The 115,011-nt window shown below is 69.5% G+C and carries 94 protein-coding genes, 4 tRNA genes and 3 pseudogenes (2 of these 101 running past the window's edge); 48 read left to right on the forward strand and 53 right to left on the reverse strand.

Translation table 11 applies throughout. The features are described from left to right. Positions 1–673: the 5' end (the start) of an SARP family transcriptional regulator gene (locus C3K08_RS11260; protein ID WP_369848261.1), read on the reverse strand. It extends 860 nt beyond the left edge of the window; the window shows 673 of its 1,533 coding nt (coding positions 1–673); the start codon lies at positions 671–673; the stop codon falls past the left edge of the window. 376 nt (positions 674–1,049) lie between these two features. On the opposite strand from C3K08_RS11260, the gene C3K08_RS17945 reads away from it, so the two are divergent. Next, positions 1,050–1,190, forward strand: a complete 141-nt coding sequence (locus C3K08_RS17945) for a hypothetical protein (RefSeq protein WP_158679915.1) — start codon at positions 1,050–1,052, stop codon at positions 1,188–1,190. Between the two features lie 77 nt (positions 1,191–1,267). Here the strand turns inward: C3K08_RS17945 and ppk1 are convergent, their stop codons facing one another. The 9 genes from ppk1 to C3K08_RS11305 all read right to left on the reverse strand — a co-directional run bounded on the left by ppk1 (position 1,268) and on the right by C3K08_RS11305 (position 10,244). Then, positions 1,268–3,451 (reverse strand): polyphosphate kinase 1, encoded by a 2,184-nt coding sequence (gene ppk1 / locus C3K08_RS11265; RefSeq protein ID WP_104991393.1) that lies wholly within the window; start codon positions 3,449–3,451, stop codon positions 1,268–1,270. A gap of 49 nt (positions 3,452–3,500) precedes the next feature. Then, positions 3,501–4,745 (reverse strand): beta-ketoacyl-ACP synthase II, encoded by a 1,245-nt coding sequence (gene fabF, locus C3K08_RS11270; RefSeq protein WP_104991394.1) that lies wholly within the window; start codon positions 4,743–4,745, stop codon positions 3,501–3,503. Positions 4,746–4,831: 86 nt separating this feature from the next. Then, positions 4,832–5,062 (reverse strand): acyl carrier protein, encoded by a 231-nt coding sequence (acpP, locus tag C3K08_RS11275; protein WP_104991395.1) that lies wholly within the window; start codon positions 5,060–5,062, stop codon positions 4,832–4,834. 408 nt (positions 5,063–5,470) lie between these two features. Beyond that, entirely contained in the window at positions 5,471–6,229 is a 759-nt protein-coding gene (gene fabG / locus C3K08_RS11280; RefSeq protein ID WP_104991396.1) for a 3-oxoacyl-[acyl-carrier-protein] reductase, read from the reverse strand. Positions 6,230–6,286: 57 nt separating this feature from the next. Further along, a complete protein-coding gene (gene fabD, locus C3K08_RS11285; protein ID WP_104992043.1) occupies positions 6,287–7,168 on the reverse strand; it encodes an ACP S-malonyltransferase in 882 nt (293 codons plus the stop codon). A 59-nt stretch (positions 7,169–7,227) separates the two neighbouring features. Further along, positions 7,228–8,283, reverse strand: coding sequence for a beta-ketoacyl-ACP synthase III (locus tag C3K08_RS11290; RefSeq protein WP_104991397.1), 1,056 nt, complete (start codon positions 8,281–8,283; stop codon positions 7,228–7,230). 120 nt (positions 8,284–8,403) lie between these two features. Next, positions 8,404–9,777 carry a trigger factor gene (tig, locus tag C3K08_RS11295; RefSeq protein ID WP_104991398.1) on the reverse strand — a complete coding sequence of 458 codons (1,374 nt, stop codon included), beginning with the start codon at positions 9,775–9,777 and terminating at the stop codon, positions 8,404–8,406. 255 nt (positions 9,778–10,032) lie between these two features. Further along, a tRNA-Leu gene (locus C3K08_RS11300) sits at positions 10,033–10,118 on the reverse strand. A gap of 49 nt (positions 10,119–10,167) precedes the next feature. Then, positions 10,168–10,244 (reverse strand) — tRNA-His (locus tag C3K08_RS11305). Positions 10,245–10,348: 104 nt separating this feature from the next. On the opposite strand from C3K08_RS11305, the gene C3K08_RS11310 reads away from it, so the two are divergent. After that, positions 10,349–11,491, forward strand: a complete 1,143-nt coding sequence (locus C3K08_RS11310) for an acyl-CoA dehydrogenase family protein (RefSeq protein WP_104991399.1) — start codon at positions 10,349–10,351, stop codon at positions 11,489–11,491. On the opposite strand, the gene C3K08_RS11315 is transcribed toward C3K08_RS11310, so the two are convergent. After that, complete coding sequence (locus C3K08_RS11315) at positions 11,488–12,561, reverse strand: alpha/beta hydrolase (RefSeq protein WP_104991400.1); 1,074 nt, start codon at positions 12,559–12,561, stop codon at positions 11,488–11,490. The two genes, C3K08_RS11310 and C3K08_RS11315, sit on opposite strands and share 4 nt — an antisense overlap. Positions 12,562–12,798: 237 nt before the next feature. Between C3K08_RS11315 and lon the strand changes: the two genes are divergently transcribed. The 6 genes from lon (at position 12,799) to C3K08_RS17950 (ending at position 18,723) form a co-directional block, all read left to right on the forward strand. After that, positions 12,799–15,261: an endopeptidase La gene (gene lon / locus C3K08_RS11320; RefSeq protein WP_104991401.1), complete on the forward strand. Its 2,463-nt coding sequence runs from the start codon at positions 12,799–12,801 to the stop codon at positions 15,259–15,261. 97 nt (positions 15,262–15,358) lie between these two features. Further along, positions 15,359–15,889, forward strand: coding sequence for a YqgE/AlgH family protein (locus tag C3K08_RS11325; RefSeq protein ID WP_104991402.1), 531 nt, complete (start codon positions 15,359–15,361; stop codon positions 15,887–15,889). Positions 15,890–15,980: 91 nt separating this feature from the next. Continuing rightward, a tRNA-Asn gene (locus tag C3K08_RS11330) sits at positions 15,981–16,055 on the forward strand. Positions 16,056–16,178: 123 nt separating this feature from the next. Further along, positions 16,179–17,072, forward strand: a complete 894-nt coding sequence (locus C3K08_RS11335; protein WP_104991403.1) for a tyrosine-type recombinase/integrase — start codon at positions 16,179–16,181, stop codon at positions 17,070–17,072. Positions 17,073–17,095: 23 nt separating this feature from the next. Continuing rightward, on the forward strand, positions 17,096–17,881 hold the full coding sequence (locus C3K08_RS11340; RefSeq protein ID WP_104991404.1) for a phosphotransferase: 786 nt from the start codon (positions 17,096–17,098) through the stop codon (positions 17,879–17,881). A gap of 500 nt (positions 17,882–18,381) precedes the next feature. Continuing rightward, on the forward strand, positions 18,382–18,723 hold the full coding sequence (locus C3K08_RS17950) for a hypothetical protein (RefSeq protein WP_158679916.1): 342 nt from the start codon (positions 18,382–18,384) through the stop codon (positions 18,721–18,723). On the opposite strand, the gene C3K08_RS11350 is transcribed toward C3K08_RS17950, so the two are convergent. Next, on the reverse strand, positions 18,695–20,698 hold the full coding sequence (locus C3K08_RS11350; protein WP_158679917.1) for a hypothetical protein: 2,004 nt from the start codon (positions 20,696–20,698) through the stop codon (positions 18,695–18,697). The two genes, C3K08_RS17950 and C3K08_RS11350, sit on opposite strands and share 29 nt — an antisense overlap. 756 nt (positions 20,699–21,454) lie before the next feature. On the opposite strand from C3K08_RS11350, the gene C3K08_RS11355 reads away from it, so the two are divergent. The 5 genes and pseudogenes from C3K08_RS11355 to C3K08_RS18300 form a co-directional block, all read left to right on the forward strand. Further along, entirely contained in the window at positions 21,455–21,760 is a 306-nt protein-coding gene (locus C3K08_RS11355; protein ID WP_104991407.1) for a hypothetical protein, read from the forward strand. A gap of 353 nt (positions 21,761–22,113) precedes the next feature. Continuing rightward, positions 22,114–23,679: a class I SAM-dependent DNA methyltransferase gene (locus C3K08_RS11360; protein WP_104992044.1), complete on the forward strand. Its 1,566-nt coding sequence runs from the start codon at positions 22,114–22,116 to the stop codon at positions 23,677–23,679. A gap of 113 nt (positions 23,680–23,792) precedes the next feature. Then, on the forward strand, positions 23,793–24,944 hold the full coding sequence (locus tag C3K08_RS11365) for a restriction endonuclease subunit S (RefSeq protein ID WP_369848265.1): 1,152 nt from the start codon (positions 23,793–23,795) through the stop codon (positions 24,942–24,944). Then, positions 24,941–27,883: a DUF262 and DUF1524 domain-containing protein gene (locus C3K08_RS11370; protein ID WP_104991409.1), complete on the forward strand. Its 2,943-nt coding sequence runs from the start codon at positions 24,941–24,943 to the stop codon at positions 27,881–27,883. The genes C3K08_RS11365 and C3K08_RS11370 overlap by 4 nt, the downstream gene beginning before the upstream one ends. Continuing rightward, positions 27,876–28,826: pseudogene (locus C3K08_RS18300) on the forward strand (type I restriction endonuclease); the annotation flags it as partial. The gene C3K08_RS11370 and the pseudogene C3K08_RS18300, both read left to right, overlap by 8 nt. Before the next feature lie 155 nt (positions 28,827–28,981). On the opposite strand, the pseudogene istB reads toward C3K08_RS18300, so the two are convergent. Together istB and istA are read right to left on the reverse strand one after the other, a co-directional pair. Next, positions 28,982–29,737: pseudogene (istB, locus tag C3K08_RS18520) on the reverse strand (IS21-like element helper ATPase IstB). Between the two features lie 7 nt (positions 29,738–29,744). Beyond that, positions 29,745–31,309 (reverse strand): annotated as a pseudogene (gene istA / locus C3K08_RS11385) (IS21 family transposase). 193 nt (positions 31,310–31,502) lie between these two features. Here istA and C3K08_RS11390 point away from each other — a divergent pair. Further along, positions 31,503–33,620, forward strand: coding sequence for a type I restriction endonuclease subunit R (locus C3K08_RS11390; RefSeq protein WP_234009060.1), 2,118 nt, complete (start codon positions 31,503–31,505; stop codon positions 33,618–33,620). A gap of 48 nt (positions 33,621–33,668) precedes the next feature. Next, positions 33,669–33,947 (forward strand): hypothetical protein, encoded by a 279-nt coding sequence (locus C3K08_RS11395; RefSeq protein ID WP_158679918.1) that lies wholly within the window; start codon positions 33,669–33,671, stop codon positions 33,945–33,947. Positions 33,948–33,997: 50 nt separating this feature from the next. Here C3K08_RS11395 and C3K08_RS11400 read toward each other — a convergent pair whose 3' ends face one another. Next, positions 33,998–39,151, reverse strand: coding sequence for an AAA domain-containing protein (locus C3K08_RS11400; RefSeq protein ID WP_104991412.1), 5,154 nt, complete (start codon positions 39,149–39,151; stop codon positions 33,998–34,000). Between the two features lie 539 nt (positions 39,152–39,690). On the opposite strand from C3K08_RS11400, the gene C3K08_RS11410 reads away from it, so the two are divergent. From C3K08_RS11410 to C3K08_RS11420, 3 genes are read left to right on the forward strand one after another with little or no spacing between them, the layout of a single operon-like run. Beyond that, positions 39,691–40,635: a cation diffusion facilitator family transporter gene (locus C3K08_RS11410; RefSeq protein WP_104991413.1), complete on the forward strand. Its 945-nt coding sequence runs from the start codon at positions 39,691–39,693 to the stop codon at positions 40,633–40,635. A gap of 52 nt (positions 40,636–40,687) precedes the next feature. Further along, positions 40,688–41,629, forward strand: a complete 942-nt coding sequence (locus C3K08_RS11415; RefSeq protein WP_104991414.1) for a MoxR family ATPase — start codon at positions 40,688–40,690, stop codon at positions 41,627–41,629. Positions 41,630–41,646: 17 nt separating this feature from the next. Next, positions 41,647–44,463: a transglutaminaseTgpA domain-containing protein gene (locus C3K08_RS11420; RefSeq protein ID WP_104991415.1), complete on the forward strand. Its 2,817-nt coding sequence runs from the start codon at positions 41,647–41,649 to the stop codon at positions 44,461–44,463. Between the two features lie 17 nt (positions 44,464–44,480). Here the strand turns inward: C3K08_RS11420 and C3K08_RS11425 are convergent, their stop codons facing one another. Continuing rightward, a complete protein-coding gene (locus C3K08_RS11425; RefSeq protein WP_104991416.1) occupies positions 44,481–45,953 on the reverse strand; it encodes an ATP cone domain-containing protein in 1,473 nt (490 codons plus the stop codon). 16 nt (positions 45,954–45,969) lie between these two features. Next, a complete protein-coding gene (locus tag C3K08_RS11430; protein ID WP_104991417.1) occupies positions 45,970–46,593 on the reverse strand; it encodes a TetR/AcrR family transcriptional regulator in 624 nt (207 codons plus the stop codon). Positions 46,594–46,723: 130 nt separating this feature from the next. On the opposite strand from C3K08_RS11430, the gene C3K08_RS11435 reads away from it, so the two are divergent. Further along, positions 46,724–47,068 (forward strand): hypothetical protein, encoded by a 345-nt coding sequence (locus C3K08_RS11435; RefSeq protein ID WP_104991418.1) that lies wholly within the window; start codon positions 46,724–46,726, stop codon positions 47,066–47,068. A 66-nt stretch (positions 47,069–47,134) separates the two neighbouring features. On the opposite strand, the gene C3K08_RS11440 is transcribed toward C3K08_RS11435, so the two are convergent. From C3K08_RS11440 to moaA, 3 genes are all read right to left on the reverse strand, one after another. Continuing rightward, on the reverse strand, positions 47,135–48,010 hold the full coding sequence (locus C3K08_RS11440) for a manganese catalase family protein (protein ID WP_104991419.1): 876 nt from the start codon (positions 48,008–48,010) through the stop codon (positions 47,135–47,137). Positions 48,011–48,332: 322 nt separating this feature from the next. Continuing rightward, complete coding sequence (locus tag C3K08_RS11445) at positions 48,333–49,025, reverse strand: GntR family transcriptional regulator (RefSeq protein WP_104991420.1); 693 nt, start codon at positions 49,023–49,025, stop codon at positions 48,333–48,335. A 291-nt stretch (positions 49,026–49,316) separates the two neighbouring features. Then, positions 49,317–50,339 carry a GTP 3',8-cyclase MoaA gene (moaA, locus tag C3K08_RS11450; RefSeq protein WP_104991421.1) on the reverse strand — a complete coding sequence of 341 codons (1,023 nt, stop codon included), beginning with the start codon at positions 50,337–50,339 and terminating at the stop codon, positions 49,317–49,319. 136 nt (positions 50,340–50,475) lie between these two features. Here moaA and acs point away from each other — a divergent pair, with 136 nt between their 5' ends. Further along, on the forward strand, positions 50,476–52,428 hold the full coding sequence (gene acs / locus C3K08_RS11455) for an acetate--CoA ligase (RefSeq protein ID WP_104991422.1): 1,953 nt from the start codon (positions 50,476–50,478) through the stop codon (positions 52,426–52,428). A 16-nt stretch (positions 52,429–52,444) separates the two neighbouring features. Here acs and C3K08_RS11460 read toward each other — a convergent pair whose 3' ends face one another. The 3 genes from C3K08_RS11460 to C3K08_RS11470 are packed head-to-tail and all read right to left on the reverse strand — an operon-like array spanning position 52,445 to position 54,790. Continuing rightward, positions 52,445–52,771, reverse strand: a complete 327-nt coding sequence (locus C3K08_RS11460; RefSeq protein WP_104991423.1) for a VanZ family protein — start codon at positions 52,769–52,771, stop codon at positions 52,445–52,447. 43 nt (positions 52,772–52,814) lie between these two features. After that, positions 52,815–53,237 (reverse strand): VOC family protein, encoded by a 423-nt coding sequence (locus tag C3K08_RS11465; RefSeq protein WP_104991424.1) that lies wholly within the window; start codon positions 53,235–53,237, stop codon positions 52,815–52,817. Beyond that, positions 53,234–54,790 carry a diguanylate cyclase gene (locus C3K08_RS11470; protein ID WP_158679919.1) on the reverse strand — a complete coding sequence of 519 codons (1,557 nt, stop codon included), beginning with the start codon at positions 54,788–54,790 and terminating at the stop codon, positions 53,234–53,236. The genes C3K08_RS11465 and C3K08_RS11470 overlap by 4 nt, the downstream gene beginning before the upstream one ends. A gap of 164 nt (positions 54,791–54,954) precedes the next feature. Here C3K08_RS11470 and plsY point away from each other — a divergent pair, with 164 nt between their 5' ends. Beyond that, positions 54,955–55,542, forward strand: a complete 588-nt coding sequence (gene plsY / locus C3K08_RS11475; protein ID WP_104992045.1) for a glycerol-3-phosphate 1-O-acyltransferase PlsY — start codon at positions 54,955–54,957, stop codon at positions 55,540–55,542. 9 nt (positions 55,543–55,551) lie between these two features. On the opposite strand, the gene C3K08_RS11480 is transcribed toward plsY, so the two are convergent. Beyond that, positions 55,552–55,851: a hypothetical protein gene (locus tag C3K08_RS11480; RefSeq protein WP_104991426.1), complete on the reverse strand. Its 300-nt coding sequence runs from the start codon at positions 55,849–55,851 to the stop codon at positions 55,552–55,554. Positions 55,852–56,105: 254 nt separating this feature from the next. Between C3K08_RS11480 and C3K08_RS11485 the strand changes: the two genes are divergently transcribed. Next, positions 56,106–57,125 carry an aspartate-semialdehyde dehydrogenase gene (locus C3K08_RS11485; RefSeq protein ID WP_104991427.1) on the forward strand — a complete coding sequence of 340 codons (1,020 nt, stop codon included), beginning with the start codon at positions 56,106–56,108 and terminating at the stop codon, positions 57,123–57,125. A gap of 45 nt (positions 57,126–57,170) precedes the next feature. Next, positions 57,171–57,797 (forward strand): rhomboid family intramembrane serine protease, encoded by a 627-nt coding sequence (locus C3K08_RS11490; protein WP_104991428.1) that lies wholly within the window; start codon positions 57,171–57,173, stop codon positions 57,795–57,797. Here the strand turns inward: C3K08_RS11490 and C3K08_RS11495 are convergent. From C3K08_RS11495 to C3K08_RS11535, 9 genes are all read right to left on the reverse strand, one after another. Next, positions 57,761–58,228: an NUDIX domain-containing protein gene (locus tag C3K08_RS11495; RefSeq protein ID WP_104991429.1), complete on the reverse strand. Its 468-nt coding sequence runs from the start codon at positions 58,226–58,228 to the stop codon at positions 57,761–57,763. The two genes, C3K08_RS11490 and C3K08_RS11495, sit on opposite strands and share 37 nt — an antisense overlap. Continuing rightward, positions 58,225–58,851 (reverse strand): VOC family protein, encoded by a 627-nt coding sequence (locus C3K08_RS11500; RefSeq protein WP_104991430.1) that lies wholly within the window; start codon positions 58,849–58,851, stop codon positions 58,225–58,227. Before C3K08_RS11500 ends, C3K08_RS11495 begins: the two co-directional genes overlap by 4 nt. A 34-nt stretch (positions 58,852–58,885) precedes the next feature. Further along, complete coding sequence (locus C3K08_RS11505; protein WP_104991431.1) at positions 58,886–60,148, reverse strand: NAD(P)/FAD-dependent oxidoreductase; 1,263 nt, start codon at positions 60,146–60,148, stop codon at positions 58,886–58,888. Positions 60,149–60,161: 13 nt separating this feature from the next. Then, complete coding sequence (locus C3K08_RS11510) at positions 60,162–60,647, reverse strand: GNAT family N-acetyltransferase (RefSeq protein ID WP_199776924.1); 486 nt, start codon at positions 60,645–60,647, stop codon at positions 60,162–60,164. An 8-nt stretch (positions 60,648–60,655) separates the two neighbouring features. Beyond that, on the reverse strand, positions 60,656–61,039 hold the full coding sequence (locus C3K08_RS11515) for a hypothetical protein (RefSeq protein WP_104991432.1): 384 nt from the start codon (positions 61,037–61,039) through the stop codon (positions 60,656–60,658). Between the two features lie 3 nt (positions 61,040–61,042). Beyond that, positions 61,043–62,275: a class I SAM-dependent RNA methyltransferase gene (locus C3K08_RS11520; protein WP_104991433.1), complete on the reverse strand. Its 1,233-nt coding sequence runs from the start codon at positions 62,273–62,275 to the stop codon at positions 61,043–61,045. 29 nt (positions 62,276–62,304) lie between these two features. Then, positions 62,305–63,066 (reverse strand): S9 family peptidase, encoded by a 762-nt coding sequence (locus C3K08_RS11525; RefSeq protein ID WP_234009061.1) that lies wholly within the window; start codon positions 63,064–63,066, stop codon positions 62,305–62,307. Between the two features lie 4 nt (positions 63,067–63,070). Beyond that, positions 63,071–64,981 carry a biosynthetic arginine decarboxylase gene (gene speA, locus C3K08_RS11530; protein WP_104991434.1) on the reverse strand — a complete coding sequence of 637 codons (1,911 nt, stop codon included), beginning with the start codon at positions 64,979–64,981 and terminating at the stop codon, positions 63,071–63,073. 232 nt (positions 64,982–65,213) lie between these two features. Then, positions 65,214–65,289 (reverse strand) — tRNA-Asp (locus tag C3K08_RS11535). A 59-nt stretch (positions 65,290–65,348) separates the two neighbouring features. Here C3K08_RS11535 and C3K08_RS11540 point away from each other — a divergent pair. Beyond that, positions 65,349–66,341, forward strand: a complete 993-nt coding sequence (locus tag C3K08_RS11540; protein ID WP_104991435.1) for an asparaginase — start codon at positions 65,349–65,351, stop codon at positions 66,339–66,341. 1 nt (position 66,342) lies between these two features. Here C3K08_RS11540 and C3K08_RS11545 read toward each other — a convergent pair whose 3' ends face one another. After that, positions 66,343–67,209 (reverse strand): hypothetical protein, encoded by an 867-nt coding sequence (locus tag C3K08_RS11545; RefSeq protein WP_104991436.1) that lies wholly within the window; start codon positions 67,207–67,209, stop codon positions 66,343–66,345. A gap of 179 nt (positions 67,210–67,388) precedes the next feature. Then, the gene (locus C3K08_RS11550; RefSeq protein ID WP_104991437.1) at positions 67,389–69,464 is read right to left on the reverse strand and encodes a S9 family peptidase; all 2,076 of its coding nucleotides are present in this window, start codon (positions 69,462–69,464) and stop codon (positions 67,389–67,391) included. 37 nt (positions 69,465–69,501) lie between these two features. On the opposite strand from C3K08_RS11550, the gene C3K08_RS11555 reads away from it, so the two are divergent. Beyond that, positions 69,502–70,533 carry a serine hydrolase gene (locus tag C3K08_RS11555; RefSeq protein WP_104991438.1) on the forward strand — a complete coding sequence of 344 codons (1,032 nt, stop codon included), beginning with the start codon at positions 69,502–69,504 and terminating at the stop codon, positions 70,531–70,533. A gap of 20 nt (positions 70,534–70,553) precedes the next feature. Here C3K08_RS11555 and C3K08_RS11560 read toward each other — a convergent pair whose 3' ends face one another. Genes C3K08_RS11560 through C3K08_RS11570 form a run of 3 tightly spaced genes read right to left on the reverse strand, consistent with a single transcriptional unit; the run spans position 70,554 to position 75,749 of the window. After that, positions 70,554–71,696: a hypothetical protein gene (locus C3K08_RS11560; RefSeq protein ID WP_104991439.1), complete on the reverse strand. Its 1,143-nt coding sequence runs from the start codon at positions 71,694–71,696 to the stop codon at positions 70,554–70,556. 50 nt (positions 71,697–71,746) lie between these two features. After that, positions 71,747–74,587 carry a hypothetical protein gene (locus C3K08_RS11565; protein ID WP_104991440.1) on the reverse strand — a complete coding sequence of 947 codons (2,841 nt, stop codon included), beginning with the start codon at positions 74,585–74,587 and terminating at the stop codon, positions 71,747–71,749. Beyond that, positions 74,577–75,749 carry a SpoIID/LytB domain-containing protein gene (locus C3K08_RS11570; protein ID WP_104991441.1) on the reverse strand — a complete coding sequence of 391 codons (1,173 nt, stop codon included), beginning with the start codon at positions 75,747–75,749 and terminating at the stop codon, positions 74,577–74,579. Before C3K08_RS11570 ends, C3K08_RS11565 begins: the two co-directional genes overlap by 11 nt. A gap of 65 nt (positions 75,750–75,814) precedes the next feature. On the opposite strand from C3K08_RS11570, the gene C3K08_RS11575 reads away from it, so the two are divergent. Both C3K08_RS11575 and ilvA read left to right on the forward strand, forming a co-directional pair. Further along, positions 75,815–76,969 (forward strand): FAD-dependent oxidoreductase, encoded by a 1,155-nt coding sequence (locus C3K08_RS11575; protein ID WP_104991442.1) that lies wholly within the window; start codon positions 75,815–75,817, stop codon positions 76,967–76,969. A gap of 325 nt (positions 76,970–77,294) precedes the next feature. Then, positions 77,295–78,845: a threonine ammonia-lyase, biosynthetic gene (gene ilvA / locus C3K08_RS11580; RefSeq protein ID WP_104991443.1), complete on the forward strand. Its 1,551-nt coding sequence runs from the start codon at positions 77,295–77,297 to the stop codon at positions 78,843–78,845. A gap of 10 nt (positions 78,846–78,855) precedes the next feature. On the opposite strand, the gene C3K08_RS11585 is transcribed toward ilvA, so the two are convergent. The 3 genes from C3K08_RS11585 to C3K08_RS11595 form a co-directional block, all read right to left on the reverse strand. Next, positions 78,856–79,818 (reverse strand): PD40 domain-containing protein, encoded by a 963-nt coding sequence (locus C3K08_RS11585; RefSeq protein WP_104991444.1) that lies wholly within the window; start codon positions 79,816–79,818, stop codon positions 78,856–78,858. Next, entirely contained in the window at positions 79,815–80,534 is a 720-nt protein-coding gene (locus C3K08_RS11590; protein ID WP_104991445.1) for a M23 family metallopeptidase, read from the reverse strand. The genes C3K08_RS11585 and C3K08_RS11590 overlap by 4 nt, the downstream gene beginning before the upstream one ends. A 65-nt stretch (positions 80,535–80,599) precedes the next feature. Continuing rightward, positions 80,600–81,385, reverse strand: coding sequence for an enoyl-CoA hydratase-related protein (locus C3K08_RS11595; protein ID WP_104991446.1), 786 nt, complete (start codon positions 81,383–81,385; stop codon positions 80,600–80,602). A 46-nt stretch (positions 81,386–81,431) separates the two neighbouring features. On the opposite strand from C3K08_RS11595, the gene ruvX reads away from it, so the two are divergent. The 13 genes from ruvX (at position 81,432) to C3K08_RS11660 (ending at position 95,936) form a co-directional block, all read left to right on the forward strand. Next, complete coding sequence (ruvX, locus tag C3K08_RS11600; protein ID WP_234009062.1) at positions 81,432–81,818, forward strand: Holliday junction resolvase RuvX; 387 nt, start codon at positions 81,432–81,434, stop codon at positions 81,816–81,818. A gap of 493 nt (positions 81,819–82,311) precedes the next feature. Further along, positions 82,312–85,044 carry a hypothetical protein gene (locus C3K08_RS11605; RefSeq protein ID WP_104991448.1) on the forward strand — a complete coding sequence of 911 codons (2,733 nt, stop codon included), beginning with the start codon at positions 82,312–82,314 and terminating at the stop codon, positions 85,042–85,044. A gap of 131 nt (positions 85,045–85,175) precedes the next feature. Further along, positions 85,176–86,873, forward strand: a complete 1,698-nt coding sequence (locus tag C3K08_RS11610; protein WP_104991449.1) for a long-chain fatty acid--CoA ligase — start codon at positions 85,176–85,178, stop codon at positions 86,871–86,873. Positions 86,874–86,912: 39 nt separating this feature from the next. Then, entirely contained in the window at positions 86,913–87,923 is a 1,011-nt protein-coding gene (locus tag C3K08_RS11615; RefSeq protein WP_104991450.1) for an esterase family protein, read from the forward strand. Positions 87,924–87,978: 55 nt separating this feature from the next. Then, positions 87,979–89,049: a peptidase C39 family protein gene (locus tag C3K08_RS11620; RefSeq protein WP_104991451.1), complete on the forward strand. Its 1,071-nt coding sequence runs from the start codon at positions 87,979–87,981 to the stop codon at positions 89,047–89,049. Between the two features lie 65 nt (positions 89,050–89,114). Then, positions 89,115–90,764: a pilus assembly PilX N-terminal domain-containing protein gene (locus C3K08_RS11625; RefSeq protein WP_104991452.1), complete on the forward strand. Its 1,650-nt coding sequence runs from the start codon at positions 89,115–89,117 to the stop codon at positions 90,762–90,764. A gap of 26 nt (positions 90,765–90,790) precedes the next feature. Further along, positions 90,791–91,246 carry a hypothetical protein gene (locus C3K08_RS11630; protein WP_234009063.1) on the forward strand — a complete coding sequence of 152 codons (456 nt, stop codon included), beginning with the start codon at positions 90,791–90,793 and terminating at the stop codon, positions 91,244–91,246. Further along, a complete protein-coding gene (locus C3K08_RS11635; RefSeq protein WP_158679920.1) occupies positions 91,243–91,635 on the forward strand; it encodes a type II secretion system protein J in 393 nt (130 codons plus the stop codon). Before C3K08_RS11630 ends, C3K08_RS11635 begins: the two co-directional genes overlap by 4 nt. A gap of 2 nt (positions 91,636–91,637) precedes the next feature. Then, positions 91,638–92,468 (forward strand): type II secretion system protein J, encoded by an 831-nt coding sequence (locus C3K08_RS11640; RefSeq protein WP_104991455.1) that lies wholly within the window; start codon positions 91,638–91,640, stop codon positions 92,466–92,468. A 23-nt stretch (positions 92,469–92,491) separates the two neighbouring features. Then, positions 92,492–93,322: a zinc-ribbon domain-containing protein gene (locus tag C3K08_RS11645; protein WP_104991456.1), complete on the forward strand. Its 831-nt coding sequence runs from the start codon at positions 92,492–92,494 to the stop codon at positions 93,320–93,322. Positions 93,323–93,340: 18 nt separating this feature from the next. Beyond that, complete coding sequence (locus tag C3K08_RS11650; RefSeq protein WP_104991457.1) at positions 93,341–94,213, forward strand: alpha/beta fold hydrolase; 873 nt, start codon at positions 93,341–93,343, stop codon at positions 94,211–94,213. 30 nt (positions 94,214–94,243) lie between these two features. Further along, positions 94,244–94,630 (forward strand): 2Fe-2S iron-sulfur cluster-binding protein, encoded by a 387-nt coding sequence (locus tag C3K08_RS11655; protein WP_104991458.1) that lies wholly within the window; start codon positions 94,244–94,246, stop codon positions 94,628–94,630. A 214-nt stretch (positions 94,631–94,844) separates the two neighbouring features. Next, a complete protein-coding gene (locus C3K08_RS11660; RefSeq protein ID WP_104991459.1) occupies positions 94,845–95,936 on the forward strand; it encodes a transposase in 1,092 nt (363 codons plus the stop codon). A gap of 10 nt (positions 95,937–95,946) precedes the next feature. Here C3K08_RS11660 and C3K08_RS11665 read toward each other — a convergent pair whose 3' ends face one another. The 8 genes from C3K08_RS11665 to C3K08_RS11700 form a co-directional block, all read right to left on the reverse strand. Continuing rightward, on the reverse strand, positions 95,947–96,741 hold the full coding sequence (locus C3K08_RS11665) for a DUF421 domain-containing protein (RefSeq protein WP_104991460.1): 795 nt from the start codon (positions 96,739–96,741) through the stop codon (positions 95,947–95,949). Further along, positions 96,738–96,944: a hypothetical protein gene (locus C3K08_RS11670; RefSeq protein ID WP_104991461.1), complete on the reverse strand. Its 207-nt coding sequence runs from the start codon at positions 96,942–96,944 to the stop codon at positions 96,738–96,740. Before C3K08_RS11670 ends, C3K08_RS11665 begins: the two co-directional genes overlap by 4 nt. 15 nt (positions 96,945–96,959) lie before the next feature. Continuing rightward, positions 96,960–97,991, reverse strand: coding sequence for an endolytic transglycosylase MltG (gene mltG / locus C3K08_RS11675; RefSeq protein WP_104991462.1), 1,032 nt, complete (start codon positions 97,989–97,991; stop codon positions 96,960–96,962). Then, entirely contained in the window at positions 97,988–98,980 is a 993-nt protein-coding gene (locus tag C3K08_RS11680) for a carbohydrate kinase family protein (RefSeq protein WP_104991463.1), read from the reverse strand. Before C3K08_RS11680 ends, mltG begins: the two co-directional genes overlap by 4 nt. A 58-nt stretch (positions 98,981–99,038) precedes the next feature. Continuing rightward, a complete protein-coding gene (locus C3K08_RS11685) occupies positions 99,039–99,674 on the reverse strand; it encodes a hypothetical protein (RefSeq protein WP_369848279.1) in 636 nt (211 codons plus the stop codon). A gap of 52 nt (positions 99,675–99,726) precedes the next feature. Then, positions 99,727–101,151, reverse strand: a complete 1,425-nt coding sequence (gene gatB / locus C3K08_RS11690) for an Asp-tRNA(Asn)/Glu-tRNA(Gln) amidotransferase subunit GatB (RefSeq protein ID WP_104991464.1) — start codon at positions 101,149–101,151, stop codon at positions 99,727–99,729. A 70-nt stretch (positions 101,152–101,221) separates the two neighbouring features. Continuing rightward, positions 101,222–101,716 (reverse strand): hypothetical protein, encoded by a 495-nt coding sequence (locus C3K08_RS11695; protein WP_104991465.1) that lies wholly within the window; start codon positions 101,714–101,716, stop codon positions 101,222–101,224. Positions 101,717–101,773: 57 nt separating this feature from the next. Beyond that, entirely contained in the window at positions 101,774–102,205 is a 432-nt protein-coding gene (locus C3K08_RS11700) for a GNAT family N-acetyltransferase (RefSeq protein ID WP_199776926.1), read from the reverse strand. 132 nt (positions 102,206–102,337) lie between these two features. Between C3K08_RS11700 and C3K08_RS11705 the strand changes: the two genes are divergently transcribed. Next, positions 102,338–102,838, forward strand: a complete 501-nt coding sequence (locus C3K08_RS11705; protein ID WP_104991466.1) for a hypothetical protein — start codon at positions 102,338–102,340, stop codon at positions 102,836–102,838. Positions 102,839–102,893: 55 nt separating this feature from the next. After that, positions 102,894–104,339 (forward strand): ATP-binding protein, encoded by a 1,446-nt coding sequence (locus C3K08_RS11710; RefSeq protein ID WP_104991467.1) that lies wholly within the window; start codon positions 102,894–102,896, stop codon positions 104,337–104,339. A 72-nt stretch (positions 104,340–104,411) separates the two neighbouring features. On the opposite strand, the gene C3K08_RS11715 is transcribed toward C3K08_RS11710, so the two are convergent. The 4 genes from C3K08_RS11715 to C3K08_RS11730 form a co-directional block, all read right to left on the reverse strand. Beyond that, on the reverse strand, positions 104,412–105,437 hold the full coding sequence (locus C3K08_RS11715) for a diguanylate cyclase (RefSeq protein WP_104991468.1): 1,026 nt from the start codon (positions 105,435–105,437) through the stop codon (positions 104,412–104,414). Between the two features lie 70 nt (positions 105,438–105,507). Continuing rightward, the gene (panB, locus tag C3K08_RS11720; RefSeq protein WP_104991469.1) at positions 105,508–106,329 is read right to left on the reverse strand and encodes a 3-methyl-2-oxobutanoate hydroxymethyltransferase; all 822 of its coding nucleotides are present in this window, start codon (positions 106,327–106,329) and stop codon (positions 105,508–105,510) included. Positions 106,330–106,359: 30 nt separating this feature from the next. After that, complete coding sequence (locus tag C3K08_RS11725; RefSeq protein WP_104991470.1) at positions 106,360–106,839, reverse strand: DUF420 domain-containing protein; 480 nt, start codon at positions 106,837–106,839, stop codon at positions 106,360–106,362. A gap of 45 nt (positions 106,840–106,884) precedes the next feature. Next, complete coding sequence (locus tag C3K08_RS11730; protein ID WP_104991471.1) at positions 106,885–107,574, reverse strand: D-lyxose/D-mannose family sugar isomerase; 690 nt, start codon at positions 107,572–107,574, stop codon at positions 106,885–106,887. 124 nt (positions 107,575–107,698) lie between these two features. Between C3K08_RS11730 and C3K08_RS11735 the strand changes: the two genes are divergently transcribed. From C3K08_RS11735 to ruvB, 6 genes are all read left to right on the forward strand, one after another. Beyond that, positions 107,699–108,691: a COX15/CtaA family protein gene (locus C3K08_RS11735; protein WP_104991472.1), complete on the forward strand. Its 993-nt coding sequence runs from the start codon at positions 107,699–107,701 to the stop codon at positions 108,689–108,691. After that, positions 108,688–109,623, forward strand: a complete 936-nt coding sequence (locus C3K08_RS11740; protein ID WP_104991473.1) for a heme o synthase — start codon at positions 108,688–108,690, stop codon at positions 109,621–109,623. Before C3K08_RS11735 ends, C3K08_RS11740 begins: the two co-directional genes overlap by 4 nt. A gap of 292 nt (positions 109,624–109,915) precedes the next feature. Beyond that, positions 109,916–111,073 (forward strand): cytochrome c oxidase subunit II, encoded by a 1,158-nt coding sequence (coxB, locus tag C3K08_RS11745; protein WP_104991474.1) that lies wholly within the window; start codon positions 109,916–109,918, stop codon positions 111,071–111,073. Further along, the gene (locus tag C3K08_RS11750) at positions 111,070–113,529 is read left to right on the forward strand and encodes a cbb3-type cytochrome c oxidase subunit I (protein ID WP_104991475.1); all 2,460 of its coding nucleotides are present in this window, start codon (positions 111,070–111,072) and stop codon (positions 113,527–113,529) included. The genes coxB and C3K08_RS11750 overlap by 4 nt, the downstream gene beginning before the upstream one ends. 107 nt (positions 113,530–113,636) lie before the next feature. After that, a complete protein-coding gene (locus tag C3K08_RS11755; RefSeq protein ID WP_104991476.1) occupies positions 113,637–114,335 on the forward strand; it encodes an SCO family protein in 699 nt (232 codons plus the stop codon). Positions 114,336–114,387: 52 nt separating this feature from the next. Continuing rightward, positions 114,388–115,011, forward strand: partial view of a Holliday junction branch migration DNA helicase RuvB gene (gene ruvB / locus C3K08_RS11760; RefSeq protein WP_104991477.1) — the 5' portion only. 375 nt of this gene lie beyond the right edge of the window; only the first 624 of its 999 coding nucleotides appear in the window; it begins with the start codon at positions 114,388–114,390; its stop codon lies off the right edge, out of view.

The raw sequence follows: 115,011 nt of genomic DNA on the forward strand, positions 1-115,011 counted from the left end.
CCTCCGCCAGATGCAGCAGCGCCCGCACCCGCTGGCCCTCGCCCAGCGTCTGGGATTCCAGCGCCCGCGTCAGGTGCTCGGCGGCTTGTGCGTGGTGCTGACGCCGCCGCAACAGGACACCGCGCGTCATGGTCACCGCCGGGTGCGTCGCATCCGGCGCGAGGTCGAGCAGCACCTCCAGCGCCCGCGCGTGCTGCCCCTGACGGCTGTGCAGATCGGCCATCTGGGTCGCGGTCCACGTCAGCAGCTCGAAGTCACGGGTGGTTTCGACGATGGCCCGCAACTCTTCGAGCGCTTTCAGGTGGGCAGCGTGGTCCCCGGTCAGGCGGTGGAGGTCAGCTTCGACGGCGAGGAGATAGGCGCGGGGCCTCATAGCGTCCGTCTGAGTCAGCACCTCGTGTGCCTGAGCGATGGTGCCCCGTGCTCCCCGGAAGTCTCCGATCAGAACTTGGACATTGGCGAGTCCCGTCAGCGCCGAGAGCCGGGCCACTGGAGTTCGGTCTGTGGGAAGAAGCCTCACGGCTTCCTGATAGAGATGTTGCGCTCGGGTGACTTCACCTGTCTGAACCAACATCTGCGCCACGGTCTGCGTCACCCGTCCGATACGTTCGTCGTCGCCCAGGGCCATATAGCCGCGCCAGGCTCGCTCGCAACGCTCCAGTCCTTCGACCATTTGCCCTAATTGAAACTCCGCTGTCCCCCACCAGCGCTGTGCCCGTAGCGCCAACTCTCCAGCTAGAGCAGGAGTAATTCGCTCAAAGTGCCGGATGGCCTCAGAGAAGCGGCCCTGAAGACGAAGGACATTGCCGTACTCAACGCTGGCTTCCATGTCTCCCAACTCAGCTGCACGCATCAGTGGAAGTTCGGCGGCTTGGAAGCGCCCACTCCCCTGATGAGCCATTCCCAATAGACGCCATGCTTCCGGCGTCGTCGGCGGAAAGTCGGTCAGGTACGCTATGACAGCGTCATAACGCCCGGCATCAAAGTGTGCCTGGAGGTCTGAGAACTGCTCCACATCTAGGGTCATCGTTTGTGGTTACAATACCGCCATGTCCCTGAAAAAAATCGTGAAGGTCCTGGCGGTCCTGGCAGCTCTCGGCGTTTCGGTCGCGCAGGCGGGGGCGAACGACTATGGGGTCTTTAAGACTCCCGTCCAGACGCAGGGCGCCAACGACTACGGCGTGTTCTGATTGATATCGTTTCACTTCTTTCAAAACTCTGACGGACGCCCCCACCCCAGCGGCGTCCGTTTCCTTTTCCCCCCGCCTCACCCCGAGTGCCGCGCTTCCGCGAAGGTTCGCTGGGCGCTGAAGTCGCCCGGCAGCTTCTCGTACGCGCCCTCCACGTTCAGTTCCCAGGAGCCGCGCTGGTCGGCCCACTCGGTCGCCAGGATGCGCAGGAACTGGTCGCGGTGGGCGGGGTCGAGGACCGGGGCGATCACCTCAACGCGGCGGTCGAGGTTGCGGCTCATCCAGTCGGCGCTGCCGAAGTAGACCTCGGGATTGCCGGCACCCCCGAAGGCGAAGATACGGGCATGCTCCAGGAACCGCCCCAGCAGACTGCGCACCCGGATGTTGTCCGAAAGGCCGGGCACGCCGGGGCGCAGGCAACACACGCCGCGAACGATCAGCTCGACGCGCACGCCCGCCGCTGAAGCGCGGTACAGCGCCTCGATCATGCCGGGGTCGGTGAGGGAGTTGACCTTGACCCGCACCCAGGCGTCGTGCCCGGCCCCCGCGTGGGCGATCTCGCGGTCGATCAGGGCCACGAGACCGGAGCGGGCCGTGTCCGGCGCGACGAGGAGGTGGGCATAGGTGGCCTCCGCGTACCCGGTGAGGTGGTTGAACAGCTCGGACACGTCGGCGCCCAGCCCTGCGTGGGCCGACAGCAGGCTGAGGTCGGTGTACAGCCGGGCCGTCTTGGGGTTGTAGTTGCCGGTGCCGATGTGGACGTAGCGGCGCAGGCCGCCTTCCTCCCGGCGCACGACCAGTGTGACCTTGCCGTGGGTCTTGAGTCCGGCGACCCCGTAGACCACGTGTGCCCCGGCCCGTTCCAGCTTCCTGGCCCACGAGATATTGCGCTGCTCGTCGAAGCGGGCCTTGAGTTCGATCAGGGCGACGACCTGCTTGCCGTTCTCGGCCGCCGTGCGCAGCGCTCCCAGCAGCCGGGGGTCATCCCCGGTGCGGTAGAGGGTCTGCTTGATCGCCAGCACCTGCGGGTCGGCGGCGGCTTCCTCCAGGTAGGCCAGCACCCCCTCGAAGCCGTCGTAGGGATGGTGCAGCAGCACGTCGCCCGCGCTCAGCACGTCGAAGATGCCGCCGTCTTCCTCGTCCCCGAGGTCGGGCACGGCGGGCACGTGGGGCGGAAAGGCGAGGTCGGGGCGGTCGACCGGCAGGCCCATCAGATCGGCAGTGCCCAGCAGGCCCTCCAGCCGGAAGATGTCCTCGGGGGCCAGCCGCAGCCGCTCTTGCAGGAAGGTGACCATCCCGGCGGGCATCCCCTGCCCCACCTCCAGCCGCACCGCCGATCCGAAGCGTCGCCGCCGCAACCCGTCCTCGATGGTGGCGAGCAGGTCCTCGGCTTCCTCCTCCTCGAACTCGTAGTCGGTGTTGCGGGTGACCCGGAAGGGGTGCGCGGCGAGGACCGTGCGGCCCTTGAACAGGTCGCCGAGGTGCGCGGCGATCACGTCTTCCAGCAGCACGAGGTGGCCCCCCACCGCCACCACGCGCGGCAACACGCCCACCGGCACCTTGACCCGCGCGAAGTCGGGTTCCTCGCCCTCCCCCGCGTCCAGCAGCACGGCGAGGTTCAGGCTGAGGTTGCTCAGGTACGGGAAGGGGTGGCTGGGGTCCACCACCAGGGGCGTCAGCACCGGCTGAATCTCCGCGAGGTAGCGCTCGCGCAGGGTCGCCCGCGCCCGCTTGCCCAGGTCCGCGATGCGCGAGAAGCGCACCCCCTCCCGCGCGAGGTCGTCGAGGGTGCGCCGGGCCGCCTGCTCGATCTGGCGCAGCATGTCGTGGGTCCGCTCGCGCACGAGGTCCAGCGTCTGCCGGGGCAGCAGCCCGTCGGGGCCAGGGGTCTGCACCCCCGCCGCGATCTGGCGGTGCACGCCCGCCACGCGGACCATGAAGAACTCGTCGAGGTTGCTGCCGCAGATCGCCGCGTAGCGCAGCCGCTCCAGCGGCGGATTGCGCTCGTCCCGCGCCTCGGCCAGGACCCGCGCGTTGAAGGCCAGCCACGACAGCTCGCGGTTGAGAAAGGCGCTCTCCGGGTTGGCGACCGTACTGAAGGTCCGCCCGGTGTCCTCCGGCTCCCGGCGGGCGGGGCGGCGGCGGGTGCGGGACGGGGCGGGGTCAGCGGGCACGGGGCGGGAAGCGGACACAGCGGGCAACCTCGGGCAGGCGAGAGACGGGAAGAAGACGGACGACCCGGCGCGGGGCCGGGTCACCATTGTTCCAGATGAGGAAGGAAATTAACGGCGGGAGAAACTTAGACCGCGTTTACGCCCGCCTAAGCAGCAGCGCCGCGTTCTGCCCGCCGAAGGCGAAGGAGTTGCTCAGCGCATACTCGACCTTCTGCTCCCGCGCCCCTTCCGGGATGTAGTCGAGGTCCAGCAGCGGGTCGGGGTCGGTCAGGTTGATGGTGGGCGGCAGGATGCCGTCGTGGAGGGCCTGCGCGACCGCAATGGCCTCCACCGCGCCCGCCGCGCCCAGCAGGTGCCCGGTCATGGACTTGGTAGAACTGACGGCCAGCTCGTGGGAGTGGGCGCCGAAGACGTGCTTGATGCCCTGGGTCTCGTGCAGGTCATTGAAGTGGGTGCTGGTGCCGTGCGCGTTGATATACCCCACCTGCTCGGGGTTCACGCCCGCCGTCGCCAGCGCCATCCGCATGGCGACCTGGGCGCCGCGTCCCTCGGGGGCCGGGAGGGTGATGTGGTGCGCGTCGGCGCTGGTGCCGTAGCCCACGATCTCGGCGTAGATAGTCGCGCCGCGAGCTTTGGCCTTCTCGTAGTCCTCCAGCACGACCACACCCGCCCCCTCGCCCAGCACGAAGCCGTCGCGCGAGGCGGAGAAGGGGCGGCTGGCCTCCTGCGGGGCGTCGTTGCGGGTCGAGAGGGCCTTCATGTTGGCAAAGCCGCCGACCGCGATGGGCGTGACGGCCGCCTCGGTGCCGCCCGCGAGCATCACGTCCGCGAGGCCGAGCTGGATATAGCGGGCCGCGTCGCCCACCGACCCCGTGCCGGTCGCGCAGGCAGTGACCACCGTGCTGCTGGGGCCGGTCGCGCCGTAGCGCATGGCGACGTGCCCGGTCGCCATATTGGCGATCATCATCGGGATGAACATCGGGCTGATGCGCCCCGGCCCGCGCGTCCGCAAGACATTGGCCTGCTCCTCGAAGGTCTTGACCCCGCCGATGCCCGAACCGATCACGGCGCCCGTGCGCTCGCCACGCAGCTCCTCTTCAGAAAGCCCGCTGTCGCGCACGGCGAGTTCGGCTGCCGCGAGCGCGAGCTGCACGTAGCGGTCGAGCTTGCGGGCCTCGCGGGGGTCCACGAACCCGGAGAGGTCGTCCCGGACCTCGCCCGCGATCTTGCTGGCCACATCCGAGGGGTCGAAGTGGGTGATGGGGCCGATGCCGCTCTTGCCCTCGCGCTGCGCCTGCGCGAAGGCCTGCGCCCCCGTGCCGATGGGCGTCACGGGGCCGAGTCCGGTGATCGCCACGCGCCTGAGTCCTGTCACGCTCATGCTGCCTCCTGTGCCCTGGGGGTCAAGGGAGGAGCCGGGCAGGGCCACGGTTTCCCGCAAGCCTTCCCCGGCCCCCCTGCCCGCGTTTACTGCTGTGAGCCGATGTAGTCGATGGCTGCCTGTACGGTGCGGATCTTCTCGGCGTCCTCGTCGCTGATGGAGATGCCGAAGCGGTCTTCTAAGCCCATGATCAGCTCGACCGTCTCCAGGCTGTCGGCGCCGAGGTCCTCGACGAACCGGGCTTCGGGGGTCACCTTGTCCGCGTCCACGCCGAGTTTCTCGACGATCACGTCCTTCACGTCTTCAAATGTCGCCATGCTTTTAGTCCTCCTTGAACCTGAAGTCTCGCGCCAGTGTACACGCGCCGCCCAGGGCTGCCCGCGAAACTAAACAGGGTTCAGAAATACAAAACCCCCGGTGGTCCGGGGGCGTCCAGCGCGGCGCGGGTTATGTGGAGGGGCGAGAGGGCTTACTTCAGGGCTTGAATCAGGTAGCGGTGATCAGGCCCCGAGCGCACCGAGGATCGTGACGATCTCAGCGGCTTTGACAGGCCTTGTTCTCCGCTTCCCGCGCGTGGTAGGACGCTGCCTGCGTGACAGACGCATAGCACCCACCCCCTTTCCGCACCCGGAGTGGCCGCTCCGGGCACTTTCGCGTCGAATACGGCCCCGCTCGCTTGTTCCCCTGTCATGCAGCCCGTCCGTGCTGGACAGCGCGAGTTGACCTCAGTGCGGGTACAGTCCCCCGTCCACCCCGATGACCTGCCCCGTGACATACCCGGCGGCGTCCGAGGCGAGAAAGGCGACGAGGGCGGCCACTTCTTCCGGCTGACCGAAGCGGCCGAGGGGAATGCCGCCCAGGTACGTCTTTTGCACGTCCTCCGGTAATTGCGCCGTCATGTCCGACTCGATGAAGCCCGGCGCGACGGCATTCACGGTGATGCCGCGTCCGCCGTATTCCTTGGCGAGCGCCTTGGTCAGCCCGATCAGGCCCGCCTTGCTGGCGACGTAGTTGGCCTGGCCGGGGTTGCCCATCAGCCCGACGACGGAGGCAATGTTGATGATTCGCCCGGCCCGCGCCCGCATCATGTGCTTGATGGCGGCGCGGCTCGCGGCAAAGGCGCTGCCCAGGTTGGTGTCCAGCACGGCCTGCCAGTCCTCGTCCTTCATGCGGATGGCGAGGGTGTCGCGGGTGATTCCGGCGTTGTTGACGAGCACGTCGAGGCGGCCCATCGCCTTGATCACCTCCTCGACGAGCGTTCCGGCGTTCGCGGGCGTGGAGAGGTCGGCGCCGAACACCTGCGCGGGCACGCCGAGGCCCCGAATCTCCTCGGCGACCTTCTCGGCTTCCGTCTGGTTGCGGCCGTAGTGGACGGCCACGCCGAAGCCCGCACGGGCGAGCGAGAGGGCCATCGCGCGGCCCAGGCCCCGGCTAGAGCCGGTGACAAGGGCGATTTTCTGGGGTTGAGGTTCAGATTGGGTCATGGAAGTCCTTGCAGGAAAGCGGCCAGCCGCCAGCATGCAGCGGCCAGCCGGGAAGATTCAAAGCTGGGGGCTGGCGGCTGGAAGCTGGAAGCCCCTCACCTGCTCGGCCGTCCCCACATTCAGCGTCTGGGCGTCCGGCAGAATCCGTTTCACCAGCCCGGTTAGCACCGTGCCGGGGCCAAACTCCACGAAGACCTCGGCCCCGGCGTCGGCCAGCGCCCGAATCGTCTCGACCCAGCGCACGCTCCCGGTGATCTGGCGGGCGAGGAGGTCGGGGAGGGCGGCGGGGCTGGTGTTCGCCCCGGCGGTCACGTTGGCGTACACCGGAAAGGCGAGCGGCCCGAAGGCGGTGGCGTGCAGGTCAGGCGTCAGCCCGTCCCGCGCCGGGGCCATCAGATCGCAGTGGAAGGGCGCACTCACCTTGAGGGGAATGGCCTTGAGGCCCCGCGCCTTCAGCTCGGCGGCGGCGGCGTCCACAGCGGCCTGCTCACCGGAAATCACCGTCTGGGTGGGCGCGTTGTAGTTGGCGGGCTGGACGATGCCGGGGGTCGCGGCGCAGACCTCGCGTACCACCTCCGGGTCGCCCATCACCGCACTCATGGCCCCGGCCCCCACGGGCACGGCCGCTTGCATCAGCTCGCCCCTCTTGCGGGTCAGGCGCAGGGCGTCCGCGAGGCTCAGCGTTCCGGCGGCCACCAGCGCCGAATACTCACCCAGCGAGTGCCCGGCGGCAAAGGCCGGAGTCAGGCCTGTGTGGGCCTGCCACGCCCGGAACGCCGCGACCGACGCGGCCACGAGCGCGGGCTGCTGGTTGGCCGTGAGGGTCAGGCTTTCCAGCGGTCCTGTTTCGATCAGGCCCCGCAAGCCGGGCAGGGTGGCCTCGGCCTCGGCGTAGACGGCCCCGGCCTCGGGGAAGGCGGCGGCGAGGTCCGCGCCCATGCCGACCGCGTGCGACCCCTGTCCCGGAAACAGTACCGCTATGGTGGGGGCCGCGACCTTCACGCGGGCACCTCGGCGGGGGCGGCGGCGCGGGCTTGCAGGCTGGGCGCTCCGGCCCACCAACGCATCGTCCCGGCGGCCCAGCTCAGGCCACCCCCGAAGGCGACGAGGAGAAGCTGCTGCCCATCCTGAATGCGCCCGTCGTCCAGCGCCTCGCGCAGGGCCAGCGGTACGGTCGCGCTCGACGTGTTGCCGTAGCGGTCCACATTCACGACCGTCCTCGACATGGGCACGCCGAAGCGCTCGTTGGCGGCCTCGATGATGCGAATGTTGGCCTGGTGCGGGATGACCCAGTCCACGTCGCTGCTCCCCAGGCCCGTCTTGGCGAGGACCTCATTGCCACTGTCGCCCAGCACGCGCACGGCGAACTTGAAGACCTCGCGGCCGTTCATGCCCACCGTCTCCCCCATCTCGAAGCCGCCGGGCAGCCGGGGCGCGGCGCAGCGCAGGTAGAGGCTCGGTCCCCCCGCGCCGTCCGCCCCCAGCACGAACTGCTGAAAGCCGTAGCCCGCAGGCACCGGCCCCACGACCGCCGCGCCCGCCCCGTCCCCGAAGAGGATGGCGGTGTTGCGGTCGTCCTGGTCCACGATCTTGGAGAGGGCCTCGGCGCCGACCACCAGCACCCGCCGCGCCGTGCCCGCCAGAATCAGCCCCTGCGCCACGCTGAGGCCGTACACGAAGCCGCTGCACGCCGTCGAGAGGTCGAAGGCGGCCGCCCCGGTCAGGCCCACCTGCATGGCGATGAGTGCTGCCGTGGAGGGCATCAGCGCGTCGGGGCTGACCGTCGCGCAGATCACGGCGTCCACCTCGCGCAGGGCCTCCGGGTCGCGCGAGAGCAGGTCGCGCACGGCGGCCACGCCTACGTCGGAGGTGTACTCGTCCTCGGCCGCAAAGCGGCGCTCGCGGATGCCCGTGCGGCTCTCGATCCACTCGGCGTTGGTGTCCAGCCGCGCCTCGAAGTCGGCGTTGCGGATCACCTGCGCGGGGGCGTAGGCGCCCAGCGCCGTGATGCCCAGGCTGGGGCGGTGGGGGCTGGCCCCGGAATCGGTCGTCATGGGCCGACGCTAGCATTCTTTGAACAGCTGTTCAATGAATCGAGTTCAGTGTTCCGGCTGGGGTCAAAGGGCGGGGGGGCACGCCCCTGTGGACGTGCCCCCCCGCGCGTGTGGGTAGTGTTATTCCGACTTCTCGGTCTGGCCCTCGGCCGCGCCCGTTCCGTCCTGCTGGGCCGCGCCCTGCTCGGTGCCGCCCTCGCCGTCGGTCTGGGTGCCCTCGGTAGTCTCAGGGGTGCTCTCGGCCTGGGCCGACCCACCCGCCGTCAGCCCGGCGAGTGCCTGCTGGAGGCCGCGCTCGCGCACCATGCTGATGTAGTAGGCGTTCAGGCCGTTCGGCCCGAGCTGGCTCTGAAGCTGCTGGGGGGTCAGGTTGTTGGCCTGCGCGAGCGCCGTCATGGTCTGGCTGAACTCGGCGTCGCTGACCTGCACGTTCAGGTCCTCGGCGAGGCGCTCGAGGGCGAGGTCGCGGCGAACACGGCTCTCGGCGTTCTTGGCGAGGTCGGCCATGAACTCGTCGAGCTTGCCCTGCTCCTGCATGAAGGTCTCGTACTCGCCCCACTTCACGCCCTGGCGGCCGAGGTCGTCCTTGATCTCCTCGAGCATCGCGTCGCGGCGGCGGTCGAGCAGCGCCTGGGGAATCTCGACCTGCATCCCGGAGACGAGGTGCTCGATAAACTCCTCGCGGCGGGCAGCTTCGCCCTCCTGACGGGCGCGGCGCTCCAGTTCGGCCTTGAGGTCGGTGCGCAGGCGGTCGAGCGACTCGAAGTTCAGCGACTTGGCGAACTCGTCGCCCAGCTCCTGAAGCTGCTTGGTCTGCACGCCCTGCACCCGCACGCGGACGGTGTGCTCGGGGTGCTCGTGGTCGCCGTGTTGGTGGGCGGGCACAGTGATCTCGACCTCGTCGCCGACGTTCTTGCCGATGAGGGCGTCACGCACGTGCGCCTCGGCCACGTCGAGGTAGACGGGGTAGGACCCGCCGTCGCCCTCGCCAAGTTCCTCGATGGTGACCTGGTCGGTCGCCTCGATGGGACGCTCCACGGTCTGGAAGGTCGCGTTGCGCTCCTGCAGATCGGAGAGGGTGCGCTCCAGCACCTCGTCGGTGATCTCGGGGGCCGCCGCCGTGAGCTGCGCCGAGCGCCAGTCGCCCAGGGTAACTTCCGGGTAGGTCTCGCCGCGCACCGTGAAGGTGAAGCTCTGGCCGCTCTGGAGGGTGCCGGGGTCGATCTGCGCGTCGACGAGGTTGAGCTTCAGCTCGCGGGCGGCCTGCGGATAGTGGGCCTGCAGCAGGCGGTCGCGCACTTCCTGCTCGACGTAGCCCTTGCCCACGCGGCCTTCGAGCACCTTGCGGGGCGCCTTGCCGGGACGGAAGCCGGGCACGCGCACGTCGCGCGCGAGGCCCGCCCACACCTGTTCGTAGGCGCGGTTGACCTCGGCGGCGGGCACCGCCACCTGAAACTGCACCTTGTTGCCTTCCTTGCTGATCAGCTCTGCCATTGCGTCTCCCTGTTCGGCTGCCTGCCTCCCGGCTCCGCGCGGGTCTGCCCGCGTGTGCCCTGGAGGGGGCGGCCTTCCTCGTGTGTGCCGGTGCCGCTCCGCGTTCCGCTGGAGATGAAGCGCGGCGGCGGGCACGCGACATGCCGCCGCGCATCATAGAGCCTCGCGCACCTTTCGCGCGAGGGTCCACGGGCGCGGGGCAGGCGGGCGCGGCGCGAAAGAACTCCCCCGCCGCAGCGGGGGAGGCCAGCTCTTTGGTGCGAGGAAAGGGACTTGAACCCTCACTCCCTACGGGAACCAGATCCTAAGTCTGGTGCGTCTACCAGTTCCGCCATCCCCGCGCACCACAAAGAAAATCCCGGGAACCGCACCTGGCAGCTCCCGGGGGGTTGGGGTGGATTATGGGACTTGAACCCACGGCCTCCGCTTCCACAGAGCGGCGCTCTAACCAACTGAGCTAAACCCACCGCACGCGCCGCTTTCGCAGGCCCACACATCTTAGACGCGCCAGGGCGGGGTGTCAATCCGGGCGTGCCCTGCCCCGTTCCCCGCGCTAGCCTGTTCCCCACCTATGAACTTCACCCTGCCCGAGGACCTGCGGGACATGCAGGCGGCCGTGCGCGACTTCATGCTGGCGGTGGTCGAGCCGCGTGCCCGCGAGATCGAGGACACCAACCGGGTGCCGCCCGAGCTGATGCGCGGCGCCGCCGAGCTGGGGCTGTTCGGCCTGAGCATTCCCGAGGAGTACGGTGGGGTGGGGCTGGGCGCCCTGGGCCGCTGCGCCGTGTACGAGGCAATGGGGCAGGGGCACATGGGCTTCGGCGGGGTCATCAGCGCCCACGCGAGCATCGGCACGAGCGGGCTGGTCCGGCTGGGCACCGAGGAGCAGAAACGGCGCTTCCTGCCGCGCATGGCGAGCGGCGAGTGCATCGCGGGCTTTGCGATCACCGAACCGTCGAGCGGGTCGGACGCCGCCAACATCCGGACCAAGGCCGAGCGGCGGGGCGACGTGTACGTGCTGAACGGCACCAAGCACTACATCTCCAATGCGCCCATCGCGGGGCTGCTCACGGTCATCGCGGTGACGGACCCGGCGCGGGGCACGCGCGGCATGAGTGCCTTTCTGGTCGAGCCGCAGGGCACGCCCGGCATCACGATCGGCAAGATCGACGAGAAGATGGGGCAAAAGGGTGCCCTCTCCGCCGAAGTCATCTTCGAGGACGCCGAGATTCCCGCCGCGAACCTCCTCGGCCCCGAGCATCTGGGGTACCGCGAGGCGCTGGGCATCCTGACGAACGGGCGGGTGGGCATCGCCGCGCGGTCCACAGGCGCCATGCAGCGGCTGCTGGATCTCTCGGTGGCGCACGCCAAGACCCGCGAGCAGTTCGGCCAGCCCATCGCGGAGTTCCAGGCCGTGCAGTTCATGCTGGCCGAGATGGAGGTCGCCATCCAGACCTCGCGCCTGTTGTGGCAGAAAGTCGCCTGGATGGTGGAACAGGGGCAGGACGTGCGCCGCATGGCGTCCGTCGCCAAGCTGCACGCGACTGAGATGCTCTCGCAGGTGGCCGACAAAGCCGTGCAGGTCGCCGGGGGCATGGGCTACATGAAGGACTCGCCCGTGGAGCGGTACTACCGCGACCAGCGGCTGCTGCGGATTTATGAAGGCACCAGCGAGATTCAGAAGCTGATCATCGCTCGGGACCTGCTGGCCTAGGCCTCCAGCTCCATCAGCCACCAGCGCAGGAACTCCGGCAGCCGCTCGCGCCACGCGGGTTCGTCGTGCCAGTGGCCCTCCCCGACCGTCAGGCGCACCTCAGCCACTTTCGGGCGCAGGCGGGAGGCGAGGTCGTGGGTCAGACTCACGAGGGCGGCGGCGCTTTCCAGGCTGTCGCCCTCGTGGTCGCCCATGTCGAGCCACACGCGGGCGTGGGGGTCGGCGCGGCCTTCCAGCCAGCGCAGGAAGGCGAAGTCGGCGGGCCAGATCGCGGGGCTGAACACGCCGAGGGTGCCGTAGGTGCTGGGGTGACGCAGCCCCGCGTAGGCGGTGATCAGCCCGCCGAAGGAGGACCCGGCCAGCGCGACCCGCTGGGGCGGCACGGGGCCGAACCGCTCCCGCAGGTGCGGCAGCAACGTGCCCCGCAGCCAGTCGGCGTACTCGTCCGCACCGGACTCGAAGCCGTTCAGCTCGAAGGCGAAGGGCACGTAGCGGCGGCTGCGCTCCTCGTTCACGGGGAGGGCGGCGATGCGGCAGGGGAAGCCCGCGTCGGCCAGCGCCTGAGCGGCCCCCGCCGCGTCCCAGCTCTCGCCCGCAAAAGAGGGTCCCTCGTCGAACACGTTCTGGCCGTCGTGCAGGATCAGCAGCGGCAGGTTGCCCTCCGCCCCCTGGGGCCACCACAGCCGCACGGGTTGCTCGCCCCAGGGGGCCGCGAGCGCGACCGTCTCGCGCGGGGGGGCACTGCGGGCGGGGCGGCCCCGGCCCCCCTGCCCGTCCTGCCAGCCTGCCACCGGAAGGTCGAGGGTGGTGTCCCCATGCACCACGAGCCGGTGGGCCGGGGCGCGGCCTCCCCAGGCGTCCCCCTCCTCGGTGACGGTGCCGTCCGGAGACAGCGCCCTCACCTTCACGTTCAGCAGCGCCCCCTGGGGCAACTCGGCGGTGAGCGTCCCATCCGGGCCAAAGGTCCAGCCCTCCGGCTCGTCGCTCCAGCCCCGGTGCGTCCCGGTCAGGAAGAGGACGGCCCCCGGCGTGGGGGGTGGGGTGTGCAGCCGGAAGAGGACACGGGGCATGGCCCCCAGTATGCCCACACTTCCCATGAAGGCCGCTTCAGCTCTCCGTGAGGCCGCTGTCAGCCGGGCGGGCGTAGGATTTTGGCGTGGTGGACGGGCTTTGCCGACCCTCCGCCACAGCGGCCCAAGGCTTGCCCCCTCCCTAAAAAGTTGATATAGTTGCGCTCAAGTTTCCTGGCATCAACCTCGCCAGAGACCCCTTTTCAGAGTCATCTCGGGCGTTACAAAGGAGCCTTCATGCCCACTGCCAACCAACCCACCCCGCTGCCTGCCAACGTGCCCGTGTGCCCGGTGCGCGGCAGCGTCATCTACCCGACGATGGTGCAGCATATCGACGCCAGCCGTGCCCTTTCGATCAATGCGATCGAGGCGGCCATGGCGGGCGACAAGGTCATCCTGATCGTGTCGCAGCGCGACAAGGATGTGGACGACCCGCAGGGCGCCGACCTGTACGACGTGGGCACCGCCTGCAACGTGCTGCGCGTTCGCAAAAACCCCGACGGCACCGTGCAGATGCTGGTCGCCGCCGTGTCGCGCGCCCGCGTGACCCGCTACGAGCGGGGCGAGTACCTCACCGCCGATGTGGAAGCGCTGCCCACCGAGACGGGCGACACTGTCGAGCTTCAGGCGCTCGCCCGCGAGCTGCGCGAGAAGTTCGAGACGGTGGCCCAGGGAGGCCGCATCGGGGCCGAGAGTGTTCAGGCCATTCAGGGCAAGGACGATCCCGGCGAGATGGCCGACCACATCGCCTTTAACCTCGACTTCAAGCTGGAAGACAAGCAGGCGGTGCTAGAAGCCGCCCGCCTGACTGACCGCGTGCGCCGGGTGCTGACGCTGCTCGATACCGAGCAGGAGGTGCAGGCGGTGCAGGCCCGCATCCGCGCCCAGGTCAAGGAAGAGATCGACAAGAACCAGCGCGAGTACTACCTGCGCGAGCAGATGAAGGTCATTCAGAAGGAGCTGCAGGGCGGCGACGACGGCGAGGAGGGCGACGAGGCCGAAGCCTTCCGCGCCAAGATCGACGCGCTGGGGCTGTCCCCCGAGGTCAAGAAGGAGATTGACCGCGAGGTGAACCGCCTCGCCCGGATGCACCCCGACGCCGCCGAAGCGTCCGTGATCCGCACCTACCTGACCTGGGTCACCGAACTGCCCTGGAACGTGCGCAGCGACGACCGCCTCGACGTGGCCGAGGCGGCCGGCATCCTGGACGAGGACCACTACGGGCTAGAGAAGGTCAAGGACCGGGTGCTGGAGTTCCTGGCCGTGCGCCGCCTGCGCCGCGAGCGGGCCGAGCGCGGCGAGCTGGACGCCGCCGAGGTCAACAAGGGGCCGATTCTGGTGTTCACCGGCCCTCCCGGCGTGGGCAAGACGAGCATCGCGCAGTCCATCGCCAAGTCGCTGGGGCGCAAGTACGTCCGCATCGCGCTGGGCGGCGCCCGCGACGAGTCGGACATCCGGGGCCACCGCCGCACTTACATCGGGGCGATGCCGGGGCGCATCATCCAGGGCATCCGCACGGCGGGCACCAAGAACCCGGTGATCCTGCTCGACGAGGTGGACAAGCTCGGCAGCAGCTACCAGGGCGACCCCTCGGCGGCGCTGCTCGAAGTCCTCGACCCCGCGCAGAACCAGCACTTCACCGACCACTACATGGGTGTGCCCTTCGACCTCTCGGAAGTGATGTTCATCGCCACCGCCAACTACCCTGAGCAGATCCCGGCGGCGCTGATGGACCGCATGGAGGTCATCGAGTTCTCCTCCTACATCGAGCAGGAGAAGCTGGAGATCGCCAAGCGCTACCTGCTGCCCCGGCAGCTCACGGCCAACGGCCTGAAGCCCAACCAGATCAGCTTCACGGACGCGGCGCTGGAGCGGCTGATCAGCCACTACACGCGGGAAGCGGGCGTGCGCAACCTCGAGCGCGAGATCGGCACCGTGGCCCGCAAGGTCGCCCGCCGCATCGCCACGGGCGAGGTCAAGCGCGTCAAGGTGACCGACAAGGAACTCGACCGTTACCTCGGCCAGGCCCGCCACGTGCCCGAGACCGAGGGGCAGGAGGACAAGGTGGGTGTCTCGACCGGGATGTTCTACACGCCGGTGGGCGGCGACATCCTGTTCGTGGAAACCAGCGTGATGCCCGGCAAGGGCTTGGTGCTGACCGGGCAGCTCGGCGACGTGATGAAGGAATCGGCCCGCGCCGCGCTGACCTACATCAAGACCAACGCCGAACGCTTCCACATCGACCGCGAGCGCATCGAGAACTCCGAGATCCACATCCACGTTCCGGCGGGCGCGATTCCCAAGGAAGGTCCCTCGGCGGGCGGCGCCATGGTCACCTCCCTGATCTCGGCCCTGAGCGGCATCCCCGCCCGGCACGACGTGGCGATGACCGGCGAGATGACGCTGACCGGGCGCTACCTGCCCATCGGCGGGCTGAAGGAGAAGGTGCTGGGTGCCCGCCGCGCCGGAATCAAGCACATCATCATGCCGGGGGCGAACGAGGGCGACCTGCGCGACATCCCGGTACATCTGCGCTCCTCCATGCGCTTCCACCCCTGCGAGACGGTGGATCAGGTGCTCGACGTGGCCCTGGTGGGTGGCCTGAAGGCCCTGGAAACCCCGCGCGGCGAGGCCACCGAGGTCGCTGCCCCGCCCGCCAAGCGCCGGGCGACCCGCCGCAGCACGGGCGCGAGCGCGTAAAGTCTTCTTCCCTCATCTCCGGCCTCCCGTTGCCTTCCGGCGGCAGGAGGTCCGTTCTTGTGACCCGGCCCGGCTCAGGCCCCACTATCCTGAGCCCATGACCGTCCCGCTGACGTTCCTGGTGGCGAGCCCCCATCTGCGCGGCAGCGCCTTCGAGGGCGCCGTGATCCTGCTGCTGGAACACGACGCGTCGGGCGCGATGGGCCTGCTCGTCAATGCGCCCCTGACCCAGAGCGTGGCTGAGCTGCTGCCCGATGCCCCCACCACCGGGGCAGGCACCGCCTGGGCGGGCGGCCCGGTTGAGCCAGGGGTGGGCTGGTGCCTGTACCGGGAAGCGCTGAACCTGCCCGGCGAGGTGCGGCTGGCCCCCGGCCTGTACGTGACGAGCAGCCTGGACGTGCTGCACGCGGTGATGGCCTCGGACCAGCCTTACATGCTGCTGCTGGGCTACTCGGGCTGGGGCGCGGGCCAGCTTACCGAGGAAGCCCGCGAGGGCACCTGGCTGTGGGTCGAGCAGGACATGCCGGAGCTGATCTGGGACGTGCCCGTGGGGGAGCGCTGGCAGGCGGCCCTCGACCGCCTGGGCGTGAATCCGGGGACGATCATGCCGGGCGGGGCGCAGGCCTGAGCGGTTGGGGCATCCGCGGCCCTTCTCTTGCAAAAGGTCGGGACCCGTGTTACTCTCCCTCTCGCGCCGGAAACGGCACGCGCCACGGTATTCGGCAGTAGCTCAGTGGCAGAGCATCCGACTGTTAATCGGACGGTCGTTGGTTCGACCCCAACCTGCCGAGCCAGAAGAGAGAAACCTCGTCCTAGACGGGGTTTTCTCTTTTTGTGTCTTGGGGACAGCAGGCGAGGCGCAGCCGTGATCGTGTGCTCTCCGGGGAGCGCCGGACACCTTGTCAGAAGGAGACGGGATGACCACCGACGAACTCTGGCAGCAGTTCTTTTTCCACCTCCAGGCCAAACGCCGCACCAAGGCTACCCTGCGGTACTACGCCACCACCCGGACCTCGTTTGGGCGGTTCGTGCAGGAGGGCGGCCTTCCGCAGGAAGCAGAAGCCCTCACGGTGCAGCACCTGCGGGCCTTCCTGCGGAAGCTGGAGGCCGATGGCCTCGCCCCTGGGGGCGTACACGCTCATGCCCGGGCTCTGCGGGCATTGCTGACCTGGGCGTATAGGGAAGAGCTGTTGAGCACCAACCCTGTGAAGCGCCTGGAGATGCCTACAGTGGACCGGCAGCGCCTTCCTGCGGTCTCGGGGGAGCAGGTCCAGCTTCTGCTCAAGACGTGCCGCAAAGGGCCACAGCCTCTGCGTGACTGCGCGCTGGTCCTGACCCTCTTCGATACCGGCATCCGCGTTCAGGAGGCTGTCAACCTTCAGCTGAGCGCCCTCCTCTTCGAGCGAGGGCTGCTGCGCATCCACGGCAAGGGCAACAAGGAACGCTTCGTCCCCATTGGGGCCAGAGCCATGCAGGCCTTGAACATCTACCTCCGCCGGGAACGTCGTCCCGCACATGCGGGTGTACCCAACGTCTTCCTCAGCCGCTCCGGCCAGCCACTGACCAAGAGCGGCATCAGCATCCGGCTGCACAAGTTGGCCCTGGACATCGGCGTGCCACGTGCTGACTGCGCCCCTCATACCTTCCGCCGGGGCTTCGCCGTGGAATTTCTGCGCAACGGCGGCGACGTGTTCACCCTCCAGCAGATCCTCGGCCACAGCAGCCTGGAGATGACCCGGCGCTACGTCACCTTTCTCGACGAAGACCTCAAGGCCGCACACCTGCGCTTCTCGCCCGGGGACCGGCTGTGATACCGCCTGAAGTTCAGCAGGCAGTGGAGCGCTACCGCCTCGACCCGGACGTCCTGAAGATTCTGCACCACGCGAAGTCCGGCCTCTGGCATGTCCGCAGTGGTGAGCGGTTGCTGCGCTGGGCTCTGGCAGACTCAAGCTCAGCGCCCCACATCCTGCGGGATGCGGCCATGCTGGCTGTCCTGGAACGTCATCAGCTCGCAGCCCCCCAACTCCTGGCCCTGGACCAGAGCGAGGGCTTCGTGGTGAGTGTGCAGACCCTGCTGATGCCCACAGCCCTGTGCGATGTCACCGAGGTCGGTCTGGAAGAGGCCGGTTGGCGCTCTCTGGGCGCCTACATCCGCGCTTATCAGGACCGACTTCAACTCCCGGACTTCAACCCAGAGCATCCGGAACAAGCCTGGGAGGAGGAGCTGCGCAGCCTGGAACGGCGCGGTGAGGTCGGCCCGCAGGACGCTCGCTGGCTGCGGCACTGGCGCTCCCTGCTACCTTGCGAAGGCAAGCGGGTCCTGACCCACGGCTACGTCCATCCTGCCTGGATCGTGGCTCACCCCTCGCGGCAACTCGTGCTGGGACTCACCGAGTGGAGCATCGCGGAGCACCGTGAGCCGGGCCATGACCTGCTCTGGGTGCCTCCCGAGGTCGTGCAGCATGTGCTGAACGGCTATGGCCCTAACGGCCTCCCGCGGCTCCTGCGCGCCAAGCTGAGCCAACTAGTCACGAGTGCGCAGGAGCCGCACACCACACGGCCCCTTTCTCTGGCCGATGAGTTCGAGAGATTTGTGCACACCCTTGAGCCCCCGCGGTGAGCCTCGCTGCGTTCCAGAGCACTTCGAGGAGCGGCTGTCGCCGCTAGATCATTCAGAGGTGAGGTGCGGCTCTACTTTGACGAGGTCTGCCAAGACCTGCTCCAGCGGACCTCGCTCCCCCGGTGGGGTTGACAGGGCCTTTAGAGTGACCGTAACCGGACGCTAAGCCTGCCGTCCTTCCACAACCCAGACAGCACCCCTGCACCCCGGAGAACCCGCTCCGGGGTGTCTCTGTCGTCGCCTCTTGCCCGGCTTTCCGGACGCCCTCAGGAGAACACCCCATGACCACGCCCATTTCCCCCACCCAGATCACGCTCATCTCTGAAGCCCACGCCCGTGGACTTACTGACGCCGCCATTGCCCGACATGCGGGCGTAAGCCTGAGTTCGGTCAAGCGCTGCCGCACCCGGCTCGGACTGAACACTACCTTCGTGCCCCAAGTGCGCGGGAAGGAGGGCGAACGCCTCCTTGCAGCCCAAGCGCGTGCGCGGGGTCTGCATGTGGCATGGGCAGCCAAGCACAACACGGAGTACGACCTCCTCGTCGAGGGCGTGCGCGTAGACGTCAAGACCTCCATGCAATGTTCCGACGGGACGTGGCGCTTCCGGCTCCGAGGAACCCGAACCAGCTTCAGCGGCGAGTACACCTATCCCAAGAACTATGCCTCCGACTGCGAGTACCTCGCGCTTGTCGCCCTCTACCCGGATGAAAGGGGGCCAGATGTGTATTTCGTGGAGAGCACCGCGGCACCGACGACCATCGTGCTGCGGCCGGGGGGCGTGTACGACGCCTTCAAGAACGACTGGACAGCGCTTACGCCGTGCTCAGGGTTGGTGGCATGATGTCCACCTCGCCTCTTACGATGGCTTTCTTCCTGGCGAAGAGGGCGTAGGCCTGGTCGGCGTCCTCCTGGGTGCGGGCATAGACGAGGGAGCCGCCCCGTACCTTGATCCTGAACGCCGTCAGGCCTAGCCCTGCCATGACCTCCTTCTCTGCGTCAGCGTTGTTGTCTCCAGCCGGACCAACATCACCGTACTCCCAGGTGTCCCGTTCCCTAAACGCCCGGTACATGGCGCTCGTCGGGGACCACATGGGGGCCAGGACTTCAAGGGTGTCCCGAGCGTTTTCCAGCGTCTCCTTGGCATTCTTGGACTTAACGAATCCGACCGCGGCCAGGACTTCTCTAGGTACACCCCCCAACTCATCTAGGACTTCGCGCGCGACGGCCTCGGTCGCCGCGCGCCACCGGGGGGTGTTGCTGTGGGGCTTGAAAGGCAGGATGGTCTTGTAGGGCCGAATGTTGACGTACGGTTTCAGGGCAGGAAGACGCAGAACGTCAGCGTCGGCAGCGATAACGCGCGGTGTTCCCTGCTTATGGACGATCCCATCGGCCTGCTGTCGTCCACGGTGCAGGAGTTGCAGATACTCGGTGGCTTCCAGGTACTGATGAAGCTGGTTGCGTCCCGCTTCGTCGTAGGGCAGAAGGGCGGAGAGCGTGTACTCCCGGTGCATCTTGGGCAGGCGCGGCGCCGTGAGGGCGATCACGTCGTGCCCCCGGTACTCGTTTTTGCCGCGTCCGGCGAACCAGTGGCCGCTCGTCGCGTCCGAGCCAAGCTGAACACCGGCCCGGTCATACACCGTCTTCAGGATGCCCTGCCACTGCGCCCCCTCATGCTTGAGACGTTGAGGGGTGATCAAAAGTTGGCCCCGCTCAGGGTTCTCCTTGTGCAGTGCCAGCAACTCCCCAGCGATGTGACGCCGCGTTTCCAGCCGACGCTCGCGGCCCTCGTCCATGACATCAAGTTCCAGCATCGGGGCCTCCTCGATCTCCAGAGGTGTGCCGAGCGAGAAGCGGTGGAGACGAACCTTGTGTTCCCGGAAGAGGGCCTCGTACTGCTCCTGCTGAGCGTAGGCATCCAGGATGATCGTCGGCATCGGCAACTCTAGCGGCCAGCGCAGGTTGTAACGGAACTGGAAGTTCAGCGTCTTCCCCCTCTGCACACCATGCAGCCCGAAGCGGTTGCTGATCGTACCTGTCTTGGCCGCGGCGAGATCTTCGTCGAACGTTCGGGCAAGGAGTTCGACAACGCGTGGGTGTCGGGGGGCGATAGACCGCAGCGCCTGCTCGAAGCTCACAGGGTCGTGGGGGATGGCCAGGAGGTGCTGCCAGAACGCCTCCCCGTACAGGCCGTGACCTGACACGATTTTTCGCACGTCTTTGGCGAACTCTCTGTAGCCTTCCCGCTCTCCGCTCTCGGCGGCTCGGAGAAGCTTGCCGAGCGCCTGCGCTGTAGGGTCACTCTGAGTGAGCAACGCGTCCGCCGTGAACTTCGGGGCATCCGGTGTAAGGCTGTCGATCAGGAGAGCGCCCAAAGGGTCCTCGTCGATGACCAGCAGGTCCGCACTGGCCAGGGCTGCCTGGAGTCCACTCCCGCCCCCGAAGATCAAGGGCAGGTGCGAGTGGCTGACGATGCGCACGGCGGGACCCGCGGGCCAGGCGAACTGCCCCCGGTAGTCGGCCCCTCGTCCCTGCTTCCGGAGGTGCTGCTCGCCGTACACGATCTCCGCGTCGAGTCCCAGATCGCGGAAGTGGTCCAGTGCTTCTTTCCCCAGTGAGGTCTCATCACGAGTGGACTGTGCGGCCCACAGCACGTGGCGCACCTTGCCACTCAGCAGAAGCTGCTTGATGGCCTCTCGGGTATGCCGACTCTTCCCACTCCCTGGTGATGCCACCATGACGTGGACCTCTGGATCAGCGGCAAGGGCATCTTGGATCAGGGCGCTTGGCGAGGTGGCATCGAAGGCAGGAAGCGTCACAGTGGCTTAAAATGCCGCACAGCCGCTTTCTGGGGCCTTACGGATTAGTTCTGCCATATCCATAACAAGAGTAGAGCTGGTTCTGGCGAGGTCAGGCTGGGGTCTGGATCCTGTTGACCGAAGGTCAACCCAACCGGAGCGAAGCGAGGGTTGGTAGGGCGAACAGTACGCAGCGTGTTTCGCGGCGCCTCTCGGCGCCAACCATTCAGTTTTGGGCTGGCCTGAGGACGATCTCACCCCTGAACGGTTCAGGTGCGTGAGCACCTGGCGCACAGTGTCGGCGCGTGCGGTGCGGTTCTCTTTTCAAAATCCCGCCCAGGGCAGGATTTTGGGGGATGACCCACAAGGGGTTGTCTCCGCGAGCACCCACACCCCCGAACTCTGGCGAGGTCGCCCCGCAACCCTGCGCCCGGCAAGGTTGTCAGGACTCCCCCCTACTCCCCCTGGGGTCCTGGAGTGCAAGGCCTACGCACTTTGCGAGAGAGGAGGGCACTACGAAGGTGTCCGCCTCCTGGCCCTGCCAACTCTCGCGGTTCCACGCAAGTCCAGGTGGGGTTGTGGGGGTGTCCACGCACAGGCGCCTGCCCTCACGCTGCGGGCTGTTCCTGCCTGCCGGGCGGTTCGGCTTAGGGCGCTCTCGCGCCCGGAACATTCAGGGGCGAGGCTTCCAGCCACGGCGCACCCTGGATGGAGCCGAGTGTCATTCCATCCTCTTCACCTTTCACGATCAGGGCGCACGGCCCTGAAGGAGATTCCATGCGTATTCCTGAACCGACCTATACCTTGGCCACCGTCGCTCCATCCTCGGCTGCGGAGTTCACCCCCGGTGACCACGCGCTGCTGCTGGCCGTTGGAGAACATGACTGGCGCGAGGAGCTGATCTGGGTGCAGGTCACCGACTGCCTCCAGGCATCCACACACCGTGCCCGCACCCTCCAGACCGCCGAGAGCTTCTCGGACCTTGCTGCGGGCGAATTCATCTACTTCCGCCCAGAACACGTGCTTCAACTCCAGCCTTGCGGGGCACGCTGTGTGGGACCGGACGGCGCGGTCCTGGCGTGAGCTGGAGTGGAGTTGCTGTCCAAGCTGCGCAGCCCGGCATGCGGGGCCTGACCTCACGTGCTGCCCCTCGTCAAGCCGAGATCCACCGGAAGTAGAGGCCCAACCGTCCCTGCCCCAGGGTGTAACGGCCTGTTTCAAGCGGCGATCGGGCGTTTCTCGCGCCAGCTCTGGCGGATTGTCGAGAGGTGTCACCACGCACGTGTGGTCGTCAGGCGCCCTGAACCTGTCCGTTGCTACACACCGCTTGGCGCGTGCGGAGCTTCTGCCTGCGTGTGCACACCCCCGACATCGCACCAACGCGTGCCGAGATGCGGCCCGCAGGGCTGAGCAGCGCCCGTATTCTGGAGCACACGATGCCAGCCAACACCACCGAGATCGAGCGCCGCCTGTGGGCTGCCGCCGACAACCTCCGCGCCAACAGCAAGCTTCGCAGTCACGAGTACAGCACCCCAGTCCTGGGCCTGATCTTCCTGGCCTACGCCGACCACCGCTTCACCGAGGCCGAGGCCCGGCTGGCCAGCGGCGGCAGTCGCCGCCGGGGTGGGGTCAGTAAGGACGACTATCAGGCCGAGGGGGTGCTCTACGTGCCCGAAACGGCCCGGTACTCCGCGCTCTTGAACCTGCCGGAGGGCGCCAACGTCGGGCAGGCCATCAACGACGCGATGCGGGCCATCGAGGAGGAGAACGAGGACCTGCGCGGCGTCCTGCCCAAGCTCTACAACCGGCTGGACAACTCCATCCTGGTGGCGCTGCTCAAGTCCTTCAACTTCTCGCAGATCGCCGGGGACCTTGAAGGTGACGCGTTCGGCAAGATCTACGAGTACTTTCTCGGCCGGTTCGCGCGGGACGAGGGCGGCAAGGGCGGCGAGTTCTACACCCCCACCAGCCTCGTCAAGCTGATGGTCGAGATCATGGAGCCCTTCCACGGGCGCATCTACGACCCCGCGTGCGGGTCGGGCGGCATGTTCGTGCAGTCGGCCCGCTTCGTCGAAGAGCACCGCCGCAACCCCAGCGCCGAGATCAGCGTCTACGGTCAGGAGAAGACCGCCGAAACCGTCAAGCTGGCCCGCATGAACCTCGCCATCCACGGGCTGAGCGGGGACGTGCGGCAGGCGAACACCTTCTACGAGGACCCGCACACCAGCCCCGGGAAGTTCGACTTCGCGCTGGCGAATCCGCCTTTCAACGTCTCCGGCGTGGACAAGGACCGCATCGGCGTGGACCCGCGCCTGCCCTTCGGCCTGCCGCGCACCGACAACGCCAACTACCTGTGGATGCAGTACATCTACTCCAGCCTGAACGAGCGGGGCCGTGCTGGAGTGGTCATGGCGAACAGTGCCAGCGACGCACGCGGCAGCGAGATGGAGATTCGCCGTCAACTGATCCAGGCCGGGGCCGTCGACATCATGCTGGCGACCAGCTCGAACCTCTTCTATACGGTCACGCTCCCCGCGACGGTGTGGTTCATGGACCGCCGCAAGAAGGGCACCCCCCGCGAGGACCAGGTGCTGTTCATTGACGCGCGGCACATCTACACCCCAGTTACGCGGGCCATCCGGGAGTTGAGCGACACGCAGGTCGAGTTCCTGGCGAACATCGCCAACCTGTACCGGAATGAACCCACCGAGGACCGCCACGGCAGCGCCGAGCTGATGGCCGAGCACTTCCCGGAGGGCACCTACCGCGACGTGCCGGGGCTGTGCAAGGTCGCCACGCGCGCCGAGATCGAGGCGCACGGCTGGAGCCTGAACCCGGGCCGCTACGTGGGGGTGCAGGCCCGCGCTGCCGATGACTTCGACTTTAGCGTGCGCTTGAGTGAGTTGAACGAGGAGCTGGAGACGCTGAACGCCGAGGCGCACGAGTTGGAGGAGCGAATCAGCGAGAACGTGCAGGCGTTGCTGGAAGGGGTCGGGACGTGAGCGAATGGCCGGAAGTCATCCTGAGAGACCTATGCTTCAACGTCCAATACGGTCATACAGCAAGCGCCAGTAAAACTGAGGTTGGTCCAAAGTTCCTCAGAATCACCGATATCGTGCCTGCTCTGATTGACTGGGAGGCCGTTCCCTACTGCGAGTTGACCGAGAAGGAGCAGCGAAAATACCTGCTCAAGGAAGGGGATATCGTTGTCGCTCGCACGGGCGCAACAACAGGTTGGGCGAAGCGAATTAAGAACCCACCGGAAGCCGTCTTTGCCTCCTACCTTGTGCGCTTGCAGCTTAGAAAGGGTGTGGACGCTGGCTTCGTTGGGGCTGTTGTCGAGTCGGCGGCCTACAAGGAGTTCATCCAGAAGCATATGGGGGGTGCGGCACAGCCGAACGCCAATGCCCAAGTTCTGACCTCCTTTCCGCTCAAGCTCCCCCCCCTCCCCACCCAGCGCAAGATCGCGGCCATCCTCTCGGCCTACGACGACCTGATCGAGAACAACACGCGGCGCGTGCGGGTGCTGGAGGAGATGGCCCGCGCCCTGTACCGCGAGTGGTTCGTGGAGTTCCGCTTCCCCGGCCATGAAGCCGCCGAGTTCGTGGAAGACGAGCAGGGGCGGAGGCCGAAGGGGTGGGAAGCTAAGGCGCTTGGAGACATCGCCTTCGAGACTCGCCGTGCCGTAGACCCAGCCAACCTTGACCCTGAGACACGGTATGTCGGCCTTGAGCACATTCCTCGTCGCTTGCTGGCACTAGGGGACTGGGGCCGTGCGGCGGACGTGCAGAGCACCAAGCTCAAGTTTGATGAATGGGACATCCTCTTTGGCAAGATCCGCCCCTACTTCCACAAGGTGTCTGTCGCGCCTGTAAGCGGCGTCTGCTCCTCAGATGCCATCGTTATTAAGGCCCTGCGGCCCGAGTGGTGGCCGCTTGCGGTCATGACTGTGTCGAGTGACGAGTTCGTGGCGCACTCGGTGCAAACGTCGAACGGTACCAAGATGCCGCGGGCCAACTGGTCGGTGCTCGTGAAGTACAGGGTGAATGTGCCGCCTGCGCCCCTCCTTGAGCGGTTCAACGAGTTGATCGAATCGGTCGTCAAGCAGGGAGGTGCTCTCACACTCCGCAACGCCAACCTCCGCCGCACCCGTGACCTGCTCCTCCCCCGGCTGGTGTCGGGCGAGCTGGACGTGTCGGCCCTGAACGTGCGGGGGCCAGGGCTGGAGACCGAGGACGAGCAGACGCGAGAGGAGGCGGTGGCGTGAAGGCGAAGGAATCCAAGCTCCTGAAGTTCCTGCAAGGCGAGAAGCAGTTTCATGTGCCTATCTACCAGCGCACCTACTCCTGGCTGCGCCCCCAGTGTGAGCAGTACTGGCACGACCTCCTGACAGCGGGCCGCGACGCCACGGTGGAAGCGCACTTCCTGGGGGCGGTCGTGTACATCGGGCGCGGCATCCACCAGGTCAGCGATGTCTCCCAGTACCTCGTGATTGACGGCCAGCAGCGCCTGACGACCACCTCACTGCTCCTGCTGGCCCTGGCCCGTCACCTGGGACCGTCGGGCGAGATCGTGCTCACCAGCGAGGCCGAGGACGGCTCGGTCAGCGAGACCAGGATCACGGCGGCCCGCATCCGCGAGAACCACCTGATCAACCGGCACGAGGACGGCGGCGACGGGTTCTACAAGCTGCTGCTGACCCAGTCCGACCGCGAGACGCTGCGGCGCCTGCTGGACGGCGGCCCACTGCCTGACACCGCCAGCCCCCGCGTACTGGAGAACCTGCGCTTCTTCGAGGAGCGCCTGGGGAACGAGGACGTGGACCTGCGGGACGTGTACCGGGGCCTCCAGAAGCTCGTGATCGTAGACGTGGCGCTGGAGCAGGGCAAGGACAACCCGCAGCTCATCTTCGAGAGCATGAACAGCACCGGCCTCGACCTGACCCAGGCCGACCTGATCCGCAACTTCGTGCTGATGGGCCTAGAGCCGAAAGCGCAGACCAAGCTCTACACCGGGTACTGGAAGCCGATGGAGGACCGCTTCGCGGGGCGGGACCCTCAGGATTTCGACCGCTTCGTGCGCGACTATCTCAGCCTGCGGGTTCCGACGAATACCCCGGCGCGACTGGATCAGGTGTACGCCGCCTTCAAGCGGTACGCCCTGGGGCACAAGGACACCGGGGCGCTGGTGCAGGACCTGGCCGAGATGTCCCGCTACTACGCGGCCATCCTCGACCCGGCGGCAGTGGAGAAGGACGCCGACGTGCGCCGGGCGCTGCTCGACGTGGCGGCCCTGAAGCTGGAGGTGGCCTTCCCGTTCCTGCTTCAGGTGTACGCCGACTGGCAGCAGGGCGTGATCGGGAAGCCGGAGTTCTTGCAGGTGCTGCGCCTGACCGAGTCCTACCTGTTCCGGCGGAGCATCTGCGGCATCAACTCGCAGGGGCTGAACAAGCTCTTTCCGGACCTGCCGCGCCGCATCGACCCCACCGACTACGTGCAGAGCCTTCAGGACGCCCTCTTTGACCTCAAGACCTACCTGCGCTTCCCCCGCGACGGCGAGTTCCGGGAGGCGCTGGCGCACCGCGACCTCTATCAGGTCAAGCGGCTGTGCGGGTACGCGCTGCTCAAGCTGGAGAACTTCGAGCACAAGGAACCCATCTCGCTCGGTGGCCTGACCATCGAGCATGTGCTGCCTCAGACCGAGAACCTGGCCCCGGAATGGCAGGCGATGCTGGGACCGGATGCCGAGCGGGTGCAGAGCCGGTACCTGCACACCCTGGGGAACCTGACGCTGACTGGCTACAACAGCGAACTCAGCGCCCGGCCATTCGTCGAGAAGCGCGACATGAAGGGCGGTTTCAAGGACAGCCACCTGCGCCTGAATGCCGACCTGGCGAAGCTCGACGAGTGGAACGAGGCCCAGATTCAGGCACGGGCCGAGCGCCTTGCCGCCCTCGCCGTGAAGGTCTGGCAACCCCTGGAACCCTCCGAGGAAGCGCGGGCACGGGCTGACGAGAAGGGGCGCAAACCCCCGAAGGTCGAGCGCAGCGTCGAAGATCACCTCCAGGGCGCGAGCACCGAGTTGCGCGAGCTGTTCGAGGACGTGCGCGAGGGGCTGCTCAACCTGCATGAGGACGCCGCCGAGCACCCGCTGGCGGTCTACATCGGGTACAAGGCCGGGACGAACTTCTGCGACCTGACGGTGCAGACAGGAGCCAACAACCTGCGCTGCTGGCTGAACCTGCCCTACGGGAGCCTGGTCGACGCCACTGGACGCGTGCGCGACGTGACTAACATCGGTCATCACGGCAACGGTGACGCCGAGGTCATCCTGCGGCCCGGCGACGACGTGGAGTGGTTCCTGGGCCTGGCAGGGCAGGCGCTGACCTATCAGGTGGCTCGCCAGCAGTCGACCCCCTCCGGCGTTCAGCAAGCGCTGGAGAAGCTGCCAGCTCCCGTCCGCGAGGTCTTCTCCGAGTTGGAACGTCGGGTGCTGGCCCTGGCCCCGGACGTGACCCTGAAACGCAATAAGTGGTACCTGTCCTATCGCCAGCGCCAAGCGTTTTTCGAGTTGAAGCCGCTCGTGGATTCTCTATCCGTCTGGACACGCGTGGGCGAGGAGGGTACCGGCATTCCGGAGTCAGACCGGCCCGGCTGGGAACCAACTAAATGGACGAAGTGGTGGCGTCGGCGGCTGCGGACGGTGGCGGACCTCGACGCGACGTGGCCTGCGGTGCAGGCGGCCTTCGAGGCGCAAGTGGAAAGTGAAAGTCGGTCTGAAGTGTTGCCCACGGTGGAAGAGTTCATCCAGGCGCAGCCGCCGCAGGTGCAGGCCATTCTCCAGGCTGTCCTCGCCCAGAGTGAGCCCTTCTTGCCCCAGCGCACACGGGTCAACAGGGCGCAAAAGTCCTTCAGCCTCGACGTACAGGCAGGGGGCAGGTGGATACCCCTCCTAGAGTTGGAGCCGAAGGCCGAGGACCGGGTCAGGCTGTATCTGTATGGGGCTTTTAGTGAAACCGATGTGGTCGGGTTTGAAGAGGAGGCTGCCGTGCGACAGGAGTTCCTGTACCTTCACCTCCACACTCCTCAGGCCGCCGACCGTTTCCGACCACTGATCGAGGCCGCATACGCGCGCAAAGTGCTAGCCAGCGCTGCCAGGGCCGAGGGCATGGTACCCGGCGGTGCAGTGGAGGCAGAGCGTGCGTGACTACTCCGAGGCGCGGCTGGTCGAGGAGACCTGCCTGACCATCCTGCGCGAGCTGGGCTGGCAGACGCTCGACGCCACCCACGAGGTGCTAGGCCAGGAGGGCACCCTGGGCCGCGAGAGCCAGCGAGAGGTGGTGCTGACCCGTGACCTGCGCTCGGCCCTGGTGCGGCTGAATCCCGGCGTGCCACGCGCGGGCATTGAGCAGGCGGTGGAAGTCCTGACTCAGGACCGCTCGGCGCTGTCGGCAGTGGCCGCCAACCAGGACCTACACCGCCTGATGCTGGACGGCGTCCCCGTGCTGATCCCCGATGAGGAGAGCGGCGGCGAAAAGACCGAGCGGGTCCGGGTGTTCGACTGGGACCAGCCGCAGAACAACGCCTTCCTCGCCGTGCAGCAGCTCACGGTCAAGAGTGACCTCTACACACGCCGGCCCGACGTGATCGGCTTCGTGAACGGCCTGCCGCTGGTGTTCATCGAGCTGAAGTCCAGCCACCGCCGCCTCAAGAACGCCTACCGCGACAACCTGCGCGACTACCGACACACCATCGGGCATCTCTTCCACCCCAACGCTGTGCAGGTCCTCTCCAACGGCACCGACGCGGTGGTCGGCAGCATGACCGCGGGCTGGGAGCACTTCGCCGAGTGGGTGCGGGTGGAGAGCGAGGACGAGCCGCGCCGGGTGGGGCTGGGGACCCTGCTGCGCGGGGTGTGCGCTCCCGCGCGGCTCCTCGACCTCGTCGAGAACTTCACTGTCTTCCTAGAAACGCAGGGCGGCGTGGCGAAGATCCTGGCCAAGAATCACCAGGTCCTCGGGGTGAACAACGCGCTGCGGGCGCTGGGAGAAGCCGGGCAGAATCGGGGGCGCCTCGGCGTCTTCTGGCACACCCAGGGGTCGGGCAAGAGCCTCAGCATGGTCTTCTTCTCCCGCAAGGTCTTGCGCAAGGTTCCCGGCAACTGGAGCTTCCTCGTCGTCACCGACCGCGACGAGCTGGACCAGCCTGCGTATGCTGGCCAATCCGGCACCCGCTGCTGGAGTTATCCGGCCTCCAGGAATGGAGTTATCCGGCACCCTCCCAGCCAACGGACGAGCTGTCCCCATTATGAAAGGCTGACCGTCTCCGGGGTCAACTTCCTGCTCTTCTTTCTGAGGCTTTCTCCCGAAGTTCGATCCGGTAGGCGTGATGCAGGACGCGATCCAAGATCGCGTCCGCCAGCGTGGGATCTCCCAGATTCGCGTGCCAGGCCGGGGTCGGGAACTGACTGGTAATGATCGTCGAAGCCCGTTCATAGCGGTCATCCAGAATCTCCAGCAAAATCCTTCGACCTTCCGCTGTGGGCACATCCAGCCCCCAGTCATCCAGAATCAGGACGTTCACCCTGGCGATGCTCGCCAGGAGCTTCAGATACCGTCCATCCCCTTTCGCCAGGGTCAGTTCCTGCAACAGTCGCCCGGTTTGCGCATACAACGCCGTGAAGCCCTGACGGCAAGCCTGGTGCGCCAGGGCACACCCGATGAACGTCTTCCGACGCCCGTGGGGCCGGTGATGATGACCCCCCTTTTTTCGGCGAGCCACTGACCCTGGGCCAGTGAACGCAGCAACCGGGCATCCAGCCCCTCGGGTGTTTCACATCCACCTCTTCCAGGCTCGCATTGACCTTCAAACGCGCCGCCGTCAGGCGGCGCTGCAAGCCCCGGGTATCCCGGCAGGCCCGCTCACGGTCGACCAGCAAGGTGAGTCGTTCCTCGAAGCTCAGCTCGCGGAGACCAGGTTGTTCCTGTTGTTCTTGCAAAGCGAGCGCCATGCCATCGAGCTTCAGGGCGCGCAACTGTTGAATCACCGGATGGGGCAACATGTCAACCTCAATTCAGGGTGCGCTCGGCACCCGGTTCGTCGATCTCTGCGAAGTACCCAGGACCACGCAGATTGCTGTGGTCGGCTACAGGGAGTGCGGTGGGGGCATCGGGGAGTGGCGCTTCGTCCAGACGGTGCTTCAGGATGGATTTCACGCTCTGCAAGCTGTGCGCTTGCAGAGCCAACGCCCGCCGACAGGCCGCTTCCAGCCGCTCCCCGTACTCGCGGTGCAGGCGAAGCAGACCCGTCACGACGCGCTTTCTCTGTTCAGGATGTTGATCTCCGTCGAAGATGGCGCGCACCAGGGTCGTCGTGGCCTCCCCAATCTGCTGAGCCTGACCCAGGAGTTGGTCCGGACCCACCTCGCGGTAGTACCGGTGGTGGGCGGGCATGTGGTCCGGCACCGTGGTCTGTTGCCGGGCCGACGTCAGCGCGTCGGGGACCCGGTGATGAACCGCGATCCGTACGCCTGAACGGTAGATCTCGATCAACCGCGCGGTGAGTCGCAGATCCACCCGGGTCTTGACGTGGTGATGGGGCACGCTGTACGCGTGCCCCTGGACGACGACGTGGTAGTCCAGACCGACCGTGGCGTGCTTCCACTCGGCCACCTCGAAGGGCTGGGCGGGCAAGGGGCGCAGCAGGGGTTGATCCAGGGTTTCGAACTCACTGCGGCGACTGCCTGGCCTCTTCTGAAAGGGTTGCCCATTGAGGGTGTTCAGCAGTTCCCAGACCGCTTCGTTCGCCTCGGACAGGCTGAAGAACACCCGGTCGCGCAGCGGGGCGAGAATGCGGCGTTCCACGATCTGCACGTGCACTTCCACCAGGGCCTTGTCTTTGGGTTTGCGGACCCGGGCAGGGATGACGGCGACGTCGTAGTGCTGTGCGAATTCCTGATAGGTGCGGTTCAGCTCGGGTTCGTAGCGGCTGGCGTGGGTCACGCCAGCCTTGAGGTTGTCCGGGACGATGATCTCGGGCACTCCACCGAAGAAGTCCAGCGCCCGGACATGCGACGCGATCCAATCGTGAATGCCCTGGGTTCGGGTCACTTCGGCGTAGGTGTAGTCGCTGGCACCCAGGGTGGCCACGAACACCTGGCCAGCCTGGACGACCCCATTCCTCGGGTCGGTCAAGGGCAACGTCAGTCCGGCGTAGTCGACGAAGAGCTTCTCACCTGCCCGGTGGGTCTGGCGCATGGTCAGGCCCGTTGTGGCCTTCCACTTCCGGTAATTCTCGTTGAAGGTTGCGTATTGCCAGCCGTCCGGATGGTGCCGACGGTACTCTTCCCACAGCAGTTGACGAGTGACGCCTTTGCGCCGCAGTTCCCGGTCAATGGCGGCCCAGTCGGGCTGGTGGGTGACACTGACGGCAGCCTGCTCACGGGTACGAAAGAGCAGCACTTCGAGCTGGACATCGTCCAGCTCTGGGGGAGAGGCCAGCTCAGCCCCGCTTGCTGAGCGCGTGCGACGTAATCCTGCACGGTGCTGCGGGCGAGTTGGACGCTTTGTCCAATGAGGCGGTCACTGAGCTTCAGTTCCAGTTTCAACCGCAAGACTTCCCTGATTTTTCGCATGGACGCTCGCTTTCTGGTCATCCTGCAAGGATGACCAGGGGAGTCTCGTCCGCGACCGGAGGGTGCCGGAATCAACCAGCGCAGGGTGCCGGATTAGACCAGCGGAAGGTGCCGGATAACTCCAGCGACCCCCGCCGGATTACGCCAGCGTACGCACCAGCAGATCTACACCACCTTCGCCCGCACGGGAACCGTGCAGGAACCCGAAGACCGGGTCCGGGCGGGAAGTGGGGCGCACCTCAAGGAGCTGCTGCGCGAGGACCACCGCTACCTCTTCACCCTGATCCAGAAGTTCCATGCGCCGCAGGGCGAGGTCTACCCGCAACTCTCGGCCCGGTCCGACGTCATCGTGATGACCGACGAGGCGCACCGCAGCCAGTACGACCTCTTCGCCGGGAACATGCGGGCGGCGCTGCCGAACGCCTCCTTCATCGGCTTCACGGGGACCCCCCTGATGGAAGGGGAGGAGAAGACCCGCGAGGTCTTCGGTGATTACGTCTCGGTCTATAACTTCTCCGAAGCGGTGCAGGACCGCGCCACGGTGCCGCTGTACTACGAGAACCGCATCCCCGAACTCCAGCTCACCAACGCGGACCTCCAGGCGAACATGGAAGACCTGCTCGACCGCGAGGGCGTGGACGAGGACGCCGAGCGCCTGGTCGAGCGCGAGTTCTCCCGCGAGTACCAGCTCCTCACGCGGGACGACCGCCTGGAGAAGATCGCCGGGGACCTCGTGCGGCACTTCCTGGGGCGCGGCCAGTTCGGCAAGGCGATGGTGGTCAGCCTCGACAAGGCCACCGCCGTGAAGATGTACGACAAGGTCCAGCGCCACTGGCAGGACGAGATCACGGCGACCGAGGCCGAGCTGTCCGCCGCCTCTGGTGACGCCCGCGACGCCCTGCTGGGCCTCCTGCGCTTCCTGCGCGAGACCGACATGGCCGTGGTGGTCTCGCAGGCCCAGAACGAGGTGGCGGACTTCCGCGACAAGGGGCTGGACATCACCCCGCACCGGCGGCGCATGGTCACCGAGGACCTGGAGGGGAAGTTCAAGGACCCGGCGAACCCGCTGCGGCTGGTGTTTGTGTGCGCGATGTGGATGACCGGCTTCGACGCGCCGAGCGTAAGCACCATCTACCTCGACAAGCCGATGCGCAACCACACCCTGATGCAGACCATCGCGCGTGCCAACCGCGTGTGGGAGGAGAAGGTCAGCGGGCTCATCGTGGACTACGTGGGTGTATTTCGGAACCTCCAGCGGGCTCTTTCCATCTACGGCGCTGGGAATGGCTCGGGGGTCGGCACAGGCGAGACCCCGGTAAAGAACAAGGACGAGTTGCTGGCCGCCCTGCGCGCCGCCATCGGGGAGGCCGAGGCCATCGTCACGGCGCACGGCGTGGCTCCTGAGGCCATCATCGCGGCCAGCGGTGAGACCAAGCTTGAATTGATCCGCGACGCCACCGACGCGCTGCTGGCCGGAGACGACGTGCGTAAGCGCTTCACGGATACGGCGAACACCGTGAACCGACTGTTCAAGGCGGTGTTGCCCGACCCGGCGGCGCAGGCTTTCGCGGCCGAGCGTGCCTTGTACCTCGTCCTTGCCGAGCGCCTGCACTTGGAGGACGACGAGCCGGAGGTGGAAGGCGTCATGCAGCAGGTGGAAGATCTGCTCGACACGTCCGTGGCCGCTTACGGCTACGTCATCCGCGACGGCACCTCGCGTCTCGACCTGAGCCAGGTGGACTTCGAGAAGCTGCGGGCGATGTTCGAGAAGACGCCCCGCCAGCGCACTGAGGCTGAGAAGCTGCGCGCGGCCCTGAACGGCGAGGTGCAGCGTCTGACCCGGCTCAACAAGACCCGCGTAAACTACGCGGCCCGGCTTGAAGCGATGATCCAGGAGTACAATTCCGGCTCCGCCAACGTGGAGGCTTTCTTCGAGGAGCTGATGCGCCTGGGCCGCGACCTCAGCGAGGAGGTCAGGCGTGCCGTGCGTGAAGGGCTGACCGAAGAAGAGCTGGCAGTCTTCGACCAGATCACAGCGGTGGAGGCCCCCCTCAGCGACGCTGACCGCGAGGCCGTGAAGGCGGTGGCACGGGGTCTCCTCGCCAAGCTCAAGGCCAACTGCCTGGTGCTCGACTGGCGCAAGAAGCAGCAGGCCCGCGCTCTGGTGCGGCAGGCCATCCGTCAGGAACTCGACGCCCTGCCCGAGCAGTACAACCAGACCGAGTACGACGCCGCGGTGACCGCCGTGTACGCCCACGTGTACGAGGCGTACCGGAGTAGAAATGAGCACATCTACACCGAGATCCGTTGATAACCTGACACAGCCCAGAGCATTCGGCTGGAGCGAAAGGAGGCTGGTTTGAATCAAGCAGGACGCGCCGTGATTAAGGCACAAGCCAAAAGGTACGAACATGCACTTCAGGTCTTCAAGGACACTGTCGAGCAGGTGATCGACGAACTAGAGCAGCTTAAGGAAGAAGAGCAAGAGAAGTTCGATAATCTAAGTGAGGGGCTACAGCAGGCGGAGACAGGGCAAAAACTCGAGGGAGCTGTAGATTCCCTGGATGGCTTGATCGACTCCCTGCGTGAACAAGGAGACCTCGACGAGGTTGATTTTGATGAGGCTCTAGACCTGTAAGAGCGAGCCTTGAATTTACTGTCCCGAGGATCAACGGGACGCGCTGATCCTCAGGACAGAAGTAGCGTCACCTCCTGTCCCTGCAGCAGGTGACGGTGTGACAGTTCCAGCACCTCCCGCCTCTTCAGGGTTAGCCGCTCGCCGCCATGTGTCACCAAAACCCGGCGGAACAGGTCCTCGCGGTGGCGCTCTTCAGCCAACTCCGGCTCGGTCTGCTGCAACTCGCGCATCAGGGCGGCGAGTTCGAGGGGCGGGATGTCCGTCAGTTCTCGGGGCCCACGCTCACGCAGGCGGACGGGAGCCGCACCCCGCACACGGACGACCTTCTCGACCTGTCCGGGCAGGCCGTTCTCGTCATTCTGCTCGAACACCCCAAGCCGCACGCCAAGCGCGGCGGCCTTGTTGAGCTGGCTTTGTAGGGTTTTGCCGTAGGCCAGGCCTGCGGCTCTGGCATAGCTACGGTACGCCACCCGGCACAGCATCGGCCCTTCGGCCTCGATGATCTGCCTCAGACCCTCGACGACCGGTTCCAGCGTCGGCAGGTCGCGCGGATCGGGCAGGATATCCAGTACTGCCTGGGTGTAGGGCGCGAGCATCACGTCGGGCAGGCTGACCAGGCTGAGCGGCTCCTCTAGGGTCACCTTGTTGTCTGAGCCGTTCATGTCGGCGGTCTGTTTAGCAGGCAGGCCCTCCATGTCTGCGCCGGGGATAGTGGCGTGACCAGCGACTCCCTCCGGTTCTGCCTGAGGCGCGAAATTGCGTGGATCGCCTTCCGGGTACACACCGCGTTCGTCCAGCGTACGCCAGAGGTCTTCCAGAGCTGCTTCCGGGTCGCGGGTGTAGGTGCTGCCGCGCACCCTCCAGAACTGCATCCCGGCACGTTCGAGCACCTGCTGGCGGTGAAGATCTGCCCGGAACTGCTCTGCGCCGTGCCAGCGGTCGCCGTCGCACTCTACGGCGAGGCGGCCCCGCAGCCCTTCCACCACTAGGTCGATGCGGTAGCCGTTCATCTCGTACTGCGGGATCACGCTGTAGCCGCGCTCCACCAGCCGCAGGTACACGTCCAGCTCGAACCAGCTGTCGAACGGTCTGGGCGCATTGTTGCGGGCGCGCCCTGGTCGAGCAGCCTCAGTCCGCAGGTCCCGGATGCGTGCAGCTTGCAGCGGCTGGAACTGGGCCAGCTCCGGATTTCGCATGTGCCCGATCAACGAAGCGCGCAGGTCGTCGGGGTGGAGGTCGGGCAGGTCGACGCTGTGGAAGAGCCAGAGCTGGTCGCGTGCACGGCTGGCGGCCACGTTGTAGCGGGGCTGGAAGATGGCGTCGTCCCTGGAGCGCTTGGCGGCTCGCTTCCCGTCGGTGGGGCTGTCCACCATGCTCAGGAACATCACGTCGCGCTCGTCACCCTGGAAGCTGTAGGCGTCACCGCACACGACCTTGCGCTCCTCCAGTTCCCGCTCGGGCACCTCAGCGCGAAGTAGCGAGGCAATCTCCTCTGCCTGCTCATCCCCCACAAGGCTGATCACGCCTATGGTCTTGGGTCTCCCCTCCGCGTCGCGGTAGCGGGGATCTTGGATGCACTTCTTGATCTGGTCGACAATGGCCCGCGCCTCCGCCGGGTTGGACTTCCCGTATCTGAACCCCTCCGGGATATGCCGGATCATCAGCGGCTCCAGACGGCTCGCGCCGAACTGCCGCAAGGCGATCAGCGGCTGGTCCTCGTAGCTCAGGTCGCTGGAGAATTTGATGATCTCCGGCATACAGCGGAAGTGCTCCCGCAGGCTGATGCGGTCGGCGTAGGTGTACGCCCCAAAGCCGAAGAGGCTGGCCTTGCGCTCCCCCAGAATCTCGGGGGCGGGAAGATCCGAGAGAAACTGCTTGACCAGGGCATCCACCCGGTCGGTCTGAAGGCCCACCCCTTCCGGCTCAATCTGCTTGTCGTCGCCCACGATGATGACCTTCTTGGCGATGAAGGTCAGGAACAGACTCTCCGGCCCGGCCTGACTGGCCTCGTCGACGATCACCACGTCGAACATGCCCGGCTTCATGCTGAAGGTCTCGCCGACGAGGTGCAGCGGCATGATCCAGGCAGGAATGGCGCTCCGGGCATCTTCCAGCGCGGCGCGGGCTGCTTGCCGGTGCCGCTCGGCGTGTTTACCGTTCCCCTTGCCCAGGCTCTTCATGGCCCGTTTCCACCGCTCTAGGCCCTGCTGCTCACGCTGCGTCAGGCGGTTCAGCGTGTTGGTCCAGGCCCGGTGGGTGGCGAGGTCACGCAGGGTGTCCCGGATGCGCTGACGGCACGCGGCCAACTGCTGGCGGACCTCCACCTCGGTGTCGGGATTGGAGATCCGCGCCAACTCGGCGTCTGCCCGCATCCAGCGCCAGGCGGCCTCGAAGGAGGCAAGCCGCTCGTCCCACTCCGCTGCTTCCGGGTTTCCCCGGAGTTCATCAGCCAGGACCGGAGCGCTGACGCACAGCTTCTCCAACAGTTGTTCGCACTCACGCAAAAGCTCCCGCCGGGCCGAGAGCTGGACGACTCGGAGGTAGGCCTGGCCGTAAGTGTCAGCGTCACGGGCTTGGATGGCCTGCTGCAGCTCCGCCAGGACCGGGTGTGCCCCAGGCAGGAGAGACAAGGACTCCAGAGCCGGAAGCAGGTCGTTCAGGACCCGGCGACTGGCCGCAGCCGCGGCCTCTGCGCTGGCTGCCTGCAGCGCCGCCATCAGGCTGTCCAGCTCAGCGGCATCCCACCAGCGCGGCTCGGGGAGGCCAGGCACCTTGCGCGTGGCGGTCCGGGCTCGGGCAATCCGGTCCATGACCGCGTCCAGTCCCTTAAGCGCCTCCTGTTGCTCGCGCAAAGCCACCAGGCGCAGTTTCACGGGACCGCTGACTGGAGCGCCCACACCCCTCCACAACTCTTCGAGACGCCCCAGCCTGCCGTTCAGGTCGAAAGCGTCGATCAGCTCTTGCAGCACAGGCGGGGTGTCGGCCGCGCGTCCTCCGACCTTGATCTCTTCGCGCAGGTACTGACGATTTTTGACGGCTGCGGGTTTCCGCAGGAAGTTGCCCCAGCCCCCTCCCCCTTGCAAGTGGTCCCTGACCGTTTCCGCATCGGCGCGCACGCTTAAGGGGTCCCGCTGGCCCAGGCCGCTGACGCTGACCTGGCCGAGCCAGTCGCCGCGCTCCAGGAGCGTGGGAAGCGCCTCATCGGTGCGGGCACGGACTTCCTGCCACAGTCCGGCTTGACCCCGCAGCAAGGCGTCCACGGCTCCTGCCAGCCACGCCTCCGGACGGCCGCGCAAGGTATAGACCAGGCCAGACAGAGTGCGGAGGGCATCAAGCAGCTCTCCTCGGGCCTCCGGGTCTGCCTCGCGCAGCAGGCCGAAGTGAGGGTGCGCTTGGGCACCTGCATGGCGCTGGGTTACGTTGGCAGCTTCGGCTTCATCGCGCACGAAGCCCAGAAACTGTTCTGGGCGCACCAAGTCTTCCGGCGCGGGCCAGCGTTGAGCCAGCTCGGCTTCCTCCGCCGGGGTAAAGCCCCGCAGGAGCCCGAGCAGCCGCGTCGCCTGTGCGTCCGTCCAGGGAGCCGGGTCGGCCGGGTTACCCAGCTCCGTCAACCAGCCGAAGAGCGGCTCCTGTGCCCGGAGCCGCTCGCCGGTCTCCTGGGCGCTGCCCTGGTAGCCGTGCAGGTCCAGTTCGCCGACTTCCGCCTGCCGGATGCTCCGCAACTCGTCGAGCAAGCGGTCCTCTTCCTGCCGCGCCGTTTCCAAGCTCTGCGAGAGGCTATGCAGCCGCGCCGTCTCGAGGGCTTCCGGCTCGCGGTTGTTGGCGCGGTGGGTGATCTCCTGCACCGAGCGTTCCAGCATGGCCTTCGAACCTTCCTCGCCGCGCAGGTGCGTCACGCACAGCGCCGCGAGTTCAGGCGGGAACTTGTCACGCAGCACCTTCAACGCCCGGGCAGTATGGCTGGTCACCAGCACGCGCTGGTTGGTGGCGAGCAGGTGGGACACGAGGTTCACGATGGTGTGCGATTTGCCGGTGCCCGGCGGTCCCTGCACCAGCACACCGGGCTGACGGCTCAGCTTGCGGATGATCTCCATCTGGGCGTCGTTCGCCGGAAGCGGAAAGTACACCTCGGCGGCCCGCTGGCCGGAGGGCTCACCGTCACCGCCACGTTCAGGCATAGCGTCGGACACCTCGACGAAGCGGCGCAGGGTTTCCGGCAGGGCGCCGAGCTGCCCGACCTGCTTCACGATGTCGCCGAAAGCGGCGGCCAGGCTACGCTCTCCCCGGCGCCGCAGGACCAGGGCCGGTGCCCAGTGCACAGTGGGGTCGGTGGGTGCTCCGCGGGGAGGGATGAGGTCAGGCGCGTAGACCCCCCGCTCCCCGGCAGCGTTGACCCAGGCCTTCAGGAGGTCGGGCAGGACGGCGCCACTCCAGACCTCCTCGCCGCTGTCTTCCAGCGCCTTGCGGATGTGGTCTTGCACCTGCGGCAGGGGCCGCTCGTCCGCGTCCAGCATGTCCTGTTCCAGGGAGGTACGCGCTCCGTCGCCCGAGGCCGTGACTGTCAGGACACCCCGGAGGGCGTCAAAAGTTAGGGCGGCGCGGGCCGTCAGGAGGTGGCGGCGCACCTCTGCGCCTCCCGGCGTGCGCCAGGCCAGATACCCAAATCCCAGGCGCAGTTCGTAGGTCTCACCGAAAGACTCCAGTCGCTGATGAAAGTCGAAGAGCTGCGAGTAGCGGTCCTGCACAGCCCGCGCCCGGCGCTCCTCGGCGGCCCACACCTGCCACTCCCGCTCGTAGCGCTCCCAGGCAGCCAGCAGGGGCTTGTCGTCATCCAGGAAGAGGGTCTCCTGAATCTGCTGGGGTTGCAGGTCGTCGTCTAGGACCTCAGTGGTGACCACCCGTTGGGTTCGCACGGTCGGGGGCTTCTCGACCTGATTGGCCGACCCGTTCACCCACTCCGTGAGGGCGTCCGGCACTGAGGGTGCCGGCCGGAACTTCGGCTTGCGGATCACCAGCCACTCGTCGGGCGGCACCTCCCGCTCGGTCAGGCGTGCGGCGTTCTGAATCTCCGGTTCCTGAGGCAGGCTGTGCAGCCACAGCACGCTGTCAGCGTCACTGGTACGTTGGGGCTTGTACTTGAGCTGCGTGAACTCCTGCAAGAACTGGAACATCCGCGTGGTGCGGTCGCGCGTCATCGCATCCATGGTCTACCTCTTCCTGCGGCACACGCTGGGTGGGGCTGTCGAGCGGGGCGGCGCGTCGAGTATAGGTAGCTGCTTGAGTGCAGGCAGCCCAACATGCGCGACCGGCAGCCTGTAGACCCTCAACACGAACAGCTGCTGCGCCAAACGTCGCCACTCCTGCTTCTGGGATGGAGCAGACGCAACGAGATCATCGCCTCAAGGGCATATCAAGCGCATGTGCCCAGCATGAAGATCGTGTGCTCCCCATAAAGGTTGAATATTCAGAGAAACCATAATATGCTGCCTGGGACAAGGTTTATGTGCTCAGTGGCAGAGCATCCGACTGTTAATCGGACGGTCGTTGGTTCGACCCCAACCTGCCGAGCCAGACCAAGCCCCGCTCCCTCTGGGACGGGGTTTTTCCTTTTGGCTCTGCGCCTCAAGGGTACCCCCACCAGTTCCAGTGTCCATCCGATTCCGAGCCGGACCCAGAAGGCTCGGCGGACCTCTGCGCTAGCCTGTCCCGGTCTGCCCCCGTCTCCCCCGCCCCCGGAGGCCCGATGAGCGCCCACTCCCACCACCACGATCACCCGCATGACCACGAGCACGCCGGGCACGGCCACAGCCACGGGCACGGGGCCGACGCGCGGCGGCTGGGCATCGCACTGGGGGTCACGGCGACGTTCATGGTGGTGGAGATCGTGGGGGGATTGGTGTCAGGGAGCCTGGCCCTGCTCTCCGACGCGGGGCACATGGCGTCCGACGTGGCGGCGCTGGCGCTGAGCCTCTTCGCGGTGCGCTTCGCCCGCCGCCCGGCAACTCCGGAGCGCACCTACGGCTTCTACCGGGTGGAGATTCTGGCGGCTTTCGTAAACGCGGCGGCGCTGCTGCTGCTCACGCTCTGGATTCTGTGGGAGGCGTACACCCGGCTCTCGGCACCCCCCGAGGTGCAGGGCGGGGTCATGCTGGCGGTCGCGGTGGCCGGGCTGGTCGCCAACCTCGTGAGCGCCGCCGTCCTGCACGGGGGACAGCGGGACAGCCTGAACGTGCGCGGGGCCTTTCTGCACGTCCTGGGCGACCTGCTGGGGTCGGTCGGGGCGATCGTCGCCTCGCTGCTGGTGCTGGGAACGGGGTGGACGGTGGCCGATCCCATCGTGAGCGCCCTGATCGGCCTGCTGATCCTGCGCAGCGCGTGGGGCCTGCTCCTGGACAGCCTGAATGTGCTGCTGGAGGGAACCCCCAAGGGCTTGGACGTGCGGGCGGTGCGGGCCACCCTGGGCGGGGTGCCGGGGGTGCAGGGCGTCCACGACCTGCACGTGTGGGCGATCACGGCGGGGCAACCGATTCTGACGGCGCATGTGGAGGTGGCAGGGGGGGCGGACCACGCCGAGGTGCTCGTCCGCGCCCGGCAGGTCCTGCGCGAGCGCCACGGCCTGCGGCACGTCACCCTGCAACCCGAGGCGGAGGGGCAGCCCTGCGAGGACCGCGAAGACCTGCACGCCTAGCCCGCGCCCGATGTCGCAGTTCTGTCAGAGGGGCGCGGCTAGACTCGCCCCCATGACGCGCGTGCCCGCCGCTCCCTCCCCCTCGACCAGTGCGGCGGCGGTGACCCGTGCGCTGGCGCAACTGGACGGGGTGATTCTGGGCAAACCGGGGCAGGTGCGCCTCTCGCTGGCCTGCCTGCTGGCGGGGGGTCACCTCCTGATCGAGGACCAGCCCGGCGTCGGCAAGACCACGCTGGCGCACGCGCTCTCGCGTACGCTGGGCCTGAGCTTCCGGCGGGTGCAGTTCACGGCGGACCTGCTGCCCGCCGACCTGCTGGGCGTGAGCGTCTGGGACGGACGCGAGGGGATCTTCCGGTACCAGCCGGGGCCGATCTTCTCGGAGGTGCTGCTCGCCGACGAGATCAACCGCGCCACCCCGCGCACCCAGAGTGCGTTGCTCGAAGCGATGGAAGAACGGCAGGTCAGCGAGGGCGGCGTGACCCGGCCACTGCCGGACCCCTTTTTCGTGATCGCCACCCAGAACCCGGCGGCTTACACAGGCACGTCGCCGCTGCCCGAAGCGCAGCTCGACCGCTTCCTGATGTCGGTGACGCTGGGCTACCCCGACGCCCGCGCCGAGCGTACCCTGCTGGAGACGGGCGGGCGGGGCGACGTGGTGCGCGAACTGCCCGCCGTGCTGGACGCCGAGACGCTGCGCTCGGCCCGGCGGGAGGTGGACGCCGTGTACGCGGCGGGGCCGCTGCTGGACTACCTGCAAGTGCTCGCCCGCGCGACCCGCGAACACCCGGCGCTGGACTCGGGCCTGAGTCCCCGCGCCCTGCTGGGGCTGCTGGCGGCGGCGCGGGCATGGGCCTACCTCGCCGGGCGGACGATGGTGCTGCCGGAGGACGTGCAGGCGGTCTTCCCCAGCGTCGCGGGCCACCGCCTCCCGGCGCATGGGGGAACCGGGCCGGACGTGCTGGCCCGCCTGATTGCCGAGACGCCCATTCCTTGACCCGTTCGCCTCGCCCGATGGCCTCTGCTCCGCCCCCCTCCGGCACCCTGCGCCCCACCCGGTTGGGTGTGGCCTTTCTGGGGCTGATCGTGGTCACGCTGGTGGGCTGCATCAACTACGCGCTGGGGCTGGGGTACGCGGTCACTTTCCTGCTGGGGGGCGTGTGGGTGGCGGCAGCGGCGCAGGCGACGCGGGCGGGGCGGGCGCTGTCCGGGCGGGTGACCCCTCCGGCTTCGGCGGTCGCGGGCGGCACGGCCCCCTTCGCAGTGCGGGTGGAGAGCCGGGGACCGGGGCTGACTGTCCTCGTGCGGCTGGGGTCGGGGGCCGACGGGCTGGGTCGTGTCCCGGCAGGAGGCACCGCCGAGGTGACGGTTCCGGTGTCTACCCCGAGCCGTGGCCTGCTCCACCTGACCCGGCCCGCCGTCGCCGCGCTGGACCCGCTGGGGCTGTGGGCGGTGTGGCAGCCCCTCCCGACCCCGGCCCCCCTCCCAGTCGCACCGGTGCTGGAGGAGGGAGCACCCCCGCCCCCACCGGCCCCCGGCGCGGGTGAGGAGGCCGAGCGGCGCGGCCCCGGCCCGGACGACTTCAGCGGGCTGCGGCCCTACCAGCCCGGCGACTCGCCCCGGCAGGTGTCGTGGCGGCACGCGGCCCGCACCGGGTCGCTGGTGGTGCGCGAGACGGACGCGCCCGCCGGAACGATCCTCGCGCTGGACTGGGCACAGACGGCCTCCCTTACAGGCACCGAAGCCCGGCTCTCGCGACTGGCCGCCTGGGTGGAGGAGGCGCGGCGCATGGGAGCACCCTTTCGCCTGACGCTGCCCGGCCGCGCCCTGCCCCCCGGCGTGGGGGAGGCGCACGCGGCGGCGGCCCGCGCGGCACTGGCGGAGGTGCAGCCCTGGCCCGCTCCGGCGACCGCCCCCCGGCGCCTCGCCCCGGCCCCGCTGCCGGGCGCCCCGCTGCGCTTCACCCTGCTCGCGCTGGCCTTCGCGCTGGCCCCCGCCGCCCTGCGGCAACCCGCGTGGCTCACCGGGCTAGAGGCCGTACTGCTGGGCTACGCCGCCCTGCGGACCCGTCGCCCGCTGCCCGCCCCGCCAAGTTGGGCGCTGGGGCTGCTCGCGGGGCTGGGATTCGTCGTGCTGAACGCCGTCTACGGCACCCTGCTGGGCCGGGAGGCAGGGACGGCGCTGCTGGGGCTGCTGGTGTGCCTCAAGGCCGCCGAGACGCGCACCCGGCGGGACGGGCGGCTGCTCGCGCTGCTGGGGGTGTTCGTGCTGCTGACGCATCTCTTCTTCGGGCAGGGACCACTCGCGGCGGCGCATGTCGCGCTGGGGCTGGTGGGCCTGCTCGCCGCGCTGGGGCGCTGGACTGGGCCGGGGCCAGAATCGGGGCTGGCCGCTGTGGGCCAGGCTGGCCGCCTCAGCCTGCAAGCCGCGCCGCTGATGGCCGTGCTGTTCGTGCTGTTCCCCCGCCCCGACGGACCGCTGTGGCAGCTCCCCGTGCAGGCCGCGCAGACCGGGCTGGCCGATGAGATCACGGCGGGGGAATACAGCCAGTTGGCGCAGAGCCGGGACGTGGCCTTCCGCGCTGAGTTCAGCGGCCCCCTCCCCACCCCGGAGGAGCGCTACTGGCGCGGCCCCGTCTACGAGCGTTACGACGGGGTGCGCTGGGGGCAGGTGCGTGAACGCTTCGGGTCCCCGACGGTGGAGTTTTATGGGCCGACGCTGGCCTACCGCCTGACCCTGGAACCCGGCAACCCGCCCTGGATTCCGGTGCTGGACACGCCGACCACGCTGCCGCCGGGGGCTTTCCTGACGACCGCGTTTCAGGCCGTCTCCTTCAGCGTGGGGGGGAGTCGCACCCGCCACGCCGTGCAGGGCCGCGCCGCCCGGCTGGGGGTGCGGGAGGCGTCCGAGCGTCTGACCCTCAACTTGGGGCTGCCGTCCGGGGAGAGTCCACAGGCACGGGCGCTGGCGGCGTCGTGGGCGGGGCTGCCCGCGCCGGAGCGGGTGGAGGCGGCCCTGGAGTGGCTGCGGGCCGGGGACTTCCGCTATACCCTCACGCCGCCCACTCTGCCGGGGCGGGACCGGGTGGACGCCTTTCTGTTCGGCTCCCGCGCCGGGTTCTGCGAGCACTACGCGTCCTCGTTCGCGTTCCTAATGCGGGCGGCAGGAGTGCCCGCCCGCGTGGTGGGGGGCTACCTCGGCGGGGAGCTGAACCCCGACGGCGGCTACCTGATCGTGCGGCAGCAGGACGCGCACGCCTGGGTGGAGGTCTGGCTGGAGGGCCAGGGCTGGGTGCGGGTGGACCCCACCGCCGAGGTCGCGCCGGGCCGGGTGACCGCTGGACTACCTAGTGCCCTGGCCCGACCGGAGGCGAGCACGCCCCCGCCCCCCGCCGCCCTGGACCGGGTGGCCCTGCGGGTGGACGCCTGGCAGACCCGCTGGAACAACTGGGTGGCGGGCTACGACGGCCCGCGCCAGCGTGACCTGCTGGGTCGGGTGGAGGCCGGGGTGGGCGGGCGGCCTGCGCTGCTCGCGCTGGGGGTCGCCGGGGTGCTGCTCGCCGCGCTGCCGCTGCTGCTCGTGGCGCGGCGGCGCTCCCCCGCCCCCGACCCCGCCGCCCGCTTGCTGGACGACCTCGCCCGGCGCCTGCGCCTGCCCCGCACTCCCGGTGAGACGGCGGCGGCCTACGGGGAGCGGGCCATAGAACGCCACCCCGAGCAGGCCGACACCATCCGCGCGGCGGTGAGCGCGTACCACCGCGCCCGTTATGGCGGGGACGGGGGAGCGGTGGCGGAGTTGCGGGCGGCGGTGAGGCAAGTCAGGGGGCGCTAGGCAGGATCAGGCCGCCTTCACTCCCCGCCCCCCTCCTCCCCCAGCAGCGCGGCCCGCTCCTGCGGCGTCAGGGCGGCCATCACCCGGCGCAGCACCACGTCCACGGCCTGCTCCGCGCTCTCGTCGAGGGTCAGGCCGTCCAGCAGGGGCACGTCCTCGCGGCGGGCGAGTTCTTCGAGGTAGTCCTGCATGGTGCGGATTTCGCCGAAGTAGGCCATGTAGCGGTGCAGGGGGCGGCTGGCCGCCGTCTCGCGGTCGCGCGACTCGAAGTGGCGGCGGTGTTCGCCCTCGTCGGGGAGGGTCACCAGCATGGGCACCACCAGCGCCCCCGCGTAGTCGGCCGCCCGCAGGTAGCCGGGGACGAGGTGGACCCCCTCCAGCACGAGGCTGGTGCCCTCCTCGATGGCTCGGCGCACCACCGCCCCCAGCCCCACGCTGACCTGCTGGACCTGATCGCGCAGCCCGGCGAGCAGTTCGGCGGGGGTGGGCTTGTCGGGGCGCGGCACGCCGGGGGGCAGCAGGGCTTCCCAGGCGTTGAAGGTGCTCGCGTGCAGGCCGGGCACGAGTTCGCGCGATACCATCGCCCGCATGACCTCGCGCACGGCGTCGGTGCCGATCACGCGGGTGATGCCGAGGCGGTAGGCGACCTCGGCGGCGAGGTAGCTCTTGCCCGTGCCGCTCACGCCCCCCAGCAGGACGACCAGGGGACGCGGCGGGCGGCGAATCACCCGCAGCAGGCGGTAGCGGGCGCTCACGTCGGGGCCGACCTCGTCGCGCAGCAGGGCTTCGACCTTCTCGCGGATGGCCTGGCGGGTCACCAAGCGGTCCTCGCTGCCGCGCAGGTCGCGCTGGGTCACGCGGGCCACCTTGCGGGCCACGTCGGGGGCCACCCCCGCCGCGAGGAGCGACTGCACCAGCAGCCCCTTGCTGAAGGGGGTGGGCGTGCCTCCGTCCCCGCTGACCACGCCCAGGCGGCCCCGGTTGCCCTTCAGGAAGCGGTAGGTGCGGCGCAGGTGCTCGCCGTAGCGCCCGGCCAGCACGTCCTCGGTGACCTCGTCGAGTTCGGGCACCGTGACCTCGCGCCGCCCGGACTGCCGCAGCCGCACGTCCACCGCGCTCGCCGTGCCGTAGGCGTCGCGCGGCGAGAGGCCAGTGTCCTCCAACGTGCGGGCCAGCACGCCCCGGCTGAAGGGCAGCGTGCCTTTCTTGGCCTGCACGACGATGTCCACGAAGGCGGGAGTCTGCTGGGCAGCCGCTTGCGCGACCTCCTCCCCCAGCGCGTCCCGCGCGAGGTCCACCATCAGCGCCTGCAACTCGGCCGGAGTGACGGGCGTGCGCCGGGCGTGCCGCAGCGCCTGCTCGACCCGCCGGGCGACGGTGGCCGCCGCCGGGGCACTCGCCCCCGCGTTGACGAGCGACTCCACGACCAGCCCCCGGCTGAAGGGCCAACTGTGCCGGGAGGTGCCGATGCTGAGTTCAGGCTGGGTCACACCGTGTCCGCCCCCTTCAGGACGGTCGGGCCGGGGCGTCGGGCCGCAGGGCGCCCTCCAGCAGCAGGTTGAGCGCCAGCCGCGTTTCCTCCTGCAGGGTGCGGTCGGTGCCGTAGGCGCTCCAGCGCAGGGCGACGAGCAGGTAGGTGTCCGCGATCAGGTTGCTGATGCGCTGGAGGCTGAGGTCGGTGCGAATCTGCCCGGCCTGGTGCAGCGGTTTCAAAATCAGCTCGATCACCTTGCTCAGCGGCAGGGCCTGGTAGGCGGTCCTGGCCCGCTCGGGGTTGGGGTTCATCACCTCGTAGGCCAGCGGCGGAAAGAGGTCGCGCTCGCGGCCATTTTCCTCGGCGAGTTCGTCCCAGATCTCGTACAGGACGGTCAGGGGCGGGGCACCCTGGGCGAGGCGGGCCTCGGCCTTGTCGCGCAGGCGCTCCATCACCTCCGAGCCGTAGTCGAGCAGTACCGCTTCCTTGTAGGGGTAGTAGTTGAAAAAGGTTCCCCGCGAGACGTTGCTGGCCCGCGCGATGTCGGTGGCGGTGGTCGCCTGGAAACCGCCCCGCTTGAACAGGTCGAGGGCCACGCTATAGATCCGCGCACGGCGGCGTTCTTTCTGACGCTCCCGGAGCGACGACGAATCCATGATGTTTCACATATAGCGCGTGGCGGTCCAAATTTGCACCCCGTCCAGTGAAGGCGCAGCCCCGTCAACGCTCAAGGTCGACTTAGGAGAGGTCTGTCCCCCGCCGCCCGGTGACCCCCATGCTGGACCCATGAAACCGCTGACGCCCCGACTGCACGGCTTCGTGGACTACGCCGCCTGCGGCCTGATGCTGGCCGCCCCCGCCCTGCTGCGGCTCAGCCCGCAGGCCCGCACCGCCTCCTACGCGCTGGCGGGGTCGTACCTGGGCGTCAGCGCCCTGACCGATTACCCGCCCGCCGTGAGCCGCATGATCCCTTTCCCGCTGCACGGCAAGATCGAGCTGGGCACCCTGCCCGTGCTGCTGCTGCTGGGCGCCCGCATGGAGGGCCGCGACCGCGCCTACTTCCTGGGCCTGGCCGGGATGGTGTCCGGAGCCTACGCCCTGACGGACTGGACCGCCGACCCCGACGCCTGAGCACCCCGGCAGAGAAGGGCCGCGCCTTCGGGAACTCCCCGGAAGCGCGGCCCTCGTCTCCTTTGGTCAGTCGTCCGAGGGGGACGCCGTGGCGGTCGTCCCCATGCTGCCCTCGCCCATCATCTGCTGGGCTTCGGCGAAGGCGAGGGGATCGGGCGGCCCCAGCATCGGCTCTTCCCCGAAGGGGCGGGCAGGTTCCAGCTTGAACTCGCCCATGCCGTCGAGGGACGGCCCCTGGGTCCAGCGGCCCTGCGGGGGCTGCACGCCCTCGATCCCCGGCGCGAAGTAGGTGTAGCTCACCTCGCGCAGCTCCTCCTCAATCGGGAAGGAGTTGGGGATGGGCAGGGTGCCCTGATGCCCGCCGAGTTCCTCGATCACGGCGAGCCACTGCTGCTGGTGCATGGTGTCCCGCGCGATCAGGAAGCGCAGCATGTCCTTCATGCCGGGGTCGTCGGTGAGGGTAAAGAGGCGGCAGGCCAGCGCCCGCCCGGTCGCCTCGGCAGTCACGTTGGCGTACATGTCGGCGGCGAGGTTGCCGCTGGCGTAGATGTGCGAGCCGTCGAAGGGCACGCCGTTCGCGTCGGCAGCCAGCGCCGCGAGGCCCGCCGAGAGGTACTGCCGGGGGTCCCCGCCCATCACGGCCCCCACGATGGGGTTGCTCAGGGCCATCTCTTCCTGCACGCTGGCCGGGCTGCTCTCCAGGTTCAGTGCGACCGCCGTCGCCAGCATCTCAATGTGGCCGATCTCCTCGGTGCCGGTCGCCAGCAGCATGTCGCGGTATTTCTTGGGGCCGCGGGCGCCGAACGCCTGAAAGAGGTACTGGAGGCACACCCGCATCTCGCCTTCCACGCCGCCGATGGCCTGCTGAAGCAGCCGCGCGAAGCGGGGATCGGGCGTCTCGACACGGACCGGGTACTGCAACTTGCCGTCGTAATAGAACATGGAGCCTCCCGTCTGGCCGCGCCGGGCGGTCAGTCGGGGGCCATTCCATCAGCCTGAGACTGTCCGGGCGGTGAAGGTCCGGTGGGCAGGTCACCATCCAAACAGAGTTCCAGATGCGGGCACGGTAGGGACGTCTTGGGGCGACCCTCACGCGGGGAGGTCATGGGGTCTGGGGCGTTCGGCGGAAGGGACCCCTCACCCCTCGCTGCGCGAGGCCCTCCGCTTCGCGGCTCTACGAGTCACCCCTCGGAGAGGGTCATTTTCCCCTCTCCCCCTGGTAGAGGGGCCTGGCAAAGCCAGGGGGTGAGGGGTCTTCCCCGCCTCAGGGCTCGAAGCTGTCCTGAAAGGCGTAGCGGTCGCCGCGCACCCAGTAGTTGACGTAGGAGACGCGCTGCGGCCCGCTGTAGGTCGTGCGCCTCAGCAGGAAGGCGGCGGTCCCCAGCGGCACGCGCAGCAACTCGGCTTCCTCCTGACGCAGGTTGACCGCCTCCAGATTCTGCTCGACGCGGGTGATGGGCACTCCCAGCCCGATCATCACCTCGTGGATGCTCTCGGAGCCCAGGTCGTGGTCGAGCAGCGTGGGGGCGAGCGCCGAATTGATGTAGCGCTTCTCGATGACCAGCGCCTCGTCCCCTGCCGTGCGCAGGCGGTGAACGTACAGCACCGGGTCCCCAGCTTCCAGGTGCAGCACGGCGGCGATCTCGGGGGTCGCCCCCACCGTCATCGCCCGCAGGACGTGGGTGCGGTGGTCGGGGTGCCGCGCCCACTCCTTGAAGGGCCGCACCCGGAACATGCCCTGGCGGAAGCGCTTCCCTGTGGGGAAAGTGCCTGCACCCTGCACCCGGTAGACGTAGCCCTCGCGCTCCAATTCGTCGATGGCGCGGCGGGCGGTCATGCGCGAGACCTCGAACTCGCGGGCGAGTTGCGGTTCGCTGGGGAGGGGCAGGCCCTCGGCGTAGTGGCCGCCCAGCAGACGGTCCTTGAGGGTGGTCTTGATCAGCGGATATTTCGCCATGCTCGCCTCCCAGCCCGGCTGCGGGCGCAGGGGCTTTCCTGAGGGCTCATCTTACGGATTGGTGTTCAGCGGACACAAGCGGCCGGGCCGCGCGGCACCGGGTACGCGGCGGGGAACAGCCCCATCCGCAGGGAATCATACGGATTCCGGTTGAACAGTTACAAAAACTGTTCAACCCGAGCGGACTGGTACAGCTCCGCAGGAGAGCGAGAAGGAAAGAAACGGTTGCCGGGAAAGGAGTTATCCCAGCGGCGCCCTCCTGCTGGGATAACGGATTGAACGGAAACCGTATCAGCCCCCGATATGCGACATCTCGACCTTGCTCGCCGCCCGCCCGGAGGTGGCCTCGCCCCGCTCCTCGCTGTAGCGGTCCTGGCGGGCCTGCCAGACGGCGGCGACGCGCTCCCGCAGCTCGGCGTCACTGGCGCCCGCCCGCAGCGGTGCCCGCAGGTCGGTGCCTGACCCCGCGAAGAGGCAGGTGTACAGCACGCCGACCGCCGAGAGCCGCGCCCGCGAGCAGTCGCCGCAGAAGGGCGCGGTGACCGAGGAGATCAGGCCGACCTCGTGCCCCTGCCCGTCGCGGTAGCGGGCGGCGACCTCGCCCCGGTAGGCGGGGTTCACGGGGGCGAAGCTCAGGTCCGGTTCCGCGTCCGCGAGGCGGGCGAGCACCTCGCGCGAGGGCACCACCGCGTCCATGTTCCAGCCGTTGTGGTTGCCCACGTCCATGAACTCGATAAAGCGCACGGTGGCCCGGTCGCGCAGCGCCCGCCACAGCTCGGGCAGCCCGGCGTCGTTCACCCCGCGCTGCACCACCGTGTTCACCTTCACCCCCAGGCCCGCCCGCAGCGCCGCCTCGATGCCGTCGAGCACGCGCTCGGGGGCCACGTTCAGCCCGTTCATGCGCCCGAAGACCTCCGGATCGAGGCTGTCGAGACTGACGGTGACCCTTTTCAATCCCGCCGCCTTCAGGGGCTCGGCCAGCCGGGGCAGCAACAACCCGTTGGTGGTGAGGGCGATGTCCTCCACGCCCTCCAGCGCTGCGAGTCGGCCCACCAGCTCCGGCAGGTCGCGGCGCAGCAGCGGCTCGCCCCCGGTCAGGCGCAGCTTCTGCACGCCCAGCGCGACGAAGGCGCGGGTCAGGCGCTCGATTTCCTCGAAGGACAGCAGTTCCTCGCGCGGGAGGAAGGCGTAGTCCGGCCCGAAGACGTCGGCGGGCATGCAGTACGTGCAGCGCAGGTTGCAGCGGTCGGTCACGCTGACGCGCAGGTCACGCAGGGGCCGGTTCAGCCGGTCGAGAAGCACAGCCCTCACCATACGCCCCCCCCCACGGGACAATTGGCGAGCCGGGCACCCTCGGCCCGGGGCACACCCTCACGGCCGCCCCGGCCCCGCACTACAGTGAGGGCCTCCACAGCTTCCTTTCCGCTGCCCCCTTCCCGGAGGTTCGCCCATGACCCACCCGTCCACGAACGACCATATCGACACCCTGCTGCACGAGCACCGGGTCATCGCGCCCCCCGAGGGCTTCGTGGCCCGCGCCCGCGTGTCCCACGAGGAGTACGACCGTCTGTACCGCCGCAGCCTCGACGATCCGGACGGCTTCTGGAGCGACGTGGCCGGGGAACTGCACTGGATGCGGCGCTGGGACCGGGTGCTGGACTGGCAGGAACCGCACGCGCAGTGGTTCGTGGGCGGGCAGACCAACGTGGCCTACAACGCACTGGATCGCCATGTGGCGGCGGGACGGGGCGACAAGACGGCCATCCTCTGGGAGGCCGAGGACGGCGAGGTGCGGCGTTACAGCTACGCCGAGCTGCTGCGCGAGGTCAAGCGGGCCGCGAACGCGCTGACCGCGCTGGGGGTGGAACAGGGCGACCGGGTGACCCTCTACCTGCCGCTGATTCCGGAGGCGGCCATCGCCATGCTCGCCTGCGCCCGCATCGGCGCGATTCACAGCGTGGTGTTCGGGGGCTTCTCGGTCTCGGCGCTCTCGGACCGCATCAACGACGCGCAGAGCAAGCTCCTCATCACCGCCGACGCGGGGCAGCGCCGGGGCAGCCTCGTGAACCTCAAGGCGAACGCCGACGAGGCGGCGCGGAATACCCCCAGCCTGGAGCACCTGCTGGTGGTGTGCCGGGCGAACTGCGACGCCCCCATGCAGCCGGGCCGCGACCTCTGGTGGCACGAGGCGCTGGCCGCCGCCGGGGACGAGCACGAGGCCACCCCCGTGGACAGCGAGCATCCCCTCTTCGTGCTGTACACCTCCGGCAGCACGGGCAAGCCCAAGGGCGTGCTGCACACGACGGGCGGGTACATGGTGGGCACGTACCTGACCACGGGGACGGTCTTTGACCTGCGCGAGGACGACGTGTACTGGTGCACCGCCGACGTGGGCTGGGTGACCGGGCACTCCTACAGCGTGTACGGGCCGCTCCTGAACGGCGCGACCGTCCTGATGTACGAGGGGGCGCCGAACCACCCCGACTGGGGCCGCTTCTGGCAGATCGTCGAGCGGCACCGGGTCAGCATCCTGTACACCGCTCCCACCGCCATCCGCTCCTTTATGCGGCAGGGCGACGAGCTGCCGGGCCGCTGCGACCTGAGCAGCCTGCGCCTGCTGGGGTCGGTGGGCGAGCCGATCAACCCGGAGGCGTGGATGTGGTACTACCGCGTGATCGGCGGCGAGCGCTGCCCGGTGGTGGACACCTGGTGGCAGACCGAGACGGGCGCGATCATGCTGACCACCCTGCCCGGTGCCCACCCCAGCAAGCCGGGCAGCGCGGGCCTGCCCATGTTCGGGGTCGAACCCGCGATCATGACCCACGACGGGGAGGAACTCGGTCCTAACGACGGCGGCCTGCTGGTCATCAAGCGGCCCTGGCCTTCCATGCTGCGGACCGTCTACGGCGACGACGAGCGTTACCGCAAGTCCTACTGGGGCGAGATTCCCCACGTGTACTTTGCGGGGGACGGCGCCCGGCGCGACCGGGACGGCTACGTCACCGTGATGGGCCGGGTGGACGACGTGCTCAACGTCTCCGGGCACCGATTAGGCACGATGGAGATCGAGTCGGCGCTGGTGGCCCACCCCGCCGTCGCGGAGGCCGCCGTGGTGGGCCGCCCAGACGAGGTGAAGGGCGAGGGCGTGGTGGCCTTCGTGCTGCCGCAGGCGGGCTTCACGGTGAACGCGCAGGAGTTGCGGGCGCACGTCAGCCGCGAGATCGGGGCGCTGGCCCGACCGGACGCGATCATCGTGGCCGACGCCCTGCCCAAGACCCGCAGCGGCAAGATCATGCGCCGCTTCCTGCGCCAGATCGCGGCGGGCAAGGCCATCGAGGGCGACACGAGCACCCTGGAAGACCCCAGCGTGCTGGAGCGGCTGGCGGCGACGCCGGGGGCCTGAGGGCCGGGACGCCGGGTCAGGCCTCCGCGTCGGTGAACTCCGGCGTCTCCCTCCGCGCGGCCCCCTGCCCCAGCGCCAGCCATGCCCCCACCCCCGCCCCGGCGAGGTCGAACAGCCAGTCGCTCAGGCCCGCGTCGCGCCCCGGCACAAAAGCCTGGTGCACCTCGTCGGACGCGCCAAACCACGCGGCGATGACGATGGCGAGGCCCCGGCGTCCGGTCGCCCGCGCCAGCGCATAGGTCAAGGCGAGGTAGGCCAGGAAATGAGCGCCCCAGTCCAGGGGGTGCCGCAGCGGGGGGCCGGGTGTGTCGCTGCCCGAACTCAGCCACCAGATCGTCCCCATGATCAGCAGGGCCGGAATCCACCAGCCCGGCTGGGCGGGACGGCTAATGGGCCAGGCCCCCCGCCGGATGCTCCACGAGTTCGATCAGGGTGCCCGCGCCCCACTTCGGGTGCAGAAAGGCAACGCGGGTTCCGGCCCGGCCCGGCGTGGGCGTCTCGGAGAGGAAGCGGGCACCCTCGCCGCGCAGCCGGGCCATCTCGGCGTCCAGGTCCGCGACCCGGTAGGCGGTGTGGTGCAGGCCGGGGCCGCGCTTTTCCAGGAAGGCGGCGATGGGGCTGTCCGGCCGGGTGGGGGCCAGCAGCTCGATCAGGGTCGCGCCCACCACGAAGGCGCGGACGCGGACGCCCTGCGAGGTCACCTCCTCGTCGGGTCCCTCGGGGGCGAGGCCCAGGGCGAGGTAGGGCGCACTCCCGGTGTCGAGGTCGGGAGTGGCGATGGCGACGTGATCGAGCAGCGTGACCGTCATGCCTCCCAGGCTAGCGGGTGTTCGGCGCCTTCGTTCGGGCGGGCGCCGCGGCCCACGCCGCGCTCGCGCTTGTCCGCGTACATGCGGGCGTCGGCGCGGCGCAACGCTCCGGTCGAGCCGGGCGCGTCACCTGGCACGGCGGCCACCCCCAGCGAGGCGTCCGCCGGGTAGCCCTGCGCCTGCACCCGCGCGACCGCCCCCCGGACCTGGCGGCGGAGCTGTTCGGCCCAGCGGGCGGGGTCCTCGCCGGGAGCCACCGGGGCCAGCAGCGCGTACTCGTCGCCGCCCAGGCGGTAGGCGTGAAGGCCGGGGGTCAGCAGGCCTCGGGCGAACTCACGCAGCAGGTCGTCGCCGCTGGCGTGCCCGCGCTCGTCGTTGACCCGCTTCATGCCGTCGAGGTCCACCACGCCCAGCACGTAGCCCTCGCCCGTGGCCGCGAGCCGGGCGTCGGCCTCGTCGAGGGCGTCGTCGAGCGCCCGGCGGTTGCCCAGCCCGGTCAGGGCGTCGGTCAGGGCCGCGCGTTCCAGGGCCTGCAGGTACTCGGCCCGCTCCAGCGCCACCCCCACGCTGCGGGCGGCGGCTTCCAGCAGCAGCCGTTCTTCCCCCGACCACCCGGCCGCCTCGCCCAGCCGCGCGAGCAGCAGCACGTAGGCCCCGCCCGGCATGTGGCGCTCGTCCTCGATCTGCACGTGCAGCCACGCCGCGCTCGCCAGCCCGGCGGTGAGCAGTTCGGGGCAGCGCCGGGCGACGGCTTCCGCGTCGTCCAGAAAGACGCGCTCCCAGCCCAGCAGGGTGGGCCGCAGCCCGTCCGCCGGGCCAAGCAGCCGCCAGCGCACCTCGGCCCCGAACCCGTCGGCGGGGGCCGAGGCGTGGTCGCTCAGGACCTCCGACCCCTGCTCGGAGAGGTGCAGCAGCCCGGCCCAGTCGAGCCGCATCGCGCCCCCCAGCAGCCGCAGCGCCCGCCGCGCCATCTCGCCGGGACTCAGCGGCTCGCCCATCAGCTCCGCGAGGTCGCGCAGGGTGTGGGCGTGGTCGCGGGCGCGGGTGAGTTCCTCGGTGCGCAGCCGCAGCTCGAGTTCGTCCACGACCATCCCGGCGAGCAGTGCCAGCGTCTCGCGCTCGGTGGGGGTGAAGTCGCGCGGCTCCGGCGCGGTCACGCACAGGGTGCCGATGCGGTGCCCATCCGGGGTCACGAGGGGAGCGCCCGCATAGGCAACGATCTGCCCGGACTGCACGCTGGGAAAGTCGCGGAAGCGGGGGTCTTGCCGGGCATCAGGAACCACCAGCACCGCTCCCTCCTGCCGCACGGTCCAGACGCAAAAGGACTCATTCAGTGCCGTCGCGGTCACGTCCCCACCCAGGCAGGCCTTGGTCCACTGGTGATCCTCGCCGACCAGATTGACAGCGGCCAGCGGCACCCCCAGCACCTGCGCGGCCAGCCGGGTGATGCGGTCGAAGGACGCCTCGGGCGGCGTGCCCAGCACGCGGTAGCGGGCCAGCGCGGCCAGACGCGCAGGCTCGGAGGGGGGTGGGGGCGGCGGCACAGACGACACGCCCCGCACCCTAGCGGCTGCCCCCCGCGCCTGCGTGAAGACACCGCCCGTCAACGTGACGTGGCCTTGAGACTCGCGGCCCGGCCCAGGGGAGGCGCTGCCCCCGAACGGGTGGCCTGGGGGGCCGCCCCGTAGAATCGGGGGGTGATCCGCCCGTGAATCTGCTGCTGCTGGTGCCCCTCCTCGCCCTGTCCTACCTGCTGGGGTCCATTCCTGCCGCCGCCTGGGTCGCCCGCGCCCGCGGCATCGACATCCGCCGGGTGGGCAGCGGCAACAGTGGCGCCACCAACGTGCTGCGCTCGGTCGGCAAGGGACCGGCGGTCGCCGTAGCCCTCTTCGACATCGTGAAGGGGGCGCTCGCCGTCTTGATCGCGCGGGCGGCGGGCCTGGACGACCTGCAGGCGGCCCTGTGCGGGGCAGCCGCCGTGATCGGGCACAACTTCAGCCCCTTCCTGGGATTCCGGGGCGGCAAGGGTGTGGCGACCACCTTCGGCACGCTGGTGGTCCTCTCGCCCGCCGCCGGGCTGGGGATGTTCGTGATTGGCATCCTGACGGTCGCCCTGACCCGGCTGGTGTCGGCCGGAAGCATCCTGGGGGGCGTCACAGCGGCGCTGGTCGCCTGGATCACGGGGCAACCGCTGTGGCTGAGCCTGCTTGTAACGGCCCTCGTCGCCCTGATGGTCTGGCAGCACCGCGAAAACATCACCCGCCTGCGGGCCGGAAACGAGCGGCGGCTGGGCGACAAGGGCTAGGGCCAGCCCTCAGCGGCGTTTGCGCAGGAAAGACAGCCACCCGGCGGCCTGCGGGCGACCGGCCGGAGCGATGTCCTCCATGCGGATTTCGGGCTCGGGCAGGGGCGCGGCCTCCCAGCCGTCCCCGGCGGCGACCAACCCCCCGAAGCGGCCCGCGGCGTAGCGGGCGTGCTTCAGCTCGGCTTCCAGGCTGGTGGCGCGGGGATCGGCGAGGGCCTGCAACATGGCCTGCAACGTCTCGTCGGCGCAGACCCAGCGGCCCTGGGCGAAGGTGGCTTCCTGACCGTAGATACGAATCCTGGCGGGCATACCGGGGCTCCCGTCTCCGGGCGGGGACCCCCCTGGGCACCCGCGCCCGGCCTTGATCTTGGCGATGCGGGCAGCATAGCGCAGCCCCGCGCCGGGCAGGTGTCCCCGGTGACCCCCGCGCTTGACCCCCCGCCCCCCGGCGGGTACCTTGCCCCCATGCGCCGCCCGACCCCCCGGACCCCCTGAGGGCGGCCCCCGCGTTCCGGCCGCCCGCGCCCCCCCGCGAGGCGGAGTTTTTCTTTGAAGGAGGACCTATGCGCGTCGCCATTGTGGGAGCCACCGGAGCGGTCGGCCACGAACTTCTGCGGGTGCTGGAGAAAAGCACGCTGAACTTGGGCGACCTTCAACTCTACGCCAGCCCCCGCTCGGCGGGCAGCACCCTCACCTTCGCGGGGCGGGACCTCACCGTGCAGGCGACCCCGGAGGGAGCCATTGACGCCGACGTGATCCTGGCCTCGGCGGGCGGGTCTATCAGCAAGGCCCTCGCCCCGGCGTGGGTGGCGGGCGGGGCGGTCGTGATCGACAACTCCAGCGCCTTCCGCTATGACCCAGAGGTGCCGCTGGTAGTGCCCGAGGTCAACGGGGAGGCGGCCCTGCGGCACCAGGGCATCATCGCCAACCCCAACTGCACCACGGCCATCGCGGCCGTCGCGGTCGCGCCGCTGCACCGGGCCTTCGGGGTGCGCCGGATGATCGTCTCGACCTATCAGGCGACGAGTGGGGCCGGGCAAAAGGGCATGGAAGAGCTGCTGACCCAGACCCACATGGTCCTGCACGGCAAGGAGGCCGGGGCCGAGGTCTTCGCGCACCCCATCCCTTTCAACGTCATTCCGCAGATCGACAGCTTCGAGGACAACGGCTACACCCGCGAGGAGATGAAGGTGGTCTGGGAAACGCGCAAGATCATCGGGGACGAGTCCCTCCAGATCAGTTGCACCGCCGTCCGCATCCCCACCCTGCGCACCCACGCCGAGGCCATCACGCTGGAGCTGGAGCGCCCCGCGACCCCCGAGCAGGCCCGCGAGATTCTGCGGGCGGCGGCAGGCGTGGAGGTCCGCGACGACCCGGCGGGCAAGCTCTACCCCATGCCCCTGACCGCGACCGGCAAGTACGACGTGGAGGTGGGCCGCATCCGCTCCTCGCTGGTGTTCGACGGCGGGCTGGACCTGTTCGTGGCGGGAGACCAACTGCTCAAGGGCGCGGCGCTGAACGCCGTGCAGATCGCGGAATACCTGCAAGCGCAGGGAGCGCTGCGGGGTCGGGTCACGGGTTAGACCCGGCCCACCCAACCCCTCACTCCCCTGGGGCAGACTGGAGCCATGCGCTCCCCCTCCCCGCCCCCGCGCCGTCCCCGCTCCCCGGTGGGGGCGGCCCTGCTGCTGACTGCGCTGCTGGTGGGTGGCGTGTGGGCGCAGGAGGTCGTGGACCAGTTCGCGTTCGGGGGACGGCTGGACCTGTACGGCATCGTGCCGCGCGACCCCACGCGGCTGGAGAACGTGCTGGCCGCGCCGTTCCTGCACGGGGATTTCGCGCACCTGATCGCCAACACCGGGCCGCTGGCGGTGCTGGCCTTTATGGGGGCGCTGCGCGGGGTGGGGCGCTTCCTGGCGGCCAATGCCGTGATCATTGTGCTGGGCGGCGGGCTGGTGTGGCTGCTGGGGCGGGGCGGGAGCCTGCACCTGGGGGCCAGCCTGCTGGTGTTCGGGTACCTCGCCTACCTGCTGGGCGTGGGCTGGTGGGAGCGGACGCCGGGGGCGATCCTGGCGGCGCTGCTGGCCCTCTTCCTGTACGGCGGGGCGCTGTGGGGGGTGCTGCCCACCAATCCGCTGGTGTCGTGGGAGGCGCACCTGTTCGGCTTCGTGGCGGGGCTGGTCGCGGCGGCGGGGTTGCATGGACGGCGGCCCCCCGCTCAGGTCAGGTCATACCCGCCGCCCTCCAGGTTCTGACGCACCCGTTCCACCAACTGCCCCTGCTCCGGCCAGAAGAGGCGCGGCACCGCATTCAGGGGAGGCCATTCGAGCCGGAAGCCGGGCTCCAGCGGCGGCTCGCCGACCTCCCCGGTCACCCCCAGGAAAGAGCGGGTGACCTGCCAGCGCGTCCGGGCATAGTTCTGCCGCTCCAGCACACCGAGGTCCGCGACAAGGCGCACCGCCGTCAGCCCCGCCTCCTCGCGCAGTTCGCGGTGCAGGGCCTCCTCGTGTGTCTCGCCGGGTTCCAGACCGCCTTTCGGGAGCTGGAGGTACTCGCCCGGCTCCACGACGACGGCCACGTGCCACTCCCCACCCTCGCGCCGCAAGACCACCGCGCCCACACTGGCCCGCTCGGGGAGGCCAGGGGGCCGGGCATACCACGTCGCGTCGGGCGGCGGGAGACTCATAGGGTGACCATGCCCTCCGGCGTTTCCAGCATCGCGGACAACTCCGGCTGCGGGGCCTCGTAGACCTCCACGTCGCCCGCGAGGGGCAGGGCGTCCAGCCGGGCGCGGAGGGCGTCGGGATCGGGGGTGCCCAGGCGCAGGGTCAGCAGGCGCACCCCGGCGTCGGGCAGGCGCGTGGGCGGGGGCGGCGTGTGCCACTCGATCAGGCTGGGGACGACCCCACCCCCCGGCAGCGAGCCGTCCGCCGGAACGGTGAGCGTCCAGCGGTTCTCGCCGCGCGACAGCTCCAGTGCCTCCCCGTGGTGGGAGAGGTGGACCCCCGGCAGGTCCGGCACGCGGGCGACCCAGTGAATCAGCACCGGGCCATCCTCCAGCCGCTCCCGGAGGTCCGGCGTGTCCAGCCCGAACCAGCGCGGGCGGGGGGGCGGAGGAGCCGCCGGATTGACCGCGATCACCTCCAGGTAGAGGTCCGGCCCCAGCGACAGCAGCGCGTTGTGGGTACCGAAGAGGGCGTGTTCGCCGCCGGGCTGCGTGGGCACCCCCAGGCGACCTTCCAGCCACGCCCGGCCTTCGTCCAGCGTGCGGGCGGCGACGACGAGGTGGTCGGGAATGGCGGCGGACATGGGACGAGCATACCGGCCCGCTGTTCCCGTTACCCTAGGCCCCGCGCGGACGGCTCATGCCCACCGGGTCGCCGAGCAAGATCGCTGCCGCCTTCTCGCCGCTCTCCATCGCGCCCTGGATGCTGCTCATGGACGTGACCTCGGAGGCGAGGAGCACGCCGGGCAGCCCGGTCGCGTGCCCTGCCAGGGTCGCGGCGTACTCGGGCGGCTGGGGGAACTGGGCGAAAGGAATGCGCTCAATGTGCAAGGTTCGCAGCCCGGCAGCCCCTCCCCCGTACCAGCGACTCAGCTCGCCGCGCACACGGGCGTCGAGGGCGTCGTCATCGAGGTTGGGGACTCCCAATACCGTCACCGTCAGGAGGTGGCCCCCGGCGGGCGCCCGCTCCGGAATCGCCTCGCTGACCCACTGGGCGTTGTTGATGAAGCCCTCCTCGGCGTTGAGCAGGAGCCGGGGCTGGGGGTCCAGCCGGGTGGCGGAGGCGTAATGGAGATAGGTGCTGCCCAGCCGCCCGCGCGAGAGCGGTTCGCCGGTCAGGGCGGCGGCGGTGTCCGCATCGGTCGCCACGAGAACGGCGGAGGCGTCGAGTTCCCCGGCGCTCGTCACCAGGGTCACGCCACCGGGCCGGGGCCGCAGCGCGGTCACCCGCACCCCGGTCGTCACGTCCAGCCCCGCCGCGAGTTGCCGGGGCAACTCGCCCACGCCCGCGCGGGGCAGGGCCGCGCCGCCGTCGAGCAACATCCGGAAGTAGTAGCGAAACAGCCGCGCACTCGTGTGCAGGTCCCGCCGCAGGAAGATACCCCCGAAAAAGGGCCGGAAGAAGTTCGTCAGTGCCGCCTCACTGAAGCCCTGGCGCCTCAGGTAGTTCTCGGTCGTCTCGTCCGGGCCGACGAGCAGGGTGTGGGGGGCGGGCAGCGCCAGCCGCGCCCCGAGGCGGGCCACCCGCGCCTTGTCCGCCAGGGTCAGGGCCTTGGTCGTCAGGGTGGAGGGCAGGCTGGCGAGGTCACGGCGGGGGTCGCCCACCACGTCCGCCCGCTCCCCGCGCCGCACCACGCCCGCCGGGGCGACCGGCACGAGGTCCAGCGCCGCGAGGTCCACATTGCGCCGCAGGGCCGGATACGCCGGAAACAGCACCTGATAGCCCGCGTCCAGCGTGTACCCGTCCACCACCCAGTTCGCCACCCGCCCGCCGACGTGCTCCGCCGCCTCCAGCACCCGCACGCGTCGCCCCGCCCGCGTCAGCACCCGCGCCGCCGTCAGCCCGGCGAGGCCCGCGCCCACCACCACGATGTCACCCATGGGGGCGAGGCTATCAGCCGTCCCGTCCGCTTTCAGCCGCTTCCCCCAGCTCCAGCCCGTAGCACAGGCTCTCCTCCATCCCCACGTAGTACCCGTAATTGGGAATGCGCCGGAAGCCCGCCGACTCGTAAAGGTGCAGGGCCTCGGCCTGACGGTCGCCGGTTTCCAGCACCAGCCGCGTGTAGCCCAGCGCCCGCCCCCGCTCAATCAGACCAGCCAGAATTTGCCGCCCCAGCCCCCGGCCCCGCGCTGCCAGGACGGTGTACATGCGCTTGACCTCGGCGCTCTCCGGGTCCAGGTGCTTGAGGGCACCGCAGGCCAGCAGTTCGCCGCCCTCATCCACCCCCAGCAGCACGCTGCCCTCACCCGCGAGCACGGCGGGGTCGAAGGGTTCGGTGCGCTCGTCGGTGCCGCCGTAGAGGGTCCGCAACTCGCGCTGCTGCGCGGTCATCAGGCGGGCCGCGCGTGGATCGTCAAAGAACAGGGGGACGAGGGGCATGGGCCAGCCTACTCCCCCGCTCCCGACGCCAGCGCCCGCCCGGACCTGTCCAGCACGCGGAAGGCGTAGCCCTGGGGCGTGAGGCGTTCCCAGGTCACCCGGAACCCCTGACACGACCCCGGCACCGCGAGCGCCGATTCGGCAGGGTAACCGCCCCGTTCCTGCCGGGTCAGTTCCAGCGTGCGCGAGAGGTCGTTGGCGCAGTGGGTCGCGGCGGCCTGCTGCACGGTGGCGGCGGCGTCTGACGGAACGGAGGGAGCGGCGGCCAGCGCCTCCACCCGCGCTTCCAGATCGGTCACGCGGGCTTCTAGCCGGACAATTTCGGCACGGGCCTCGCGGTCCTGGCAGGCGGCCAGGGAAAGGGACAGGAGGAGCAGCAAGGCGCGGAGCACGGTCTACCGCTCCAGCACGCTCACAACCTCCACGTGGCTGGTCTGGGGGTAGAAGTCGTGGGGCGTCACGGACCCCAGCTTCCAGCCCCGGCGCACGAAGTCGCCCACATCCCGCGCCCAGGTCGCGGGGTCGCAGCTCACGTACACCAGACGGTCGGCGGTGCTGGCCTGGATGTGCTCGCGGGCTTCCGGCTCCAGCCCGGCGCGGGGGGGGTCCACCACGATCACGTCCACGCCCAGCTCGCTGAAACGGGCCGCGTCGCCGCTGCGGTAGGTCACGTTGCGCTCGCCGCTCAGGGCCGCTGCCTGCCGCCCCCGCGCCAGCGCTTCGGGCGCCGAGTCCAGCACGGTCACGCGGGTAAAGCGGGGCGAGAGGTGCCGCCCGATGGCCCCCGAGCCGCCGTAGAGGTCCACCGCGTGCGTGCCCTGCCCGGCCAGCTCCGCCGCGCGGAGGTAGGCCAGCCCCGCCGCCTCCGGGTTCACCTGCGCGAAGCCGGTCGCGGTCACGCCGACCCGCACCCGCCCGAACTGCTCCTGTACCTCGGACTCGCCCGCGATCAGGCGCACGCCTGCCCCGAAGCGCCGCCCGGCGGGTTCCGCGAGGCTGACGCCGACCACGCCCGCGTCCATCAGGTGATCGGAGGCCCGCAAGAACACGCGCGGCTCGCCCGCCCCGATCAGGGCGGCGACCACCTCGCCGGTCAGGCGGCTGGCGCGGAAGGCGACCTCGGTAGCGGGGTCGAGCTGTTCGGGGTCCAGGCGGTCCATCACGGTCTGGATCGCCTCCATCACCAGCGGGTCCTGACCGACCGGCTGCGGGTCCCGGCCCCGGCGCTCGCGGTAGGCGAGGCCCGCCGGGGTCACGAGGTACTGCGCCGTGTTGCGGTAGCGCCACTCGCGCGGGCTGGGCACCGTCTCCCCCACCGGGTGGCGCAGCTTGGCGATGCGGGTCAGCGCCTCTTCCACGAAGCCGCGCTTGTAGCGCAGTTGGGCGGGGTGCGCCGCGTGCGCGAGGTCCACGGTGGGGAGGTCCGGCGCCTCTACCCGGTCGGCGCTGGGGGTCAGCACCCGGCGGGTCACGCCCTGGCGCACGCCCCGGCCCGCGCGGACCTCGGCCTCCACCCGTTCGCCGGGCAGGGCACCGCGCACCAGCACCACGCCGGACTCGTCGCGGGACAGGCCCAGCCCTCCGGCGACCAGTTTCTCGATTTCCAGCGTGAGCAGAGCGTCAGACATATGGGGGACAGGGTAGCGCGGGCGGGGGGTCAGGACGGCCCGAGCGTCTCCCCCACCACCCGCGCCCACTGCTCCCCGTCCGGCACGTGGGCCAGGCCCGGCACCTCCAGCAGCCGCGCTCCCGCCCGCGCCGCCAGCGTGCGCCCCAGCTCCGGCGGGCAGATGCGGTCCTCGGGGCCGATCACCACCCAGGTCGGCCCGCCGATGCGCTCCGCGTGCGTGAGGGGCGAGCCGTCCACCCACTGCGCCGGGGTCAGCACCGCGTCGTAATAGCGACGCAGGATGCCCGAAGTCGTGCCCGCGTACACCCCACGAAGGTCGGCGGGTGGATTGACGGCCACGGTGCGCCCCGCCCGGTGCCCCTGCGCCGCTGCTAGCAGGGCAACGAGGCCCCCCAGCGAGAGGCCCAGCACGGCCGTGCTGCTCACCCAAGGCTGAGCTTCCAGCCACGCCAGCACCTGCCCCAGGTCGCCCGGCCCGCTGCGCCCATAGTCGTCGCAGCCGCCCGACCCGCGCCAGCCGCGCAAGGAGAGGCTGAGGGCGTGCCAGCCCGCCGCGTGCAGCAGCCGGGCCGGGGTCGCCATAGCGGCGGCATCCTGGCCCCAGCCGTGCAGCAGCAGGGCGGCGGGGGCCGGGTGGGGCTGACGCCACAGGTAACCGCCCAGCGTCACGTCCCCCGCCCTGTTCTCTCGTGGGGGCAGCGTGAACCGGGCGGCGTCCGGAAGGTCGGGCAGGGCGAGGCCAGGAATGCTCAGGCCGAAGCCTTCTCCCGGTTCACCCCGAGTACCCACCCGCTCAGCCTTCCTCGTACTCCAGGTAGGTGTAGCCCAGCAGTTCCTCGCCGTAGTCCTCCAGCAGCTCCTGCTCCTGGCCGGGGGGCAGGGTGCCCACCTTCAGCGCCGCGTCGGCTTGGTCCTCGATGGAGTCGCGCAGCATGACTTCCTCGTAGCCCATCGACTCGATCATGCGCCGCGCCTTCTGCCCCCGCACGAAGAGGTCGATGTGGTACTTGCCGCCGGGCCGCACGGTGACGTGCGCCTCGCTGACCTTGCCGAAGAGGTTGTGGGCGCTGCCCAGCACGTCCTGATAGGCGCCCATCAGGAACACGCCCAGGTAGTAGGGCCGCCCACCGGGTTCGTGCAGGGGCAGGGTGGCCTTCACGTCGCGCAGGTCGATGAACTTCTCGATCTTGCCGTCCGAGTCGCAGGTGATGTCCACCAGGGTGCCCTGCCGGGTGGGGCGCTCGTTCAGGCGGTCGAGCGGCACGATGGGAAACAGCGCCTGAATTGCCCAGTTGTCGGGCAGGCTCTGAAACAGCGAGAAGTTGCAGATGTACTTGTCGGCCAGGACTTTTTGCAGGTCTTCCAGCTCGTCGGGCACGTACTTCTCGCCCTGAATGAGCTTGGCGATCTTGCGCAGGATCGCGTTGAAGAGGGCCTCGCCCCGCGCCCGGTCGTCCAGGGTCACGTAGCCGAGGTCGAAAAGGTTGTGCAGCGTCTGCTTGTCGCCCACCGCGTCGTTGTACATCTCGCGGTAATTGCGGGCCGAGATGCCCACCAGGATCTCCTCGAGGTCCTTGATGATCTGGTGGCTGTCCTCGTTGGGAGCAGCGAGTTCTTCCAGGTCACGGGTGGGGCCGGTCACGTCCACGACGGGCATCACCAGGACCGCGTGGTGGGCGGTCAGCGCCCGGCCCGATTCACTGATGATGGTGGGCTCGGGCACCTCGCGGGCCTTGCAGACCTCCTGCACGGTGTACACCACGTCGGCGGCGTACTCGCCCACGGTGTAGTTCATGGAGGCGTAGAAGGTGGTCTTGGAGCCGTCGTAGTCCACGCCGAGGCCGCCCCCCACGTTGAGGTACTTGAGCTGTGCGCCCGCCGCGATGAGGCCCGCGTAGGTCTGGGTCGCCTCGCGCACGGCGACCTTGACCCGGCGGATGTCGGTGATCTGCGAGCCGATGTGGGTGTGCAGCATCACGAGGGAATCGAGCATGTCTTCCTCGCGCAGCCGCTCGACCACCCGCAGCAGCTCGTAGGCGTTCAGGCCGAACTTGGCCTGGTCGCCGCCCGACTCCTCCCACTGCCCGGAGCCGCGAGCGTGCAGCTTGAAGCGCACCCCGATGGCGGGCTTGACGCCCAGCGCCTTGGCCTGCTTGAGCACCCGCTCCAGCTCGGAGAACTTTTCCAGCGTGATGACCACGTTCTTGCCCAGGGTCCGGCCCCACAGCGCGAGCTTGATGAAGCCGTCGTCCTTGAAGCCGTTGCAGCACAGCAGGGCGTCAGGGTGCAGCCGCTGCGCGAGGCACAGGGCGAGTTCGGCCTTGCTTCCGGCCTCCAGGCCGTGCGCGTACTCGTAGCCAGCGGCGGCGACCGACTCGACGACCATGCGGCGCTGGTTTACCTTGATGGGAAAGACGCCCTGGTAGTGGCCCTCGTAGCCGTACTCGGTGATCGCCTTGCGAAAGGCCTCGTTGAGGTGCCGCACGCGCCCGGCGACGACCTGCGGAAAGCGCAGGATGACCGGCAGGCTCTCGCCGCGCTCGACGATCTCGTCCACGATGGCCCGCAGGGGCGCGTGCAGGCCTGGCGAGGGGGTCACTTCCATCTGGCCCTTGTCGGAGACGCGGAACCAGCCGCCGCTCCAGTTGGGAACCTGATACAGCTCGGCGGCGTCAGCGGTGGAAAAAGGGGTAGCAGCAGTCAAGTCAGGCGTCCTCCGGGGTGGGGTAGGCTCGCCGTGCGCGGGGTTCGGAATGCGCCTGAACAACGACAGCTCTGGGCACTCAACGGACGCCGTGCGAAACCGGGGCGCATGATACGGCGAAACGCCCGGAGGGGTAGGGGTCCAGGCGGCAATTGGCAGCCCGGCAGTTACGGGTCAGGTGCCCCACAAGAGAAGAGCGAGGCGCCGTGGCACCTCGCTCCCCTCTATCTTCTGGCGGTCCGGACGGGATTTGAACCCGCGACCTACTGCGTGACAGGCAGTTATGCTAACCGCTACACTACCGGACCAGCGGAGAAGAGAGTACGGGCCGGGCGCGGAGATGTCAAGCCGCGCTAGCCTGGGCGCCATGACAGCAGCGCAGGCCGGGCAGGTCGTCTTCGCGCGCGGGGGCGTCCCCGAGAGTGTCCATCACGTTCATGTCGCCGTTGTGGACGCTTCGGGTGAGGTGATCGCCTCCTGCGGGGACGCGGGGCTGGTGACCTTTCCGCGGTCGAGTTCCAAGCCGGTGCAGGCGCTGCCCCTCGCGCTCGCGGTGCCGGAGTTGCCCGGAGACGAGCTGGCGATCGCCTGCGCCAGCCACGCCGGAACGCCGGAGCATCTGGGGGTCGTGGAGCGGCTGCTGGGGCGGTCGGGCAGCACGGTGGCCGACCTGCGCTGCGGCACGCACCCGCCCTTCGATCCGGGCGCGGCGGCCGACCTGATTCGCCGGAACGAGAAGCCCACCCCGCTGCACCACAACTGCTCGGGCAAACACGCGGGGATGCTGCTGGCGTGCGTGCAGCACGGCTGGCCGCGCGAGGGGTACACCGAGCATGGGCACCCGCTTCAGGTGCGGATTCGGGAACTGCACGCCGAACTCGGCGGGGTGGGGTTGGACGACGTTCAGGCGGGGACCGACGGGTGCAGCGTGCCCGCCTTCGCGCTGCCGCTGGACGCCACGGCGCGGATGTTTGCCCGGCTCGCGGCGCCGCAGGGCGAGCCGGCCCCGGCGCTGGAACGCATCTTCGGGGCGATGACCGCCTGGCCCTTCCTGATCGCCGGACCCGGACGGCTCGACACCACGCTGATGCCCCTCGTTCCTGGCCTCGCCGCGAAGATGGGCGCGGAGGCGTTCTATGGGATGGCGCTGCGGGAGACGCCGCATGGGCCGCTGGGCGTGGCCTTCAAGATCGCGGACGGCGGCGAGCGGGCACGGCCCCACGTGGCCCTCGCCGTGTTGGAGGCGCTGGGCGTGCCGATCACCCCAGAGATGCGGGCACTCGCCCCCGCCACGCTGAGCAACTGGGCGGGGCGCGAGGTGGGAACGGTGGAAGCCCACGTCGGGCTGACCTGGGCGTGAGTCAGCGCCGCGTGGCCGTGAAACTCAGCTTGTAGGAGGTGCAGTCGCTCGCCTCCACCAGAAAGGTGCCCTGCGCCTGGGTGGCCGACACGAATCGCCCAGCGAACTCCCAGGCGAGGTAGGGGGCGGTGGCGCGGCGGTTGAAGGCGCCCGCCTGCACGGGCACGTTGCCGGGCATCTCGCCCAGTTCACCGATCAACCGGGCGTTGAGCTTGGCGCCGCTGCTGCTCAGGGAGTCGCGGCAACGCCAGTAGCCCGTCATGCGAACGTTGGTGATCGTGCGCCCGTCGGCCGCCACCTGAAAGCTGATGCTGGTGCCCTTGAAGTCCCCGGTCAGGTCCCCCGTGTAGGTGCCGGGTCGGGGGGTCACCCCGGCAGCGGCGGTGGGGGGGGGCGAGGCCGGACGGGCGGCGGGGGCCGCCTGCGCCTGGGCGGCCCGGAGTTGGCACCAGCCCAGCACCACGCTCTCGTCGTCGAGGTAGAGCAGGCCCACGTAGCGGTTCGCCTTCTCGGTCAGGCGAAAGGAGAGGGCGGAGGAGCCGTCCTCCTCCACCTCGTCCAGGGTCTCGAACACGATGCCCCGCGTTCCGAACTGGGTGTCTAAGTCGTCCGTGATCCGGTCCACGAGGCGGGCGTCGTTCCAGACGAGGTATTCGCTCGCCTGACAGGTGCTGCCTTCCTCCCGCGCCAGCCCACTCAGGTAGCTTCCGAACTCGCGGGTGGCGGCGGCGTCGGTGACCCGAATGGCCCCCGGCGTCACGGGCAGGCGCAGCAGCGTGGACGAGGGTGCTGGTCCCTGCTGTGCCGGAGCGAGGGTCACGAGGGTCAGGCCCAGGGTGAGGGCGAGGGGCAGCCGCAGCGTGGTCATGGGTCCCTTCCTTTCCGTGGCCGGACCTACGGGCCACGTCCGCCCCTGCCCCCGGCGGGAGGCCTGCAGGCATTGTGACGGTGGCCTCACTGTACGCCCCCGCCACCCGCCTGCATACCTTGACCCCCGGTGCATTCCGCGCTATCTTCTGTCCATCACCGCCCGATGAGGCGGCTTTTTTATTGCCCTTCCTCCCCGGCGTCCAGCTGTCCCTCCACCGCCGCGAGGGCGAAGGCAAACTCCTCGGCCATTTCGTTGAGCGCGTCGTAGCGGCTGCTGGAGCCGCCGTGCCCGGCCCCCATGTTGGTCTTGAGGACCAGCACACCGCTGCCGGGCTGGCGCAGGTCGCGCAACCGGGCCACGTACTTGGCGGGTTCCCAGTAGGCGACGCGGGGGTCGTTCAGGCCCGTCGAGACGAAGAGGTGCGGGTACACGGCGGGCTTCAGGTTGTCGTAGGGGCTGTACTCGCGCATGGTGGCGTAAGCCTGAGGCTCGTTGGGGTTGCCCCACTCGTCGTACTCGCCCGTGGTGAGCGGGATGGAGTCATCGAGCATGGTGGAGAGCACGTCCACGAACGGCACCCCGACGAACGCGGCCTTCCACAGGTCGGGCCGCAGGTTGACCACCGCGCCCATCAGCAGACCCCCCGCGCTGCGGCCCATCGCCACGAGGTCGCCCGCGATGCCCGCCGCCTTCAACCCCTCGCCCGCCGCGATGAAGTCGGTGAAGGTGTTCATCTTGTGGGCGAGGCGCCCGGCGTCGTACCAGCGCCGCCCCAGTTCCGAGCCGCCCCGGATGTGCGCGATCGCCCACACCCAGCCCCGGTCGAGCAGCGGCAGCCGCCCCAGGCTGAAGGCCGGGTCCATGGACGCCCCATAGGAGCCGTACCCGTACAGCAGCGTGGGCGCGGGCAGGGCCGTGTCGCGGCGGCGCACCAGGCTGACGGGCACCCGCTCGCCATCCTGAGCGTCCACCCAGACCTGCTCGGCCACGTAGGCCGCCGGATCGTAGTTCGGCACGGGCGTGGCCTTCACCAGCGCGGTTTCCAGCGTGTTCAGGTCGAGGTCGAGGTGCTCGCCAGGGCGGGTCAGGCTGGCGTAGAGGACGCGGGCCGTCGCCGTCTCGAAGACGTGGTTGGCCCCGATGCGGACGGTGTAGCTGGCCTCCGGAAACTCCACCCGGCGCGCGGGGCCGTAGCCCTCCCCGGTGCGCGGCAGCACCCACAGGCGGGTGAAGCCCCCCTCGCGCCCGGAGACGAGCAGGCGCCCGGCGAACAGGTGCATGCCGGTGAGGTAGCGCTGGGGGTCGTGGGGCAGCACGTCCTGCGCGTCGGCCCAGGTCACCCCTTCCCCCTTGGGCAGGCGCACCAGCCGGAACTCAGACGCGCCGCCCTGGTTCGTCAGCGCGAGCCAGTGGTCGCCGCCGTCGGTGAGGCTGACCTCCACGCCGCGCTCGCGGGGCAGCAGGACGCGGGGCCGGGCGGCGGGGTCGCGGGTGTCCAGCACCGCCACCTCGTCGGCCATGTTCGCGGAACTGCCCAGCAGCAGCGTCTCGCCGTTCTCGGCCACACGCGCCCAGGCGCGGAAGGTGGGGTCGGTCTCGTGCCACAACTCCTCGTCGGCGGTCTGAGGCTGGCCCAGGGTGTGCCGCCAGATGCGGGCCGGGCGCTGGGTGGCGTCCTCGGTGGCGTAGAAGAGGGTACGGCCATCCGCGCTCCAGTCCAGGGTCCAGCCGCTCACGCCGGTCAGGGGCGGCTCGGCGAGTTCGCCCGTCGCCGTGTCCAGCACGCGCAGTTCCCACAGCTCCTGCCCGGTGGTGTCCAGCAGGTAGGCCCAGTGGCGCCCGTCCGGGCTGGGGCGGGTCACGTAGACCCAGACGTTGGCGTGGCCCTCGCGCTCCTTCAGCGCATTGAGGTCGAGGAGAAGCTGGACCTCTCCCCCGGCACGCGGGCGCCGCAGGAACAGGGGATGGGCCTTGCCCTCCTCGGTGCGGGTGTAGTACTCCCAGTCGCCCTGGGGGACGGGGGGCTGGTCGTCTTCCTCCTGCACGTGGGAGAGGAGTTTCTCGTAAATGGCCTGCTGAGTCTCGCGCAGGGGCGCCATCACCGCGCCCAGGTGAGCGTTTTCGGCTTCCAGGTAGCCCAGCACCTCCGGGTCGGCCTTGCCCTGGGTCTTGAGCCAGTGGTAGTCGTCGGGGCGGGATTCGCCGTGCAGATCGTGGGTAAGGGGCTTCTTGGCAGCGCGGGGCAGGGACATGCCTGAGCGTAGCAAGGCGGGGCGCTAGGCTGAGCGCATGTTTCGCCGTGACCCCCTCCAGACGGCCCGGCGCGAGCTGGAGGCGGTGCTGGAGCGCGACCTGCGCCCGGCGCTGCCGCTGCTGCGGGCCGCCCTGCGCCGGGGCGGGGTGGTGGGCGCGGCGCGGGGCGGTCAGTCGGCGGTCGTCGGGGTGGGCGGCGTTCCCAGGGACGGCGCCTTCGAGCTGGCGAGCGTGACCAAGCCCTTCACGGCGGCGCTGGCGGGGGCGCTGGTGCGGGAGGGACGGCTGAGCTGGGACGCGCCCCTCTCGCGGCTGGGCGGTCCTTTTCGCCCCTTCCCCGACTTCGTGACCGCCCGTGCCCTCGCCACCCACACGGCGGGCCTGCCCGCTCACCCCGCGCGGGTGGCCGTGACCACCTTCACCCGCTTTCAGGACCCCTACGGCGGCATGGACGCGGCGGCCGCCCTGGCAAGTGCCCGGCGCTGGGCGAGTCGGCGGGGGGCGGGGCGGTTTATGTATTCCAACCTCGGGGCGGGGGTGCTGGCGCTGGCCCTGGCGCACGCGGCAGGCGAGCCCATCAGCGCGGCAGGCTACGGGCAGGCGCTGGCCCGGTTCGTGACGGGGCCGCTGGGGCTGCCGGGCGTGGGCCTCACCCCCCCGGCACGCGGGCTGGTCGCTCCCACCGCCACGCTGCTGGGCGAAGGGGTCACGGGGTTCGGGCCGCTGGCGGGCGCGGGCGGGCTGTTCGGAACGGCGGGGGACCTGCTGACCTTCGGGACGGCGCATCTGGAGGGCAGGCTGGGCGGGGACTGGCGAGAAGTTCTGCGGCCCCCTGCCCTCCCCCCCCATCTGGACGGCGTGGCCCCCGGCTGGTTCCGGCGCGGGGGCGTGTGGTGGCACGACGGGGTGGCGCGGGGCACCCGCACGGCGCTCGCCCTCGTGCCCGCGTCCGGCACGGTGGTCACGTTGCTGGTCCGGGGCGGGGTGCCGCTGGTGGGGCTGCGGGGGGTGGTGGGGGCGGCGGCGCTGGCGCTGTCGGGGCCTTCAGCGATCAGGTCTCCTCGCTGAGAGCGGACGGCGGGCCACCCTCACGGGACCAGCCACGTCACCCCCCGCGCGTCGTTCAGGCCGCTCAGCAGGGTCACCGGGCGCCAGTTCACCGTGTTCCCGGTGTTGCCCGACCCCAGGCCGATCACGGTGTCGTACCCGCTGAGGGTGGTCGCGCTCAGGGCGTACAGGAAGCCGTCGGGGGCGAAGGTCACGTCGCGCAGGTCGGCGAAGGCGTTCACGGTCAGGGCCTCGTTCCGCGTGCCCGAGGCGTCCCACAACCGCAGCGGCTCGCTGCCTAGCCCGCTGGAACGGGGATCGCGCCACGCGGCGATCAGGTTGCGGCCGGGCACCCCGCTTCCCGCCGAGGTCCACAGGCGGTCCACCCGGCCGGTCCCGAAGGCGTCCAGCGCGTCCTCCGCGACGGGCACCCCGTTCGTGCCCAGCGGCTGCACCCCGGTATCGGTCGCCGCGTAGACGGTGGTGCCGTTGGGTGCCGGGGCGAGGTCGCGGATGGCGGGCGTCGGGACGGGGAGGTCGTCCCGGGGATCGGCGCCGGGGGTGGTCGCGGCCACCCGCACCACCTCGCTGCCGCCGCCCAGCGCGGGGCGGGCCACCACCCCCACATCCACCCCGTCCGCCCGGCGCACCAGCGCCACCCGCACCGGGGGCACGTCGGTGCCCGTCACCACGGCGGCCCCGCCCACGGCGGCCCGCCACACCAGCGTCCCGTCGGTGCGGTAGAGGGCGAGCTGCTGGGTGCCGTTCAGCACGCCCCCCGTCTCGCACTGGCTGAGGCTCAGAATCCGGTCGCGCCCGGCATTCAGCGCGGTCGTCACGAAGCAGGGGGGCACGAAGCCCGGCGCGTCGAAGGCGGGGGCAAAGGGCCGCACGTCCGCCAGGTTCGCGTCGCGGCTCTCCAGTCCTGCCCGGCGGGTGAGCAGCAGGCGTGCTCCGCCGCCGGGCAGGGTGTCCACCGCCACGCCCCCGGTGACGGCCACCGGAGGACTGACCACTGGGGTGGGCGTGACCCGGATGCCGTCTCCCCCGCCCGTCGAGACCGTCCGCAGGCTCGCCCCTCCATCCGCCAGCACGGCGAGCCGCAGCGCGGGCAAGGTTTCCACCGTCCCCGTGCAGGCGGAGAGCAGCAGGGCGGTCAGGGGCAACAGGGCGAGTCGTTTCATGGGCGAGACCTCCGGTGGGCTGAGGGCTGGAAACTGGTGGCTGGCCGCTCTCACCGGTTCCCCGGATTGAGAGGCCCCGGCAGCAGCGGAATATTCAGCCCGCCCACCCCGTAGTCGAAGAGGGGGTAGCTGCTGCTGCCCGGCAGGCTGATCCCCAGCCGGTAGCGGCGCAGGCTCATGTCGATCTCGGCCTGCAAGGCCCAGCAGCAGCGGTCGATGGTCAACCCGATCACGGGCGCAAGGGGGGCCGGGTTCAGCCGCTCGCCGTCCACCCAGGTAAAGGTCTGCCGCAGCGCCGCCGTCACGTAGGCGCCGGGGCGCGGCCCGTCCCCGATGGCAATGCCCACGCGCACGGGGTCCAGAATCAGCGTGTCGGTGGCGATGTCCTCGGGGAAGGTCCCCGTGCGGGTGCGGCTGTAGGCGGCGCGGCCCGAAAGGGCGAAGCGGGTGCCGAACTGCCAGTCGGCGTTCAGGTCGGCCCGCGCGACTTCGGTGCGCTGCTGCTCCAGCCCCGGCGTGTTCACGGTGGCCGAGAGCGCCAGCGACTGCCCCGGCCGGGTGGCCCGCACGCTCCCGGTCAGGGTGGGGCGGGTGTAGCCCCAGCGCTCCACGTCGAAGGGACCGCCGTAGGTCAGTTGCCAGTTCGTCGCCCGCCCCGCCGCCGTCCCCACGCTGAAAAAGGCCGTCCCGTTGGGCCGCTCGTCGCCGGGGGCCTGCACCTGAAGCTCGTGGGTGTGCGCGGCAGTGTACTCGCCCCGCCACGTCGCGCTGTAGCGCCCCGAGAAGCGGTTGTCGATCAGATTCCACGTCTCGCTGCCGGAGAAGGAAATCGGGTTGATCACCGTGTCCGTCCGCGTCGCCCCGGCGAACTCGGCGCTCAGCGACCGCAGGCGGGGCGTCTCGATGTCGTGGCTGGCCGACACGCTGAAGTAGTTGGAGCGGATGTCCCCGGTCACCGTCGCCTTCACGGTGAAGGGCTGCAGGCCGGTCGCCCGGTTGTAGCCCCCGGTGGCGGTAAGGGTCAGGTTCGGCGCGGGCCAGTTGCTGCTGCGCGTGACCGTCTCCGGCCGGGCGGGGACGGCGGCCGTCGTCTCGGTGGCGGGCCGCGCGGGGCGGGCGGGCACCACCGTGACCTGATCGGCGGTGGGGTCGCTCAGGGTGAGGTTAAAGGACGTGCTCTCCAGTTCCCCGGTGGAGAAGTTGTGCCGCAGCCCGAAATTCAGGTTGACCGGCTTGCGGTTCACCGTCACCCCGAAGGCGGTCGCGGGCTGCTGGTCTTCCGGCAGGAAGAGGTCACGGCTGTAGCCCACCGTGAAGGTGGTGTCCTTGACCGGAACCGTGTACAGGTCCAGCCCGATGGGAGCGCTGAGGCGCTGGCCCGGCAGCGCGTCGAAGGCGAAGGGGCTGGTCCCCTCCACCCGGATGTAGCTCGCGCGGGCGGTCAGGGTGTTCGTCGCGTTGAAGCGCTGGGTGAGTCGCCCGGAGATGTCGAGGTTCACCGTCCGCGCCCCGGTGCCGTAGTAGCGCCCGGTAAAGGTGTTGGACACCGAGAAGTCGGCATTCGTCCACGGCTGGGCGCTGTAGGTAATAGAGTGCTGCTCCTCCAGCCGGGTGGTCGTGATGTTGACCCCCTGCGCGGTCGCCGAGCGCGAGAGGGGATTGCTCGCGGCGGTGTAGCGCCCGGCGGTCAGGCGGGTGTCCACCGTGAAGGTGCCCCGCGAGTACGGCCTGGGGTCGATCACGAGTTCGGGCTCGCGCAGCGGCGCATACAGCGCCGTCTTCGGCTCCGGCCCGAAGCGGTCGAGGTAGGTGAGCTGGGCCGAGAACAGCGGATATTCCACCGCCGCCCGGAAGTCCACCGTGGTCACGTCCCGGTCGGGGTCCGTTTGCGAGCGCCCGATGTCCCGGCGCCGCACGTTCAGGCTGTAGTCGAGGTCGCGCACGGCCAGAGAGAGCGGCACCCGCCCCCGCACCGAGAAGTCGAGGTCGATGTCATAGCCGGGCTGCCGGGTGCCGTCCGCCGCGAAGGGCTTGGGATTCGCCAGGGTATAGAGGTCGACCCGGTCCACATAGGGCAGCGGCGAGTAGGAGCGCAGGTCCACGCCCAGACCGATGGAGGGTTCGCGGTTCTCGTAGTAGCGCAGCAAGGTCGTGCCCAGCGTGTTCGTGCCGATCGAAAAGGGCAGGTCGGCCAGCACGGTCAGGCCGTCCGGGTCGCCGCTCCCCACCGAGAAGCGCGGCTGGCGCTCGGGTTCGTTCAGCGGCAGCACCACGATGGGCAGGTACAACACCGGCACGTCCACGATCAGGAACTGGGCGCGGTAGGCGATCAGGCGGTCGCCGGGGTACACGATCAGGCGCTCGGCGCGGAAGGCGTAGTCGTTCGGCGTGCGCCCGCACTTGGCGCAGGGGGTGAAGTAGCCCCCGGTGGCCCGCAGTTGCCCCGGAATGCGCTCGACCTGCTGCCCGCGAATCTCGATGTCCCCGTCGCTGATGAGCACGTCCTCGCCGGTCAGCTCCTCGGACCCCAGGTCCACCACGAGGTTCTCGCCGCGCAGGTCCTGCCCGTCGCGGGCGGTGCGGTAGGTCGCCTGCCCCACCAGCGTCAGCGTGCGGCGGGTGCGGTTGTACTCCACGCGGGCAGCCCGCACCACGTCGTCGTCCACCCGCAGCTCGACCAGCCCACCGTTTGGCCCGCCCTCCGGCCCGCCGCTGATGATCACGATCTCCTGCTCGTCGATGCGCCGCAGTTCAAGGGACTGCGCCTGCACGATCCGCACCGTGCGAGCCGCCGCCTCCCCCACCGCGAGCAGCGCCGCGAGCGCCCCCGCGAGGAGAGGGCCACGTTTCAGGGAGCGGCGAAAGAGCCGCCCGATCGTCCTACTCGGCATGACCCACCTCCGCCGCCGCGATCACCGGGCGGCCCCGCTCGCCGGGCGCGTCGGCCAGCAGTTCCAGCGTGGTGCCGGGGTAGTAGAAGCTCAGGATGCGGCGGTGGTCGGCGCCCCCACGCGCCATCCCCAGCGCCCCGTACTGCGAGAGCCCTACCCCATGCCCCGATCCGGCCCCCTCCAGCACCAGCGGTTGCCCCGGCCCCACGCTCCCGCCGAGGCGCACGCGGGTGCTGTGCGCTCCCAGCGCCCGCACGAAGTCGCCCGCTTGCAGGCCGCTCAGCCGTCCGGTGCCCGAACTCCCCGTCAGTGTGACCTCCAGCACCCGGCCCGACGCGGAGGTCAGGGTCACCCCCACCGAGCGCACGGTGCCCACCCGCACCCGGAAGCGTTCGGCGGCGGCCTGCACCTTCGCGGCGCTGGCCTCCACCCGCCATTTGGCGCGGGGACTGCCTGCCGAGTGCGGGTCCGGCTGCGCGACGAGGTAGGGAATCCCGCGTCCCCACACCTCCTCACTGGACGCCGTGTGCCCGCCCGAATCGCTGGAGAAGTACGTCTGCGCGGGCTTGTCCCCATAGGCGAGCACCTGCCCGGCGGTGGTCTGAATCGCCGTGTCGGTGCCGGGCTTCTCGGCCGGAACGCCCCGGTAGACCTGGCAGCTTTCGGTCGCGCAGGTGTCGTAGGGCAGCGCCGGGTTGATGCGGGCCGAGACGTAGGTGCGGGCGATCACCGCCTGGGCCGCGAGCGCGGCGGCGGGCCAGCTCGCGGGCATCTCGGCGGGGACCACCCCGCGCAGGTAGTCCTCCACGTTCACCACGTTGATGCCCTGCACGCCGCCACTGACTGCCCGCAGCAGCACGCCGCCCCGGTAGGTCTGGCCCGCGATCTCCACCAGGCTGCCCGGCGACGGCGGCACGTACAGCACGTCACTGCCCGCGTCCTGCCCGCCGAGCGTGAGCTTGCCGCCCCGGTTGCCGACCGTCCAGGGAACCGAGGGCGCGGCGGGGGCGGGGGGGGCCGCCAGGGGCGCCGTCAGCCCCGGTCCCGGCGGGGGCGGCAGCCGCACGGTGAGCTGCGGGCCGCTCGCCACCAGCACCCGCACGTCCAGCGCCCCGGCCGCGCCGGGAGCCGCCAGCGCCATGAGAAAGGTCAGCACGCGCATGAATGACGCGAGTATACGCAGCCCCTCCTGTGCCCCGACTGACAGGGACGTGAGAGCATGCGCCCATGACAGGCGGGCCAGGGCAGGCGGGACGGGTGTGGGCGCACGTGGGACAGCCCTTCGCGGAGCGCGAGTACGACGTGGCCGTGCTGGGGGCCGGGCGGATGGGCACCGCCTGTGCCCTGTACCTGCGGCGGCTGGCCCCTCATCTGCGCCTGCTGCTCGTCGAGCGCGGCGGCCTCCCCAACGAGGAGGGGGCGACCATCCTCGCGCCGGGGGTGTGGACCGCCTTTGACGTACCGCCCGGCCGGGAGGCGGAAGCCCAGTGGACCCACGCCAATCTGTTCGGGGACCCCACCGCCAAACCTCGTCCCCTCCTGCGCCTGCACACGGAGGAAGGCCCCGGCCGCGTGCCCACCCGGCCGATGCTCGCCCGCTTCCCGGAGGCCGCGCCCCTCGTCGACCCCGACGCGCTCCCCTGGGCCGAGGTCGACGAGGACGCCGCGACCTACCGCCCCGGCGCGGTGGCGCTGGCCTGCGGGCAGGCGGCGGTGCGCGAGGGGGCCGACCTGCTGCTGAACACGCACGCGCACCTGACGCCCGGCGGCGTGCGCCTCGACCGCCTGACCGTCACGAACACCCACGAGGTCGTCACCCACGAGACGCATGACCTCCGCGCCGGGGTCGTGATCGTGGCGATGGGCGCCGACGGTCCCGCCGCCGCCGAGCAGGACCTGGGAATTCACACGGCGCACGGGCGGGCCTACCGCCAGTTTCCGCGCCTGAACACCCCCAGCGACGACTGGACCCCGGCACTTCGGGCGGGCGGCCTGACCCTGCGCCCGCAGCATGGAGGCTTCACGGTGGTGCCGCCCCTGCACCACCGCGATCCCTCCGGCTACGTGCCTCAAGGCGGGCGGCTGACCGGGGTGCCGGTGGGCGTGCGCCGCGAGACCCTGGAAGACCTCACCCGCCTGATGGACGCCCTGCCCCCGCTGGCGACCGGGGCGCTGGAGATCGGCCGCAGCCTCGCGGACGTGCCCGGCGCGTGGGTGGCCCTGCCGGACGGCCGGGTGGACGCCCCACCCCGCCACGAGGCGCTGGGGGACGGCGTGCACCTCCTGCTCGGCGGTCCCCTCGCGGACACGCTGGGGCTGGCGGTGGCCTACGAGCTCGCCGCGCGGGTGGCGGGGGTGAGGGAGCGGCCGTGGACATCCTGACCCTTCTGCTCCCCCCATACGAATCCCGGTTGAACAATTTTCGTCACCGTTCAACCCGAGCGGACTTGTAAAGCTGCGGAGCAGAGCGAGTGGCAACAGCACGGTTACCGGGGTCCTGTCTACCCCGGCCCGCCCGCGCCGGGGCCGCCCCTCTCTATCCTGGGGGCATGCGGGAAGCACGAATTCCGGGAGACGGCGGGGCATAACGCCCCCGGCTTCCGCCGCGCCGTCCCCACCCGTTCGCGGTGGGGGCGCCCCGTTTCGGCCGCCCCGTTTCGGCCATCCAGTCCATGCCGCCCCAGTTCCCCACGTTCTCGGAGGTGCCATGACCGCCACGCCGGAATTCAGCCCCGCCACCCTGACCGAGCACGACGTGCTGCGCCTCGCCCTGACAGGCCGGGTCTACGGGGCAGCCGTGCAGACGCCGCTGAGCCCGGCGCCCCGGCTGAGCGCACGCACGGGGGGCGCAGTGTGGCTCAAGCGCGAGGACCAGCAGCCGATCTTCTCGTTCAAGCTGCGCGGGGCCTACAACAAGGTGAGCGCCCTGAGTGCCGCCGAGCGGGCACGCGGCGTGATCTGCGCCTCGGCGGGCAACCACGCGCAGGGGGTGGCCTACGCCGCGCAGCACCTCGGGGTGCGGGCGGTCATCGTGATGCCGGTGACCACCCCCGAGATCAAGGTGCGGGCCTGCCAGGCACGCGGCGCCGAGGTGCTGCTGCGCGGCGACTCCTTCAGCGACGCCGAGGCGTACGCGGCGTCGCTCGGGCACGAGCGCGGCCTGACTCCGGTCCACCCCTACGACGACCCGCACGTGATCGCGGGGCAGGCCACGGTCGCGCTGGAGCTGCTGCGGCAACTCGACGACCCCTCGGGGGCCAGCGTCTTCGTGCCGGTGGGCGGCGGCGGGCTGATCGCGGGGGTAGCCGCGGTGCTGAAGGTGCTGCGCCCAGACGTGCGGGTGGTGGGCGTCGAACCCGACGACTCCGACGCGATGGCCCGCAGCGTGCGGGCGGGGCGGCGGGTCAGGCTCGATCAGGTGGGCCTCTTCGTGGACGGGGTGGCGGTGCGGCAGGTGGGCGAGTATCCCTTCGCGCTGGCCCGGCGGCTGGTGGACGACTGGGTGCAGGTGACCACCGACGAGGTCTGCGCCGCCATCAAGGACGTCTACGACGACACCCGCGCCGTGATGGAGCCTGCCGGGGCGCTCGCGGTGGCGGGCCTGAAGCGGCACGTGGCCGAACGCGGCCTGACGGGGCACACGCTCGTCGCCCTGACCTGCGGGGCGAACATGAACTTCGACCGCCTGCGCCACGTGGCCGAGCGGGCCGAGATCGGCGAGCAGCGCGAGGCCATCCTCGCGGTGACGATTCCCGAGCGGCCCGGCGCCTTCCGCGCCTTCATGGGGGTGATCGGCCCCCGCGCCGTCACCGAGTTCAACTACCGCTATGCCCCCCGCGCCGAGGCCCGCGTCTTCGTGGGGGTGCAGCTCGCGCACCCCGGCGAGCGGGCGGCGCTGATCGGTGCCCTCACCGCGCAGGGCTACCCGGTCACCGACCTCACGGGCGACGAACTCGCCAAGGTCCATATCCGCCACATGGTGGGCGGCCGCGCCCCCGAGGCCGCCCACGAGCGGGTCTACTCCTTTACCTTTCCCGAGCGCCCCGGCGCCCTGCTGGAATTCCTGACCCAGTTGCACGGGCGCTGGAACATCAGCCTCTTCCACTACCGCAACCACGGCAGCGCCCACGGCCGGGTGCTCGCGGGCCTGCAAGTGCCGGATGACGAACTGACCCCCTTTGCCACCTTTCTCGCAGGAGTGGGGTATCCGGCGACGGACATGACGGCGAACGCGGCGTACCGGCTGTTCCTGACCTAGCGGCCCGCCCTCACGGCAGCGTCAGCACCCGCACGTTGCCGTCCCGCGCACTCAGGTAGGCCACCCTCTTTCCATCCGGGCTGACCGACCAGTCGCCCTGCCGCACCTGATCGCCGAGGTCGCCCAGCGTGCGCCACGCGTTCGTACCCACGTTGTATTCGCGCAGGACATGCGGGCCGCCGTTCGGGTCCAGCGGGATCAGCAGCAGGCGCCGGGCGTCCCGCCAGCGGTACGAGCCGAAGGCGCTGAGTTTCCGCGCCGCCCCGCCCGCCGTGGGCCGCAGCCACAGGCCATTGCGGGTCGCCGAGTCGAAGGCCACGTAGTACGTCACCCACGCCCCGTCCGGGCTGAGGCTGACCCCCCGGAACGACAGCGCCGAGGCCAACGTGCGCCGCGTTCCCGTGCGGGTATCCAGCGTGAAGAGGTCCCGGTCCCGCGCCGCCGGGGCGCCCTTGCCACTGAGCAGCAGCGTCGTCTCGTTGAGCCAACCGCTGATCCCCCCGCCGTACAGGGTGGCGACCTGCCGGGGCGAGCCGAACACGTCCGCCACGAAGACGCGGGTGGCCCGGCGGTCAAAGTTGCCGGTCGTGTCGCTGCGGGTGTAGGCCAGCCGGTTCTCCGAGCGGGTCCACGTCACGTCCGCCCCGCGCGTGGGTAGCGTGAAGCGGCGGCGGTCGGCCAGCCGCTCCAGCGTGGTGGCGTCCCCCGTCCCCGGCCGCACCGCCCAGAGCAACCGGGGCGAGAAAAAGGCCACCGAGGAAAAGCGCCGGGTGACCTCTCCCCCGTTCGCCGACACCTGATAGATGCCGGTCGTGGGCCGCGCCGGGGGGCCGTCCAGAAACATCAGGTTCCGGGAATCCGGCGTCCAGACCGCGCCGGGGCAGCAGGTGCCGCTCAGGACCGCTTTGGAGGGGAGGGTGGCCGCGAGCGCAGGCGTACTCAGGGCGAGAGCCAAGACCGCCGCCTTCTTCATCGCGCTCCCCCCGGCGCAGGCGGCCAGGGCAGGCGGAATTCGTTGAGGATGGCTCCACCCCGCCGCACCTCCGGCTGAGATTCCGGCGTCTGCCACTTGCGCGGCGCGGCGAGGTCGTACTCGTACCCCCGCCCGAAGCTGCCTGCCAGCGCCAGCGAGTCCCAGTCGGCGGCGATGTAGGGCAGCGGGTTGAAAAAGCGCTGGTGCGAGCGGTCCCGCAGTTCAAGGTGCAGATGCGGCGCACTCACGCAGGTGAACTGCGAGTCGCCACTCTCCCCAATCACCTGCCCCCGCTTCACCTGCTGCCCGACCCGCAGGCTGGAGCGCACCCGCAGGTGCCCGTACAGGCTGCTGAGGTTCCCGGCGTGGTCGATGACCACGTTGTGCGGCGGACTGCCGTGCGGCCCGTCCACCTCCGCGACCACCCCGTCCCCGATGGAGCGGACCGGGGTGCCGCACGGAGCACTGAAGTCCAGCCCCGCGTGCAGCCCCTGGAGGTTGCCGTAAGTGCTGCGGCGCTGGCGGTAGGCCCCGGTCGTGTTGCCGTACCCCTGCCCCAGCAGCCAGGTGTCCGGCCCCGGCGGCCCCGCGAAGGGCAGGCCGAACTGCCGCGCGGGCTTGGCAATCGCGCTGTCGGGAAGGGCAGGCGCGTAGTGCGCCAAGGCCACCGCCGACGCGGCCAGGAGTCCCCCCGCCACCACGGTTCTGAGTCGCATGGCCGATGCTGCCCCGGCGCGGGCGTGGGGACGGTGCCAGGGCTTACAGGGCGGCGGTCAGCCCTTCACCCCTGCCGCCGGAAGTCCGGCGCCCGCCGCGCCTTGAAGGCCGTCACGCCCTCCTCGTGCTCCCAGTGGTCCCCGGCGAGTTGCTGCAATTCGGCTTCGAGGTCGAGGGCCTGATCCAGCGTGCCCGTCATCGCCGCATTGAGCGCCCGCTTGGTCAGCCCCAGCGCGTGCGCGGGCCGCGCCGCCAGCCGCTCGGCGTACTGCTGCACGTCTTCATGGAAGGTCTCGTCGGGGAAGACGTGTTCGCACAGGCTCAGCCGCAGCGCGTCCTGGGCGCCCACCTTTTCTGCCAGCGCCATCAACTCGAAAGCCCGGTGGTAGCCCACCAGCCGGGGCAGGAACCACGTGCTGCCCGAATCCGGCACCAGCGCGATGTTGGAAAAGACCTCGATCAGGCTGGCCGACCCCGCCCACAGCCGGAGGTCGCCCGACAGCGCGAGGCTGGCCCCGGCTCCCGCCGCTACCCCGTTGACGGCGGTGATGACCGGCTTGTCCAGCCCCCGGATGGTCCGGATCAGCGGGTTATAGGTGTGGTTGAGGTGCTCGGTGAAGGTCATGTCCCGCCCCGACACGTCCCCCAGGTCCTGCCCGGCGCAAAAGCCCCGCCCGGCGCCGGTGATCACCACGACCCGCACCTCGGGTTCCGCTCCGGCGGCCTGAAGTTCCCCGGTCAGCGTGAGCAGCAGCGCGTCGTTCGCAGCGTTGAGCTTGTCGGGGCGGTTGAGGGTCAGGGTGCGGACCCCGGCGTGGGTGCGGGACAGGATGACGGGTTCGCTGGTCATGGCAAGCAGCGTAGCGCCTGTGCCCCTGCGCCCTACACTGACCCGCGTGACGTCCCCGTCCCTTCCCACCATCCTCGCGCTGGACGTGAGCAAGTCGCGCATCGGCTTCGCGGTGAACGCCGGGCGCCTCGCCTTCGGCCGTGGCAGCGTGGACCGTAAGCGGCTGCCGCTGGACCTCAAGGCCGTGCGCCTCAAGGTCGAGGAGACGGGCGCGGAGCTGCTGCTGCTGGGCCTGCCCCTCCGCACCGACGGTGCCCCCAGCCCCTCCGCCGACCGGGTACGGGCTTTCGGGCGGGTGCTGGAAGATAAGGGGTACCGGATTGCCTATCAGGACGAGCGCTTTACAACCCAGCGGGCGCGGGCGCTGGGCGCGGCCGACGAGGATGAGGCGGCGGCGGTGCAGATTCTGGAGTTGTATCTGCTGGGGGGCTAGAGACGCTTCGGACCTGACCCCTCACATAGGACTGCAGCACCGCACTTTCCCGTGGGCGCGTCCTGCTCCACAGGAATTGGCGGCCCCAATATCCAGTAATGAGAAAGCGGTTAAGTCATCGTTAGCATGACTGACTCTTGGCTGACGGTGTCCTGAGCATTCGGAAAGCCAGACCATGAGCCAGCAAAATGCGGCTGGGTCGGAGGTGTTTTATACATCAGCGGAATTCGATGAGAAGGATAGGTCGAGACTGACGAAAACCTTACAGTGATGGGGATGTTATTTCCGTGTCTGGCACAGAAATCTTGTTGACACCCCCCAGGGCCGTCCATATACTCGCCATAGGATTCACATCCTGGCCTAACTTGGGCGGTGGCCTGAGCAGGAGAAGCAGACGGGCAGGAAACTAGGCAACTGGACCCGTCCATCTCTCCCTCGCGACTGGCCCTCCTCTCATGAGAGGCACTGGGAGCCACGCTCCCACGGAGGACGTATGAATAAGAACATCGCTTTGCTGGCTCTCACGGGTGTGCTGACCCTGGCGTCGTGCGGCACGGGGCCTGATGCTCCTACTACCCCCACCACGCCTACTACGCCGACCACTCCTACTACGCCGACCACTCCTACTACGCCGACCACCCCCACGACTCCGGCGCTCAACAGCATCACCATCATCTCCCCCACGCAGGGTGCGAACGCCACCGTCGGCCAGGCCATTCAGGTCAACTACACGACCTCGGCTGCCCTGACCAACGTGACTTGCACGGTCGCTGCGGGCGGCACCACCAGCAGCCCGGCCACCGCCAGCAACAGCGCCAGCGGCGGCTTCTGCACCGTGACGCCCACGGCGGCGGGCAGCAACATCATCACCGTGACCGGCACCGACGCTCAGGGCCGCACGGTGACCCAGCAGGTCGTCGTCAACGCGGTCGCCGCAGCGACCCCTGCGACCAGCAACATCGTCTTCGACCCCGCTCAGGAATTGACCCTGACGAGCGAAGGCATCGTGCGCGATGCGATGAACGGCTGGCGTCAGCTTGGTCAGGGCGTGAGCACCCCGACCACTCCTAACACCAACGTGGACGTGTACGTCAAGGGCACCATCAACGTGTCTTACCGCGGCGCGGCCGCCGGCCAGAAGGTCGAGATCATCCTGGCCCGCACCACCGGCACCGACGTCCCCAGCAACGACCAGATTCAGGCGGGCGACGTGCTGCGTTCGGTCGTCTCGACTGGCGCTGACGTGACGGCGGTGCTCGACACCCGCCGCCTCGCCGAGTTCGAGGCCGTGCGCCAGTGGCTCGTCTTCCGTGTGGGCACCACGGTGACCTTCCAGCCCATCATCACCGACAACCGTGGCCCCCAGCAGGCCGACCCCGAGTTCAACGGTGTCGAGAACAACTTCTCGAACCTGATCCGCAATGTGGACAACACGGGGATCAACTTCGCGCGTGGTGACATCAACGTCTTCACGAGCAACCCCAGCCTCCAGGACCGCGAGTTCGGCCAGGCCCCCATCGGTGCTTCCTTCGTGCAGCGTCGTCCCGCGGGCTTCGAGAGCATCCGCTACTACCTCGTCCCCGAGACCGCCTTCAACGACAAGGGGCTGGCCGACAGTGACGAGATGCGCCGCGCCGAGGCGGTCAAGCGTGTGGCCGCTGGCCGTAGCGCCCCCATCCTCGAACCCGGTGACCGTTCCGCCGCCTTCAGCAGCCTGTTCGGCTCTACCGGCGCGACGGCCACGGGCGCGACCCGTACCACGGGCATCGTTGACAACGTCAACTACCGCATCTACGCGATCTCCCGCGACCAGCTCGGCAACGAGACGGCCAGCGCGAGCTACGAGACCATCCGCTTCGACAACGTCGGCCCCAGCTTCACCGGCAGCGTGCTGCGTGACGCGAGCGACCTGCCCTTCCCCTCGGTCGAGCCCGAGCGTTGCCTGAGCGACTTCGCAAGCGTGAGCCTGGGCAATGCGGCCGACAACGCGGGCGGCATCGGTGTCCTGCGTCAGCCCACCTTCACCATCGGCAGCATCAACCTCGACGGTCTGACCACCTTCGACACCAACCGCCTGGCCGACGGCGAGTACACCATCAACACCAGCAACTTCACCGACCGCCTGGGTAACCCCCCGGTCAACGCCCCGCAGAACGCGACCGTGTTTATCGACAACACGGACCCCACCGCCAACTTCAACCGCCCCGTGGGTCTGGGTGTGGTCGAGAGCGGCGAGCGCGTCTCGGTCGAGAGCGATGCCAGCGACGGCGGCTGCGGCGTGTACGAAGTGCGCCTGTTCTGGGACAGCAACCTTACCAACGCGACGGACGACGCGACCACGACGCCGGGCATCGGTCACCCCGTGCAGTTCGCCCGGAGCGCCCAGTCCACCGAGCGCATGCGCACCATGAGCCTCAACGGTGGCTGGAACGCCCTCCAGCTCCCCAACCTCACCTCGCAGATCCAGCTCCGTGGCCTCGCGGTTGACCGCGCGGGTAACGCGACGATGTTCAGCACCCCCATCACGGTGGAAGCCAAGAGCGGCGTTGACAACGTGGACAAGCTCCCCGGTGGCGTGAACAGCAACCGCATCGTGCTGGGCAACTCGGACGGCTACCGCCGCAACCAGGTCATCAACCTCCAGCCCAACACCAACCTGATCGCGGCGTTCGGGGCGAACGGCACCACGCTGATCCCCAACACCACCGGCAACAGCCTGCTGGACAACAACCTCTCGCTGGACTCGACGGCCACCCGTACGATCAACTCCAGCGGCCCGACGCGCAGCGAGAACATCCGCGAGGTCAGCGACTACGGGCGCTTCGACGCGGCGCTGTGGGCCACCATCCGCAACTACCAGCTCGCCACCGACCCGACCCTGCGCAGCGGCAACCGCACCCTGGACATTGGCCAGCTCAGCAGCCAGCGCCAGCGCAACTGGAACGTCCGCAACCCGTGGATCTACATCACGGACAGCGCGACGCCCGACAACAAGCAGCTGTACACGGCGACCAGCGACCTGCTCAACGACTTCTACTGGAACCGTACCTTCCGCAACCCTGCCGCCAACACCAACCTGGTCGGCGAAGCGGTTACCAACGACGCCACCGTCTTCAACACCACCCGTTTCACGTACGATCAGTTCAACAAGATCGTGACGGACACGGCGGGCGCCTACAGCTTCCTCGGCGAAGCGGTCGGCACGGTCGACGGCACGGCCCGCTAAACCCCCTCACCCATAAAAGGCTCCCTCCGGGGGGCCTTTTTTCGTGTCTTGCCCCCGCGCGGGCTACACTGAACGCCCGGTTTCTCCGATATTCCCCACACCCGCGCGGCCCAGACCGCCGAGGAGGTCCTATGCAAGGCACCATGATGGACGTTCCCCTCACCATCCCCTTCATCCTGGAGCGTGCCCGCACGATCTACGCGGAGCGCGAGGTGGTCAGCCTGCTGGTCGCCGGACGCGACGAGGCGGGGCAACCCATTCCCCACAAGCACCGCACGACTTACGGCGCGGTGGCCGACCGGGCGCTGCGGCTGGGCACGGCGCTTCAGGGCCTCGGCCTGACCCCCGGCGACCGGGTGGCCACCCTGGCGGTGAACTCGTTCCGGCATCTCGAAGCGTACCTGGGGGTCCCCAGCGCGGGCTTCGTGCTGCACACGGTCAACATTCGCCTGCACCCCGAGCAGATCGCCTGGATTCTGAACCACGCCGAAGACCGGGTGCTGCTGATCGAGAACGTCTTCGCGGCGATGATTCCGGCGCTCAGAGCGGCCTGCCCGAAGCTGGAGCACATCGTCGTGCTGGGGCCGCTGCCGCAGCCTATCCCCGGCGTGCAGGACTACGACTCCTGGGTGATGGGCCACGAGCCGATGCCGCGCTACCCGCAGCTCGCGGAAACGGACGCCGCCGCCATGTGCTACACCTCCGGGACGACTGGGAATCCCAAGGGGGTGCTGTACACCCACCGCTCGACGGTGCTGCACTCGCTCGCCAGCGCCCCCAAGGACGCGCTGAACGTGGGCGAGCGCGACGTCGTGCTGCCGGTGGTCCCCATGTTCCACGTCAACGCCTGGGGGCTGCCCTACACCTGCGCGATGTACGGGGCGGCGCAGGTCTTCGGCGGGGCCTTCAGCGACGGCCCGAGCCTCGCCCGGCTGATGCAGGACGAGCGCGTGACCATCACGGCGGGGGTGCCCACGATCTGGATGGGCCTGCTCGCCGAACTGGACCGGGCGAAGGCGGCGGGGCAGCCCTACGACCTCTCGGCCCTGGAACGGCTGGTCGTGGGCGGCTCGGCCGCGCCAGAGAGCATGATCCGCGCCTTCGAGGAGCGGCATGACCTCAGCCTCGCGCACGCCTGGGGCATGACGGAGACGCATCCGCTGGGGACCGCCAGCATCGTGCCCGTGGGCGTGGACGAGCGCAGCGACGAGGGCTACCGCCTGCGGGCCAAGCAGGGGCAGCCCGTGCCGCTGGTCTTTCTGGAAATCGTCTCGGAGGAAGGCGAGCCGCTCCCCCACGACGGCCAGACGATGGGCCGCCTGATCGCGCGGGGGCCGTGGATCGCCAGTTCCTACTTCAAGGGCGAGGGCGAGAGCAGCTTCTTCGAGCGGGACGGCGAGCTGTGGTTCGACACCGGGGACATCGCCACCCTCGACGAGCGCGGCTACATGCACATCCAGGACCGGGCCAAGGACCTGATCAAGTCGGGCGGCGAGTGGATCAGCAGCGTGGATCTGGAAAACGCGATCATGGCCCACCCCGCCGTCGCGCAGTGCGCCGTGATCGCCATGGACGACCCCAAGTGGGACGAGCGCCCGCTGGCGGTGGTCACCCTGCGCGAGGGCGGGCAGGTCACTCACGAGGAACTGCGCGACTTTCTGGCGCCGAAGTTCGCCAGGTGGTGGCTGCCCGACGCGACCGTCTTCGCCGAGAGCCTCCCCATCGGTGCGACGGGCAAGTTCCTCAAGCGCGAGTTGCGCGAGCAGTACCGGGGCTACCCCCACACCCACGAGACGCACCACACCAACCTCGCGGGCGAGGGAAGCTGATTCCTGACCCGCTGAGCCCCACCCCGTAGAATCCCCCCTATGGCCGTTTCGGTGCGGGGACAACAGGTGACCTTCCTTCCCCCGGCGGGTGCTGCGGCGCTCGTCGGGGATTTCACGGACTGGCGGAAGAAGCCCGCCCTCCCCGTGGTGGGTGGGGCACCGATCACGCTGACCCTGCCGCGCGGCGCGTGGGTGGAATACGCCTGGCTGGACGCGGCGGGTCAGGCCTTCCCTGACCCCGACAACGCGCAGAAGTCGCTCAATCCGTGGTGGCCCTACCCCCGCGCGGCCGTGGTCGGGGAGTATGTCCGGCATGGACTCTGGCACCGACCCGACGCCACCCAGAAGGGCACCGCCCACCGCCTGACCTGGCCCGGCGAGGTGTTTCCCGGCACCCGCCGCGCCATCGTCTACACCCCGCACGGCCACGACCCGGCCCGGTCCACGCCCGTGTACTACGTGCAGGACGGGGTGGCCTTCTACCGCACCGGACGGCTGGGCGAGGTCATGGACCGGGCGGTGGAGGCGGGGCTGGCGACGGGTGCGGTGCTCGTCTTCGTGGAGCCGGGGGACCGCAGCACGGAGTATTACGTCAATGACCGCTATCTGGACTTTCTGCGGCAGGAAGTCTTTCCACGCGTGGAGGGCGAATACGCGACCGTCTCCGAGCGGGGGCTGTGGGGCGCGAGCCTCGGGGGGCTGATCTCGCTGCACCTGGGCGCAGGGCACCCGGACCTCTTCTCGCGGGTGGTCAGCCACTCTGGGGCTTTCATTGCGCGGCCCGGCGCGACCGACCCGGACGGCACCATCAACACCACCACGGCGGGCGAGTGGTTGCGCGAGCGGCTGGAGGCGACCCCGCCCCGGCACCTGCGGGTGAGTCTGGATACCGGGGTGCTGGAGTGGCTCACGGCGCCCAACCGCCGCATGGCCGCCTCGCTGGCCGACCTCGGCACCGAGCACCAGTACCGCGAGTACCCCAGCGGCCACAACTGGGTGACATGGCGGGACGCGCTGCCGGAAGCGTTCCTGTACATGCAGGGCACGTGACGCCCGCCCACCGGCACTCACCCACTTCTGCGCCCCAGACGGCACAATCGGCCCCATGCGTGCCCCCCTACTCGCGGCGCTGCTCCTCGCGGGCAGCGCAGAGGCCCTGACCATGACCCATCCGAACTCCACCACCGTCCTGCACGAGCGGGCGGCCGACTGGCAGGGTGCTGCGCTCGCGGGCGTGGCGGTGCGCGGCGACGCCCTGACCCTGGCGCCGGGCAAGACCTCGGGCACCCTGACCAGCCCCCCCGTGAAGGTGCCCGCCTTTGACGAACTCGTGCCCTCCTGGAACGCCTACACGGCGGGGGGCGGCAGCGTGACCGTGGAGGTGCGGACGCAGGGTGCCGGGGGCACCTGGAGCCGTTGGTTTTCCTTCGGAACGTGGCAGCGGGCGGAGGGGCGCACCTCCGTGAACGGCCAGCGCGACGCGGCGGGGCAGGTCCTGACCGATACCCTGCGCCTGACCGCCAAGGCCAGCGCCTACCAGTACCGGGTGACCCTGCGCGGGGCGGGCACCGAGGTGCGTCTCGTCGGGCTGAACACCAGCGACCGCGCCCGCCGCAGCGCGGGCCTGGGTCAACCGGGCGACCGGGCGGCCTGGGGCAAGGTGATTAGTGTGCCCCAGCGGTCGCAGATGCTCTACGAAGGCGGCGGTGAGGTGTGGTGCAGCCCGACGAGCGTGTCCATGATCCTGGCGCGGCACGGGGTGGACGTGCCCGTCCCGCAGGCGGCGAAGGGCACCTTCGACCGGGCGTATGGCGGGACCGGGAACTGGGCCTTTAACGCGGCGTATGCAGGTGAACAGGGGCTGCGGGCTTTCGTGACGCGGCTGCCCCACCTCGCGGCGGCCGAGCGATACACGGCGGCGGGGGCACCGCTGGCCGTCAGCCTGGGCTGGAAGAAAGGCGAGTTGCCCGGCGCTCCTCTGAGCTACAGCGACGGCCACCTGATGGTGCTGGTGGGCTTTGACGCGCAGGGCAACCCGGTCCTGAATGACCCCGCCGCCCCCACCGACGCGGGCGTGCGGCGCACCTATCCCCGGGCGGCCTTTGAGAAGCTGTGGCTGGGGCATTCGGGCGGGTTGAGCTACGTGATCGCGCCTCAGGGGCAGCGGCTGCCCTAAGTCCACCCTCTTGCCGCCCCTGATCGGGTGTTTCGCGCCCCGCCCCCCCTCTCTACAGTGGGGGCATGAGTGTTCACGTCATCCGTCCCCGCAGGCGCCGCCGCGAAGAGGGCATCGCGCTGGTGGTTGTCCTCCTCTTCACGGCGGTCGTCCTCACGATCGTGGTGAGCACCACCGCCACGCTGGCGCTGGGGGCGCGGGGCGGCGGCGTGAACGAGCGGGCGGCGTATCAGGCGCTGCTGGCGGCAGAGAGTGGGCTGAACACGTTCGCGGTCCGGTTCGCTACGGACATGGACACGCTTTCTTCCGACCAACAACTGCGCGGCCCCATGACGGCTGCGCGGCTGAACGCCTGGCTGACTGAACGGCAACTTGGAACCTATGCCAGCAGCACCGGGACGACGGCTACGCTCTCGTTCGAAGGAACAGCCAGCCCACTGACGCTGGTCGCCACGGGCAAACAGGGGGACGTGGCCCGCAAGGAAACGCTTCAGGACTACAGCGTCGAGCGCAGCCCGGCCTTCAATATCCGCGTGGACGCCGCCCTCGCGTCTCACCCCGGCGTGGAGGTGCGCGGCAACGCGGAAGTGTCGGGAGAAGATGGAGACCAGTCCAACGGAACCATCCTCGCAGCCAAGGTCGAGGCTCCTGGGGGCCTCACCCTGGCGGAATCGGCCTCCTCGCAGGATTTCTCGTTGACGCTGTCACCGCAGTCCCAGAGCGGCAAGCTGCTGCTGCGGCCGGGGGACTACGTGCAAGCGGGCCTGCCCAAAGCAACCTACAAGGTCAAGAGCGTGGCAGGCAATCAGGTCGTCCTCTCGACCCTGGGCGGCACGCCCGTCACGGTGCTGGCCCATAACTCGGACGTGATGCGCGTCGACTCGGCGGTCACGGCCCCCTTTACCCAGTCGCTGAATACGGGGGCAAATGTCAGTCAGGTCAAGGTTTCCGACCCGACCGCCTTTACGGTCGGCTCCACAGTCTTCGCCGGGCAGATGAAGGGCACAGTGCAGGCGGTCTATGCAGGCCTGGCGCCCAGCAATGTCAACTACAACTCCATTGAAGTGAAGTGGGTCGAGAAGACGGACACGCTGGCCCCCAGCATCACCACCATCGCGGAGGGCACGCCCATCCGGCGAGACGTATTGGGCGTCGTGTCGGCGGGCACGATCGACACCGACGGCAAGGGCACGATTACGGAAGGCTCCAGCGCGAACAACAAGGGAATGCAAGACCGCAACCCCTACGGCACCAGCGCCGACACCGCGGCCACCGACATGTTCACCTACACCTTTGGGCAGACCAAAGCTCAGATGCTCGCGCCGACCGGCTGGCTTCCCAGCACGACGAGCTTCAACGGGACCCTGACCGGCGAGCCGGTCTTCTACAACGGCAACCTCCAGTTGACGGGCGGCAGCCTGTGCGGCTACGGCATCCTGATTGTCAAGGGGGACCTGACCGTGAACGGCACGTGCGACGCGGGCTTCCACGGGGCCATCTACGTGATGGGCGACTATGATCAGCAGGGCAACTCCAGCCTTCAAGGAGCAGTGCTGGTCGAGGGCACGTCCTCGGTCAAGGACGAGACCAAGATCGCCGGGACGGGGCAGGGCGACGGCAAGATCGAGTACAACCGCGCGGCACTCCTTGAAGCCGGTTCGGCGCTGAGTCCCCTCACGCTTCAGACCGTGACGGGCACCTGGAGGCAGCGGTGAATCGCCACGGTTTTACCCTCATCGAGTTGCTGCTCGTCATCGCCATCATCGGGATTCTGGCGGCCATCGGCATGGTGAACTACGCCCGGTGGCGAGCCAGTTCGGCCGTCATGGAGGGGGCGCAGCAGTTCGCGCAGGCCGTGAACGCTGCGCGAACCGGGGCGAAGAAAGCCAATGCCTGCTGGCAGATCGGGGTGCTCAACACCACGGCAACGAACACCCAGTATCAGATCAAGGAGTATGCCGCCGCCTGCCCGGCTGCCGGGAGCAGCACCCCCGCACCCACCCAGACCCGCACCTATACCATGCCTGCCGGAACCCAGTTGGCGCACAGCAGTGGCTCGTCGACCATCAGCTTCCGCCCCCCCTATGGCACGGCTGACAGTTCGCCGGACGAGTTCAAGGTGCGCTGGGCCAACAACACTGCCATAGAGCGCAACGTGCGCCTGACGGGCATTTTCGGCAAGGTGGTCATCAAGTGAGGAACCAGAAAGAGCAGGGGCTGACCCTGATTGAAGTGCTGGTGGCGCTTTCTATCTTTGCCATCGTCTCAGTGGCGGTGCTGTCGATGTTCCCGGCCATTTTCAAGCTCAACAGTCAGACGCGGGCCGACCAAGCCGTGACCATCGGGGCCAAGCAGTTCATGGAGCAGACCCGCACGAACTTCTCCTCCGCTGCGGGATTTACTGCGGGCACCCTGCCCAGCGCTCCGGCAGCAGCGACCGTCAACAACTACACCTGTGAGCCTTCGGTCGGCAACCAACAAAGCGACGCGGCCGGAGTGGTCATCATCAAACGGGTCACCCTGAAGTGCACCCACACCAGTCAGCCAGAGCAGACCTTTGTCCTCGACTTCGGGAAGCCGTCGTGAGCATGCAGGCTGAGCAGGGGCTGACGCTGGTCGAAATGCTGGTGGCGATGGCGATCATGGGGATCGTCTTTGTGCTGGTGACCAACTGGCAGGTGTCCACCCTGAGCATCTCGACCCGGACCAATGCGATGTCACAGCGATTGACCGACCTCACCGATGCGACGGGCTATGTGGGGGACCGGGTGCGGGCGGCGATCGCGGTGCGGGACAGTGGATTCACAGTCAATGCCAGCGGCGCTACCGCGGCCACCAACTCGGGCAAATGCGACGCGGTGACGCCCTGTTTGGCCCTGCTGATTCCGGAGAGCGACGAGCAACTGAAGGGGGCGGTCACGCTCAGCGATTCGTCCGCGACTCCCAAAATCGGCCCGCTGAGCACCACGGGTGTGCGTTACCGCGTCTATGTCTACCGAATGGAACCCCGGTCCATCTTGAATGCGGACGACCGCATGGACGATGCCTGGGCGGACGACAGCACGAACAAGGTGATGGTCTTGCGGGAATACCGTGGCGTCGTGGCCAGCGGTTCGGTCACGGCGACGGTTTGTCCGGAGGCCGTGACGACGGCAGCGGGTTCGACCACTTCCTGTAACGCGCTGGCCACCCATTTCCGCACCGCCTCGGCCTTTAGTGGATTGCAGCCCTACCTGGTCACGGACCATCTTTCGCTCACCAATGCGTCCGGCGGTGCCCTCACTCCCTTCGCCTGGGATGCGGGCACCCGCACGATCACCCTCCGGTTTCAGACCAAGCAGAGCGTGCGGGGGAACGTGACGTTCCTCCCCGCCACCCCCTACACCCTCAAGGTGCAGGCCCGCAACGTCGCCCCGTAAACGCCGCACCCTACACTCCCCCCATGCTCTTCCCCACCCGCTGCCCCGAGTGTTCCCGCGAGGTCCGGGCAGAATTCGCCGACAGCGCCATCCATGACCTGACCTGTCCGCACTGCGGGGCCGGGTTCTGCGTGCTGGTGCGCAAGCACAAGTTCGAGGTGCTGTTCGACCTGGGCACTCGGGCGCTGATGGACGGCTACGCGCGGGAGGCGGTGGCGACCTTCGCGGCGGCGCTGGAGCGGTTTTTCGAGTTCTACGTGCGTTCGTATGTGCTGGAGCGGATGGCGGATGGCGAAGCCGACTTCGCGGGGGCGCTCGCCGCACTGGACGGCACCTGGAAGCACGTCTCGGCGCAGTCGGAGCGGCAACTGGGCATGTTCGCGCTGGCCTACCTGCTGCGCGAGGGCCGCCCGCCCGACTTCCTGACCCCGCAGGCCCTGGGCAGCGACTTTCGCAACCGGGTGGTGCACCGGGGGGCGCTCCCCCGCCGCGAGGAGGTAGAAGCCTACGCCGCCCGCGTCTTCGCGCTGATCGACCGCCTGCTGACCGAACTGGGCGAGGGGGCCGCGCACGCCGCGCTCGCGCAGGAGGCCGAGTTCGCGGCGCACCTCGCGCGGCTGCCGGAGCAGGTCACCGCCGTCTTCGAGGAGCATCCGGGCATGTTCCGTGCCCGGCGTTTCGGGGGCGAGGTGCGCGGCAAGGGTACCCCGGACAAGGCAACCCCCCACTCCCCCCGCAACGACGCGCAGGCCTTCGCGCGGGCGCTGGCCGAGCGGGGGCCGGGGCTGGATCACCTGCTGCGGGAACACTTCCTGAAGGATCCCAGCCGCAAGGGGGGCGGGGGGCGGTCCTGAAGGCCCCTACACTGGGGCATGATCCCTCCCGAGACGGAGTTCCGGTCCCGCCACGTCGTCACGAACGGGGTGCGGCTGCATGTCGTGGAGGCGGGGCCGGAGAGAGGGCCGCCCGTGGTCCTGCTGCACGGCTTTCCCGAGTTCTGGGAGGGCTGGACCCGGCAGATTGGCCCCCTCGCCCGCGCGGGCTTCCGGGTGATCGTGCCGGACCTGCGGGGGTACAACCTCAGCGAGAAGCCGTCCGGCGTGCGGGCTTACCGGGTGGGCACGCTCCAGGAGGACGTGGCGGGCCTGATCCGTGCCCTGGGGTACGAGCGGGCACACGTCGTCGGGCACGACTGGGGCGGCATCATCGCGTGGGCGCTGGCGCTGCGGCAGCCGGAGGTCATCGGGCGGCTGGTGATTCTCAACGCGCCGCACCCCGCCGCCTACCGCCGGGCGCTGGGGCACCCCGCGCAGTGGATGCGGTCGTGGTACGTGCTGTTTTTCCAGTTGCCGTGGCTGCCCGAGCGGATGCTGCCGCGCTTCGGGCGGTGGGCGCTGCGGGGGACCAACCCGGCGGCCTACCTGCCCGACGAACGGCGGCGCTATGAGGAAGCGTGGGCGCGGCCCGGTGCGGCGACCGCGATGGTCAACTACTACCGGGCGATGGTGCGGCTGGGGGGCCTGGGGCGGGGAGGCGGAGGCGGCGCGGTCCCCCCCATCCGGGTGCCCACCCTGGTGCTGTGGGGCGAGCGCGACGTGGCGCTGCGGCCCGAACTCGCCGACGGGCTGGAGGCGTGGGTGCCGGGCGTGCGGGTGGTGCGCCTTGCGCGGGCGAGCCACTGGGTCATGCGCGACGAGCCGCTGCGGGTGAACAACCTGCTGCTGGAGTTCCTGTCGGGCCAGTGACCTGAGTCTCTTTTCGTGCCATCCTCGGCCATGACGACGGAGACAGTGCAGATCAGGGTCGAGGGCTACGGCGAGGTCACCGCGCGGGCGGGCGAGCGGCTGGTGCTGGCGCTGGAGCGCGGCGGGGTGGACATCCTGCACCGCTGCGGGGGCGTGGCCCGCTGCACGACCTGCCGGGTGAGCTTTCAGGAGGGCGAACCGGACCTGATGACGGTGGCCGAGCACGACAAACTTGTGGAAAAGGGGCTGCTGGGGCAGGCGCGGCTCTCCTGCCAGGTCGAGTGCGCCGAGGGCATGGCCGTGACGCCGCTGCAAACCGCACGGTCGAGCGGGCTGGAACCCGGCAAGGCGCCCGCCGAGCAGATCGAACCCGAGCCCGAGTGGACCACCCGGCCAGGGTCCTCGACCGAGGGCTAATACGGATTCCGGTTGAACAGTTACACAAACTGTTCAACCCGAGCGGACTTGTAAAGCTGCGGAGCAGAGCGAGCAGGAACAAAACGGTTGCCGGGAAAGGAGTTGTCGCACCGGCGCCTTCCCGGTTCGATAACGGATTGGACGGCAACTGTATAACTCAGGAGTTGCACCTGCATAACGACGGGGAAGCGCTCCCAGCCGAGAAAATCTGGGAGTGTCTACGTCACAGATTCTGGGGGAGCGCGTCCGCATTCTGGCAGATGAGTTCCTGGCCGTTCCAACCACGTCCTACCAACAGCGCAGCCTGGAGGCTGCGCTGTCGATGTTCCTGGACACTGCCACCAAAACGGCGTTGCACCGCGCTGAGTTGGTCAGCAAAAGTGCGCTGAGCCGCCTCCTGAACGAGTACCCCTGGGATACGGCACAGGGTTGGGCCATCTTGCAGCGCGCCCAGTGGGACGCGCTGCTTGTCGCGGCCCGACGAAAACACCGCCCACTCCTGCGGCTGAGTGTCGACCTGACCAGCATCGAAAAAAAGGGCAGCACGCTGCCCTTCGTTCGCGTCTACAACGAGGTTCACGGCATCCATCTGGTCGTGTTGTTCGCCGAATACGGAGCGGTGAAGTTTCCCGTGGGGTACCGGGTCTACCGGGGCAAGGGGACAGCGACCCCAGTGACTCTGGCACGAGAACTTCTGCGAACCGTCCCAGACGCGATCCGTCGTCGATTCCGGATTCGCGTGTTAGCAGACAGCGGATTCGAATCCGCTGTCTTCCTGGATGAAGTCAGGCAGCTGGGCTTCGAGTTTGTGGTGGGCGTTCGGTCAACCCGGCGGACGATGCACCCAGGCGAGGTCACGGTGGCTGACTGTCCGCATGGAGGCTACATCGAATTGAAGAACTGGCCGCATGACCCGCTGGTGCTGGGTCGCGTCGACCGTGGAGACCGGGTGTTTCACGCGGTTTCTTCGGAACTGATGGAAGGCGACGAGGTGGTCGCCGAGGGGGCAAAGCGGTGGAGTGAGGAATCGTTCTTCAAGGAGGGCAAGCACCAGTTTGGTCTGGCGCAGTTCGCAATGCGAACTGCTGTGGGCCTGGATCGCTGGGTCCTGCTGGTGTTCCTGGCCTGGACACTGGCCATCCTGCACCGAGAGACCGGGATGACCCTGGAGGCGTGTGCTGCTCTGGCACTGATGACGGTCATGCCAGACGTTCATTTGAACCGCCTGCTCCTGACGTTCAGCAGAAACTCGGAATTTCTCCGCCAGCACGGCTATTCACTGCGCTATGCGAGGTGCAACTCCTGAGTATAAGCCCCTAGCCCGGCGTCGTGCCGGGGCCACCCCCCAGCGGGCCGCCGAGGCCCAGACGGTGGTCTCCCCCATCGCGGCCAGACCCACGCGACCCACCTCCCAGCGGATCGGTGGTCGCCTGGGTCCAGGCCACGCGCCCGCAGTGGGGGCAGGGGGGAACGGGGCCGCCGTTCACCGGGCTGACCGTGCCGCAGTGGGTGCAGGCGAGGTCACTCTGGCGGCCCTCCATGACCGAAACGGGCGCTTCAAGGTCCCAGGGGGGCACGATGGGCAACCCCGGCGGCGCGTCCTCCGAGTGCAGGAACACGCTGAGGTTGCCGTCCTGCTCGAAGTAGACCCGCTGCACCTGCCCGAGCTGCCGCACCCCGGCGACCCGCAGGCGCTCGAAGAGGTCCTCCCGGCTGAGGTTGGAGCGGTCGAGCGCCCGGCCCGACATCACCCCGTCGCGCACGAGTTCGACGGGGGTGCCCTCGACGAAGGTCTCGACGGTCTCGTTCTTGATGACGAGCCAGGCGAGCAGCCGCTGCATCCCCACCACCAGCGCGAGCACCAGCATCGCGTGCGCGAGCGGCACCTCCGGGTAGAACATCGGGTCGCCCGCCGCCGACCCCAGCCCGATCACGATGGCGAGTTCCAGCGGACTGAGCTGCGCCAGCCCCCGCTTGCCCATCAGCCGCAGCAGCAGCAGCAGCCAGCCGAAAATCACCACCGTCCGCAGGGCGATCTCCGCGAAAAACAGCGGGGAGAAGTCCCCCAGGAACATCCGGGGCAGGTCGAGCGGAACGATTTCAGCGCTCATGGACGGCGCTCCGGCGGGGCCTGTCCCGGTTCACTCAGGTCAGCCTCGGTCAGCCCCAACCCGGCGAGCACCTGAGGGCGCGTCCAGCCCACATACGAGGCGAGGTCGTGCAGGGCCGCCTCGAACTCCGGCGAGCCGGGCGGCAGCGCCCGCAGCCGCGCCCACAGGGCGTTGCGCCGCTTCAGGAAGTCACGGTCGGGCACGGCATCCCTCCAGCCTCAGCGGTAGGTCGCGTTGTCGCGCAGGTGCTCGGCGTAGGTGTGGTTGACGTAGATCTTGCCGTCGGGCGCGTGCAGGAAGTACAGGGCGTCGCGGCCGTCGGGCAGCTTGCGCTCGGCGTTCAGGACGCTCAGCAGGGCAGGCTGGCCGGGGTTGTTGATGGGACCGGCGGGCAGGCCCTGGCGGGTGTAGGTCGAGTAGGGCGTGTCCTTGGTGAAGTCCCCGGCCGAGCGGTCGAGTTCGGGCAGGTCCTTGCCCAGCCCGTAGGCCACGGTGGGGTCGCTGCCCAGGGTGATGCCGTCCCGCAGGCGGTTGAGGAAGACCCCCGCGATGACCGGCATCTCCGCGTTGTTGGCGGCCTCCGCCTGCACCATGCTGCCCAGAATCACCCAGTCGCGCACCGAGAGGCCCAGGGCCTTCGCCTTCTGCACGTTCTCCGGGGTGAATTCCTGCTCCATGCGGGCGACCATTTCCTTCACAGCGTCTGTGGGCGTCTCCCCCACACGGAACTCGTAGGTCGCCGGGAAGACGAAGCCTTCGAGGTTCTCCTGCTCGCCCCGCGCGTACTGGCTGAGAGAAGCGTCGTTGAGGGCGGCTTCGATGGCCTTGGGGTCAAACCCGGCCTTCCCGAAGACGGGCGGAATGTCGCGCAGGCGCCAGCCCTCGGGCACCGTCACGTTGACGGTGGGGATGCGGGCGGGTCCGGCAAGTTTTTCGGCGACCTGATAGACGGTCATGTCACCCTTCAGGTCGTAGAGGCCCTCCTTGAGGCTGCCCGCCGTGCCGTTTTGCCGCATCACGAATCTGAGGGCGTCGGCGTTTTTCACGATGCCCTTTTCCTGCAACTCGCGGGCCACGGCGGGGAGGGTGTCGCCGGGCTCGACCTCCAGGGTGTAGGGACCGCCCCCGGCGGGCTGGGTCAGGCCGCGCAGGTACACGAAGACCCCAGCGGCGGCCAGCAGCAGCAGGATCACCAGTCCCAGCAGAATCTTGACCCACAGGGCCATCCCGCCCCCCTGAAGCCGGGTCATGCGGGCACCCCACCCGCGCCGAACGGAGTCACGCCGTGCGCGGCCAGGCGCCGCCCCAGCTCCGCGTCGGCGGGGGGCCGGGCGCCGAAGCGCGACACCACCCAGCCGCCGACCTCCACGGCGAGGCGGGCGGCGCGGGGGGCATCGCCGTGCGCGAGCCAGCCTGCCAGGAACGCGCCCCCGAAGGCGTCTCCGGCCCCGGTCGCGTCCACCGGGCGGTCGGCCGTGGCCGGAATATGCACGCGGGGCTGCTCCGGGCCTTCGATCAGGGCGCCCTCGTCGTCCATCTTCAGGACCACCAGGGCGCGGGGGTAGCGCTCCCGCAGGCAGGCCAGGGCCGGGCCGGGTTCGGCCTCGCCGGTCAGGGCGCGGGCCTCGTCGGCGTTGGGGAAAATCACGTCGAAGGGGACCGCGTCGACGATCCCGAGGAAGGTCTCGCGGCCAAGTTGCTGAATCATCTGAAAGCTCCCAGGGTCGAGGCTGAGGGTGCCCCCCCCCTCGCGGGCGAGGGCGGCGGCGGCCAGGGCGGCGGCGCGGGGCGGATCACGAAAGAGGCTCCAGGCGGTGAGGTGCAGGTGCCGCGCTCCGCGCAGGGTCTCCCCCGGCAGTTCGTCGGGGCGCAGCTCCCAGTCGGCGGCCTGCCCGGTCAGCATGGCCCGCTGGCCGTGACGGTCGATCAGGGCGAGAATCACCCCGGTGGGATGCTCGTCCGACAGGATGACCTCGGCGCCCACGCCTTCCGAGCGCAGCTCATAGGTGGCGAGGTCCCCGAAGCGGTCGCGGCCCACCTTGCCCACGAAGGTGGCAGGGCACCCGGCCCGGCGTGCCCACACCGCCAGATTCGCGGCCGAGCCGCCGCCGGACAGTTCCAGGCGCCCGGTCGTGTCGCCGCCCGGCAGCAGCATCGTGTCCGGCTTGGCCAGCACGTCCCAGGCGAGGTCGCCCAGCGACACCAGCGGGCGGAGCGGGGAAAAGGTGGGATGGCTCATGCGTGCCTCGCAGCATACAATTCCCGGCCCGCCGCGCTCTCCCCCCGGTGCCCCCGCCCTATCCCCGTGGGAGGGGCGCGGTGAGCACCGCCTGCCGCGCCAGCAGGGTCGCGGCCACGTCCAGCGCCCCGCTCAGGCCGTAGACCCACAGGTCCGCCGTGCCGGGCACGCTGCTGAAGCCCCGGATGGGCACCACGTTGAAGACCGCCATCGCCAGGCTGAGGGCCGCCGCCACGTTGAGCCAGTCGGCCAGCCGCGCCCGCCGCAGGGGGTCGGCGGGTTCGGGCGCGAGGCGGGCCAGGGTGCCGTAGACCGCGTTGCCCGCGAGCACGGCAGCGGGCCACACGGTGAGCAGGGCGGTCAGCGCGACCGGATTGGCCTGCGGCGCCGCGCCCCCCAGCACCGATATCAGCGTCAGAAACCACAGCGCCAGCCGCAGGGACGTGAGCCAGGGAAAGAACCCGCGTAGCGCCCGCAGGGTGCCGTCCTCCGGCGGCATGCCCCGCCCCGCCGTGAAGCGGCCCAGCACCGCCGTCCACAGGCCCAGCACCAGCGCCGCGAGCAGGGCTTCCCCGGCATTCAGCCAGCCCATCCCCCCGAAGCCCTCCCGCCACAGCAGGTACGCGGCGAGGGCGACCAGTCCGGCGACCTGCATCCACAGGGCCACGAGGGCGGGAGTGCGCCAGCGGGTCACGAGGAGCCTCCCACCCGGACGGCGTCCGAGCCTGGTGACCGGGCACCCTTCCTCACAGCCCCAGCTTCGCCCGCAGCCGCTCGCGAACCACCTCGGGCTGGGCCTGGCCCCCGGTGGCCTTCATGACCGGGCCGAAGAGGGCGTTCATCGCCTTGGCATTCCCGGCGCGGACCTTCTCCACGGTGGCGGGGTCGGCCGCGATGGCCGCGTCAATGGCAGCGTCGATGGCCCCGGTATCGGTCACCACCGCCAGGCCACGCTCCTGCACCAACCGCTCCGGATCATGGCCGTCCAGCACGTCGGGAAGGAGATCCTTGGCGATCTTGCCGCTGATCGTGCCCTCGTCGATCAGGCGCACGAGCGCGGCGAGGTGTGCGGGCTGGAGGGCCGAAGCCGCGAGCGCCACTTCCCGTGCCGCCAGCAGCCCGGCCACATCGCTCAGCAACCAGTTGGCCAGCTTCTGTGGGTCAGCTCCTCCCATAAGCGCCGCGTCGTAGAAGCGCGAGAGGGTGACGTCGTGGCTGAGGGTCTGCGCGTCGGCCCCCCGCACCCCCGCCGCGAGGTAGCGTTCGCGCTTGGCGGCGGGCAGCTCGGGCATCCGTGCCCGCACCCGCGCGATCCACTCCGGGGTGATGTCCAGGGGCGGGAGGTCCGGCTCGGGGAAATAGCGGTAGTCGGCCTCGCCCTCCTTGGTCCGCATGACGAAGGTCTTGCCGCCGCCCTCGTCCCAGCCCAGGGTGTCTTGCGTGATGGCGCCGCCCGCAGACAGCACCCGCGTCTGCCTCGCCGTTTCGTAAGCGATGGCCCGCTCAACGCTGCGGAAGGAATTGAGGTTCTTGACCTCCACCTTGGTGCCCCAGGGCTCGCCGGGTTTGTGAACGCTGAGGTTCACGTCGCAGCGCATCTTGCCCTCCTCGGGAGTCGCGTCACTAACACCGAGGGCCTGCGCGATGGCCTGCACGCTCTCCAGAAAGGCGCGGGCCTGCTCGGGTCCCGTGAGGTCGGCCTCGGTGACCATCTCGATCAGGGGCGACCCGGCGCGGTTGAGGTCGAGCAGGCTGTAGGGCGCGTAGGCGGGGTGCAGCAGCTTGCCCGCGTCGTCTTCGAGGTGGGCGCGTTTGATGCGGACGCGCTCGCCTGCTCCATTTCCCAGCGGCACATCCAGATACCCGTTCCGCGCCACGGGGCGGTCGTACTGCGAGAGCTGGAAGTTCTTGGGCGAGTCGGGGTAGAAGTAGTTCTTGCGGTGAAACTGGGTGAAGCCCGAGACCTCGCAGTTCAGCGCGAGGCCGAACATCAGCGCGAGGTCCACCGCCTCCCGGTTGAGGGTGGGGAGGGTGCCCGGCAGCCCCAGGGTCAGGGGGTCCGCGAAGGTGTTGGGGTCCGCCCCGTGGTAGTCGGCGGGGCACGCGCTGAACAGCTTGGAGCGTGTCCGCAGTTGCAGGTGAACTTCCAGCCCGATGACCGCGCGGTACATGGGGCGCAGGATACGGCTTCGGGAGCAGGCCGGGCAGGGTCAGCCCCCGTCCCGGCGGCGGGTCAGGCCCTCACAGGCTGCGGCACTGGCCCTCGCGGTTGCCCTCCACGCGGTTGCTGGCCCCGGTGGGCGTGCGGGCGTTGTTCTCGCACTCCAGGTTGCCATCGACGGTCACGCGGGTCAGGCGCAGGGGGCCGCTGTTGCGCTCCAGCTCGATGTTGCCGTCCACGCGAGTGTTCTCCACCGTCACGCTGCCGCCGCGCTCGGCTTTGAGGTCGCCGGCCACCCGGCTGTCCGTCACGGTGATCTGGCGAAAGCCGTCCTTGCCCTCGACACTGCCGCTGACCGTGCTGTTGCGGATGCTGACGCTGCCCCCCCGCCCGACCTGCACCGAGCCGCCCACGCGCACATTGAGCAGCACGCAGGTCGCGCCCGGCCGCACCTCGACGTTGCCCCCCAGGACCCGGCCCCGCAGCGTGCCCGAGCAGGTCACGTGGTCGGCCCCCGCCGTGGGCAGCGCGAGTAAGGGCAACAGGGCCAGGGCCGCGAGCACAGACCTGTTCATACTCTTCAGCGTACCCCGGCCCCGTGCGGATTCCCTGGGAGAACGGTGGGCGGGGATTCACTCCCGGCGCACCATCTCCGTGTCGCTGGCGCGGAAGCCCAGCGCCCCGTACAGCGCCCGGCCCGCCTCGGTGGTGCCCAGGCTCAGGCGGGTCACGCCGCGCTCGCGGGCGGCTTCCACGCAGCGGGTCACCAACTCGCGGGCCAGGCCGCGCCGCCGAAAGTCGGGGTCGGTCCAGACGTTCACGATCCGGCCCCGCCAGGGCTGCGGATCGCCGCGTGTCGGCCCCCACTCCAGCAGGGTCAGGCCCGCTCCGGCGACCACCCGGCCCTCCTCCCCCTCGGCCAGGAAGCCCAGATACAGGCCGCGCTCCACCGCGCCCGCCACCCAGGCGGCGTAGGCGGCCCGCTCCCCAGCGTCCGCGTCGTCGGGAAAGCGGTGCCGGGCGAGGGTGGGCGCGTCGGCGGGCGTGGCGGGGCGCACGGGCATGGGCACCATTGTGGGCCTGTGGGCCGCACATTCGTCTGAACCGCCTCGACGTGCAGTTCGGGGTGGGCGAGGGGCCGGAGTACTGACCCCTGTTCCCGCAACCCGCCGCCCGTGCCCCACGTACCCGCGAGCATGAGTGACCTCAGTGGACGAATCGGCGGCCTCACGGTGGGCTACGACCTGCACGCCGAGTGGGACGGCACGCGGCTGCGCGGGCGCATCGGTGGGAGAATCCAGGGCAAGGACCTCGACCTGACCCTGCGCGGCGGCGACGTGGACGGGCGCGTGGGCGGCACCTTCGCGGGCTTCGACGTGGACGGCGACGTGACCCCGGACCGGGTGACTGTGCGCCTCGGCGGGCGGGTCGAGGGAGACGACGTGGCGCTGACCCAGCGGGGCGACCGCATTGAGGGCCGCTTTTCCGGGCGCGTGATGGGCAAGGACGTGAACCTGCACGCCACGGCCCGGCGCCTGAGCGGGCGCATCGGCGGCGCGGTGGAGGGCAAAGACGTGGCCCTCGCGCTGCCGGAGGGCCTGCCGCCCCTGCTCGCCGCGCTGGCCGCCACCTGCGCCTACAAGGTGTTGGAGGACGATCAGGCGAGCGCGGCGGCCTCCACGAGCGCGACCTCGTGACCCCCGTCAGCCGCACATTCCCGCGCCGGGACGCGTGCTAATTTCCGCGCTAGCTATGGAGACTAGACCTCGGACGCTGGGTGAGCTGTTGCAGACGCCGGAGTACGCGGGGCGCACGCCCTTCGACGGCCACGTGCGGACCGTGCAGGACGAGGTCCGCGAGAATCTGACCCGCAAGCTCAGAAGCGGCGAGGAGCTGTTCCCCGGCGTGGTGGGCTACGACGACACCGTCATTCCGCAACTCGTCAACGCGCTGCTGGCGCGGCAGAACTTCATCCTGCTGGGGCTGCGCGGGCAGGCGAAAAGCCGGATCCTGCGGGCGATCACCGGGCTGCTCGACGACGTGGTGCCCGTCATTGACGGGGTGGATATGCCCGACGATCCCCTCAACCCCATCGGGGCGGAGGGACGGCACCTGCTCGAGGCGCACGGCCACGACCTCCCCCTCCGCTGGCTGCCGCGTGACGCCCGCTACGTGGAAAAGCTCGCCACCCCCGACGTGACGGTCGCCGACCTGATCGGGGACGTGGACCCCATCAAGGCGGCCCGCCTGGGCACAAGCTTAGGCGACACCCGCTCCATGCACTTCGGGCTGCTGCCCCGCGCCAACCGGGGCATCTTCGCGGTGAACGAGCTGGCCGACCTCGCACCCAAGGTGCAGGTCGCCCTGTTCAACATCCTTCAGGAGGGCGATGTCCAGATCAAGGGCTACCCCATCCGGCTGGAACTCGACGTGATGCTGGTCTTTTCCGCCAACCCCGAGGACTACACGGCGCGCGGCAAGATCGTCACGCCGCTCAAGGACCGCATCGGCTCGGAGATCCGCACCCACTACCCCAGCGACGTGCGGCTGGGCATGGACATCACCGAGCAGGAGGCAGTCCGGGCCGAGGGCGTGACGGTGCCGCCCTTCATTGCCGAGCTGATCGAGGAGATCGCCTTCCAGGCCCGCGAGGACGGCCGGGTAGACAAGCTCAGCGGCGTGTCGCAGCGATTGCCCATCAGCCTGATGGAACTCGCGGCGGCCAATGCCGAGCGCCGGGCGCTGGTGTCGGGCGACACCCCGGTCGTGCGCGTCAGTGACGTGTACGCGGGCCTTCCCGCGATCACCGGCAAGCTGGAGCTGGAGTACGAGGGCGAACTCAAGGGCGCCGATCAGGTCGCCCGCGACGTGATTCGCAAGGCGGCGGGGGCCGTCTTCGCCCGCCACTACGGCAGCGCCGACACCCGCGAGCTGGAGAAGTGGTTCGAGGCAGGCAACGTGTTCCGCTTCCCGCAGGGCGGAGACGCGGCGAGCGCCTTGAAAGGGGCGGGGGACGTGCCCGGCCTGACCGACCTCGCCGCCCACGTGGCGAACAGCTCCGACGACGCCGTGCGGGCCTCGGCGGCCGAGTTCGTGCTGGAGGGACTGTACGGCCGCAAGAAGCTCAGCCGCGCCGAGGAAACCTACGCCGCCCCTGAGCCGGAAGTGCGCCGGGAGCGCGGCGGCCGCTGGAACTGAGCCGCCCACCTTCCGTCCCAGGAAAGCCCCAGCGGTTGCTGGGGCTTTGTTCTGGTCTTGTGCGGGCTGCCCTCACGCTGCCGGGGCCGCCACCAGCCGGTCGCGCCCGCTGTCCTTGGCCTCGCGCAGGGCGGCGTCGGCCTGAGAAAAGGCGTGGGCGAGGCCCTGTTCCGGGCCGTAGGCGCACAGGCCCACGCTGAGGGTGATCCGCTGGCCCTCCCCGAAGGTGTGCCCGGCGATCCCGGCCCGCACGCCTTCGAGCACCCGCGCGGCCTCGTGGACCGAGCGGCCCGGCAGGCAGACCACGAACTCCTCGCCGCCCCAGCGAAAGAGGGGCACCCCGCCGCCCAGCACGTCCCGCAGCACGGTCGCCACGCCTTGCAGCACCCGGTCCCCGGCCTCGTGGCCCCAGCGGTCGTTGACGGCCTTGAAATGGTCGATGTCCAGCACCGCGAGCACGCCGGGGGTGACCGTCTGGGCACAGGCTTCCGCGAAGGCGAGGCGGTTGCCCAGCCCGGTGAGGGGGTCTTGCCGGGCGCGGCGTTCCTCCTCGCGCATGCGGCGTTGCAGGTCCACGACCGCTCCCGCGAAAAAGTGCGTGAACAGACTGACCGCCAGCAGCAGCGCCGAGGTCGTGAGGTGCGTGGCGGCCACGTTCTCCCAGCGGGTCGCCGCCAGGGTCCCGGCCCCGGTCAGCGCCAGTGCCAGCACCTGCCCCCGCCGGGGCCGGTCGCTGAAGAGCAGGTGCCAGATCAGCACGTTCAGCGGGATCAGCAGCAGCAGCAGGTGCACGATCAGCTCGTGGTAGACGGCACGGACATACAGCCGCTGCGGCTCCAGGGCCAGCACCGCCACAAACACCAGCACGCTGACCGCGAACCCCAGCCGCACCCCCTCGCGCCAGCCGGGGCGCAGCCGATGCAGCAGCGAGAACAGCGCCAGCGTTCCCGAGAACAAGGCCACCAGCGGGTGAACGCCCCCCGTCAGCGCCGAGATGATCCACAGCACCGCCGCCGCCACCAGCGGCACCAGCAACCGGAAATACACCCACGCGATCCGCTCGGGCAGGTTGGCCGGTCCCACGGGACGGGGAGGCATCTTCCCCCTGTCATAACATGCCCATCACCCCTGCGTCAGCCCAGATGGGGAGGCCCCCCGACAGGTGGGACTAGTACAACTTGCCCAGCACCTCGTCCTTCATCACGAAGCTGTGCTCCTTGGTCGGGAACTCGCGGGCGCGGACCTCGCGGGCGTAGGCTTCCAGTGCCTCGCGGGAGGTGCGGCCCAGTTCGGCGTAACGCTTGGCGAGTTTCTTCTCGTCGCCCTCGTACAACCCCAACAAGTCGTGGTACACCAGCACCTGACCCCGGCAGTGGACCCCCGCCCCGATCCCGATGGTGGGCACCACGAGCCGCTCGGTAATCAGCCGCGCCAGCCGGGCAGGAATCGCCTCCAGCACCACGCTGAACGCCCCGGCCTCCTGCAACGCCAGCGCCCCGTCCAGCGTGCGCCGCGCCCCCTCCTCGTCGCGGCCCTGCACCTTCAGGCCGCCCTGGGCGGTCGCGGTCTGGGGCATCAGGCCGACGTGGCCCATCACCGGGATGCCGTTGCGGGTCAGCACGGTCACGGCCTCCAGAATCTCGGGGGTGGCCCCCTCCATCTTCACGGCGTCGGCGCCGGTCTGCTGGATGACCTGCACCGCCGCCCGCATCGCGTCCCCGGCGCCCGTCTGGTAGGTGCCGAAGGGGAGGTCGACCACCACGAACGTCTCCGGAGCACCCCGGCGCACCGCCCGCCCGTGGTGAATCATGTCGGCCAGCGTCACGGGGGCGGTCGAGTCGTAGCCCAGCACCACGTTGCCCAGGCTGTCGCCCACCAGAATCAGGTCTACCCCGGCGGCCTCGGCGTGCCGGGCGCCCGGATAGTCGTAGGCCGTCACCATCACCAGCGGGTCGGCAGCCTGCAGGAGGTCGGGGACGCTGCGTTTCATGGGGGAAAGGTACCAGCTTTGGGAGCGGGATTACCCCGTGATGACCTCACCGTAGCGCCCCAGCACGAGGTAGATGATCCAGCCCGTGACCGCCACGTACAGCCACACCGGGACCGTCCAGCGCACCCAGGCGCGGTGGCGGTTAAAGTGCGGCCGGGCGGCGGGCGCATCGATGTTGCCGAGGTTCCCGGCGGCCTTCAAGCCCTTCCAGGCGTTGTACAGGGCACCCAGCGCGAGGGGCAGGTTCGCGGCGGCCAGGATGATGTGGCTGATCAAAAGGGCGAAGTAGGCGCCCCGCCACGCGTCCGGCCCGGCATAGGCCTTTTCGTAACCCAGCGCCAGCCGGGTGAGGTACAGCACCAGAAAGACGGTGGCGAGGCCGCTGGCCGTGAGCATGGCCCGCATGTGCGCCTCGCGGTTGCCCCGGCGGATAAAGAGGACGCCGAACACGAGCGCGATGCCGCTCAGAACGATGGTGATAACGGCCCACTGGTTGATGATCGGTGCCACGTCCGGCAGTCTAGGGTCCGGGGGCCGGGGCGGGTGTCCGGGCGGTCAGGGCGCCCCGCCGTCCCCGCCTCCCACCTCGCTCCATAAGGGGTAGAGGGGGGCCTCGTCGGGCTCCACCGGGGGAAAGCGGCCCACCGCCTCCAGAAACACGTTGTCGTGCAGGTCGTCGTTCACGGCGCTCACCTCCCCGGCGAGGACCGGACCGCCGCCGGGCCGCGCATAGAAGCGGTGGTAGGTGCCCGGCCGCAGCGTGATGCTCTCGCCGGGGTGCAGGGCGAGCGGGGCCAGCGGCGGGACGTGACGCACCCGGCCATCGGTCAGGACCGGCGCGGGCACGTCGCGGACCTCGCCTTGCGGGGTCACCAGCGCCAGCTCCAACACGAGCACCCCGCCCCCCCGGTGAATGATGTCCTCGGTCTTGTGGTGGTGGGTGTGCAGCGGCGTTTCCTGCCCCTCACCTACGAGGAGCACCTTCTCGGCGTAGGGCACGTCGCTGGGCACGCCAGGGCGGCCGTTGCGGGTGCAGACCAGCAGCAGGCCCCGGCGGGCGAAGTCCCCTGAGCCGAAGTTGGTCACGTCCCAGCCCATCTGCCGGGCGCGGCAGTAGGCGGCGACCTCCGGCTGCGCGTCCCATTCCCCCGGCGTCCAAGTCACCCAGGGCGGCGGGGCGAAGCGCAGTTCCTGCAGCAGGGCGACGGCGTGGCGCTGGGCGGCATTGACTTCGGACCGGAGCATGGGCACCTCGGGGGGCGGGCGTGGGGGACAATTCTCAGGCGGGCGGGGCCAGTAGAATAGCCGGGTTGACCGCGCCCCCGGTGCAGAACCGGGCTGAGGCGCGGAAGGGACGGTGAGGAGGAAGATGAGCGGAACGCTGACGGTTCCCCGCCGGGGTGCGGGCGCGTGGCTCCCCCGGCTGGCGTGGGCGGCCCTGGCCTACAACGTGCTGGTGATCTTGTGGGGAGCGGTCGTCCGAATCACGGGGGCGGGCGCCGGGTGCGGCGACCACTGGCCGCTGTGCAACGGGGTGGTGGTGCCGCAAAGCCCCACAGTCCACACCTTGATCGAATTCAGCCACCGCCTGACGAGCGGGGCGAGCGGGCTGATCGCCCTGGCGCTGATCGCGCTGGCGTTCCGCGCCACTCCGAAGGGCCACCCCGTCCGGCTGGGCGCGGTGCTGAGCTTCGGGCTGATTCTGCTCGAGGGGCTGGTGGGCGGCGTGCAGGTGCTCCTCGGCCTGACCGCCGACTCGACCGATCCCGCGCGGGGGCTGGTGCAGGGCATTCACCTCGCGAACACTTTCCTGCTGCTGGGCGCCCTGCTGCTCACGGCGCTGTGGGCCTCGGGCCGCCCGGCGCTGCGGCTGCGCGGACAGGGCCGGGCGCTGGGCGTGCTGGCCGTGGGCCTGGGCCTCACGCTGGTGCTGGGCATGGCGGGCGCGGTCACCGCGCTGGGCGACCTGCTGTTCACGCCCGCGCCCGGCACGCCGCTGGACACGGTGCGGCGCGACTTCGGGGCGACCGCCAGCCTGATCGAGAACCTGCGGGTGGTTCACCCCCTGCTGGCGGTGCTCACGACCGTCTACCTGGTGTGGATGGTGGGGGCGCTGCGGCGCTGGCGGCCTTCCCCGGCCGTCACCCGCTGGGGCGCCGCGCTGTTCGGGGTGATCGCCGCGCAGATGGCGGTGGGCTTCCTGAACGTGGCGCTCAAGGCGCCCGACTGGATGCAGCTCACGCACCTGCTGCTGGCGTGCATCATGTGGCTCGTGACCGTGCTGCTGGGCTACGAAGCGCTGACCGCCCTGCGCCGGGTGCCGACCCCGGCCCGTGCGGGCGCCCCCGAGGTGACGGCATGACGGACACCCATCTCGCCGCCTCGCCTGCCCCGGCGGGCACGGCCGCCCCCCGCCCCACCTGGCGCGACTACCTCGCCCTGACCAAGCCCAAGGTCATCAGCCTGCTGCTGTGGACCACCCTCACCGCGATGGTGATGGCGGCCGAAGGGTGGCCGGGGCTGTGGCTGTTGATCGTCGTCAGCCTCGCCGGGTACGCCTCGGCGGGGTCGGCGGGCGTGTTCAACATGATCATCGACCGCGACATCGACCTGCGGATGAAGCGCACCTCCGGGCGGCCCACCTCCAGCGGCCTGATCGGCACCCGCGAGGCCGCGATCTTCGGCACCGCCTTGCAGGTGCTCTCCTTCATGGCCCTGTGGGTGTGGGCCACGCCACTCGCCGCGTGGATGAGCCTGGCGGGCTTTTTCACCTACGTGGTGGTCTACACCCTGTGGCTCAAGCGCACGACCTGGCACAACATCGTGCTGGGCGGCGCGGCCGGGTGCTTTCCGCCGCTGGTGGGCTGGGCCGCCGTGACGGGCGAGTTGCCGCTGGTGGCGTGGTTTCTCTTCGCCATCGTGTTCTTCTGGACCCCGGTGCACTTCTGGGCGCTCGCGCTGATGATCAAAGACGAGTACCGCGAGGTCGGCATTCCCATGCTGCCCGTCGTGCACGGCGACCGCCTGACGGTGGCGCAGATCTGGCTGTACGCGATCTACACGGTGGTGCTCTCGGTGATGCCCGTCTTTTTCCAGGCGGTCGGGGGGCTGTACTTCGTGGCGGCGCTGGGGCTGGGCGGCTGGCTGCTGGTGCTCTCGTGGCGGCTGCACCAGCATGTGATGGCGGGGCGGCGCATCGAGCGGCCCGTGACCCTGCCGCTGTACCTCTACTCGATGCTATACCTCGCCCTGCTGTTCCTGGCGGGGGCGCTCGACCGGGTGCTGCTGACCTGAGCCGCCCTCCCCCGGCAGCCGGCCGTGCGTCTTCCGAGGTGGGGGCGCACGGCCAGGCCGTTTGAACCTCGCCCCGAAGGACACTTGCCTACCCCCCAGCCTGCTCTGATGGGGGGCATCCCTGACCGCTCGGTCGACCCTGGCGTAAGCCGCGCGGGGCGGGCGGTTTTGGAAGGTGCAAGGTTCTGGTGGAAGCGACTACACTGGGGCGCGAGGAAAGAGGAAAGGAGTGACATTGAACACCAACCAGAGTGGCCGCCCACGCGGCCCAGGGGGAGGCCGGGCGCTCTTCATGAGGGGAGCCCTCCTCGCGGCGGGAGCGGCGCTGCTGACAGGCTGTCAGGAGTCGAACCAGCTCATCACCTTCGGCGACATGTCGTCGGCCTACAACCGCGAGATCTTCTGGATGAGCGTGTGGGCCATCGCCTTCTCGATCATCATCTTCATCGGCGTGTCCTACGCCCTGTTCGCCACGGTGCGGCGCTTCCGCGAGGAGAACAACTCGGCCGCGCCCGCCCAGTTCCACGGCAACAACCGCCTGGAGGTGGCGCTGGTGGCGGTGCCGGTCCTGATCGTGATCGTGCTGAGCGTGCTGACCGTGCGCTCCATGGCGCGGCTGAACCCCACGCCGGAAAACGCCACGACCGTCACGGCGCTCTCGCGGCAGTTCTGGTGGAACTTCAGCTACCCCACCGCCACGGCGGCGGCGGGCGGCGTGGTCACCAACGGCAACGAGATGATCATGCCCACCCGCAACCCGGTGGCGGTCACGATCACCTCCGGGGACGTGATGCACGCGTTCTGGGCGCCCAACCTCGGCGGGCAGCGCAACGCGACTCCCGGCACCGAGAAGACCTGGCAGATCGACACCGACCGCCCCGGCGTGTACCAGGGCAACTGCTCGATGCTGTGCGGGGCTTCTCACGCCAACATGCGCTTCAAGGTGATCGCGCTGGAGCCTGAGCGCTACAACGCCTTCCTGGCGGCGGCGGCGGCCTACCGCGCCCCCACGCCCGCTCCCGGCAGCGCCGAGGAACGTGGCTACCAGCTCTTCTTGCAGGGCAAGCCCTCGACCGGGGCACTGTCCTGCGCGGCCTGCCACCGGGTGCAGGGCACGCCCGCCAACGGGGCGGCCGGGCCTGACCTGAGCTTTTTCGGCACCCGCCGCACGCTGGGCGCCGGGATGTGGGAAGGCGAGCGGGCCGAGGAGATGCTGATTCCCTGGCTCGCCAACAGCCCCGGCGTCAAGCCCGGCAGCCTGATGCCGCCCTACAACGGCGCGACCTATCTGGTCAACGGCAAGGAGCAGAAGGGCGGCGTTCTGACCGAGCAGGAGCTCTCGGACATCGCCGCATACCTGCGCAGCCTGCGCCTGCCGGAAGAAGCCGACTACTGGCGTGACACGCCCGTGATCGGGAGCACCAGCACTGCCCAAGGAGGCGACCAGTGACGGTTCAGCACGCGCCGCAGCCCCAGGTGACCTCCGCCCGGCGGGGCGCCTGGGAGGTCATCAAGGACTACATGATGACCACCGATCACAAGAAGATCGGGCTGCTGTACATCCTCGTTTCCATCATCGCCTTCGGGGTCGCGGGGCTGATGGCGGTCGCGCTGCGGCTGCAGCTCGCGCTGCCGGACCAGGGCCTGCTCGTGGGGAACACCTACAATGAGGTCCTCACCGGGCACGCCGCGATCATGCTCTTTTTCTTCCTGATTCCGATTGGGCTCTTCGGCTTCGGGAACTTCTTCCTGCCGCTGCAACTCGGGGTGCGGGACGTGGCGCTGCCACGCGTGAACACCTTCGCGGTGTGGCTGTTTATCGCCAGCCTGCTGCTGATCCTGACGGGCCTGTTCCAGGGCGGCCTGCCGGGCGTGGGCTGGACCTTCTACTACCCGCTGTCGGTGGACGGCAACCAGACGGGCGTGAGCGTCTTTATGGTGGCCGTGATTCTCAACGGCCTGGGGTCGCTGCTGGGCAGCGCGAACTTCGCCGCAACCATCGTGAACATGCGGGCGCCCGGCATGAGCCTGTGGAAGATGCCCATCTTTTGCTGGAGCATCTTCGCGACCAGCCTGCTGCAGCTCATCAGCCTCGGCGGCCTGACGGCGGCGGCGCTGGTGACCTTCCTGGAACTCAAGCTGGGCCTCTCGATGTTCAACCCCGGCATCGGCGGCACGCCCATCCTGTTCACGCAGTTTTTCTGGTTCTACTCGCACCCCGCCGTGTACGTGATGCTGCTGCCCTACCTGGGCATCGCCGCCGAGATCGCCTCGACCATGGCCCGCAAGCCGCTGTTCGGCTACCGGGTGATGGTGTACTCGCTGCTGGGCATCGTGCTCGTCTCGCTGCTGGTGTGGGCGCACCACATCTTCGCCATCGGCCTGCCCGAAGGCTGGCAGATCGCCTTCGCCATCGCCACCCTGATCGTGGCCGTGCCCACGGGCGTCAAGATCTTCAACCTGATCGGCACGCTGTGGGGCGGGCGCATCATCATGAAGACGCCGACCTTCTGGCTGGTGGGCTTCATCTTCAACTTCCTGATCGGCGGCATCACGGGCGTCTCGCTGGGCATGGTGCCCTTCGACTACCAGGTGACCAACTCGTACTACGTGGTGGCGCACTTCCACAACGTGATGATGTTCGGCACCGCGTTCCTGGCGATGGGCGGCCTGTACTACTGGTGGCCCAAGATGACCGGGCGCTTCCTGAACGAGCGGCTGGGGATGTGGCACTTCTGGCTCTTTATGGTGGGCTCGTGGCTGACCTTCCTGCCGCAGTACATCCTGGGCCTGCTGGGCATGCCCCGGCGCTACTACACCTACCCGGCGGGGAACTTCGCCTGGACCGAGCTGAACTTCATCTCGACCATCGGGGCGCTCGTGCTGCTGGCGGGCGGCATCGTGATGGTCTGGAACATGCTCCACAGCCTGCGCAAGCCCATCACGGCCTCCAACAACCCATGGGGCGGCTTCACGCTGGAGTGGACGGCGGCTTCTCCTCCCGCCGCCTACAACTTCGCGCACGAGTTCCCCACCACCTTCCCCACCGAGCGGCCGCTCTACGACTGGGAAAAGAGCGGGCAGACCCTGACGCCCGTGGACCCCAAGAGCATTCACCTGCCGCAGGACTCCATCTGGCCCTTCATGACGGCGCTCTCGCTGCTGCTGATGGGCTACGGGCTGAGCTACGGCTGGTTTACCAACTACACCCCGGCGGGGGGCCTGCAGGCCTTCTCGGAAGCGAGCCTGAACTTCCAGATCTCGACCGTGATCCTGTACCTCTCCATTCCGCTGTTCCTGTACTCGCTGTTCAAGTGGGCGGGCACCCGTGAATACGCCGTGCCGGTCGAACACCACCACCTGACCAAGTACGACAACGGCTTCATGGGCATGGCGTGGTTCATCATCTCGGAAATCAGCCTCTTCGGCGTGTTGATCGCCGGGTACGTGTACCTGCGTATCGTCGGCGCCGCCGAGCCGCCCGCGCTGCGGCCCAACATCTGGCTGGCCGCCGTGAACACCCTGATTCTGGTCACCTCGTCTTTCGTGATTCACAAGGCCGAGCAGGACCACCACAAGGGCCGTTACACCTGGTTCCGGCTGGGCCTGCTGATCACCCTGATCCTGGGCGCCCTCTTCATGATCTTCCAGGTGTACGAGTTCGCGCTGTTCGGCGTGGAAAGCGACTGGAAGCAGAACCTGTGGCAGGCGTGCTTCTTCATCATCGTGGGCCTGCACGGGCTGCACATCCTGATCGGCGGCACGGGCATCGCGCTGCCCTACTACCAGGCGCTGACCGGCAAGATGGACAAGTACAACCACGGCTCGCTGACGGCCGCCAGCCTGTACTGGCACCTGGTGGACGTAGTGTGGCTGCTCATCGTGGCGATCTTCTACGCGTGGTGAGCTAGCTTTCAGCTTTCCGGGGTGGGGACGTGATGGGCGTCCCCGCCCTCTTTTTTGGCTGCCCCCTGGGACACCCCGCCCCCCCGCTCCCCGCTAGCCTCGGCCCGATGAAGTGGCTCACGGCAGTGCTGGTGGCGGTCGCGGCGGTCCTGGGGGGGCTGCTGCTGTACCGGGGCGTCTCCCCTGCCCCGGCGGGAGGCACGGTGCTGGACAACCCGGTGGCCCTGCCCGCCCTGCGGCTGGTCAACGAGCGGGGCGAGGCCACGCCCCTGAACGCGTCGGACGGCCGGATGCGGCTGGTCTTTTACGGCTTCGTGCGCTGCCCGGACGTTTGCCCGGCGACCCTGGCGAGCCTCGCGCGGGTGTACGCCGACCTGCCGGAGACCCAGCGCGAGCGGGTGCAGGTGCAGTTCATCACGGTGGACCCAGGGCACGACCGTCCCGAGGTGGTGCGCGACTACCTGGGCCGCTTCAACCCTGCCTTTTCCGGCCTGACGGGCGAGGCCGCCACCATCGACGAGGCCGCCCGCGTGATGTTCGTCGGCAACCGCCGCATCGAGCCCCAGCCCGCCGCGACTGGGGACCACAGCGCCCACCTGGAGCAGGCGCAGAGTGCTGGGGATGGCGCCGCCAATGCCCAGCAGGCGGGAGCCGCAGCCGTGCAGGCCGCCCTGATTCACGGCGATCAGGTCAGCGTGGTGGACCCCCAGGGCCGCTTCGTGCGGGTGTACGCCAACGGCGAGGTGCTGGACGGCACCCTGGCTGCCGACCTGCCGGGCCTGATCCGGACGTATGGCGGATCATGAGGGGAACTCAACCCACCCCTCCCGATTTCGCAAATAGCGTAATATAGGCGGCATGACCGAACCGCTCGACGCCGCCCTGCGGCCCAAGACGCTGACCGAGTACGTGGGGCAGGAGCGCCTCAAGGAAAAGCTCTCGGTGTACCTCCAGGCGGCCAAGGGCCGCCGCGAGGCGCTGGATCACACCCTGCTGTTCGGGCCGCCCGGACTGGGCAAGACCACGCTGGCGCACATCATCGCGCACGAACTCGGGGTGAACATCCGGGTGACCTCGGGTCCGGCCATCGAGAAGCCGGGTGACCTCGCCGCCATCCTGACGAACAGCCTGGAAGAAGGCGACGTGCTGTTTATCGACGAGATTCACCGGCTGGGGCGGGTGGCCGAGGAGCACCTCTACCCCGCTATGGAGGATTTCAAGCTCGACATCGTGCTGGGGCAGGGACCGGCGGCGCGGACCATCGAGCTGCCGCTCCCGCGCTTCACGCTGGTGGGCGCGACGACCCGGCCCGGCCTGATCACCGCGCCCATGCGCTCGCGGTTCGGGATCATCGAACACCTGGAGTACTACACGGCCGAGGAAATCGCCCTGAACCTGCTGCGCGACGCCCGGCTGCTGGGCTTCGGGCTGGAGGAGGAGGCCGCGCTGGAGATCGGCGCCCGCTCGCGCGGCACCATGCGC

It is taken from the genome of Deinococcus sp. NW-56 (assembly GCF_002953415.1).
Taxonomy (GTDB): Bacteria; Deinococcota; Deinococci; order Deinococcales; family Deinococcaceae; genus Deinococcus.

Bases quoted from the DNA above. Each gene is read 5' to 3' on its own strand.
- C3K08_RS17945 (WP_158679915.1), top strand. From the start codon at position 1,050: ATGTCCCTGAAAAAAATCGTGAAGGTCCTGGCGGTCCTGGCAGCTCTC.
- ppk1 (WP_104991393.1), bottom strand. From the start codon at position 3,451: ATGGTGACCCGGCCCCGCGCCGGGTCGTCCGTCTTCTTCCCGTCTCTC.
- fabF (WP_104991394.1), bottom strand. From the start codon at position 4,745: ATGAGCGTGACAGGACTCAGGCGCGTGGCGATCACCGGACTCGGCCCC.
- acpP (WP_104991395.1), bottom strand. From the start codon at position 5,062: ATGGCGACATTTGAAGACGTGAAGGACGTGATCGTCGAGAAACTCGGC.
- fabG (WP_104991396.1), bottom strand. From the start codon at position 6,229: ATGACCCAATCTGAACCTCAACCCCAGAAAATCGCCCTTGTCACCGGC.
- fabD (WP_104992043.1), bottom strand. From the start codon at position 7,168: ATGGGCGCGGACCTCGCCGCCGCCTTCCCCGAGGCCGGGGCCGTCTAC.
- C3K08_RS11290 (WP_104991397.1), bottom strand. From the start codon at position 8,283: ATGACGACCGATTCCGGGGCCAGCCCCCACCGCCCCAGCCTGGGCATC.
- tig (WP_104991398.1), bottom strand. From the start codon at position 9,777: ATGGCAGAGCTGATCAGCAAGGAAGGCAACAAGGTGCAGTTTCAGGTG.
- C3K08_RS11310 (WP_104991399.1), top strand. From the start codon at position 10,349: ATGAACTTCACCCTGCCCGAGGACCTGCGGGACATGCAGGCGGCCGTG.
- C3K08_RS11315 (WP_104991400.1), bottom strand. From the start codon at position 12,561: ATGCCCCGTGTCCTCTTCCGGCTGCACACCCCACCCCCCACGCCGGGG.
- lon (WP_104991401.1), top strand. From the start codon at position 12,799: ATGCCCACTGCCAACCAACCCACCCCGCTGCCTGCCAACGTGCCCGTG.
- C3K08_RS11325 (WP_104991402.1), top strand. From the start codon at position 15,359: ATGACCGTCCCGCTGACGTTCCTGGTGGCGAGCCCCCATCTGCGCGGC.
- C3K08_RS11335 (WP_104991403.1), top strand. From the start codon at position 16,179: ATGACCACCGACGAACTCTGGCAGCAGTTCTTTTTCCACCTCCAGGCC.
- C3K08_RS11355 (WP_104991407.1), top strand. From the start codon at position 21,455: ATGCGTATTCCTGAACCGACCTATACCTTGGCCACCGTCGCTCCATCC.
- C3K08_RS11360 (WP_104992044.1), top strand. From the start codon at position 22,114: ATGCCAGCCAACACCACCGAGATCGAGCGCCGCCTGTGGGCTGCCGCC.
- C3K08_RS11400 (WP_104991412.1), bottom strand. From the start codon at position 39,151: ATGGATGCGATGACGCGCGACCGCACCACGCGGATGTTCCAGTTCTTG.
- C3K08_RS11410 (WP_104991413.1), top strand. From the start codon at position 39,691: ATGAGCGCCCACTCCCACCACCACGATCACCCGCATGACCACGAGCAC.
- C3K08_RS11415 (WP_104991414.1), top strand. From the start codon at position 40,688: ATGACGCGCGTGCCCGCCGCTCCCTCCCCCTCGACCAGTGCGGCGGCG.
- C3K08_RS11420 (WP_104991415.1), top strand. From the start codon at position 41,647: ATGGCCTCTGCTCCGCCCCCCTCCGGCACCCTGCGCCCCACCCGGTTG.
- C3K08_RS11430 (WP_104991417.1), bottom strand. From the start codon at position 46,593: ATGGATTCGTCGTCGCTCCGGGAGCGTCAGAAAGAACGCCGCCGTGCG.
- C3K08_RS11435 (WP_104991418.1), top strand. From the start codon at position 46,724: ATGAAACCGCTGACGCCCCGACTGCACGGCTTCGTGGACTACGCCGCC.
- C3K08_RS11440 (WP_104991419.1), bottom strand. From the start codon at position 48,010: ATGTTCTATTACGACGGCAAGTTGCAGTACCCGGTCCGTGTCGAGACG.
- C3K08_RS11445 (WP_104991420.1), bottom strand. From the start codon at position 49,025: ATGGCGAAATATCCGCTGATCAAGACCACCCTCAAGGACCGTCTGCTG.
- moaA (WP_104991421.1), bottom strand. From the start codon at position 50,339: ATGGTGAGGGCTGTGCTTCTCGACCGGCTGAACCGGCCCCTGCGTGAC.
- acs (WP_104991422.1), top strand. From the start codon at position 50,476: ATGACCCACCCGTCCACGAACGACCATATCGACACCCTGCTGCACGAG.
- C3K08_RS11460 (WP_104991423.1), bottom strand. From the start codon at position 52,771: ATGGGGACGATCTGGTGGCTGAGTTCGGGCAGCGACACACCCGGCCCC.
- C3K08_RS11465 (WP_104991424.1), bottom strand. From the start codon at position 53,237: ATGACGGTCACGCTGCTCGATCACGTCGCCATCGCCACTCCCGACCTC.
- C3K08_RS11480 (WP_104991426.1), bottom strand. From the start codon at position 55,851: ATGCCCGCCAGGATTCGTATCTACGGTCAGGAAGCCACCTTCGCCCAG.
- C3K08_RS11485 (WP_104991427.1), top strand. From the start codon at position 56,106: ATGCGCGTCGCCATTGTGGGAGCCACCGGAGCGGTCGGCCACGAACTT.
- C3K08_RS11490 (WP_104991428.1), top strand. From the start codon at position 57,171: ATGCGCTCCCCCTCCCCGCCCCCGCGCCGTCCCCGCTCCCCGGTGGGG.
- C3K08_RS11495 (WP_104991429.1), bottom strand. From the start codon at position 58,228: ATGAGTCTCCCGCCGCCCGACGCGACGTGGTATGCCCGGCCCCCTGGC.
- C3K08_RS11500 (WP_104991430.1), bottom strand. From the start codon at position 58,851: ATGTCCGCCGCCATTCCCGACCACCTCGTCGTCGCCGCCCGCACGCTG.
- C3K08_RS11505 (WP_104991431.1), bottom strand. From the start codon at position 60,148: ATGGGTGACATCGTGGTGGTGGGCGCGGGCCTCGCCGGGCTGACGGCG.
- C3K08_RS11510 (WP_199776924.1), bottom strand. From the start codon at position 60,647: ATGCCCCTCGTCCCCCTGTTCTTTGACGATCCACGCGCGGCCCGCCTG.
- C3K08_RS11520 (WP_104991433.1), bottom strand. From the start codon at position 62,275: ATGTCTGACGCTCTGCTCACGCTGGAAATCGAGAAACTGGTCGCCGGA.
- C3K08_RS11540 (WP_104991435.1), top strand. From the start codon at position 65,349: ATGACAGCAGCGCAGGCCGGGCAGGTCGTCTTCGCGCGCGGGGGCGTC.
- C3K08_RS11545 (WP_104991436.1), bottom strand. From the start codon at position 67,209: ATGACCACGCTGCGGCTGCCCCTCGCCCTCACCCTGGGCCTGACCCTC.
- C3K08_RS11550 (WP_104991437.1), bottom strand. From the start codon at position 69,464: ATGTCCCTGCCCCGCGCTGCCAAGAAGCCCCTTACCCACGATCTGCAC.
- C3K08_RS11555 (WP_104991438.1), top strand. From the start codon at position 69,502: ATGTTTCGCCGTGACCCCCTCCAGACGGCCCGGCGCGAGCTGGAGGCG.
- C3K08_RS11560 (WP_104991439.1), bottom strand. From the start codon at position 71,696: ATGAAACGACTCGCCCTGTTGCCCCTGACCGCCCTGCTGCTCTCCGCC.
- C3K08_RS11565 (WP_104991440.1), bottom strand. From the start codon at position 74,587: ATGCCGAGTAGGACGATCGGGCGGCTCTTTCGCCGCTCCCTGAAACGT.
- C3K08_RS11570 (WP_104991441.1), bottom strand. From the start codon at position 75,749: ATGCGCGTGCTGACCTTTCTCATGGCGCTGGCGGCTCCCGGCGCGGCC.
- C3K08_RS11575 (WP_104991442.1), top strand. From the start codon at position 75,815: ATGACAGGCGGGCCAGGGCAGGCGGGACGGGTGTGGGCGCACGTGGGA.
- ilvA (WP_104991443.1), top strand. From the start codon at position 77,295: ATGACCGCCACGCCGGAATTCAGCCCCGCCACCCTGACCGAGCACGAC.
- C3K08_RS11585 (WP_104991444.1), bottom strand. From the start codon at position 79,818: ATGAAGAAGGCGGCGGTCTTGGCTCTCGCCCTGAGTACGCCTGCGCTC.
- C3K08_RS11590 (WP_104991445.1), bottom strand. From the start codon at position 80,534: ATGCGACTCAGAACCGTGGTGGCGGGGGGACTCCTGGCCGCGTCGGCG.
- C3K08_RS11595 (WP_104991446.1), bottom strand. From the start codon at position 81,385: ATGACCAGCGAACCCGTCATCCTGTCCCGCACCCACGCCGGGGTCCGC.
- C3K08_RS11605 (WP_104991448.1), top strand. From the start codon at position 82,312: ATGAATAAGAACATCGCTTTGCTGGCTCTCACGGGTGTGCTGACCCTG.
- C3K08_RS11610 (WP_104991449.1), top strand. From the start codon at position 85,176: ATGCAAGGCACCATGATGGACGTTCCCCTCACCATCCCCTTCATCCTG.
- C3K08_RS11615 (WP_104991450.1), top strand. From the start codon at position 86,913: ATGGCCGTTTCGGTGCGGGGACAACAGGTGACCTTCCTTCCCCCGGCG.
- C3K08_RS11620 (WP_104991451.1), top strand. From the start codon at position 87,979: ATGCGTGCCCCCCTACTCGCGGCGCTGCTCCTCGCGGGCAGCGCAGAG.
- C3K08_RS11625 (WP_104991452.1), top strand. From the start codon at position 89,115: ATGAGTGTTCACGTCATCCGTCCCCGCAGGCGCCGCCGCGAAGAGGGC.
- C3K08_RS11640 (WP_104991455.1), top strand. From the start codon at position 91,638: ATGCAGGCTGAGCAGGGGCTGACGCTGGTCGAAATGCTGGTGGCGATG.
- C3K08_RS11645 (WP_104991456.1), top strand. From the start codon at position 92,492: ATGCTCTTCCCCACCCGCTGCCCCGAGTGTTCCCGCGAGGTCCGGGCA.
- C3K08_RS11650 (WP_104991457.1), top strand. From the start codon at position 93,341: ATGATCCCTCCCGAGACGGAGTTCCGGTCCCGCCACGTCGTCACGAAC.
- C3K08_RS11655 (WP_104991458.1), top strand. From the start codon at position 94,244: ATGACGACGGAGACAGTGCAGATCAGGGTCGAGGGCTACGGCGAGGTC.
- C3K08_RS11665 (WP_104991460.1), bottom strand. From the start codon at position 96,741: ATGAGCGCTGAAATCGTTCCGCTCGACCTGCCCCGGATGTTCCTGGGG.
- mltG (WP_104991462.1), bottom strand. From the start codon at position 97,991: ATGACCCGGCTTCAGGGGGGCGGGATGGCCCTGTGGGTCAAGATTCTG.
- C3K08_RS11680 (WP_104991463.1), bottom strand. From the start codon at position 98,980: ATGAGCCATCCCACCTTTTCCCCGCTCCGCCCGCTGGTGTCGCTGGGC.
- gatB (WP_104991464.1), bottom strand. From the start codon at position 101,151: ATGTACCGCGCGGTCATCGGGCTGGAAGTTCACCTGCAACTGCGGACA.
- C3K08_RS11695 (WP_104991465.1), bottom strand. From the start codon at position 101,716: ATGAACAGGTCTGTGCTCGCGGCCCTGGCCCTGTTGCCCTTACTCGCG.
- C3K08_RS11700 (WP_199776926.1), bottom strand. From the start codon at position 102,205: ATGCCCGTGCGCCCCGCCACGCCCGCCGACGCGCCCACCCTCGCCCGG.
- C3K08_RS11705 (WP_104991466.1), top strand. From the start codon at position 102,338: ATGAGTGACCTCAGTGGACGAATCGGCGGCCTCACGGTGGGCTACGAC.
- C3K08_RS11710 (WP_104991467.1), top strand. From the start codon at position 102,894: ATGGAGACTAGACCTCGGACGCTGGGTGAGCTGTTGCAGACGCCGGAG.
- C3K08_RS11715 (WP_104991468.1), bottom strand. From the start codon at position 105,437: ATGCCTCCCCGTCCCGTGGGACCGGCCAACCTGCCCGAGCGGATCGCG.
- panB (WP_104991469.1), bottom strand. From the start codon at position 106,329: ATGAAACGCAGCGTCCCCGACCTCCTGCAGGCTGCCGACCCGCTGGTG.
- C3K08_RS11730 (WP_104991471.1), bottom strand. From the start codon at position 107,574: ATGCTCCGGTCCGAAGTCAATGCCGCCCAGCGCCACGCCGTCGCCCTG.
- C3K08_RS11735 (WP_104991472.1), top strand. From the start codon at position 107,699: ATGAGCGGAACGCTGACGGTTCCCCGCCGGGGTGCGGGCGCGTGGCTC.
- C3K08_RS11740 (WP_104991473.1), top strand. From the start codon at position 108,688: ATGACGGACACCCATCTCGCCGCCTCGCCTGCCCCGGCGGGCACGGCC.
- coxB (WP_104991474.1), top strand. From the start codon at position 109,916: ATGAGGGGAGCCCTCCTCGCGGCGGGAGCGGCGCTGCTGACAGGCTGT.
- C3K08_RS11755 (WP_104991476.1), top strand. From the start codon at position 113,637: ATGAAGTGGCTCACGGCAGTGCTGGTGGCGGTCGCGGCGGTCCTGGGG.